The organism is Natrialba taiwanensis DSM 12281, from assembly GCF_000337595.1.
Lineage (GTDB): Archaea > Halobacteriota > Halobacteria > Halobacteriales > Natrialbaceae > Natrialba > Natrialba taiwanensis.
The window spans coordinates 1-115,343 of record NZ_AOIL01000070.1 but is presented as its reverse complement, the minus strand read 5'-3'; the positions used below and the strand labels follow the sequence as shown (position 1 = coordinate 115,343).

The window sequence follows — 115,343 nt, the reverse complement described above, 5'->3', positions numbered from 1 at the left end:
CAGGCGCAGACCAGCCTTCTGGACAGACTGTCAAGGACGAAGTCGAGAAGTACTATAGTTCGGAGATCAATCACGGACGGTTGTATCCGAACCTGGATACGCTCGTCAACAAAGAACTGGTCGAGAAAGGGCAGCTCGACAGGCGAACGAACTACTACGCGATTACCGATGATGGGCGCCAACAGATCGATGACCGGCGGGAGTGGGAGGAACAATACGTCGACTTCTGACCGCGGTAGCCGTCTTTTTCTGCAGTTCCGTATGCGTGCGGTGACGAGTGCAGAGCGACTGCTCGGTCTGTGTCCCTGAGGTCGGGATAGAACGTCCGAGACAGGCCAGGACATCGGGAACTGCGCTGTGGGTCGTACACCGATGGCTGATAGTGGGATCAAAAAATGATAGCAGATTGTAATATACCGCACATAACAAAGCGGACATTCGTGGAGGCGAGAGACGAGATGGTTGTTACAGCGCGTTCGAGTTCCGTGACGAGTTCAATCACTGTGAGTATCGATGGCCCCGTCGGGCGTGCGGTGGTGTTGCACAGATGAGTTTACGAACGAGCACGCAGACCCGGCTCGGGTCTGTACGACGGTATCCTGGCGATCTGGCGATCGTCTCGCTCGTTGCGATCGGCGCGTACGTCGCCGTCACGAGTGTGGCTGACGAGACGGCGCTGCGGCTGCTTGCGGCATTGCCGCTCGTGCTGTTCGTCCCGGGATACGCACTCGTCTCGGTACTGTTTCCAGCGGGCGAGCGCGACGCCCGGGAGACGACCGCGACGGCCGTCGATGCCGAAACCTATCCGCGAGGCATCGACGTGGTCGAGCGACTCGGGTTGGCGCTTGCGGTTTCGGTCGCCGTCGTGCCCCTGCTCGCACTCGGGTTGGCGGTTACCGAGTGGGGACTTGGAACTGTGTCGACCGCGGCAGCACTCTGTGTGTTTACCGTCGTGGTGGCACAGATCGGCGTGATTCGCCGGCTTCGCGTCCCCGAGGCGAAACGGTTCCGGGTCGCACCGATTGCCGCTCTGGCCGGCTTTCGCCAGGGTGAGAGCGGAGCTGTAACCGTCACGTCGCTGCTTCTCGGGGTTGCAATCGTCGTCGCGGCCGGGGCCCTCCTCGTTGGCCTGATCGCACCGGTCTCCTCCGGTGGGTTTAGCCAACTCGCTCTGTACACGGAAAACGAGAGCGGTGACCTCGTCACCGGCGGCATCCAGGACGAAGTCGCACCCGGCGAGTCGGTTCCCGTTACGGTCGAAATGGAGAACCAGGCGGGTGAAGAGATGACATACACGGCCGTCGTCCAACAACAAACGCTCGAAGACGACGCGGTCGTCGACCGAACTGAACTCGACACGATCAGTGCGACCGTTACAGACGGTTCGAGTGTACAGGAAGAACTCGAGGTGACGCCGACAGCGGAGTCAGGTGAAACCGTTCGTATTAGCGTGCTCCTCTACGAGGACGAACCGCCGAGCGAGCCGACGGCCGAGGACGCCCTCGCCGAGACGACCTTCTGGGTGACGGTGACCGAAGACGCCGGCGCGTAGCGGATTCGCTGTACCGCCTTTCGTCGCTTCCTGGTGGAGAGTACCACACTTTTTAGTCAGTAATTCAGCTGTGGCTTCGCAAACGAGTGACCGACGAGCATTCTGCCGTCGCGACCGCCATCGCCACCGTCCGGTGCGGCGATTGCGACGAACTGGAATCCCCTGAGACGATGACCGCGCATGCGTTCTCAACATCTCAGAAACGGTGTTTATGGCGCTTGAAGTGGCTGTTTTGGCACCCGTGAGGAAAACGGAGGCACCTGACGATATCGTGCCGGTCACTGCGGTCAATGCCGGGGATGGGGAGACAATCGCACCGGTCGAAGCGCTTGGTCGCGAGGGCTCGTTCGCTGAGCTAGTTGGTAGCGTTTCGAGTCCGACCGATCCGGACGGATCGTTGCCGAGCAGATCGACGCTGCCCCTGCGGACGAGCACGGCCCGATCACCCGATAGTATCGCGCTCGCTTCCGAACACGCCTCGTCGCCGATCCTGACCGAATGTATTCCGAACGGCTCGGCGTTGTCGATCTCGTCTTCCACCCGCGCTCGTTTTGGCGATGGTTGTGCGACTGGGCGTGATGACGTGTGCGGCGTAACCGGCTCTGTTACCCGTCCGTCAGTCAGCCCGTGTCGCGGCGCTCACACTCATCGTGGGTGACGGCGCGCTGACGAGCGGCCACAAACGGCTGTGTGAAGGGTGGGCGTTCGAACAGGGTCGAGGGCGCTCCTGTCCGAGAACACTATCGACTCGCGGAACCGAACGGCAGCTCGAGGTCGGGCCGCCGCGAGACGTGCTGTGCGATCGAGACCGCGAAGACGCCGACACAGACCGCGAGTGCGACAAACGGTGCGACAGCGGTCGTCAGCGGGCCAACGGCGAGCCACGCAACTGCGAACACACCGACTCCGAGCGCCGAGACGACCGCGTAGAACCGGTGCCAGGGTCGCTGTGCACCGAGTCGTCGGTCGAGGTACGGCTCGAAGAGTTCGTCGCTCGGCAAGAGCGTGATGCTGTGGCTGTCGGGGTCCCAGTCGACGATGCCGTGGTCTTCGAGCATCGGCAGGTGAGTCTGGTACAGCGAAATGTAGACCCGTCGGCGCTGGGTCCGCGTGACATCGTCGGGATCGGTATCGTTCTCCCAGGCGGCGACCTGTTCGACGAGCGGTGCGAGATCGCAGGTGCTGCCCTGGCGTTTCAGGTACTGTACCGCGCGACGCCGGCGGGCATTGCTGAACACGTCGAAGAGTTCAGCCTGTGTGAACTCCTGATCAGACATGGGTGCCCTCACGGTCCCGAATCGGCTGTCGATCGGGGGTGTTCGAATACCTCACGTCACCGAGTGAGAGACACTCGACCTTTACTATCGCGCGGCTACCTGCTCGAAACCCGATTGTACCGGTTAGCGTTCGTGAAAGACGCCAGATCCAACGATTCACGGCATCTGTGGGGTGATACGATCGATGAGGGTGTCGGGTGTGGCCCGTTCTGTAGGGAGGGCGTAGCTCGGTCTCGTCGCTGTAGTTCGTGGCTACGAACTCGTCAAGACGGGGATAACAAAACCTCGTTACCGGCTGTATCAGGACGATTCCCTCGCGGGTATCGAGTAACCAATGACACAGCATAACCGACGACGATCCGCTGCGGTGGCGTGTACGACGGGGCTTCTCAGTCTCGAGCGGGCGATCGTCGACCGACCGCGGCAGCGACGGACCGAGCGACAGTCACGCGGTGGAGGGCCGAACAGATGACGGCGTTCGAGTCAGGCGAGGACTGTACGATCGATCCCGAGGCGACGGTTGGCTACGGCGAGTTCGACGAACCGACGCTGCTCGGCGACGGCGCGACGATCAGGGCCGGCTCGATCGTCTACGGGGACGTGACGATCGGTGACGAGTTCACGACGGGCCACGACGTGCTCGTTCGTGAGGCGACCGCGATCGGCGACGACGTGCTCGTCGGGACCAAGACGGTCATCGATGGGCAGACGACGATCGGCTCGCACGTGAGCCTGCAGACGAACGTTTACGTGCCGACGGAGACGCGGATCGGCTCGAACGTCTTCATCGGTCCTAGTGCGGTGCTGACCAACGACGAGTATCCGGTTCGTACCGACAACGGTCTCGAGGGACCGACGATCGAGGACGGCGCATCGATCGGCGCGAACGCGACGCTGTTGCCGGGCGTGACGATCGGTGAGGGCGCGTTTGTCGCGGCTGGTGCGGTCGTTACGGACGACGTTCCGCCCGGTCGGCTCGCCGTCGGTGCGCCGGCGACGATCGAATCGCTTCCTGGGCCACTTGACGGACCGAATCAGCTCGCATGACTGAAAAATCGCCAGACGATTCGACGGAGAGTGAGGCGAAGCGCGACACGGACCGACCGATTCGGCGGGATCGGACCGCACCCGACGGCGGAACCGAGGCCAGAACCGACACGAGTGCCGTCGAACCCGTCGACGACGTTCCGATCGCGGATCCGGATCTCAGTTCGACGGAGATAGAGCGCGTCAGAGCGGTGTTGGAGGATGGAATGCTCGCCGACGGACCCGAAGTCAGGGCCTTCGAGGGCGAGTTCGCCGGGTTCTGTCGGACCCAGGCCGCGGTTGCGACCTCGAACGGGACGACTGCCCTTCACGCCGCGCTCGAGGCGTTCGGCGTCGGCGAGAGCGACGCGGTCGTCACCTCTCCGTTCTCGTTCGTCGCGAGTGCGAACGCGATCCGGCTTACGGGGGCGACGCCTGTCTTCGCGGATATCGACCCCGACACGTACACGCTCGATCCGACTGCTGTCGAGCGCGTGCTGGCGGAACGCGACGACATCGTCGGCCTCCTGCCGGTCCACCTCTACGGCCTGCCGGCGCGGATGCCGGAGCTGTGCGATCTCGCCGAGGAGCACGACCTCTTCGTCCTCGAAGACGCCTGTCAGGCCCACGGCGCGACGGTCGACGGCAAGCGCGTCGGCGGGCTCGGCGACGCTGCCTGTTTCTCGTTCTATCCGACGAAGAACATGACGACCGGCGAAGGCGGCATCGTCACGACCGACCGCGAAGACGTTGCCGAAAGCGTCAGACAGTACGTCAACCACGGCCGGGCCCCCGGCGAAACCGGCGGCTACGACCACGTCACCCTCGGTCACAACTACCGGATGACAAGCCTGGCCGCCGCCATCGGCCGCGTCCAACTCCAGCGCTTGCTCGAGTTCAACGAGGCGCGTCGGGACCACGCCGCCTCCTACGACGATCAGTTTGCGGAGTTGCCGCTCGAGACGCCGACGGTGCCGGAGGGATACGGTCACGTCTACCACCAGTACACGGTGCGGACAGAGGAGCCGGCCGAGCGGGACGCGCTCGCGGACGCGCTCGCGGAGCGCAACGTCGACTCGGCGATCTACTACGATCCGCCGATCCACCGCCAGTCGGCCTACGAGACGGTGAGTACGGCTGCTGCGTCGCTGCCCGAGGCGGAGCGAGCGGCCGAGACCGTTCTCTCACTGCCGGTCCACCCGAGTCTCTCCGAGCGCGAGCGCCGAACCGTCGTCGAAGCCGTCCACGATCACTTCAATCTATGAGTACGGAAGGAACGCGATCTCCATCGACACAACCGATCCGGGTCGGCGTCATCGGCGTCGGCTCCATGGGGAAGAATCACGCGCGCGTCTACAACGAATTGCCCGGCGTCGAACTCGTCGGCGTCGCCGATCACGACGCGAGCGTCGCAAAACAGGTCGCCGCGGAGTACGGCACGGCGGCGCTCGACAGCGAGACGCTGTGCCGCCGGTGTGATGCCGTCACGGTCGCCGTGCCGACGCCCGTCCATTACGAGACGGTGTCGACCTGTCTCGACGCCGGCGTGCATGTTCTGGTCGAGAAACCGATCGCCAGAACCGTCGAGGAGGGCCGCGCGCTGGCCGAACAGGCGCGGGACGCGGGACTCGTCCTGCAAGTCGGCCACATCGAGCGGTTCAACCCGGCCGTCCAGACGGTGATGGAACTCATCGAGGACCTGGACGTGATCAGTCTCGAAGCCGAGCGCCTCGGCCCGCCGGTCGACCGGACAACCCGGGCAAACGTCGTTTTCGACCTGATGGTCCACGACGTCGACATCGTCGGCTCGATCCTCGACGACCGGCCCACCTCGGTCAACGCCATCGGCACCGACGACGGCCAGTACGCGACCGCAACGATGGCCTACGACGACGTGGTCGCCTCGCTGACCGCGAGCCGCGTCACCCAGAAGAAAGTACGCAAACTCACCGTCACGGCCCGCGAGTGTCTCGTCGAAGTCGACTACCTGGAGCAGTCCGTCCTGATTCACCGCGACTCCTACCCCGAATACCTCACCGACGACGGACCGAACCGCTACCGCCACGAGAGCGTCGTCGAAAACGCCCGCGTCGACAACGGCGAACCGCTGCGCCACGAACTCGAGTCCTTCGTCAACGCGGTTCGAACCGGCGTCGAACCGGCAGTTACGGCCGAAGACGGCGTCAGAGCGCTTCGGACCGTCCAGACGATCGAGTCGCTCGTCTCGGGGGAGACCCCGCGCCGAGAACAGGAGGTGGAAGCCTGATGCAGACGGGTGACGCGCCTGAACAACCGGAATCGGCCCGGGAGACGGCACTCTACGGCACGACTGTCCCAGCCGACCGTCAACGAGAGCGCCTTACCGACGGAGACGTTCCGGTCGCCGTCTACGGGCTCGGGAAGATGGGCCTCCCGCTCGCAGCCGTCTACGCCGAAACAGCCGGTAACGTGACCGGCGTCGACATCGACCCCACCGTCGTCGAGGCCGTGACCACCGGCGAGAGCCACGTCGTCGGCGAACCCGACCTCGCCGAACTCGTCGCCGAACAGGTCCGACAGGGACGGCTCGACGCCACGACTGACGGCCCCGCTGCCGCCACCGAGGCCCGAGTTCACGTCATCATCGTCCCGACGCTGCTAGACGAGGAGAACGAGCCGAATCTGACGACGGTCGAATCCGTCGCCGCGGACATCGCGGCCGGCCTCTCGCCCGGCGACCTGGTCATCGCCGAGTCGACCCTGCCGCCGGGAACGTGCCGGGACGTACTACAGCCGTTCCTAGCAGCCGAAAGCGGACTCGATACGGATGAGTTCGGCCTCGCGTTCTGTCCCGAACGGACCTCCTCCGGAACCGCGCTGCGGGACATCCGCGGCCAGTACCCGAAGGTCGTCGGCGGTATCGACGACGAGAGCACCCGCGCCGCGGCGCTCGTCTACGACGAACTCTCGGCCAACGACGTGCACCCGGTCGCCGACGCGACGACCGCGGAGGCCGTCAAGGTGTTCGAGGGGATCTACCGCGACGTGAACATCGCGCTGGCGAACGAACTCGGTCGGCTTGCAGACGACCTCGACATCTCGGTTCGCGAGGCCATCGAGACGGCCAACGACCTGCCGATGTGCCAGCTCCACGACCCCGGTCCCGGCGTCGGCGGCCACTGCATCCCCTACTACCCGCACTTCCTGCTCTCGCGGATGGACGAGCCGATGGCCCTCACCCGAACGGCGCGAGCGGTCAACGAGACCATGCCCTCGGTCGTCGTCGACCGACTCGACCGCGAACTCGCGGCCGTCGGCACCGACCTGGACGGTGCGTCGATCGCCGTTCTCGGAATCACCTACCGCCCCGGCGTCGAGGAAACGCGGGCCTCGCCCGCGCTGGGGGTTATCGACGAGCTTCAGGAACGCGGTGCCGACGTTGCGGGCGTCGATCCCCTGGTCGACCCCGCCGACTACGGCGCGCGACCCCTTTCGATCGACGAGTTCGGATCGTCGGCAGTCGACGGCGCGGTCGTCGTCACCCCCCACGACGAGTTCAGTCGTATCGACTGGGACGCCGCGGAGCCGATGGTGGTCGTCGACGGTCGGGACGCAACTGAACTCGAGGGGACGACACACCGCGTGTACACGCTTGCGGGGTCGCGACGCGGCCGACCGCCGCGGCCCGGCACTGGTAGTACCAGCAGTGAGGGTGACGCCAGCCCGACGGACGCCGTCGGCGGGGAGAGTGACGGCCGGCGGCCGAGCGAGGACGCCGGCGACGACTCGCCGAACGAATCAGCGGCGAACCGAACGGGTGGTGGAACCGATGTACAGGGGTAAATCGATCGGCGTCGTCGTCACGTCCTACAAGGAGTCGGCGTTCGTCGATCGGGTGATCGAGACGGTGCCGTCGTACGTCGATCGGATCTACGCCGTCGACGACGCCTCGCCGGACGATAGCTGGGCGGTGATTCAGCGGGTTGCAGCCCGCGTCAACGCCGAAAGCGAGCCGGAGCGAGCCGTCGCCGACGGTGGCGACGGTCGCCGCGTCGTCCCGGTCCGCCACGACGAGAATCGGGGCTACGGCGCAGCGGTCAAGACAGGATACGAGCGCGCCGCACGCGACGGGATTGACGTCGTCGCCGTCATGAACGGGGACGGCCAGATGGACCCGACGATCCTCGAGCGGATCATCGATCCCGTCGTTGACGGCGAGGCCGACTACGCGAAGGGGAATCGGCTGCTGTACGCCGAAGACCGCGAGGGCATGTCGACGTTCCGGTTCGTCGGCAACGCGCTCCTCTCCGGGCTCTCGAAGTTCGCCTCGGGCTACTGGACGATCAGCGACCCGCAGAACGGCTACACCGCCATCTCGCGCGAAGCTATCGACGAACTCGACCTGGACGCGATTACGGACCAGTACGGGTTTCTCAACCACATCCTCACGCACCTCAGCGTCAACGACTGCCGCGTCGCCGACGTGTCGATGTCGGCGCTCTACGGCGACGAGGAAAGCAGCATCAGGTACGCCCCGTTCGTTCGGTTCGTCTCGCTGCTCCTCCTACGGAGCTTCTACTGGCGGCTCAAACGCCAGTACGTGATCGAGCGCTTTCATCCCGCTGTCCTGTTCTACGGGGCTGGAACGGCCGGACTCGCCGTCGGGAGCGGCGGCCTCGCCGGTTCGATCGTTCAGGCTGCACGCGGCAGGGACGGGTTCACGGGCGCGCTCGCATCCGTTCTCGCAGTACTGGTCGGCGTCGTCTCCCTCGGCGTCGCGATCTCGATGGACGCAGCGGAGAACGAATCGCTCCAACGAACCCGGTACGAGGACAGTACCGACCGCGAACGAGCCGCCCTCGAGCAGCCGGCCGAGCCGAACCGGACCGACTCGCCCGAGTAGCCTGTTTTTCCGTCTCCCGCTCACCGTACCGCCGATCGCGGGCGCAACACCGCGCGCACCGGTGAGTCGAGTGCAGCGAGATCCCCGCGGACCTCGGCGACGGCGACGAGCAGATCGGTCAGGTTCACGAGATCGCCGACGTACGCCTGCCGGCGGCGCTGCCAGCGGTCGGTGGCGTCCGTCCGAACGAGTTCGACCGCCCGGTCGCAGAGTGCGGCGTAGTCGTCGAACTGCTCGGCCAGACCCGCGCGTTCGAGTTCGCTGAACTCGCCGTACTCGTGGTCGTCGGTCCCCTGGTAGCGAAGCGCCGGCGTCCCGAGCAAGCCGGCCTCGTTGACCATCGTGCCCGTATCGGCGACGAGCAGGTCGGCTCCCGCCATCGCGTCGTGGATCAGCGCCGGATGGAGGTCGTAGGGTCTGGCTGGCAGGTCGCCGAAGTCCATCGTCCCGCTCTCGTCCGAGACGAAGACGGTCGCGTGCTCGCTCAGCCGTTCGAGGAGATCGCGCCGCTGGTCCCGCGAGAAGCCCTCAATATTGGCATCGTGGAGCGCGTCCATCGCGTTGAAGCGAACGAGCGCGTACGACTCGTCCGGATCGAGCGCGAGGAACTCGTGAATTGCTCGATCCGCCTCGAAGACGTCGGGGTGGAGATACGCACACTCCTTGAACCCGTCGAAGGTGTAGTGGTCGTCACCGAGGTCGCGACGCGTGACGTCCGGCGACAGGATGCAGTCGGCGAACGGTCGGGAAACGGTGTGGTTGAAGTCGCCCGGCTCGTCGTCCAGCACGAGGACGACGGGCGTTCGGGTGACGGTCCCCGCCAGCGCGGCGTACGGGCCGCGACCGAAGACGACATCGGGATCGAACCGTCTCGCCTCCCAGACGATCCGGCCGAACTGCTCGCCCAGCTCGCGAGCGAGTTGCGGTTTCGATGGCACGCGCGTCTCGTGGGTCCCGTACCGCCGGTAGGGCAGCCCGAAGAACTCGAGTAGGTCGGTCGTACAGGCGTACTCCCGGGTCAGAACGAGCACCTCGTGACCCGCCTCCGCGAGGTGATCGACCGCGTGCCGATACAGATGCACGTGCGCGGGAGTGTTGGCAAAGACGAGAACTCGCATCGCCCACAGCTAGACGCTTCGGCTGCTTTGTAATCGTACACGTACAGTAGAACGTGTAAAACACCCATAATCGGTATATTCACCCCCGTATGACCGTTCAGAAAAGGTTCTGGATAACAAAACGCCGCCGGTGAGAGAGACCGATACCGAGATGCACGTGCTCACGCTGACGACGAACGCCGATGCGCCGTTTTTAACCGAGCAGATGCGTGCACTCGAACGGCGCGGCGTCACCTTCTCGACGCTATCGGTGTCGGGAACGGTCGACGGCGAAACGTCACGAAGCCCGCTCGAGTACCTCAAGTTCTTCCCCTCGGTACTCCGCGAGGCCGGCAACGGCTACGACCTGATCCATGCCCACTACGGCCTGACGGCTCCGATGGCGCTCGCACAGGTCCGCAAACCCGTCATCCTCTCGCTGTGGGGCTCCGATATTTACGGCCCCGTCGAACCGGTGAGCCGAGCCTGCGCGCCGCTGTGCGATGAACTCGTGGTCATGTCCGAAGAGATGCGGACGTACCTGGGTAGAGACTGCACCGTGATCCCCGACGGCGTCGATCTCGAGAAGTTCCGGCCGAGCCCGCAACGTCGCGCCCGCGAGGCGGTCGACTGGGACGACGACGCTCACCACGTTCTCTTTCCCTACACGCCCGAGCGCGAGGTGAAGAACTACCCGCGAGCACGGCGGATCGTCAACGCGGTCAACGGTCTGGTCGACCGCCCGGTGCGGCTGCACACGGTCTACGACGCCGACCACGACGAGATCCCCGACTACATGAACGCCGCCGACGCCCTGCTTTTGACCTCGCACAGCGAGGGCTCGCCGAACTCGGTGAAGGAAGCGATGGCTTGCAACCTGCCCGTCGTCGCGGTTGCTGTCGGCGACGTTCGAGAGCGACTCGAGGACGTCTCACCGTCCTGTGTCGCAACGAGCGACGAAGCGTTGATCGATGGCCTCCGAGACACCCTCGAACGCGGCGATCGATCGAACGGCAGGGAGGCCGCACAGGAGATTAGCGTCGATCGGACGGCGGAGCGCTGGCTCGACGTGTACGAACAGGTCGCGTACGGGAACTACTGAAAGTCAGTTTCCATCCGGTCGGACAGCCCTCGCGCGATCGATGTGTACGCGGTTCCATGTATTCCTCTAGCGAGGCGATTTACCGACTCTCGCCGGCACGTATCGATCACGTTGTTTAAATATCATGTCTTCTATTCCAACACTCGTCCAATGATTCTGACCGTCCTCGCAGGCTTCGCCCTCCTGTACCTCGGATTCGGTGCCGTCATCTCGGTACTCATCTACCGGGACGCGAAACAAGCTGAACTCGACGGACCGCGAAAGTGGGCCGCGTTCGTCCTGCTCACTGGCGGTATCGGCTTCCTGTTGTATCTCTCGGAGAAGGATACTGCAGTCCACGATCCCGCCGATGCAGACCCGTTTTCGCTACCCGGATCGTCGACCGACACTACCAGTACTGATACTGAGACGGGAACCGGTACTGGCACCGACGCAGACAGCACCACCAATACCGACACTGATACCACCACCGACCAGCAACACGACACCGCCGAGTAACGGAACTGTCCACTTTTCGCTATCCCGTGCCGTGGTGCGTTCGAGTCGAACCACGAGTCGGACCGCGGGCACTCATGCAGCCACACACGGATACCGATCTACTCGCCGCCGGCGTCACCGATCCGCTGCTCGATACCACTCGATCGCCGCCGGCAAGTGCGCCTCGAGCGGCCGAGACTCGTATCCGAGTTCATCCTGGGCCTTGCGCGAACTGTAGAACAGCCGTTCGGTCGCGAGCCGCGCCATCTTTCGGTCGAACGGAAACACGTGCTGTTCCGTGACCGTTCCGACGACTTCCGCGACCGGCCCGGCCGCGTGGATCGCCGCCGCCGGCACCTGCACACGCGCCGGTGTGCCGTCCGCGCAGTCCGCGATCCGCTCGATCGCCTGCTCGTAGGTGAGGTTCTCGCCACCGAGGATGTAGTGCTCGCCCGACTCGCCGCGTTCGTACGCCGCCAGCAGGCCGTCGATCACGTCGTCGCGGCCGACGATGCTCAGTCCGCCCGGCAGGTAGGCCGGCATCGTCGGCTCGAGGCCCATCGAAAGCAACTGCGCGGTGAACTCGTCGTCGCCCGGTCCGAAGACCGATGTCGGATGGACGGTCACGGCGTCGCCGCCCTCGGCAGCGTATCTGTCGACGAACTGCTCTGCTGTCGCCTTCGAGCGCTGGTAGGCACCGATCGGTTCGACGAGGTCCGTCTCGGTCGCGAGTCCACCGGGCTGGTCCGGGCGGCGGGTGCCGGCGGTGCTGGTGAAGATCAGCCGGCCGGTGTCGGCGTCGCGGCAGGCGTCGAGGACGCTGCCGGTTCCCTCGCGATTGACGCGTTCGACCGTTTCGGGGGATGCGCTCCAGAGGCCGATGCCCGCGAGGTGGAAGACAGCGTCAGCACCGTCGACGAGTTCGCGGAGCGTGGGTCGATCGAAGAGGTCGCCGACGTACCAGTCGACGCCGTCGCGGATGGTCCGTTTGCGATCGGAGGTGGGGCGACAGAGGCCGCGGACGGTCCAGCCGTCGGCGAGGAGCCGGGTGCAGAGTGCGGTGCCGAGAAAGCCGGTCGCGCCGGTGACGGCGGCGGTGGGGGTATCGGTGTCGGTGTCGGTTTTGGATGTCGTGTCGGTTGTGGCGGTGCCAGTACTGGTGTCGGTGCTGGTGCCTGATTTGATTCCGGCCACAGACCCGTCAGCATCCGACTCTGCATTCGATTCCGCCATCAGTGCCCACCTCGCGCGTCGAGCTGTGGCGGAACGGCGTCCCCGCCGACCGCAGCGTAGAGGCGGTAGGCGGCCGAGACGGCGGGGTGCGTTGCGTCAGATGGCGGCAGCGACGCGCCGTCGAGTCGCTCCCGGAGCGTCGCGAGGTGCTGTTCGAAGTCGACGTCGCTGGCGTCCGCTGCGGTTCCGATCGGTGTGACGCGAACCGTCGATAGCTCGCTGTCGCTGTCCGCTGCACCCATCGCCTCGAGTTCAGCTGCGCTCGTCCGATCGGCGGTGCTCGATCGGCCGAGCAGCGATGCGCCGAGGGTGTCGACGGCGGGCGTCGGACCGGCAAACAGGGTGTTCGCCGCGTAGGGAGACTCGCCGTAGGCCGTCGTCGCGTCGAGCAGGGAGCCGCGGGGATCGATCGCGCGGGTTGCTGCAACGGCGGTTGCCGCGGCGTCGGCGACGGCGTCGACAAGCCGCGCGAGCGTTCGCCGTCCGCCCGCGAACGCCCCGGCGTCGGTCGGTCGAAGCGTCGGAACGGTGATCACGGCGCTTTCTCGGAGGCGCACGGGAACCGATACCGCGACGGCGTGGTCGTCGTTCGTGAGGACGTATCGCTCCCGTTCGAGGTCGTCGTCGCTACAATCGACGAGTTCAGCGCCGGTGCGTGCCACCAGGGACGGATAGCCGAGGTAGTCGGTCGTGCGCTCGAACGTGATGGTCGCTGAACTCGTGCCGGCGACGGCGAGCTCGGCGTCCGTCCGGTCGTCGAGGAGGGAGAGGGTTGCGCCGACGAGGGCGGGATCGGTCACCATGCCGGTGGAGGGGTGGAACGGGTAGTGCATGTCGGGAACGAGGGTGATTCGTCCCGGGTTGGTGGTCGAAAGTGCGTCGAGGGTCGGCGAGAGAACGTCCTCGACGGACGGCTCGTAGGCGGCCATCCGCGCGTCGATATCGGGATTCCAGTGTCGAGTGGGCGTGTCGTCACCGTTTCCGCTGTGACCGTCGCGCGGGTCGCGGGGTTCGGTGCCGTCGGTGGTGACAGTATCGGGGGTCTTGGTGTCGATGTCGTCGGTACTTTCGCCGGCCTCGACGACCGTTCCGCGGACGACCGACTCGCCCGTCATCGCGTCACCTCCATCGTCTCGAGTTCATCGGTCTCTCCGTCGGCGGCCAGTTCGTAGGCGGTTTCGGCCAGTTCGAGGCTCCGCTTGCCGTCTTGGCCGTCGATCGGCGGCCGGTCGCCGTTGCGAATTGCGTCACAGAACGCCGAGAGCGCCTTGTAGTGGGCCTGCAGGTAGAACGTGGGGCCGAAGACGTCGGACTCGGAGCCGGTGACTCTGCTTGCGACGTTCGAGAGTGCGGATTTGGCTGCGCTCGCGTAGAAGTTTCCGGGGAGGTGGTCCTGGTTGCTGATCGTCCCGGTGATGCCCTCGAGTCGGAGGCGCGTGTTCACTTCGGGGAGCTGTTCCCACTGGTAGGAGCCGCAGTGGAGCGTGATCGTCGTCTCCGTCTCGGGTGCGTGCAGCAGGACCGTCGCCGCGTCCTCGACGGGGATGTCGAGTGTCGCGCCGGTCGTGGCGTCGTGGACGTCGAGATCGCCGAAGAGCCACTCGAGCACGTCGAAGCAGTGGATGCCGAGTTCGAGCAGCGAGCCGCCGCCGGCCGCGTCGGCGTCGAGCGGCCACGAGGGTGGCGCGTGTTCGACGGGCGGACGGCCGAGCGGGCCGTCGTTGAGCCGCGTAATCGAGGCGTACGGAACGTGCCCGACGGTCCCGTCCTCGTATTCGGATTTGACGCCGATCATGTCCGGCTGGTAGCGAAGCGTGTGGTCGACGCCGACAGCGATGCCGGCCTCGCGGGCCGTTTCGAGCAAGCGGTCGGCTTCCTCAGTCGAGCGTGCGAGCGGTTTTTCGACGAACACATCGATGTCGTTCTCGGCGGCTCGTTCGACCGCGTCGGCGTGGAGAAACGGCGGTAGCGCGACCACGGCCGCGTCGAGTTCTTCCGCGTCGAGCAGGGTCGTATAGTCGTCGTACGTGCTCGGGACGCCGGCGCGTTCGGCCCGGTTGCGGTTCTCGGGCATCGCGTCGGCGGCGGCACGAACGTCGACCGCGGCCATCGAAAGCGCGGATTTCAGGTGAACCATGCCGATATTGCCGACGCCGAGCACGCCGAGCGCGAGTCCACTCGAGCCAGAGAAGGGTAATCGACTGCGGATTGCAGAGCACATCTACGCAAGAACGGGCCGTGGGTGGGCTTTGTTATCGCCGTCGTACAACACGCTTCTCAGTCATCACTCGTGTGCCCGCCATCAACGGCGACGACTCCGCCGTCGACGCCGCGGGCGACGGCCACTCGTCGCGCAACGTCGCCCATCGTTTCGACCGTCAGATCGGTCTCCGCCCGCCGTCGATCGAGGTACTCGAGAATCGCCCGCATGCGCCGGTCGTCGCGGCGGTGCGTGAGGTTGTTCGGGTGCAGCCACATGTGGAAGATGCCGTCGCTACCGACGGCCTCCTCGATCCCCCGCCTGGCCTGGACGACCATCGGGTCCTGCCAGATCGACTCCGCAACCGTCCGCGCCGGCCCCTCGAAACCGAAGAGAAACAGCGAGGCCGGCACGTTCACCAACCCGAACTCGTCTCTGTACGGCTCGACCAGCATCGTCTGATCTCGAACCGTCGAATCGAAGAGCCCGCGCACACCGTCGTGCGTCGGCGACCGTCCTCTGTACGCGCTGATTCCGAATTCGGCGAGCACGTCCCGATGGCCGATATCGTTGCGCGGATAGATGAACGAGTCGACGGGCTGACCCCACGCATCCGCGATCTCGAGACTCCGTTCGAGTTCAGCCACGGCGAGGTCGCGGTCGGTCTCCGGGCGGCCGAAGAGGACGTGCGAAAACGAGTGGCTGGCGAACTCGTGATCGACGTCGGCGGTCAGTAGGGCATCGACGAGATCAGGGCCGAATCGGAGGTCGGGACGGTCGTTCCAGTCGGTTTGCTCGTATTCGAACCAGTCCTCGGGGGCGGGGTGGTCCGCGTGGACGCGGTCGCAGTCTTCGAGCATGAGATGGCCGACGACGGCCCAGGTGGCCGGAATCTTGTACTCGTCGAAGAGGTCGAGCATGGTCGACCAGCCGCGGCGGCCGGCTTCGACCCGGTCGGCGGGCGGCGTTTCGAGATCGTGAAAGCCCCAGCCGAGTTCGGCATCGAGCGAACAAACGACGCTACCCATCGTTCCCACCACGCGGTCGTAGCATACTCGTGGCGGATTTGATCTGCCGGTTTTGTTATTGGTCCCTTTGGGTATGCAGGCGCGCGACCGCAAACGGTATGGTGAGCAAACAATCACGCCGTTGCTGGGAGGACGCGGTAACGTGACCGAACAACGGTCGTTTCGGCTGATCAGTCCGTGAACGTTGTCTATAACAAAGCGATCATCCCGACACCTCCCCGACAGCAGGTTTCTCGACAATCATGAGCGGATCTACTCACCGGACCGGACGAGCGTTCGTCCTCGGCTTAGACGGCGTGCCGTGGCGATTGATCGAACAGTGGAGCGACGAGGGGGCGCTTCCCAACTTCGCCCGACTCCGAGACGAGGGCGCGTCCGGAACCCTCGAGAGCACGCGCCCGCCGACGACGCCACTCGCGTGGCCATCGATCGCGACCGGCGTCTGGCCGGACAAACACGGGATCTACGGCTTCCAGAACCTCTCTAGAACCTACTCCCACGAGATGTACACCAGCCACGACGTTACCCAACCCACCCTCTGGGATCTCCTCTCTCCCGCCCACGTCGGTAACGTCCCGATGACCTACCCCGCGCGTGAACTCGACGAGGACGGCACGATGGTCACCGGAATGATGACGCCCTCGACCGACCAGGACTTCACCCACCCGCCCGACCTCCAGGCCGAGATCGAGTCCCAGGTGCCCGACTACGAGATCAGTCTCGACTACCCCGAGTACGCCGACCGACTCGACGACTTCGAGGTCGCCGTCGACGAGATGCTGGCCAACCGCCGCGAGGTCATGGATCTCCAGTTCGATCGCGCGGGGGCGGAGTGGCGGCTGTTCTTCTTCGTCTACACCGCCCCCGACCGGTTCCAGCACCTCATCTGGGACATGGACCGGCTTCTCGATCATTACCGCAAACTCGACGCCATCCTCGGCGACGTGATCGAGTTCACCGATCGCCACGATGCCGATCTCTACGTCGTCTCCGATCACGGGTTCGGCTCAATCGACCAACTGGTCTACATCAACCACGTGCTGGAACGAGAGGGCTACCTCGCCAGACGCGAGGACGAAGGCACGCGGGGCGCGCTCGCGAGTCTCGGCATCTCCCGCGACCGGATCACCGACGTGCTGGCGCGGGTCGGCATCTCCGAGGAACTGCTCGTCTCGACGCTCCCCCGGACGCTCGTCGACTCGGTCGCCGAACAGATCCCCGGTGATCACGCCCTCTACGACGTCAACTACGAGGAGACGACCGCGTTCGTTCACGGTGCCGGCAACTGCTACGTCAACGACACCGACCGCTTCGAACACGGCATCGTCCCGCCGTCGGAGATCGACCGCGTCAAAACGGAACTCGTCGAACTCTTCGAGTCGGTCACGGACGAACGGGGGGATCGCGTGCTCACCATCGCCGACGGCGACGAACTCTTCCCGACCGACGACGGCTCGCCGGATCTCGTCGTCAACGGCGTCGACGGCTACGACTGCCGGAACGCGATCACCGACCAGCTGTTCGGCGACACCGGGACGTACGCGGCCAGCCACCGGAGCGAGGGAATTATTCTCTGTCGGGGACCGTCGATCGAACCGGGAGCAACCCTTCGCGGTGCCCGCGTCGTCGACGTTGCGCCGACGCTGCTCCACGGCATCGGCGAACCGGTCCCGAAGAACGTCGACGGGCGCGTCCTCTTCGACGCCTTCGATTCGGCGGCGACGCCCTCGCAGACGAAAGTCGAGCGCACCGCCGTCTCACAGCCCGAAAACGGCGAGGCAGTCGACGATGACTTTACGGATGTCGAAGACCGACTGAAGGGGCTCGGGTACATGGAGTGATCGCGCACCGCGAGGTCGTCGCTTCGGTTGCACCCCTCATCCCGTCATCCGATAGCGACTACTCCAACGCTTGCAAGCACAGCGGCTACCGTCCTCGCGACCAACCCATCACTATGGTCGACGACGACCTCGAACTCGAACGCGACCTCGGTGAGGCAACGATCGTCTACGACGAACCCGACGAGGGAACGGTCCGAAAGACCGTCCCGAACGAACACGTCGCCTACTTCCAGGACCACTGGATCATCAAGACCGACGAGGACGACGAGGGCAACGATATCGTCCGGCGAATCCCGGCCCGACGAGTTCACTACGTCGAACGCTCCGTCGAGGAGTTCCAGTCGGAGGTCAAGACGCTGGCCGATCAGGTGCAGTCGGTCGCCTCGTCGCTCCGGACGAAGATTCCGGTCGGCGGGGAGTCGGGGGGACGAGGTGGGAAAGCGGCGGACCGAAGCGAAACTGACGAGGAGGTCCACCCGATCGAAATCACGCCCGGACGGGCGGACGAGTCCGATGCGGACGCGGATACGGATACGGATGCGGATCGAGACGCGGACGCCGATTCCGACACCGACAGCTAAGCAGATCGACGGCTGAACTCGCGAAAAGTCGCCGTTCACGGCCCCGCTGGTCTTCCCTTCTTATCGCCCTAGCCGCACCCGGTGAAGACCGGTCTTCATCGTCTTCCAGACCGGATACGCCGTGTTGTAGACGCTCCCCGGTGCGTTCCTCGCGCCCGCTCGAAGCACCCTATGCGATAGTGGCGGCCCCGACTCGGAGACGAGTTCGTCCAGATCCGCCGTCTCGAGCCACGTGAAGAACTCGCGTTCGGCGGCCGATTCGGGCTCGCGGTCCGTCTCGCGCACGCGCTCGCGGATGTCTTCCCACATGTAGCGTTCGTCTTGCCCGAGCACCCACGTCCCTTGCTCGAGATCGCGCCGGAGGTCGCGGTACTCCGCGTCGGTGAACGGGTAGCCGTGTGCCTGCGGGTCGAGTCCCGAGAGGCGGAGGCCGACGGCGGTTCGATAGCACTTTTCGCACCGGCCGCAGTTACCGTCCAGCCGCGTGTTGCAGGTCTGGAGTTCGAGATCCGGGGCCTCGCGCTCGACGTGGTCGGCGATCAGATCGAGGCGCTCCTGGCGGGGGAGGTCGTACGCGTCGTGGTGGCACTGCGTGCCGGTCCAGCGGACGTGATTGTCGATGTCGGGTCGCGAGCCCCATTCGAGATCGATGCCGTCCCAGTGGGTCGCGGCGACGTACAGGTCATCGATGCCGCGGGTGTACGCCATCGGCGCACAGAGGCCAAGCAGGCCGAGGCCGTGGCCGACCGAGCTGTACCAGCCGCCGTCGACGTAGCGTTTGTAGTGAGCGAGAAGCATTGCGTGATCGAGCGCCGACAGGGCGTTCGTCTCGATGAATGCCGTGTCGAGGTCGCGGTCGTCGGCGAACGCCGAGACGCGTTCTCGCAGCGTCGCCCAGTCCTCGTCGTCGGCCGGGTCCGGCGTGATCGTCCAGCCGCGGAGACTGACGAGCGTGGGCGCTTCCTCGCGGTGGCGGACGTACGAACAGGTCGAGTCGACGCCACCGGTGAAGAGGAGCGCGCTGTCGCTGTCGTCGTCGCTGTTGCGAGCGCTATCGCCGTCGGTACCGCTACCACCGGTGCCAGTGCCGGTTCCAGGGGCGTCGTCGGAGCCGCCGTTCCGCTCGCCATCGCCAGTGTCATCGCCATCGTGAACTCGGCGAGCGTACAGCTCGCCACCCTCGAGAAAGTCGTGCATTCGACACAGCGACTCCTGAACCGCCGCAAGCGCGTGCGCGAACGATCCGTCGACCGTCTCGACGTACACGTCCGCACCGTTCGCCCAGGCGACGGGACACACCTGTGCGAGGATCGGAATTACGAGAATACCGTCCGGAACGGATTCGATCGAACGGTCGTAGTTGACGGTGATCGGCTCACCGGTGAAAAAGCGCTGCAGATCGGACGACGGGTGCACCTCGCACGCGAGTGTCGACCCGGAGACAGTCGGCCGGTCGAGAGTGATCGATGACATAGCTGAACTCGTTGTCCCGAGGACTACGGAGGGCTACAAAAACCATCAGAACCGTTGATCGGTCGGGGACGATGAAATCGATCCATAGCCGACCCTCCGCTGTTCGACAACGACGCCGTACACGATACAACGTCGCCCTTCAACGGCCGTGGCTGTCGAACGGGTTCCAGCGCAGTCCCCCGAGTTCAGCGTGTACGACGACCGTACCGGTTACGCGATGACTCCGGGTGGTGGCTGGAGAGTCGCCAGGAAACGCCGTGTCGACGACTGTCAAACCCGTTCGTTTTTCCTGCATTCACACCCTGTCTGATAGGTTCCCTATAACAAACGCCCCATTCGACGAGGCTTCGAGCAAGCAATGTGTCCAACCAGTTGGCTGCATCGTGGAGGTCTGAGACGATGAACCGATCAGTGCTCAACGTGACGTACGCGGTCGGCTTTTTCGCCCTCGCTGCGGGACTCCTCGTCGCGAGGGCGAATCCGGCAACGGCGTACGAACCGTCGCTGTTTACCGCGACGCCGACGGCCGTCTGGGTCGGATTCGGAATCGCACTCGCGATCGCGCTCGTCACGGCGCTTGCCTGCCGCGGCCGCCAGCAAGCGATCGGGATCGCACTCGGTGCGACGACGGTAACGGCGATCGTGAGCCTGCCGCTGATTCGGAACTACCGCTTTGCCGGGATGGGTGACGCGCTGACTCACCTCGGGTGGACGCGGGACATCGTCAGCGGCAACTTACAGCCCCACGAGCTGTTCTATCCGGGATTGCACTCGCTCGCATCCGTCTTGCACTTCGTCGCCGGCGTCCCCATCGAGCGGGCCCTGTTGCTCACTGTCGTCGTCCTGTTCGTTCCGTTCCTGGTGTTCGTGCCGCTCGTCGTCCGCGACATCTCCGGCAACGGGCTCGCAGTCGGCGTCGCCGCGATCGTCTCGTGGATGGTCCTACCGATCAACAACATCGCGACGCACATGGGCGTGCACACGAACTCGAACGCGCTGTTTCTCGTTCCGGTCGTGTTGTTCGCCTTCGTCGCGTACCTTCACCGCCGGTCGACGGTCGAGCGGCTGCCGCTCGGACTCTCGCCGTTCAGTGCCTTGCTGTATCTCACCGGGATCGCACTCTTGCTCGTGCACCCGCAGCAGATGATCAACGTCGTCGTCCTCGTTGGGACCGTCGCGGGCGTGCAGTACCTCGCGCGCTGGCGGTACAGCGATCATCCGATGCTCGACCACCCGACGGCCTACACGCACGCGATCGTCCTCGGCGTCATCTTTGCGGCCTGGGCGTTGGCGAACGAGCGATTCCAGAGTGCGCTGTCCGGGCTGGTCACCGGGATGCTGTCGGCGGATATCAGCGGCGGACAGACGGTCGACCAACGCGGGGCGTCGCTTACCGAGATCGGCGGCAGCCTCGGCGAGTTGTTCGTTCGGATGTTCCTCAATGCGGCTGTGATCGGACTGCTCGTCGCGCTCTTCGTGCTGGTCATGTGGCTCGGCTGGACGAAAGTCGACCGCGAGACCTCGGCGTTCGTCACCTACTTCGCGATCGCGCTCTTCCCGCTCGGCGGCATCTTCCTGCTTTACTTCGTCGGGACGCCGACGATGGCCTTCCGACAGGTCGGATTTATCTACGTCGTCCTGACGATCCTCGCGGGTGTCGCGATCGCTCAGGGTATCGGCGGGCTCTCACGGTACTTCACGAGGCCCGGAGCGAACACGGTCGCCGCCGTCGCCCTCGGCGCGTGTCTCGTCCTCGGGCTGGGGACCATCTACGCATCACCGTTGATCTTCAGTCCGAATCAGCACGTGACCGACCAGCAGTACAGCGGCTACGAGACGAGTTTCGACCACGGCGTCGATGACCAGCCGTACGCCGGGCTCGGATACGATCCCTACCGGTACGATCACGGTATCTACGGCCTCGAACGAGAGGCTCCACTGACGAGCGCCGGCACCGCGAGCGGCGAAGTCGATCCCGACGAGTTCGAGGCGGGCAACTACACGGGCGCGTATCGTGGATCCGACTACTACTTCGCCGTCACGGAATACGACGTGACGAGGGAAATCGAGGTCTACCAGGAGCTACACCACAGCGAGGACGCATTGAGTGACGTCTCGCAGCAACCGGGCGTGAACAAGGTGGTCTCCAACGAGGAGTTCGAGCTGTACGCGGTCGAGTCGACGAACGCGACTGACGGTACCACCGTATAGCGTACCGATCTCCGAACCGATTTCTCCGACCGATTTCGGCTCACGACTGACACGGACTGCTGTCAGTCAGTGCCGGCGCACCCCGATCCGTCCTCGGTTACGCCGGGAAATCGGTACGACAGCCTGTCTGAACTCTCGCCGACGACAGCGCGGGTAATTACGGACTATTCACTGTTTCAGTGCGGATCAGCCGATCAGCTGTGACGAGTTAGCACACCGGTCAGAAGACGGAAAACGGGTGGTATAGCTTCTTAAAATGCGAGTAAGAACGTATTGACTCGGAAAGCCCCTGTTGTGAGAACCGTTTTCACCGTTCATCGTTCGTATCTTCGTGAACGAGACGGGCTACATTGTGAGCGAAACCGTAGTGTTACAAAGAATCTCTATAAATTTAATCTTCAGATCCAAAGAAAGGTTTATGGGCATAAGGTGTTGTTACGGAATTGTATGGCGCAGCATTCCCGTACGTCCGAAACGGAGACGACTCCGAACAACGGCTGTAATTCCGGCTTAACACGCCGAAACTACGTCCAATCGATCGCGGCGGTCGCGGCCGCAGCGACGACGCTCGGTGCAGCCGGGACGGCAGCGGGCCAATCGGACTACGAACGTATCGACGCCGAAGGGCAGACGATCACGATCGAGTCCGGTGACACGTGGGAGAACAAACTCATCGACATGACCACCGGCCAGGATATCGTCATTACCGCGCAGGGTAGTGACTGGACGATCCGAAACATCGGATTTACCGGTAAAAACACCTCCGGAACCGGTTCTGCTACCTTCGGTATCTCCGACTCCGGCGGCGAGAGTTCGATCGAGAACGTCTACCTCGGGGACGGGACCGACGAGCGAAACGGCAGCTCGAGCGGCCACGGCCAGACCGCCTTCTGGGTCAATCCGGATCACGCCGGCCACATCGACTTCCAGAACGTCAACATCCAGAACTTCGCGGACAACGCCATCTACGGCTCCGCGCCCGGGACCGGCGGCGGCGGTACCCTCCACATCGACAGCTGTTTCGCCGCAAACTGTTACGTCTCTCACTTCCGCGTCGCGACGGAAGGCAGCAAGATCACGAACTCGAGCGTCCTCGTCGACGACGAGGGCTACCAGGGCCGCGGCATTTGGGCCTGGGCACCCGGGACGATCGAGGTCGACAACTGCCAGATCGAGATGAACGGACAGAACACTGCTATCGACGCCGGTGCAAACGGCTCCGCCACCGAGGTCGTCGTCAGCGATAGCGACTACGACGAGGAAGCCGGTATCGCCGAAAACGCCGGCTCGACGGTCGAACTCGGTGACAGCGTCGGCACCGACCCCGAGGCAGTCATCCCCGACGGCGTCCCGACCGACGCCGAGGCTGCGGCCTCCGGCAGTTCCGACTGATCGCTCGCCGTCCTCGTCCTCCTGACGGCGGCCCTCCACCACAGCCCCGCTGACGGGTCTGCTCTCCTTTTGCTGTGTCGTCTTCCGTTCCGATCTAGCCGTCGCCATCGTTTCTCTGTAGCTCCCACCGATTTGCCACTCCCGTCGAAACGAGTTCAGAACGCGTCATGTTCTCGATTCGGACGCGACCGGTTGTATAACCTATATGGTATTGATTCGCCGTGTCGAGCGGTAATACGGTATTACTCGCCGGACTGAGTCGACGTGGCGAAACGCGTTTCGGCTGTGAAGATAGATAGTTTTGTGATCGAACACTCAGACCATATCTACCGTCTGTAAATTTTAGAGATTAGATAAGAGAAAGTTTCTTGTAGTAGTCCCAAATTACTCGTAGTACATGGCACGCGAACGTTCGGTACCGGGTGACGGTTCATCCGGGGATAAGGCAGTGACAGGCGGTAATACTGGATTACTCGGCCGTCGATCGTATATGAAACTGGCCGGCGCAACGACTGCAGCGACGGCGTTTGCCGGCACCGTCGGCGCGGCCGACGAGGCCGACTACGAAACGATCGCCGCACAGGGTCAGGTCATTCGGATCGGGCAGGGCGAGACCTTCGAGAACAAACTGATCGACCTGACGACCGGCGACAGCGTCGTCTTGCTCGTCGAGGGCGGCAATTCGACGATCCGCAACGTCGGCTTCGAGGGGCTCCACCGCGGAGACGGCTTCATGATCTCGATCACGGCTCCAAGCGGAGACGTGCTGATCGAAAACGTCTACCTCGGCGACGGCTCGACCAAGGAAGGCGAGAGCTTCGTCCACGGTCCCGGCGCAGTGTTCTACCACAAGGACGCGTCCTGTAACATGACGTTTCGCCACTGTAACGTCCAGGGATGGCCGAACAACGGCTTTTACTGCTCCAACACTGCCTCCGGCGGCTCGGCCCACTTCGACCGCTGCTACGGCAAGAACAACGGCGTCAGCACGTACCGTGTCGGCGGCGGCGACGACACCATTGTCGACTCCGTCGCGTACAACGACGACACCGACTACGGTCCCGGCTGGGGTGGCTACACCGAGGCCCATGGTCGCTCGGTCTGGGTCTGGCCCGGCGACACCGTCTCGATCGAGAACTCGCACTTCGCCGACGGGCCGTACCCGCACGCGATGGTCCTCCGCGGAAGCGGGACCGCCCAGATGTCCGGCGGTGCCATCGACGGCAACGTCCAGGGCAGCGGTCTCGAACGGACCAACGTCTCGAGTTCACCCGAACTCTCGGTTCCCGACGGAACCCCGACCTCGGCGGTCGAGGCTGCCTCGGGGGGCGCAAGCGATTCGACGACCAGCGGTGAGACGGACGCTGCCACGGACGAAGACGACACCGAGGACGGGCAGTTGTTGCTCGTCGAGGGCGACAGCGCGGACGTGACCCGCTACGAGTTCGCGGTCGAGGGCTCGGTCGAGCAGGCGACTACCGAGGGCGCGACGATCGATAGCGAAGACGAACTCGGGGACGGCCGCGTTCACGGCGTTGTCGCCGACTGGAAGGACGCGTTCCGGTTCGAGGGCGAACTCTCGTCGCTGACCGTCGATGGCCCGGGACGAGTGCTCGTCGAGGGCGAGGAAGTCGACCCCACAGACTACGGCGAGGCGCTCCCACACGAACTCGAAATCGACAGCCGCGGCACGCCGACGAGTTACGAGATCACGGTCGACGGCACGATCGAACTCGACGCCGACGAGGATCCGGACGACGAGGCGACGACGATCTCCGGCTCGACGGTCCAGAGTTCGGTGACGGACTCGACGCAGGTGTTCCGGTTCTCGGGGGCGCTGACGGACGTGACGTTTACCGACGGCGAGGCGGCCGTCTTTCTCGACGGAGAACGGATCGATCCTGCAGCGTACGGCGACACTGAACTGCTGCCACACGCGCTGGTTATCGACGGCTCCGGCACCGACGAGCCCACGTCGTACGCCGTGACGGTCACTGGGGAGATTGTCAAAGCCGATCCCGGCGAAGCGACTGTCGACGCCGACGACACAATCGCGGACGGTACCGTTCGCGGCGTCGTCGATACCGAACTCGACGCCTACTGGTTCGCGGGTGAACTCGGAGACTTCTCGCTGTGTGGGAACGCAGCGGTAGACGTGCAGTACAACGCGCGGGATCAGTAGTTGCGTCGGGAGTTGAGAAGGAGAGATTGCGGGCCCGAGGCTGAGACGGTCCGCTGTACCGATTTCCCGGTGTAACCCGAGACGGATTGCGGGTTCGCCGGCACTGACTGATGGCAGTCCAGATGAGAAATCAGCTTCCGAACCAAAACCGGTCGTCGAGACTGTCGGTTGTGAACGGATCGTGGTGTCGTCTCGGCGCTGTGTGACAGTACACGCGGTGTTCGGTAGTCCCACTCACTGACTGTCCGGAAGCCAGAGGCTGATAATCGGTACTCGATAATCAGATGGCTCCCGCGCGTGGAACAGCAAGCTGGCACGCGAACTGCTCCGGTACTGGATGACGGTCGCCGGGAGCCATCTGATGGTACGAACGGCCCGGGTAAAAGTCCTTCTCGATTCTGTTCGTCGTCGAGAACGCCAGCGGGAACGACTGGTCAGATTCTGTGAGTCGTGGACGAGCGGGTGGATACGAACGAAACGGATTTACTCGATTCGGGAGAGTTTGCCGTCGACATCGCGTTCGTGCTGGCGGTTCGTCGCGACGTGGGCGAGCGAGAGGACGAAAAACGCGGCGACGACACCGCCAGCGATCGCAACCGTTGGGAGGGCCGTGAGCCCAGGAAGACCAATCAGTGCCGCACTAACGAGGAGGCCACCGGCCACACTCAGGCCGGCGTACCACCGATCCCATCGGTCCTGTCGGTGGGTATCTGTATCCAGATACATCATCAGCAGGTCGGCGTTGTCCGCCAGCGAGATCAGTCCGCGATCCTGATCGTATTCGACGATACCGGCATCGTCCATTTTTGGGAGATGGGTCTGATAGAGCGCGACGTAGACCCGCTTTCGCTGGTCCGAACTGAGGGCATTAACGCTCGTATCGTTCTCCCAGGCGGCGATCTGTTCGGCGAGTTCACCGAGCGTGACGGTTTCGTCGGCCTCGAGCAGGTAGGTGAGGACTTCGCGTCGGCGGCGGTTCTTCAGGAGTTCGAAAATGACGTCTTTGGAGAGTTGGTCGTCAGTTTCGGCGTCGCCGACGGAGGAGGAGAGTTCGTCCGGAAGAGAGGTATCGACGGAGGACATTATCGCGTGCCTCCGCCGGTTGGGAGCCGTCCGGTGGACCGGTTGCAGTGGTTGTGGACGAACTGTTTCCGGGTTGATCGGGGTTGGGGTTGGATTTGGGGTTGGGTTTGGTCCCGTGTGGAGTGTTGATTGTAGAGTCGATTCTGGGAACGGTTTTGGTATCGGTTCTGAGTTCGGGTTCGAACCTGTTCCCGGTGAACACGTCGTCGCTCAGAGTTCGATTCCAGTGGTTCCGCTGGGACGGTTTGAGCCGAGGACTGCCGTCGCCAGGCCGTGTCCGAACCACTGGACTGTCGGACCGGCAGCGGCCCCTGTACGCTCGAACGGCAATTCGCAGTCACGATTGACACACCAAGTTGTACACCAACAGAGACACTCTTAAGCACAGCCACGTTTCGCACCGGCTGCAAAGGGGGTACGGACCGGCTTCTCGACGCGACGCTGTCGAGGCGATGAATGCGTGATTGCTGTGGACGATTCGAGATCGAGTGCAGCGCCAGTATCGATGGATTGGGCGTCTGTATCGACGCCGTACGACTGTGGCTCGAAACGCGGTATCGATGCGGAGAGTGGCGTCGGTGTGCGGGTCGGCAACACAGCACTGTTAGGAAACGTTTGACTCGAACGACATAAATTCTCCTGACGGTTTGCACTCGAAAGCCATCTTTACGTGGGGAACTACAGTGTTACTCGTCGTCCAGTTACTATCTCGACCCAGTCATCGGCGGTGGACGCCACTTTCACTCTCCAGTGTGACTCCCATCAGGAGACGAAATCGCCGGACTTCCGGTCTGGGACGGGTCCGATTCGAACTCTCTCGCGAGACAAGTGACCGCTCTCGGGCACTGCTTCGGGACGCGAAACACGCCGTCGTCATGCCCTCTTCGGGTGCAGTAAGTCGGCGTTTCTCGCGAAACCATGTGAACCCCTTACAGTGATAGCACGGTTTCCGTCCACTACTGATGACGCAGTCCATCATCGACAAGACCAGAACCGAGGTCCAGGAGGCTGACCAAGGGTTATGTCCAGACTGCGAAACTGAGACGATCATTCACGATCCGGATCGCGGTGAACGCGTCTGCGGGGAATGTGGACTCGTCCTCACCGAAGATCCGATCGACTACGGTCCGGAGTGGCGCGCGTTCAACGCCCAGGAACACGACGAACTCTCCCGCGTCGGCGCACCCCTTACGCAGTCGATGCACGACCGCGGGCTGACGACGACGATCGACTGGCGCAACAAGGACGCAAACGGCCACTCGATGTCAGCCGACAAGCACGGCCAACTCCACCGGCTGCGCGTCTGGCAGGAACGCATCCGCACGAAAAACGCCGGCGAACGCAATCTCAAGTACGCTCTCTCGGAAATCGACCGCATGGTCAGCGCTCTCGGCGTCCCCAAACCCGTCAAAGAGACGGCAAGCGTCATCTACCGGCAGGCCCTCGAGCAGGATCTCATCCGCGGCCGCTCTATCGAAGGCGTCGCCACCAGCGCACTCTACACTGCCTGTCGAAAGGAAGGCATTCCGCGCAGTCTCGAGGAAGTAACGTCCGTCTCGCGAGTCGACCAGCGCGAAATCGGGCGCACCTACCGCTACATCGCCGACGAACTCGATATCAACCTCGAGCCGACGAACCCGCGCCAGTTCGTCCCCCGGTTCTGCTCCGAACTCGACGTGAGCAAAGCAGTCGAAACCAAAGCCGTCGACATCATCGAACAGACGACCGAACAGGGACTCCACTCCGGCAAATCACCGACCGGCTTCGCCGCCGCTGCTATCTACGCCGCCGGCCTGCTCTGTGACGAAACGATCCCACAACGAGCCGTGGCCGACACCGCCCAGACCACCGTCGTCACCGTCAGAAACCGCTACCGGGAGCAACTCGACGCGATCGATCAAGCGCCGGTTACATGATCGACCGCTCGTTCTCGTTGTAGACGTCCTCGTTGAGCAATGCGTGTAAATTCGCGTACGGGACGAACGCGATGAACTCGCCGTTCTCGTCGTAGAGCCTGAGTCCGTCGTCCGTTCGGTCGTAGTCCTCACACATGATCTGTCCCTCCGGGAGGATCGCGCGGAACATACGAGTTCATACGGCCTCGGTCGACATATAGTGTTGCGCTTTCACAGGCCACACCACACCACGGAAACGACCGACACGACTACTGCGCCCGTGTCGACTAAGCGAAATCTGTTTACTCCCGCCACCGCTAGGGCCTGCAGTGACAGACGAACGTTCGTCAGCGACGCGCAGCGACGAGCACCTTCCTGCCGCCGACGCCGTCGAGACCGACAGCGTGGACGCCGCCGACGGGAACGAACACGAGAATCCGAATGTGGACGCGGACGCAGACGCGGATGCGGATACGGACGCGGACGCAGACGCGGATGCGGATACGGACGCGGACGCACCCGCCAGCACGGGTGCGGACGGCGAGTCGCACTCGCCGCTCCCACTCGAGACGTTCCACGACGCCTGCCAGCAGGCCGGCCGTCCCGTCCTCACCGCCGGCGAAGTCGCGCGCACGCTCGATCACCAGCCATCTCACGACGCCGTCAGCGACCGCCTCGACGCCCTCGCCGAGCGGGGCGATCTCGAACGCCTTGCCGTCTCGGCCGATCCCGTCGTCTGGTATCCGAACGAACTCGAGGACCTCACCGACCGCGAGCGCGTCGTCGTCTTCCCCAAACGCCGGGAAATCGTCGTCGACCGCCCCGACCAGTTCACCCGCGCCCAGCTCGCCCAGTTCGCCCACCTCGCGGACGGCAACGGCGAGGAGGGCTACCGCTACGTCGTCAGACCCGAGGACGTCTGGCAGGCCCCTCACGACTCTTTCGACGAACTCGCGCGAACCATGCGCCAGGCGCTCGGCCAGCGCTCGGCCGAACTCGAAGACTGGGTCCAGAGCCAGTGGGACCGCGCCCACCAGTTCCGGCTGGCGACACACGAGGAGGGCTACACCGTTCTCGAAGCCAAAAGCCCCGAAGTGATGGGCAACGTCGCCCGCCAGAAACTCGACGAGGAACACGTCCACGCCCCCATCTCCGACACCGAAGACTGGGTCCGCGAGGGCTCGGAAGCCGCGATCAAGCGCGTCCTCTACGAAGCCGGCTACCCCGTCCAGGACCACCGTGAACTCGACTCGGGCGAGCATCTCTCCGTCGAACTCGAAGTCTCCCTGCGCGACTACCAGCAAACCTGGATCGACCGCTTCGCCGAGGCCGGCGAGGGCGTCTTCGTCGGCCCGCCGGGCAGCGGCAAAACAGTGGCTGCGATGGGTGCCATGGCCCACGTCGAGGGTGAAACACTCGTCCTCGTTCCGAGTCGCGACCTCGCCCGCCAGTGGGCCGAGACGATTGAGGAGTTCACCTCGCTCGGTCCCCACCAGATCGGGCAGTACCACGGCGGCCAGAAGAACGTCCGCCCCGTTACCATCGCGACCTACCAGATCGCCGGGATGGACCGCCACCGCTCGCTGTTCGACGACCGCGAGTGGGGACTCGTGATCTTCGACGAGTGCCAGCACGTCCCCTCAGACGTGTACCGGCGAAGTACGCACCTGCAGTCGCGCCACCGCCTCGGACTCTCGGCCAGCCCCATCCGGGAAGACGACCGCCAGACCGAGATCTTCACCCTCGTCGGCCCCCCGATCGGCACCGACTGGCAGGCGCTCTTCGACGACGGCTTCGTCGCCGAACCCGAACTCGAGATCCGGTACGTCCCGTGGGGCGACGACGAACAGCAAAACGCCTACGCCTCCGCCGACGGACGCGAGCGGTACCGAATCGCCGCCCAGAACCGCGGCAAGATCGACGAGATCCGCTACCTCCTCGCCGCGGAGCCGAACTCGAAGGCCCTCATCTTTGTGGACTACCTGGACCAGGGCGGTGAACTCGCAACCGCGCTCGACGTCCCGTTCCTCAGCGGCGAGACGCCCCATCACGAGCGCCGGCGGCTACTCGAGGAGTTCAGGCGCGACGAGCGCGACCTGTTGATCGTCTCGCGGGTGGGTGACGAAGGGATCGACCTCCCGACGGCGGATCTGGCGATCGTCGCGTCCGGGTTGGGCGGTTCTCGACGGCAGGGAACGCAGCGAGCGGGGCGGACGATGCGGCCGGCAGGCGGCGCATTGGTCTACGTGCTCGCGACGCGCGGCACGCGCGAGGAGGATTTCGCGCGGCGACAGCTCCAGCACCTGGGCCGCAAGGGAATGACGGTCCGCGAGGAGACGATCGATCGAGATGACGCCGAGAGCGATCAGGAGTGAGATTTCCTGGTGAAGCCGCACGATTTCTTGTCGTGTGCGACGTGTCCCGCTAGAACAACGGATCTCCGTGTTCGACGGGTCTGTGCGGGACGGGCTGTATCGGTGAGACCGCGGCAGTAAGCAGTCCGCAACGACCGTCTACGGTTCGAACTGCTCCCGGTGGACGACGGTTTCCTTGTCGCCGTCGATCGCGGTGACGACGATTTGGTCGCCCGCAGGATCGACTTCCAGGTACAACGTGATTCCCGTCCAGGTTGCGCCGAACTCTTCGTTATTGTAGGCACCCGTCTGTCCGCCAGCAATCGTCGACTCGATACGAACTCGCTCCGCGTCGATCTCGGTCGAATCGGTGAGGACGACCGCCGCCTGGTTCACGTCGCTCGTAGGGCTGTCGTACTCCCAGTTGATTTCCTCGACGACGTCATTTGCCTCGTCCTCGATCGGTTCCTCGAACGCCTCCGACGGATCGTCCGGCGCGTCGTCCGCCGGACCCGAGAACAGATACTTCCATTCGCCGTTTTCGGTGGCGAGTACCCAGACGGTTGGGTCCCCACCGGACGGATCGTCGGCACTGACCTCGAGAAGCGCGAGCCGTTCGTCGGCAAGGTCGTCGTCGAGTTCGTCCCGGTCGAACCAGAACTCGCTTCCCTCGAGTTCGAAGACGGCGTCGGTAGCGGCGTCTCTCGATCGCACGGTGGTCTCGTACTCGCCGGGATCGTCGTCGCCGTTTCCGCCGCTGAACTCCCACCCCTCTTCTTCCAACGCGGCGGGATCGAGAGGGTTCAGTCGATGAGACACTTCGCTCATCGTCTCCGTGTCCTCTTCGACGGCCGCGTTGAGGTACGTCTCGACCACTGCGGATAGCGCAGTATCGACGCTGTCGTCGCGCTCTTTGGCCGCGTTCTCCTCGGCCGATTGATTGCCATCGTCGGTACCGTCAGTGTCTGCTTCATCTCTGTTTCCGTTTCCGTCTCCGTCTTCTGGAGCCGACTCGTCGGATAAGTCGCTTACACAGCCAGCCAGCGGCAGGGCCAGCGTTGCGATCCCGGCTTGCAGCGCGCGGCGTCGCGAGAACGGGGCCGCGGAACTCGTCTGCTCGTCGGTCGCGTTCGAGAGGACTGCATCTCGTCTGGGGGACATACGCTCCGTTTCTGTAATGTAGTATTGAGAGTTTGGATATCTGATTGCTTCGGGCCTGATACGGACTGTTGGTACTCAGTTCCGGCGTAACTGCGACCTTCCTGCGGTTGCGCCGGGAAATCGGTACAGCAGATCGTCTGAAGCGACGCTCGTAGCGGCGGTGTCGAACGCCGCTCGAGACGGACAGCGGCGACAACCGACCCGTCTCGACCGACGGTAACGACGGATCCGCTCTCTTCTGGGAGCACTGCAGTCAACCGACCGAAACGAGAACTCGATTCGGAACGTTCATCAGCCGATCATGACAGTGTCGAGTTAGGTATGTCCGCCACTGCCGGCGTCGAGGTCCCGGATCAGATCCGCACACTAACCGAACGGTATACACGTACTGAACGGCTTCTGACGCTTCTCGTCGCGGCGGTTGCTGTGATCGCTGTGTTTGGCGCGTTCGTCGTTCTGCCGTATTTCGCGGCCCTCGGGCTTTCGATCGCAGCTATCGCCCTCGTTCGAGTTCCGCTGCTCGAAACCGAGGGTGAGTTGCACTTGCGAACGGATGCCGATCCCGATGCCGTACGGAACGAGTTCGCGAGCGCGCTGCCGCCGGCGCTTCCGTTCCAATGGGGCAGGGCCGAAACGGTTCGCTCGACGGCGGACGGCGGAGTGTACGAGTACTCGTATCTGTTCGGCCAGCGGTCGATTACGATGGCGGTAACCGTTCGCTCCGGTTCCGAGACGAGTTCCGCTGGTGCCGACTGCGAACTCGATATCATGGCGGGCGAGAAACCGTGGGGACGATACCGCGTCTCCGTCGAAGAAGACGGGGAGAGCACAGCGGTCGTCGTCGCGTTCGAATCGACGCGCCGGTACGCGCTGAACCGGTTGACGCAGTTGGTGGCTGCGAATCGCTATCAGGAAGAAGCGTACGCGGCGCAGGGTTATACGGTGGTGGACAGGGACCGGTCGCTCACGCTCGGGAGGGCCTGAGACTGGAAGTGCTGTCCCGATCGAGTGGCGGCGATCGGAACGGTGAACTAGTCGACGGCCGAGAGCGTCGTCGGCGATCGCTCCGGCTCTGCTGTCTCTGCGGGCTCTGGTTCCACGTTTTCGACGGCTTTGATGCCGACGCCGGCCGCGAGTTTAGTTTTGGCCTCGGTCTCGTCGCGGCGGGCGGGGTCGCTGAACACGACTCGAACGCGGAGATCGACCGTCGTGTCGTTCAGTGCGGGATCGATGCCGCGAACGGTGGCGTCTTCGAGTCGGTCGACGGCGTCGATTCGTTCGACGACGCGCGTTGCGCCGTCGGCGAGGCTGCCGGTCGCGTTGATCGGCACGCGAACGGTGAGCGTCGCCGCGATTGTGGGTTGGGTGCGATCCATAAGCCCCCGCCGAGAGTCGAACTCGGCGGTCGGACGGCCCGTGTTGTCGGGCGTCCGCCGGTGGCCAATCCACTGCGGGGGGCGTCGCCCCGCGCAGCACTCGCTGGCCGGTGTCGCGTGAACCGAAAGGCGGAATCCCCGATTGCGTAATGGAGAAATCCGGAAAGGAACAGTCGTAGCGACCCCGACCGGCGAAGACGTGCGCGGCGCGGACGGGGTCAGAGACGACGTGGAGCCGTCAGCGATCCCGTCCACGGCCACCGATGAGCCCATTGCCAGCGAGATACCCGCCGGCGACGGACTCGAGAACTCGCCCGGCAGCGACGATGGCTGCCGCGTGACGAGCGGATGGTGGCGTGGTCGAGATCATCGGAACGATCGATACGTTGAGCGGGAGTGACATAATCTTTTCTCAGGTGTGTTAGTAACAACCATTCTCACTATGGGGTATTATACTGACATCAGAATGTTGAAAACACTTAATATTTTGAAGTTAATATGGTACATTGCAATGGTAGAAGATAGCAACCATCACAATGATAGATCGAGAAAATTGAACACATCTCGACGAGGCGCTATAGGATTGCTCGCGAGTGCTGTCTGTTTTTCTGGTGTAACGACTGCATCCCGAGATCACCAGGTTGATATGACAATTGTCAATCGACCATATTCAGATGAAATATCGCAACAAGAGATAGAAGAGTTCCAAAAACAGAGTGTGATAAATTACCGACAAGAAGTTGATGATGAAGAATCACAATATTTTGTACAACTAGAATCAAATACAGGGAGATTAGTTTCTTATGTTTCTGTAGTTGATGAGCGTGGAACTGTACGAGAACATTTTACTTTCGCAGACGATCCCTCTCAAGTTCCTAAAGCGCATGCTGAAGCGCATAAACAGGCAGAAATAATTGAGTCAGAACTAACTACAAATGAAACAGGTGATAGTTCAATATCTGACAGTGAATGGAATATATTACATGAAGGTACCAGAACAAACTATAATTCATTTGGTGACCTCTGGTCCAGTTATGAACTTGTCCAGAGTACAGAAAACAGAGATATATTCGCGTATAAGGAAAACTTCGACCAGACAGGTAAGAATGGGTATGAAAATGACGATGCAGGAGTAGAAATGAATTGGTCAAATAGTAATCCAGATATGGAAATTCATGACTGGGAACCGTACAATGGCACTGATAGCGGTGGTGAGAGATACTTTGAGGTGTCTGTCCCAGGTGGGATTTCGTATGGTTATCAGTCATCATGGAGCGAAATAGAAATTGATCGAACTACGAATTATTCAGATCAAACAGTCGTGTTTGATTGTTATTATCATGGTGATGGAAGAGATGGTAGTTCAGGCTTCCAACCAAGTTCAATCGCCAAACGAACTGGTGGATTAAGTAATAATCTATTTAGTGTTGAATCAGATGCGAGCTTCCACTACGATTGTGCCAGTTGCAAACCGGATTTTGAGCGTATAAAAACAAGCAAATCATTTTTACCCTACTAAGTTAATAATCTGTTTCAGGATGTCAATCGCTCACCAAAACATTTATCATAACTAATATTCATTAAATGATATGAACGGTGCAGCATTACAGCGTTTTTCGATGATATTATTATTGTTTGTTGGTGCGGTTGAAATTAGTGGGGCACCTGGTAGGACATATTCACATTTTATTCTTCTTACTGGATTAATAATTGGTATAGTTGGACTATCTAATGAGCTGGGGTAAATATTCAAACATAGCATAGTGGCGATTTTATTACTTTCTTTATTTTCAATCACAATTGGAACTGATCACGGCGACAGTCGATTTGTTCGATCAGTTATAGGGATCTGCTCCGTGATTTTTAACGGATTTTGGCGACATGTCGAGGCCAATATTCAAGGTCGCGTGTTCGGACTGTATTGATAATGAGCGAGTCGCGCGCGGACGAGGTGGGGCGGCGGTGAGCGAGCAACGCGAAGTGCTCGTGGGCGAAACGGCCGACGGCACGGATCTACACCTGCCGGTCGTCGAACTGCTGACGGGCCGCGGATTCGTCACCGGCAAGTCCGGGTCGGGCAAGTCGAACACCGCCTCCGTCATCGCCGAGGAACTGCTCGAGGCCGGCTTCCCGCTGCTCATCGTCGACACCGACGGGGAGTACTACGGCCTCAAGGAGGAGTACGAGATGCTCCACGCCGGGGCCGACGAGGAGTGTGACATCCAGATCGGTCCCGAACACGCCGAACAGATGGCGACGCTCGCCTTAGAGGAGAACGTCCCCGTCATCCTCGACGTCTCGGGCTACCTGGACGAGGACGAGTCGGACAAGTTGTTACGAAAGATCGCCCGCCAACTGTTCGTCAAGGAAAAGAAGCTCAAGAAGCCGTTCCTGCTCGTCGTCGAGGAGGTCCACGAGTACATCCCCGAGGGGGGCGGCGTCGGCGAAACCGGGAACCTCCTGATCAAGATCAGCAAGCGCGGGCGCAAGCACGGCCTCGGCATCCTCGGCATCAGCCAGCGCCCGGCCGACGTCAAGAAGGACTTCATCACGCAGGCGAACTGGCTCGTCTGGCACCGCCTCACCTGGGACAACGACACCAAGGTCGTCGGCCGGATCATCGACACCGAGTACTCCGAGATGGTCTCCGATCTGGACGATGGCCAGGCGTTCGTCCAGACCGACTGGACCGACATCGATGTCCGCAAGGTCCAGTTCCGGCGCAAGCGAACGTTCGACGCCGGCGCGACGCCCGGCCTCGACGACTTCGAACGCCCCGAACTCAAGTCCGTCTCCGACGCCCTCGTCGGGGATTTGCAGGACATCTCCGAGCGCAAGGACCGCGAACAGGACCGCATCCACGAACTCGAGGCCGAACTCGAGAAGAAAGAGAAACGCATCGAGACCCTGGAGGACGAACTCGAGTCCGCCCGAGACGTCTCGAGCGCGGCCAAACAGATGGCCGACGCGTTGAGCAATCCCGGCACGGTCCAGACGCAACTCGGCGGCGGCAACGACGAGGAACTGCGCCGTCTCCACGAGGAGGTCGTCGACCTGGAAGACGAGCGCGACGACCTCCAGGCTGAACTCGAAGCGCGCAAGGAACGCATCGAAGAACTCGAACGGACGCTCGAATCCCGGACGAAGACCATCGAGCGACTGCGGGAAGAAGCCGAACGACTGCGGTCGCGAGTTCAGGAACTCGAAGCCGAAACCTCGACGGACGCTGAGGAGGTCGGTGACGGTGACGGCGACGCTGACGCCGACGCAGCGTCGGAGACGATCGTGCAAGCCGGCGGCACCCCTGTCGAACTGGGATACGTCGGTACCGGCGGTGACGAGGGGCAGTCGGCGCTCGTCGTCGCGAACGACGAGACGGAGTACGACATGGGCGATGTCGTCGCGTTGCTCGAGCCGACCTGGATCGGCGGTCGTCTCGAGCGGGCGAGCGAGGGATCTCGATGTACGGTCGAGACGGCCGCACACGTACTCGTGGTGCTGGCTGGCGAGGGACCACTCGAGACGGAGCGGATCGCGACGGCGGTCGACCGCTCGACGGTCGCGGTTCAGAGTCTCCTTTCCGAACTGCGCACGGAAGCCGTCCTCGACCGGACCGGCGTGCGGTCGTACGATCTTGCGGATGCGGTTCGGTCGAAACTGCAGGCGTTGGCTACGGCTGAGGAAGCGGAGACTGCGAGCGACGACGGGGACGACAAGCGCGAACAGCAGCAGAAGACCGAAAGGACCGAGCAGGAAGCCGGAATCCGCCCGGAACGGCGCACGCAGTGATCGCTGTTGATACGACTCGCTGCGGACACGGCCGCTCCGCTGCTGACACGATCGACTTTGCCGCTGATACAACCGACTACGCTACTGACACGACCGGAGAGCGAGTCAGCCACCCGCAACTACGGCCGGCGAAGCGACTCACCGACCGCCTCGATCGCCGTCGTGTCGATGTGCTGGTGAACCGGGAGCGTGACGAGTTCGTGTGAGAGTCGCGTCGCCGTCGCGTACTCGGGCTCGCCCCGTACCGCCGTCGAGAGTCGCGGCCAGGTGTGAACTCCCTCGACGCCGCAGCGTTCGAGTTCGGTGATGAACGCGTGGGGGCTGTCCGTGCGGACCGGAACGGCCTGGGGACAGATTCCCTCGGGAAGCGTGGTGAACACCGGGTCGACGCCCTCGCGACCGTCGAGGAGTTGCACCCAGGCCCGAAAGTTCGCCCGCCGCGTGCGACGGATCGCGACCGGATCGATGTCGCCGGCGACGAACGCGGAGAGTTTCGACATCGGCGTTTTCCAGGCTTCGTATCGCTGGCGCGGCGTCGGGACGATCGGCGACCGCCGCCGGCCGGCGAGAAGGCGTTCGAACGAGTGTCTCACTCTCGGCACAGTATCGAGCGTCTCTCGAGCGACCGATTTGAGGACGTACTGATAGTCCCGACCGTCGAACGCATCGTGAACACCGGCGAGCGGCGAGGGTTCGTACCGGTCGATCACGCCATCATCGGTACGGTAGAGAATCGCCCCGTTCGGAACCGGCAGGAGCTTCCAGAGGCTCGTGATCCCGAGATCGCCGTGCGTTCCGAGCAACGTGTCACGGTCGACGCTAAGCGGTGCGTGGGCGTTATCGTCGATATGATAACAGCCGTAGTCGTCGACGATCGCCATCAGTTCGTCGAGTCCGGGCTGGGGGAACCCGAAGTAGTCGACCGACATGACCGCGAGCGTGTCGCCGTCCAGTCGCCGTTCCAAGTCGACGAAATCGGGCGCAAGCGTCGGCTCGACGGCGTAGTATCGCGGCTCGAGTTCGAGTTCACGAAGTGGCTCGACGACGGCGTCCGGGAGGTACGCCGGGACGACGACGTTCTGCTCGCAGTCCGGATCGGCGTCGACGAGTCCGGCGAGCCCGTCGCGAAGGGCGAGTTTTCCCGAGCCGTAGAAGCTGAACTCGCGGGCGTAGCGGTCGACAAACGGCTCGATACCGGTCGACTGCCTGGAGGGGAGCGAAGAGACGAGCAGCGATGGCGTTTCGCTGATCATCGGTCCACAGCACGGGTCGCTATCCTTGTCACCACGAGGCGCATCACAGCCGAATGTAGCCGAAGACGCCCTTAGTGATGGAGACAGTACACTGGTCGTGCCAGTGACAGGATGGGCTTACAGTCCGGAGTCGTCGTCGGCCGACTGGCGAGTGAGTATACAGACCCGGCTTACACGGACAAAATACTCGCATAACAAAGCAGGGACGGACGCAATCGCTCCGCCATGGATGATTCGACCGACGAAACCGGGCTCTCCTTACTGGTAGTCGGACTCGATGCTGCCTGTCGCCCGATCCTTCACCCGCTGTTCGAGTCGGGTGCGGTTCCGACGCTACAACGCGTGTTTGAAACCGGGACCAGCGGGCCGCTCGAGTCACAGATCCCGCCCTGGACGGCGAGCGCGTGGCCGTCGATGTACACCGGGAAGAACCCCGGCAAGCACGGCGTCTTCGATTTCCTCTCGTTCGACGGCTACGACTGGGACGTGGTGAACTCGACGCACGTTCGAGAACGGCCGGTGTGGGAGCTCCTGAGCGAGCACGGCATCTCGAGCGTCGTCGTCAACGTGCCCGTCACGCACCCGTCCCGCGAGTTCGACGGCGCGCTGATCCCCGGCATGACCGCACCCGAGGACCCGGACTGCCACCCAGAGGGGATTCTCGAGGACGTGAAACTCGCCTGCGGGGACTACCGGATCTACCCCCAGAGCGGCCCCGAGCCGGACCGCTCGATCGAGGGCTACGAGCGGACGATCGAACTCCGGGGGAAGGCGTTTCGATATCTCTGTCGCCGGATCGACCCCGACTTCGGCTTCGTCCAGTTCCAACAGACGGACTCGGTATTCCACGAACGGCCCGGCGACAAGAAGGCCATCGAGGCTGTCTACCGTGAAGTCGATAGCCAGCTCGCCGAAACGATCGAAGAGACCGACCCCGACAACGTGCTGGTAGTCAGCGACCACGGCATGGGACCAGTTTCGGGCCCCGAGTTCAGGATCAACGAGTTTCTCAGGGACGAGGGCTACCTCGGCGCGCTGAAGGGTGGCGAGGGGATGCCCGACTGGTCGAAAGCCTGGGAAAACGACCTGCTCGAGGGCGACGACGCCGGGTCTAACGAAACCAGCGCGATCGAGACGGCCATGAACGCGGCCGCGAAAGTCGGGGTCACCACACAGCGCGTCGCGACCGCGCTCGATTACGTCAGACTCAAGGAGCCGATCGGCCGTCGCGTCCCGAACGACATGATCCGGGCGGCGAGCGAGCAAGTCGACTTCCCGAACTCGCAGGTCTACATGCGCTCGAAAAGTGAACTCGGGCTCCGGATCAATCTCGAGGGTCGCGAGCCGAACGGGCAGGTGGCCGCCTCCGAATACGAGCAGGTGCGCGACGAGGTTATCGACAACCTCGCCGACGTTCGAACGCCCGACGGGGAGCCGGTGTTCGACGCCGTCGCCCCGCGGGAGGTGTACTTCGACGGCCCGCACGTCGAGCACGCCCCCGACATCGTGACGGTCCCCGCCGCCTTCGATACGGCCGTCGTCGCCGACCTCGGTCAGGCGCAGTTCGGCGAGCCGATGGAATCCTGGAACCACAAACAGACCGGCGTCGTCGCCGCGGCCGGGGAGGCGTTCGACGAACAAGCGGGTCTCGAGGGGGCGACGATTTTCGACATTGCACCGACGATCTGCTCGCTGTTCGACGTGCCGATCGACGCCGCGATGGACGGCACCACGCTCCCGATCGTCGAGGAGAGTACGACGACCGAGTATCCGGCCTACGAGCCAGCACCGATCACGGCGACCGACGACAGCGCCGTTGAGGATCGGCTCTCCGACCTGGGGTATCTATGACGATCGAAGTCACCGAACTCGATCCGTGGCAGGACGCCGCCGAGTGGGACCGGTACGTCGAGCGCTCGGACGGAACGAACCCGTTTTTTCGGGCGGACGCGATCCGGATCCAGGCCCAGGATACGGGCACGACGCCACACTTGCTCGTCGGCTACAAGGGCCAGGAAGCGGTCGGTCTCTTTCCGCTCTTCGAGTTCACCAGAGGGCCGATTACGGGGGTGTTCTCGCCGGCACCGCAGTCGTGGTCGTGCTATCTCGGGCCGGCGCTGTTGAACGTCGACAAGCTCAAACAGCGCAAGGCGGACCGGCGGATCAAGCGATTTCTCGAGGGCTGTTTCGCGTGGCTCGATGCGGAGATCTCGCCGCTGTACACGCGGATCGTCGCCGCCGAGTTCGACGACGTGCGCCCGTTCGTCTGGAACGAGTTCGACGTCGAGCCGTCGTACACCTACGTCGTCGACCTCACGGGTGGAGGGCGGTCCGAAGACGACCTGCTCGATCGGTTCAGCAGCGACGCTCGGAGCAATATCCGGAACGCCGATGAGGGCGAGGACGACTACGTGATCGAGGAGGGCGACACCGACGACGTCGAGCGGATCGTCGAGCAGGTCGCCGCCCGCTACGAGAACCAGGGGCGGGCGTTTCACCTGAGTCCGGCGTTCGCCCGGTCGTTGCACCGGGTGCTTCCGGACGGCTCGATCCGGCCGTACGTCTGTCGCGTCGACGGCGAGTTCGTCGGCGGCATTCTGGTCGTCGAGTCGGAGACGACCCGATACCGGTGGCAAGGCGGCGTCAAGCCCGATGCGGACGTGGACATCGCCATCAACGACCTGCTCGACTGGCACGTCATGCGCGACGGACTGCGCGCTGAACTCGAGCGCTACGACCTGGTCGGGGCGGGGGTGCCGAGCATCAACCGGTACAAGGCGAAGTTCAATCCGCGCCTGGTAACGAACTACGTCATCACGTCGGGCGCGTTCGGCTTCGATCTGGCGGTCGATCGGTACCGGAAGTATCGGTAGGCATCGCGGCCGCGTTCAGGCCGTTACGGAGATGCGAGGAGCAGGCCTCGCTCTGCAGGGCGGGCAACAAGAGTCAAGAGTCAAGAGTCGATAATCCGATACGTCGACTGGCGAGCGTCCTGCAGACAGACGCGGCTCTCGACGTGGTTTCCGTCCTCGAGTTTGCCGAGCGCGTAGCGGACGGTTCGGGCGCAGAGTCGCGACTCGGTGGCGAGTTCGTTCTGGGTCATCGTCCCCTCGTATTCGAGGACTTTGTAGACGAGTTTCGCGCTCGGGGGGAGGTCGGTCAGCGCGGTGTCGGCTTGGTCGGCTTTGTCGACATCCGAGTTCTGATCCGAGTCGGAATCGCCGTCGGCGTCGAACTCGTGTTCGGGAGTAGTATCGGTTGCGCGCATACGTTCGATCGGTATCTCGCGGTATTCCCGTAACGACCTATACGGTTTCGACAGTTTAGAAGACTAAGACCCTCCTAATGAGAGGACCGTTGTATCCCGGCGCGTCGTGATAGGGAGGTTCCCGGCTATTCGGGCGGATCAACGGCGTTAATCACAACATAGTAAGGCGCGTGACCGCATCACGACAGGTATGTTCGGAACAAGCGGTATTCGCGGGACGGTCGGCGACGAGGTGACCGCGGACCTCGCACTCGCTGTCGGTCGAGCGGTCGCCTCGGAGGGATACGACAGCGTCGTTCTCGGCCGAGACGTTCGCGAGAGTGGGACGATGCTGGTCGATGCTGTCGCCGCCGGACTCCGCGAGTGCGGCACGGACGTGATCGAGGTCGGCGTCGAGGCGACCCCGACCGTCGCCCGCTCGATCGCCCACCTCGATGCGGACGCGGGCATCGTTGTGACGGCCTCGCACAATCCCGAAACCGATAACGGACTCAAACTCTGGACACCTTCAGGGAAAGCCTTCGGTCCCGAGCAGCGAAACGCAATCGAGCGGCGCATCCGCGAGGACGACTACGAACTCGGCGCATGGGACGAACTCGGTACCCGACGCCGGTACGAGGATGCGACCGAGTTCCACGCGGACGCAATCGCAGACGCGGTCGACATCGAGGGGTCGCCGGCCGTCATCGTCGACGTGGGCAACGGCACCGGCGACATTACGGCGGCCGTCCTCGACGATCTGGGCTGTACCGTCGAAACCCTGAACGGACAGCCGGACGGCTCGTTCCCGGCCCGTCCGAGCGAACCAAACGCGGACACCCTCGAGACGCTCGCGACCGTCGTCGAGCACACCGACGCCGACCTCGGCATCGGCCATGACGGGGACGCGGACCGCATGATGGCCGTCGACGAAACCGGAACGTTCGTCCCGAAAGACGCCCTCCTCGCGGTCTTCGCTCGCGAGGCCGCCGGTGAGGGCGACCGGGTCGCCGCCCCCGTCGACACCAGTCTCGCCGTCGACGACGCGCTGACGGCCGTCGGCGCATCGCTCACCCGCACGCAGGTCGGCGATGTCTACGTCGCCGAACGCGCCACTGAAGCCGACGTTTCCTTCGGCGGCGAACCGAGCGGTGCCTGGATCTGGCCCGCCGAAACGCTGTGTCCCGACGGTCCGCTCGCCGCCTGCAAACTCGTCGCGTTCGTCGCCTCGCAGGGACCGCTCTCCGAACTCGCAGGCGAAATCGAACAGTATCCGATCCGTCGCACGTCGATCGAGGTGACGGACAAGACAGCGGTCATGAACGCCGTTCGAGAGCGCGTCACCGCGTCGTACGACGAAGTCGACACGCTGGACGGCGTCCGAGTCGAAACCGACGACGGCTGGTTCCTGATCCGCGCCAGCGGAACGGAGCCGCTCGTTCGGATTACGGCCGAGGCGCGAGCTGCCGCCGCTGCAGAGCGCGTCTTCGACGAGGCGAGTTCACTCGTCGAGGACGAGAGCTGAACTCGGCGGCGCACGTAGCGATGCGGTTGTGCGGGGGCGCAAGTAGTGACTACTGACTATTGAGAGGGGCTGAAGATTTGGGCGCTGAAGCGTGGAATCTGGGTTCTCCGGAGGCGACTGCTACGAGTTCTGTATTGCAGTGGTCGCTGGTGTCCGAACCGGGCTGTGAGAGCCGATTGTTACCGAACGAGCGATCGGCGACGCGCCATAAGCGGCGAGTTCAGTCTGTGGAAGGCGGAGAGGGGTTGTTCTTGTGTTCTTGTGCTGGTCGTGTCCGTATTCGTCTAAAAACAGGGACGGAAGGGAGGAACCGGATGAGACGGAGTGAGGCGGGATGTGGTGGGGTGGGAGAGGGTACGGGGTGGTGATCGGTGGGATCGAGGGGCGTCGCGTGGAGTTTGTGGGTTGAAGCCGGGAGTGGGTGGTGTTGGNGGGGTGGGAGAGGGTACGGGGTGGTGATCGGTGGGATCGAGGGGCGTCGCGTGGAGTTTGTGGGTTGAAGCCGGGAGTGGGTGGTGTTGGTGTTAGGGGGAGTAAGTGAAGGGTGGGAGGGTAGTGGGAGTGCGGTGAGAGCGGTAGTGTCTGGGCCGAGAGCGAGCTGTGGCAACCGAGTGTTAGCGGTCTTCTTCGGGGATGAAGTCGGACGTCTTCATCTCCCGGTAGGTTGCACAGTCGGGACAGGCGTGGACGACGTCGCGATTGTCACCGAAGACGCGAGCGAACTGACGGGTAACCTGATTGCCGCAGTTGACGCACCGGGGGGCACTCGTTTGCTGGCGAGACGTCATCGGCGTCCACTTCGCATCAGTTGGTTCCGTCGACATCAACAGGCCGTAACCACAGAACGGTATTTAATATAGACTGCATAACTCGATTTTTGAAAGGTAGTCTCGGATTTCACGTCCGATTCCCGGGGTAATTCGGAACGGCGGAGAATCGGTTGTATAACCGGTTTTCAACCGCGAAATTCAATATTTCTTGAGCGTAATGAATCGTTTCACCGGGTGTTTTTGCCCCGATTGATCGTCAGAGTGTAGTGCACCCGCTCGTCACTCTCAGATCGATCTTCCACGGGCCGATATAATAATCCGGTGAAACTGATCTGAACAGATGTGCGCGGGACAACGATGTCGGTTCCGGCAGGTACGTGTGCATTCCCCGTACATTCAGTGACACCCCTGGCGAGATTAGATGCTGTATATTTATCCCACCGATTCCCGTAGGTCGCGGTCATGAAAGCAGTCGTTCTCGCAGCGGGGGAGGGGACGCGAATTCGACCCCTCTCCGGCTCCGTTCCGAAGCCGATGTTGCCCGTCGCTGATCGTCCGCTCGTCGCCCACACCGTCGATGCCGCTATCGACGCCGGTGCCGACGAAATCGTCCTCGTCGTGGGCTACGAGTCCGAGACCGTCAGAGAGTTCTTCGGTGCTACCTATCGCGGTGTCTCCGTTTCGTATGCTGTCCAGACCGACCAGAACGGCACTGCCGATGCTGTCAACGCGGCTAGTGAGCATCTGGACGGTCCCTTTGCCGTCCTGAACGGTGACAATCTATACGACCCGGCCGCGATTGCGGCTCTGTTCGACAGCTGTCCGGCCGTCTGCGCGATCGAGGTCGAGAACCCTCGCAACTACGGCGTGTTGAGCACCGACGACGGCACCGTCGTCGACATCGTCGAAAAGCCCGCCGACCCGCCGACGAATCTCGCCAACGCCGGCGCATACGCCTTCCCCGAACGCGCCCGCGACTGGCTCGACGTTCCCGCAAGCGAACGCGGAGAACACGAGATCACCGACGTTCTCGCACGCGTCATCGACGAGTTCGCCGTCACGCCGGTCACGACCGACCGCTGGATGGACGTCGGCCGCCCCTGGGAACTGCTCGAAGCCAACGAATGGAAACTCGGTGAACTCGACCGCCGCATCGAGGGTGAGGTCAGCGATGCCGCCCAGCTCGAAGGTGCTGTGGTCGTCGAGGAGGGGGCAACCGTAAAGCCGGGCGTCGTGGTCGAGGGGCCGGCACTGATTCGATCGGGAGCGACGGTCGGCCCGAACGCGTACGTTCGCGGGGCGACGCTCCTCGGTGAAGACGTGTCAGTGGGCAACGCCGTCGAGATCAAAAACAGCGTTCTCTCCAGGGGCACGTCGGTCAGTCACCTGTCCTATGTCGGTGACAGCGTCCTCGGTCGCGACATCAACTTCGGAGCCGGGACGACGGTCGCCAACCTCCGACACGACGACGAGGCGGTCAAATTCACCGTCAAGGGCGAACGCATCTCGACGGATCGGCGAAAGTTCGGCGTCGTTGCCGGCGACGGCGTCAAGACGGGAATCAATACGAGTCTCACGCCCGGGTTAAAACTCGATACGGCGGCAACGACGCGGCCCGGTGAGGTCGTCGAACGCGATCGATAACGAACGCAACCGACGCTCTCAGGCGGCGATTTTATGTAGCGGTATCTGGCTAGTCCGATCGGAGACTGTCGATCGGTCACAGGGTACACGATCGTCGTCTCCAACAGCCCGTCTCGGCGTCGACATCGATCGCAGATCCGTTCGAGTTCGGGCCATCGATTCGCGTTGCCGTACGGATTCGAGGCGACGGGGGTGGCCTCGAATCCCGCGGTTTCGAGCAGTTATAGCGGTCTATTCGACGGTGACGCTCTTTGCCAGATTGCGAGGCTTGTCGATCGGCCGGTCGAGCTGGTTTGCCGCGTGATAGGAGACGAGTTGCAGTTGTACGTTCGCGAACAGACCTGCCAGTTCGGAATCGGTCGCCGGTATCGTGATGTGCTGGTCCGCCACCTCGACCGCCCGGTGGTCGTCCGGACAGATCGCGATTACGGGCGCGCCGCGGGTCTGGGCCTCCTCGGCGTTCTTGAGCGTTTTCTCGTCCTCGACCCCGGTAAAGACTGCAAATACCGGCGTGTTCGGCGTGACGAGTGCGAGCGGCCCGTGTTTGAGTTCACCCGAAGCGAAGCCCTCCGCGTGCTCGTAAGTAATCTCTTTGAACTTTAACGCCCCCTCGAGTGCGACCGGATAGCCGAGTCCGCGTCCGATGAAGAAGTACGACTGACTGTCCCGATAGCGGTCCGCAATCCGCGCTGCGTCGTCGGTCGCAAGCATCGACTCAAGCTGCGCGGGCATTCGAGACAGGTCGGGCAGAAGTGATGTGAGGTCTGCGGGCGGCTCGCCGCAGGTATCGGCGGCGATACGCTGCGCCAACAGCGTGAGCATGACTGCCTGCGAAGAGAACGTCTTCGTCGCGGCGACGCCGATCTCCGGGCCGGCACGGATAAACAGCGTGTCGTCCGCCTCGCGGGCGGCGGTCGAGCCGACCACGTTCGTCACGGTAAGCGTGTCCGCACCCGCCGCGGTCGCCTGGCGCAACGCGTTCAGCGTGTCCGCCGTCTCGCCGCTCTGTGTCACTGCAATGACGAGCGTCTCGTCGTCGACCGGCGGTGCCGTTACGCTGTACTCGTTCGCGAGCAGCGCTGTCGCCCGAATCCCTGCCTGGTTCAGCGCGAGCGAGCCGTACAGCGCCGCGTGATAGGACGTTCCACAGGCGATAAGCTGGACGTTCCCGACTCCCTCGAAGGTTCCTGGCGGAAAGTCCTCGAGCGCAATCTGCCCGTTCTCGGGATCGATCCGGCCCTCGATCGCCTGTGCGAGCGAGGTCGGCTGTTCGTAAATCTCTTTTAGCATAAAGTGGTCGTACTCGCCCTTGCCAGCCTGCTCGGGGTCCCACTCGACCGTCTCCGATTCGCGTGTGATCGACTCCCCCGCGAGATCCGTAAACTCGACGCCGTCTTCGTCGACGATCGCAACGTCGCCGTCCTCCAGATAGACCACGGTATCGGTGTACTCGAGGAACGCCGGCACGTCGCTCGCCAGGAAGAACTCGTCGTCCTCGACGCCGACGACGAGCGGCGATCCCTGTCGCGCCGCGTAGAGGACGTGCTCGCCGTCGAGCATCGCCGTCACCGCGTAACTCCCCTCGAGTTCATCGATCGCTCGCCGGAAGGCCGCCTCGTTCGCCATCCCGGCGTCGAGATAGTACTGAATGAGGTGGGGGATGACCTCCGTGTCGGTGTCGCTCGTGAACTCGTGGCCGCGCTCGCGAAGCCACGATTTGAGGTCGGCGTAGTTCTCGATGATTCCGTTGTGGACGACGGCGACGTCCGCGGTGTCGTCCGTGTGCGGGTGGGCGTTCTCGTCGGTCGGGGGGCCGTGAGTCGACCAGCGGGTGTGGCCGATACCGACGTTCCCCTCGATGCGCCTGTCACCGATCGAGTTCTTGAGTTCGTCGACCTTGCCGGAGCGTTTCTGGACGGCGATTCCGGAGCCGTTCTGGACGGCGATTCCGGCGGAGTCGTAGCCGCGATATTCGAGGTTTTCGAGCCCTGTAAGGAGCGTTTCAAGCGCGTTTCCGGTCCCGATGTGTCCGATAATTCCACACATCGATAGGTCACCCTCGAAGTGGCTGCCGGAGCTGGCAGCCGGTGGTGGCGACTGGCGAGTCGCGTGTGGGATGCGGTGCTGTTCCTGGGTGTGATAGCGGTGTCGACGATCGAGTTCGCCGAATGGATCGATCGCCCGTCACGGTCCGGCACGGGCGGAAACGAGGCACGGACATGGTACGACCACAGGCAAGCCGAACCCATTACTATAGGTAGACTACCGGAATCAACGGCGTTGCAGGATGCGTACAGTGACTCACTACACGCCACTCAGTCACCGTTTCGTGACTGTTCTACATTTTCGACCGTGGAATGCTGTATTGTACACCATCACTACGGATTGCTGTCAAATGCCCACTTAGAAGCGAATAATCGTGAGTATGTAAACCAAACAGCGATCCGACGAACGCGTATGCTGTTCCGAACGATCGCGCCGAACGGTCGAATCAGTGGTATGGACAGCCCACACTCGGCCAACGAACGGACGGCCGCCCGTCTCTCATCGCCGTCTCGTCTCGCCCCGTTCCCCGGTCGCTCGATCGAAAAAAGATCCGCCTAGAGACACGTCTCGTGTGCGTCAACACGCCGCAGAACGGCGTCGAACCGCCACACCTATGGTCCCGCTCGGTCCAGTACACCTATGGGTTTTGGTAGCTACGACGAATCCGAGCAACAGCAACAAACAACCGACGAAGACGATGTCGAGGCCGTCAACGTCCACCAGAACGACCACGACGGACAGCTCTCGTTCAAATCCAACGCCTCCACGGATGAACTCGTCTCCCAGTTGGGTGCGATGCGAGACGAGTCCGACGACGCCGACGAGTAACGACCGGCGCTTTCTCTCCGCTCTCGCTCCGCCCTCAAGCTAGCGCTGTACGCGACTCAGGTTCAGTTTCGTCTCGACGCCCTTCCACGCTCTATTCTTCAAACACAACAACTGTGAATGCCCTCCTCGTAGTTCCACCTGTGCCCGCTGAAGAACTCGACGAGGAACGCGTCCGTGAGATCGCCCGAGCTGTTTTCAAAGAATGGATCAAAACAGGCCTCAAAACGATTGGACTGCTCTTCCTTGCGATCCTCGGCGTTCAGATTCTCGCTTCATCGTTCAACAACTCTCTACTCTTGCTTCCGATCGGACTCATCGCCGGTAGCGCGCTTGTACTCTGGAGTCTGCGATCGATGTTCCGACTTCACGTCGTTCGTTAACCGGACGAAATGGGAACCGCTCGATCACCGAGTCAGGCGATCGTCGCCCCGCAGAGTTCACCGATCGCTCGGCGAAGCCGCTGTGAGACCGCCGACTTCGAGACGTCCAGTCGATCCGCGAGTTCATCCTGCGAAATCCCTCGTGGCACGTCGAAGTACCCTTCCTGGTAGGCAACGAGGAGCAATTCCTGTTGTTTCTCGGTCAGTGCGACCACACCGTCGTCCTCGTCGTCCGAGACCCGCAGGTGCTCGACGGCGACGGAGACGCCGCGTGCACGGCAGGTGTCGTTGAACTCGACCAGCGCGTCACGGTCCGGGAAGCGAAGCTGGACGAGCCAGCCGTCGCGCGAACTCGTGATATCGAGAATGTGGCCGTCGACGGGGGTCGTCATCGGAGCGAGCGGCAGTGCGCGGTCGGTGAGTGTCACACGGTAGACCCGTCTGTCGGAGTAGCGGTCGACGAGGACGGGATCCGTGACGGTCGGGTCGACTGCCAGCGCACGGTCGAACGGCTCGAACTCGGACCCGTAGACGGTGAGGAAGACGATGGTCCGGTCTTGCGGCGTCTGCGTGCGGTACTCGAGTTCGACGGTGGTATCGAGTGCGCGCCGCAGGGTTGGACGCAGGAGGAGGGCCTCGTGTTCGAGGCGGAGTTGCGCGATGACGCCGCCATCCGCCTGTGTACGCAGGGGCGTCTGTGCGGGGGTTGTTCCGGAGTGGTCGGCTGAACCGGTGTCGACCGTGGCTGTCGCCGACTCGGTCTGGCTCGCAGTCACGGACGCGGGTGGTGACTCCGCTTCGGCGTCCGTTCTCGCTCGCTCTCGTTTCTCCGTCGTCTCGGTAAGATCGAGACTCATGGAATCATCCCCCGCTCGCGTAGAAAGCTACTGTAAGAAGTTGTTACCGAACACACGCTCATCGATTCCGTGATTCGACTGTGACTACATGGGCGTGGAGGCTATACACGGAAATATATAAACAAATCGAGTCAATACTGATTCAACCGTCGAAATCCGTGACTGTTTCCGGGCGGAAGAAATAACCGGTTATCCGATTTCGCCGGCTCCGCCGCGGCGGTACAACCGAATTACGGTCGTCCAACAGCATATTACCGGCAGCCGTGGCCGAACTGGACAGCGTCGCTAACCGGCCGCGTGACGATTCTGAACTCGTTTCACTCGCCGGGAGTGCAAGAGCAGTGTTCACGTCAGTATTCGTCGAAGAGGAGTTCGAAGAGCTTCCGCTGGGCCGTTCGAAGGTGGCGGCTAAACGTCGGCTGCGAGACGGCCAGCGAGTCGGCGATTTCCTCACCCGTGCTCTTGCGGGGCCACGCGAAGAAGCCGCCGTAGTACGCCGCCTCGAGCGTCTGGAACTGGCGCTCCGATAACCGCTCCTGAACGGCTGCGTCGAACGCCCGCGGGGATCGCGTCTCCCGCTCTCGCTCGTGCCGAGACACGAGTTCAGCGCTCGGAAATGCACGCTGGAGTCCCTCGACGAACGATCGAACGTCGACGGGATCGGGCAGATCGAGTTCCAATCGCGTTCGGTCGTCGACCGGTGCGAGTGTTCGCACGAGACCGTTGTGGGCTGCGAGCGTGTCCGCGATGGTTTCGGTTTCGATGGTGAACTCGAGGACCGAGCCGGTCTCGCCCTCCCCGACTGACCGAACCCGAGCGACGCCGTCGAGTTCGGTGAGCGAGTCGAGACGCGACGCCGACGGGGACTCGAACTCGCCGGACGGCAACGTACAGTAGACCGTCGAGCCGCCCGCCGAGCGCGGAACGACCGCCTGCACGTCGAGCGGCTGGTCGAGTTCGTGGGCGAGCGCGACGAGGACGTCGTCGGACTCGCGCAGGACGAGTTCGAGTTCGGTGACGCGGTCCGAAAGCAGCGCCCGTTTGCGTTCGAGCGCGCCGATGGCGTGGCCGGCGACGGCCGCGAGGTGGGTGTACACCCGCCGACTCTGGTCGTCGAAGGCCGCCGGCTGGTCGGCGTACACCGTGAGCGTTCCGTAGCTGAACTCGTCGTGTTCGATCGGGACGCTCAGCGCCGAGCGAAGGCCCCGTTCGGTTGCGGCGCGGATGAACGCGGTCGTGTCCGGTTTCTCGCCGCCGGCGCGCGTCTCCGCGTCAGCAGCGGTCTCCGCGAGATCGTCGACGACGATCGAGTCCCGTCTCGCCGCTACTCGGCCGGCGGGCGCAGCCGCGTCAGGATCGATCGGAACCGTTTGAGAGTCGAGCCACTCGCCGTCTCGACCGGCCGCGGACCCCGACCAGGTCCGGGGGCTGACGGTCTCGTTGCCAGCGGTGGCGCGGCCGACCCAGGCGAGTTCGTCCGCGTCGGTCGGAGCTAGCGCGGCGGCGATTTCACAGAGGCGCTGTTCGACCGCCGTCCGGCTGTCGGCGTCGAGGAGGTGGCGTTCGCCCGCTCGGAGCTGTGCGGCCGTATCCAGTTCCGATTCGAGGCGCGTGCGCTCGTAGCGGGACGTTCGAACGCGTTCCCGAGCGGCGATTCGATCGAGAGCGGCGGCTCCGGCGGCGGACACCGTCTCGACCGGCGCAGTCTCGAGCGCGTCGAACGCCATCGGATCGCTGCTCGTCGCAACGATGACACCGCGCTCCGCGAGAGGAACGACGAGCACGCGCTCCGCGCGCAGGCCCGAGCGGGCGAGGAACGGATCGGCCGCGGCTCGATCGACGAGCGTGGCGTGAACGGTGTCGCGGTACCTATCGCCGTCGGTGTCGTCGCGACGGCCGTCACCGTCACGACCGACTTGCAGCGGCACGTCCTCGCGTTCGACTGCCGGCGGCTCGATTCGGGGAACCGACTCGGCCGTTGTGACCGCCGCGGGGCTGAGCAGGTCGCCATCGTCGGCGGGTCGGTACCAGCCGGTGAACTCGGCTCCGGTATACTCTCGAATCCCGGAAACGACGGCGTGACGCACGGCAGATCGGGACGCTGCCGTCGAGAGCGAATCGATCGTCCGACGGACCGTCGAGAGCGTCCCCGCCGCCGAGCGTCGTCTGTCGCGAACCACACAGAGCGTTCGATTCGCGACCGACAGCGGCGCGACGACCACGTCGACGGGGACCGACTGTGCCGATCCGCCGCCGTCGAGTTCACCCTGGATGGGGTCCGTCCACCTGCTGACCGGAGAATCGGCGCGCTCGCGGACCATCGCCGCGAGTTCATCGTCGAACAGCGCGCCGACGGCCGTGCCGACGAGCGTCCCGGTACCGGCGAGATCACACAGCGTCGTATTCGCGATTCGGATCGTCCCGTCCTCGAGAACGGCGATGCCGTCTTCGAGCGCGTCGACCGTCTCCTCGAGCAACGCGAGCCGGTCGCGCTCCACACCGTCGTCGGATTCCGGGTCACTCCTGAACTCGCGAGCGAGTACTGTGAGGCTGTTCTCGTCGGGAGCGGCGGTCACCACGAGGCGGCGCTCTGCCGTGGACGGGCTGTCAGATGGGGGAGCGAGAGTGGGGAGTCGCTCGGGCAGTGGGGTCTCGAATTGGACGACGGAGCCGGTCGCCCGCGCCTCGGCACAGCGGTCGACGACGGTCTCCCGAATCTCTGCGGGGAACAGTTCCCAGACGACGGTCCCCTCGAGCGGCGTCTCCTCCCGGTTTCGAACGGTCGCGTCCGATGCACCGTGAAAGAACTCGTGGGCGGCCGCGTTCGCGTACTTGAGCTCACCGGCGGGTCCGAGCGTGAATACCGCAGTGGGGAGGAGATCCAGTGCAGCATCCAGTTGCGCGCCACTGAACGTCGGGGAACCGGCTGTCCCCGAATCCGGCGCACTGTCTCGGTGGTGGCGCAGTTCTGCGACGTTTCGAACCCGGGCCGCGATCGTCGCCCGCGAGTCCGCCGGCGAAATCACGTCGGTAGCCCCGTGATCGAGCGCGTCGTCCACCCGCTCGTCGTCGGTGATGGCGACGATCGGCGGCAGCGAGCCGATATCCCCGTCCGCCGCCAGTGACACGAGTTCGGCGAGCGGTGTCGGTTGCACAGTGTCGGTCTCCGACTCGGGACTGAACTCGCAGACGAGGCAGTGGATCCCACGGTGTTGTGACGAAGACGCGGCTTGTGACGCGGACGCGAGGTGCTCGCGCGCGGCCGAGACGGTCCGCGCGCGGAGGAGCGCAGTCGAGTCAAGGGTTGCCGAAAGCGTGGCCGCCGTGCGCTCGACTGGCGGCGACGAGCCAACGACGAGGACGGAACGCGGTTCGCCGGCACTCATCGCGGGCTGGTCGCTCATCGGCCGATCACCGCCGGGAACCGTCCGGTCGAGAACCAGTCGACCCGTCCCTGTCCGTCCACTATGCGTGGGTGACGGTGGCCGGTTCGTCGGGGCTGATCGGCGAATACACGGCGCCGACGGTTGGCACACGCGGTCACGGATGTCCGTTCGGGGCTGAAGAGGTAAGTATCGATGCCGTACCGATGGGTAACGATGACTTTCGTCGCTGCCGTGACTGTCACTCGGTCTCGTGTTCTCTGACTGTAACGACCGGCACGGGTGCGTTTTGGACGACTTCTTCGGCGACGCTGCCGACGATCAGTTTGTCGAGCCCGGAGCGACCCGCCGTCCCGACGACGATCATATCCATGTCGTTCATCGTTGCAAACTCGACGATTTCGTCCTGCGGGACGCCCTCTCGGACGGTTGTTGTCACCTCGAGCCCGGTGTCTGTGGCAGCCTGCTCGGCTTCGGTGACGGCCTCGGTGATGGCCTCGTCGGCCTCGTTTTCCGGCTCGGTCCGTAACCGATCGCGCTTTTCGCTGCCGTGTGGCCCCTTTTCGGCGACCGAGAGGATGTGTAGCGTCGCATCGAGGCGGTAGGCGAGTTCGATCGCATGATCGGTCGCCAGTTGTGCGCCCTCGCTGCCGTCGGTCGCCAGTAGCAGGTCTTGGTACATTACATCAAGCGATTCAAGAGAGAGCGGGATACGTGTCTGACTTGCTGTTGCCGGGCCTCTGTTAGAAGATGACCGTCCACTCGTACTCGCAGTTTCGACACACGAACGTTCGCTCGAGTCCGTCGGCCGTGACCTCCCGGCACCGTTCGACGCCGGCTTCCTCGAGGCAGTTGGGACACTGGTACTGGCACACGACGAGCGGTACTGAACGGAACGGCCGATATGTATGCGCCGGTAGCGGCGGTCTTGATCAGTCCCCGTTCGGTATCGAAGGAGTTGCCGCATCAGATCACGTTGAAGACGAAAATCGAGAGGTAGAGCTGCCCGAGTCCGGCAACGATCATGACTGCGCCGGCGATCCGTTCGAGTAACTTTGTGTGTGCGGTGAGCCGGCCACCGCTGGCAATGAGGCCGACCCCCGTCGCGACGGTCAACGAGACCATGAGGAGCGTGACGGTACCGACGTACGTGCCGACGAGGAGCGCCGCTTCGCCGACCGGCAGCGTCAGCGAATAGGAGGTCACCGAAATGAAAATCGGGGCGACACAGCCTGCAGCGGCGAGCGCATAGCCGACGCCGAAAATCCCGAAGCCGAGGATGCTCGATCGTCGTTTGGGCAGCGGAATCGATATCGAGGGTGCCCGATCGAAGACGATGAGCAGGCCGAAGCCGATGAGTAACACACCGGCGATCGGCTCGAAAATCGTCACGCGCGACAGCGTCGAGTGACCGATCCAGTAGGTCGCGCCGATAATGAGCGCGAGCGTCACCAAGACGCCGAGACCGGCGACGAGACCCCTGATGAGCGACCCCGACAACGAGGCCTCGTCACCGTCGGTCTGGCTGGCGTAGAAGCCGACGTACCCCGGCAACAGCGGATACGCGCAGGCCGAGAAAAACGTCGAGACGCCGGCGAGCAGCGAGAACGTGATCGTCGAGAGCAGCGTCGCATCGCCCGCGATCCCCGTCATTGGTCCGCATCACCGTCGAGTACCAGTTCGATCTTCGAGACGAGTTCGTCCGCGCTCTTGACGCCGCTGTCCGACCACTGCAGGCGACCCGAGGCGTCGACGACGGCCGCGGACGGGTAGCCGTTCCCACCGTAGCGCACGGTGAGTTCGGCGTTGCGGTCGAGTCCGAGCGTCCAGTTGCCGTCGTGTTCGTCCCACCACGAGACGAGTTCGTCCTCGGTGATCGATCGGCCCTCGCCGACCGCCTCGCTGGTCGCCGAGACGAACTGCACCCGGTCGCCGACCTGCGCGTGCGCCTCGGCCAGGGCCGGCATCTGCTCGATGCAGGGTCCACACCAGGTGCCGAAGAGGTCGATGAACGTCGGCTCGGACGGCGACGGCACCAGAGCGGTTCCCGCCTCGCTGCCCGGGGCGTCGACCGTTTCGATCTCTATCGGCTCGGGCGGGTCGGACGCGTCGGCCTCGTCAGTCTCTCCGCCGCCACCGCCGGAACTGAACTCGTCGGGAGAGGGGACACCGTAGACGGCGACCGCTCCCGCGCCGGCGAGCACGCCCGCGCTTCCGAGCCCGGCGAGAACGTCTCGTCGGCGCATGGTTACTGTTGGGCGACGGTGCTCGTGTCTTCGACGATCTGTTCGACGCTACCGCCGAGTTCGGGATTGAGCGCCTGCGGATAGGATCGTTCGACGATGCCGTCCTGGTTAACCAACAGGATCAGGTTCAGGTGGGTAAACGAGTAGCCGTCGTGGTTCTCGTGTTCGGTCTCCTCCTCGGGAACCTTTTCGATTCGCATCCCGATCTGATCGTGGAGAAGTTCCTTGCCGCTCTCGTAGCTCTCCGGGCGAAGGAAGTGCCAGTTGCCGGCCTCGAGGTCGACGCCCTGTTCGTGCGCGTAGCTCTCGAGCGTGTCCGCGGTGTCGCGTTCGGGATCGAACGTCATCGCGAGCAAGTTGAGATCGTCCGTGTAGCCGTTTTCCTTGGCGTCCGCCTGGGCGCGCCGGAGACGCAAGAGCAGGGCGGGACATTTCCCGTCGGGACACGACGTAAAGAAGAACGTCAGCAGGAACGACTTCTCGCCGGCGAAATCGGCGGTATCGATCGTCTCGCCGTTCAACGGATCCGGGAGCGAGAAGTCGGGGAACTCTTGGCCGTGGGTGGGATGTGAAATCGCCTCGGGATCGCCGGGGCGGTCCGGCGAACCGAGGATCGTTCCATCGTCGTTGTCAGCATTGTCGCCATTGTCGTTGTCAGCGTTGTCGCCGATGCCGACCTCACCGAGACAGCCGGCAAGCCCGGTCAGTCCGGCAGCCCCCACCGCGCCAAACGAGCCGAGATACGTGCGTCGCTCCATATGGGGTACGTCGAACGGAGCGAGCAAAGGTTCGTTGGTTCACCTGCCGAAGCAACATGTACTATCACGCAGTATTCTCCGTCGCTATCGTTTTCGACCGCCACCGACACTATCGAAGTCAGTACCTACTTCGGTCTCGCCACCGTCACTCACCGTATCGTCCATGCGCTCGTGGCTGTCATCGACACCCCCGTCCCGTCTCCGACGGCAGTGGCGTTCAATACGTACGCTCGTTGCCATCGCCACGGTCCTCACAATCGTCTGTCTCGGCATCGGTGCGGCCGCCGATACCGCCAGCGCGTCGAACGCCGCCGCCGGACTCGGTGACGACCGCGAACTCACCGTTCCAGCCTGGCTGACAGTGTTCACCGGCGGCGTCGCCATCGGTGCCTCGGCACTGCTCGCCGCCCTAGTCACCGACCGGCAACTCGTCGACGCCCTCCACACCTGGTCGCTGCCGCTCTCACCCACCGGTCCCGACACGTCGAACCGCTCCAGAACGAGTTCAGTACCGTCCGCTCGCCGCAGTGAACTCGCGAGTGGGTTGTGGTGGCTCACCGGACTGGTCGGCGTCGCCGCGCTCGTCGGGACCGTCGTCGTCGGCCTGACCGGGCCCGGCCGCGTCGCGCCGACCGCGAACCTCGCGATCATCCTCTCGTTCGTTGGTCTCCGGTCGCTGCTTCCGATGGTCGCGTTCCTGGTTGGGAACCCCTGGCCCGCGCTCGATCCGTTTCGCCGACTCACTCGCGCGGTTTCCGCGCTTCTGACGCTGCTCGTGACGAGCGTCAAGCACCTGCGATCACCGACTTCGGCCGCCAGTGGCGAAACACCTCGCGCCGGACCGGTGCTATTCACATATCCCTCTGCCCTCGCCTCGTGGCCCGCCGTCGTCGGCCTCGGCGCGCTCGTCTGGCTCGAACTCGTCCTTCCCGTTACGTCCGATCCCGCCCTCCTCGCCCGACTCGCCGTCGGCTATACGGTCTATACGGTGGCCGGCGGAACGCTCTTCGGGCTTCAGTCGTGGCTCCGCCATGCCGATCCGCTGGCGACAGTCTTTCGGTTCTACGGCGCTGTGGCCCCGATTCAGCGCCGGCGCGACGGGCACGGCCTCACCCTCGTCCTCCCCGGCTCCCGGCTTCGCGACCCCGATCTCGTCACCGACGCCAGCGAGGTCGCGTTCGTTCTCCTCCTGGTCTGGGAACTCACGTTCAACGGCTTCGTCGTCACCCCGCCCGGCAGCCAACTGCTTGCTGAACTCGTCGGCGCTGGGGTACCAGTCGCCGTTGCAACGCTCGTGGTCTTCGTCGGCGGGTACGCTGTCGCCCTGGGGCTGTACTGGCTCGCTGCGTCTACGGCCCGTCGAACCGCGCCGACGTATCTCTCGACGGCGACCCTGGCTCGGCGGTTCGCCCCGCCGTTACTCGCGATCGCGGCGGGCTATCACGTCGCCCACTACGTCGGGGTCGTCCTCTCGCTGTCGCCTGCAGCGGTCGCGGTCGTGACGAGTCCGCTCTCACCGCCGCTCAATCCGACGACACTGGCGCTACCGGGGTGGGTTGGAACGCTCGAGATCGGTGCGTTGCTCGCGGGCCACCTGCTCGCAGTCTGGGTCGCCCACGCGACCGCGTTCGATTGCTTCCCGGGCCGACTACAGGCGATCCGGAGTCAATACCCACTTATCGCGGTGATGGTCTGTTATACGGCGGTTAGTCTCTGGTTGCTGACGTTACCGACGGTCCAGCCCCCGACGCTTGCGGGATAACTGCCCGTCAAAACCAAACCCACCCTCCGGACCCAATCGAACCGCAATCGAACCGCGATCGATTGCGATAGTTGTTTTGTTTCCGGGAGTGCACACGCAGACAATGCATCGCCGGAGTCTCCTCCGTCGGACAGCCCTCGCCGGGAGCGGAATCGGCACGCTCTCCCTCGCCGGCTGCCTCGAGCGACTCGGGTTCGAGGAAGAATCCGCCTGGTCGAACCCGCCGCTCGTCCAGGACCGTCCCGACGCAGTCTACCTCCCCGCATCGACCGAGAAAATGGCCCGACTCGGCACCGCGACCGGCGACGAGTTCGGGATCGCTCTCGGGTACACGATCCCGCATCGATTCTGGCTGCTCGCCGGCGAGTCGAATCAGGTCGACGTGCAGCCGTCGGACAGTCTGCATCTCATGGTGACGGTCTGGGATCGGGAGACTGAACTCGTGGTTCCGGCGACGGTCCGTCTCGAACTGGTACAGGAGGGAGAACGGGCGACGCCCGTCGGTTCGTTGTGGCCGATGATCTCCCAGCAGATGGGCTTTCACTACGGCGATAACGTCGAGTTATCCGGTGACGGGACGTACACGGCGCGCGTGCAGGTCGGTCCCCTCGACACCGATCGAACCGGGGCGTTCGGGGATCGTCTCGACGGCACCGAGACGCTCACGGTCGAGTTCACCCACGCCCGGGAGGACGTTCATGACCTCGGCGTCGAGTATATCGGCACCCAGCGGCGGGGCACCCAGGAAGCCCTTGACTTGCGGACGAACGATTCGATGCCGTCCTCGCGCGGCCAACCGCTCGCTGAGTTGCCCGGCGATCACCTCGGAACGGCCGAGAGGGATGAGAGTGGTGATGCGCGCGTGGGGGCGCTCGTGCTCGACGCGGAGCGGGTCGGTGGCTCATCGGAGCGTGCGTATCTTGCGGTGACGCTCCGAACGCCGTACAACGACGTGATGTTGCCGTTTGCTGGGCTCTCCGCGACCGTCGATAGCGGCGGTGATGGCGGTGGTAGTGAACGCACCGGCGGCGACGGAGACGGCGGCGGGACCGAACCCCGAGAATCGCTGACGCTCACCGAAGCCGTCGATCCGACGCTCGGCCATCATTACGGAGCCGAGAGCGACGTGCTTAGTACAGGCCAGTCCACCGCGGACGAGCGAGAGACGATGATCACGATCAGCGTCGAGACGCCGCCACAGGTCGCCCGCCACGATGGCTACGAGACGGCGTTTCGCACGTTCGACGACGTTCGCTTCCGAGCCCAGCGTTGAGCCAGCCGAACCGTCCCCGAGGTACGACGAACTGGCGGAACGGCCCAACTACCGCGACGAACGGTTCGTAAACGAATCCGTATCGATCGGAACGGTCACGAACGGTCGGAAACAAACCCATTATGCCGATGATAACTAACCCCCGATCCGGGCTACTCCATGCGCATGTCTCGCTCGGAAAACGCAACCATGCAGATCGGCTGCCCGGAGTGTGATACAACCGTCATCACCGCCGTCCCTGCTGGTCCCGGACTCGTTGACGACCGCACGGCCGACCGATTACGCGGCACCGAAACTGCCTGTCGCAACTGCGGTCACGAACTCGAACTGTACTTCTACTGATGGGCCGGGGAAACGAGTTCACCTCGAACTGCCGTCGCCTTCGATATCGCCGGGTGCAGTTGCTCGCTGCCGCTCGTGGACAGAGCCATCGAGAAACCGGACTGTCCGGACGGTGGAAACGCTACCAGCGGACTGTTAACCCCCCTGCGGCTGCAGGCCGCGAAGCAACCAGTGGCGGCCCTGTTCTGTTTCAGCGAATGCGAGTTCCCGACTCTCTCACTGTCGTTTCGAATCGGCAACCGTATCGCCACGAGTACGACACGGAGGCGGAGACGAACGGAAACGCGGAAACGGAGGCCGACACGGAGACAGGATCGGACACGGCAGCGATTTCGGTCGACGAACCCACCGGCGGCCTCACCGCCGGTCTCGATCCCGTTCTGCAGGAAACGAGCGGCACCTGGATCGCCTGGGGCGACGGCGACGCCGACTTCGATGTCACCGACGCGCGCGACTGCGTCGGCGTCCCGCCCGAGGAGGAGTGCTACACGCTTCGGCGGATCGACCTCTCCGACGACGCCGTCGACGCCTACTACCGCGGCTTCAGCAACCGCGTCCTCTGGCCGCTCTGTCACGGCTTCGCTGAACTCGTCGAGGAGCGAGCCGATGACTTCGAGTGGTATCGGACGGTCAACGCGACGTTCGCAGACGCGGTCGCCGAGCATGCGAGTTCGGATTCGGTCGTCTGGCTGCAGGACTATCACTTCGCGCTCGCGCCGCGGATGATCCGCGAGTCGATTCCGTCGTCGGCGACGGTCGCGCAGTTCTGGCACATCCCGTGGCCCTCGCCGGCGACGTTCGAGTACTGCCCCGAAGGCGAGCAGGTACTCGAAGGACTGCTCGGCAACGATTTGCTCGGCTTCCACGTCGGGCGATACGCCGACGCCTTCCTCGATTGTGTCCGCCGGTACCTGCCGGACGCGGTGGTCGACCGCGAGCGGCGAACGATCCGCTATGCGGGCCACACGACCCGCGCCGTTGCGACGCCGATGGGGGTCGATGCCGACTCCTACGATCAGCACGCACGCACCGCGGATGCGGACCAGCTCCACGCGCTCTTCGAGCGCTACGATATTCCACAGAACGTGACGCTCGGACTCGGCGTCGACCGCCTCGACTACACGAAGGGCATTCCGGAACGACTGACCGCACTCGAGCGATTCTTCGAGGCGAATCCGAGCTGGCGCGGCGAGTTCACCTTCGTCCAGAAGGCCACCCCGTCGCGCACGGAGATTCCGGCCTACGCTCGTCACGGCGACCTCGTCCGGAGCGAGGTCGACCGGATCAACCGCCGCTTCGGGACCGACGACTGGCAGCCGATCGTCTACACGGAAGATATTCTGCCGGCGGCCGACCTCTGTGCGCTGTACCGGCACGCCGATCTGCTGATCGTCAGTTCGCTGTGTGACGGGATGAACCTGGTCGCTCAGGAGTACGTGGCCGCGAGCGTCGACGGCGACGGCACCCTGCTGTTGAGCGACCGCACGGGCGCACACGAACGATTGGGCGAGAACGCGATTTCGATCAACCCGACAGCCGTCGACGAGTTCGCCGATCGGATCGAAGACGCACTTACACTGTCGCCACAGGACCGTACCCGCCGAATGAATGCCCTTCGAACGACGATCTTCGAGAACGATATCGACGCCTGGATGGAAACGCAGTTCGAGTGGCTGTCCCGGGTCCATGACGGCCAGTGGACCGCGCCGAATTCACAGTCCGGAGCGGACAACGTCGATTCGGGTGCCGACTCCGAATCGGATTCCGACTCCGGCTCGCACGAACGAACCTCGCTCGTCTGAACTCGTGTGCGTTCGAACGTCTCTGCACTCGCTTCCCGTGACGGAACGAGTCTCGATCCACTATCCGAACCTCACCCACACCCGATTTGCGAACTATGTCCGACCAGTCAGCGGCCAGCGACGACGGTTCCGACACCAGTATCGAAAGCGCCGACGCCGACACCGACACCGATACCGACGAGACCACTACAGACGACTCCCCACACGAGACACCACTGCAACCGCCTCCACTCCTGACGGGCGAGCACTTGCCACAGTTCCGGGCTACCCTCGCCAACGCAACGCATCTGCTGGTCTGTCTCGACTTCGATGGGACGCTCGCCCCCATCGTCGACGAGCCCGATGCAGCCGCGCCGACGACGGCAAACGAAACCGCCGTCGCGGGGCTCGTCGATGCCGCTCCCGTCACGACGGCTATCGTCAGCGGACGGAGTCTCGCCGACGTGCGGGCCCGCATCGACGGGCCGCGTATCTACGCCGGCAACCACGGCCTCGAACTCGCCTGGAACGAGACCGTCGCCGTTCACCCAGTTGCACACGAACGCGCCGCCCGGCTCGAAACCGTCTGCGAACTGCTCGAAACTGTCCTCGACCCGATCCCAAACGTTCGAATCGAAAACAAGCGCCTGACCGGCACCGTCCACGTGCGCACCGTCCCACCCGCTGCTCGCCCCACCGTTCGCCGACTCACACGGACCGTCGTCGACCGATTCGGCGGCGACGAACTCGAGGTCTCTCCCGGCAAACGCATCCTCGAAATCGGACCGACGATCGACTGGGGAAAAGGCGACGCCGTCGACCTCATCACGTCGACGCTCCCGGAGGGAACCGTTCCACTCTACATCGGCGACGACGTGACCGACGAGTCCGCGTTCCGCGCCATCGACGCCGACGGCATCAGTATTCGCGTTGGCGATGACGATCCCTCCACGGCATCCTACCGCGTCCAGTCGCCCGCCGCGGTCGCCCGCGTTCTCGACTGGCTCGGGACCGCCGGCGTCGAACTCGTCGGGCAGCGAACGCAGTTGCTGTCTGGAACTGAGCTATGGAGCGACGACCCGCGTGTCGGGCCGATCCCGGAACGCTGGCCGACGCCCGTGGCGAATGAATAAATACCGATGGCTGCTGGCGCTGACAATCGCCGACTCCGATGGCTTACGGTCGGCGTTCAGCGGGGGTTTGCTGGCCCCACGCCATCGTTACGCGTGACCACATATATTGTTGCCGATAGTGATTTCCAAAACAAACTCTCCGGGACAAGCCGAAAGTATTAGTTACCAGTGGAAATAAAGGTTCGGTACGAGAGTGACAGAGAGTGAAGCTACGCCAGCCAACTGATTTCCTGATCCTCGAAGCGCTCGAGGATAAGGGGCGAAACGTCGCGACGAATCTCGCCGCCCACACGGGAAAGAGTCGAAAGAACATCAACACCCGTCTCCCCGTCCTCGAAGACTACGGCCTAGTCGAGAAGATCGGCCCAGCAGAACGATCCGGCCTCTACGAGATTTCCTCGACAGGCAAAGCAGCACTCGTCTATCAGGATCAGTACGGCGAGGCCGACGACTTCGAAGACCTCATCGAGGGCCCCAGCGCGGGCGATCTCGATCAGGACGGTGACAGCCAGGCAGCCTTCGTCCGCGGGGAAAACGGTGACGTAGACGACGAAAACGCCAACACAGACGCCGACGAGTAATCCCTTTTCCACCGCTCAGCCGCGATCGATCGGATCATCCGCGGCGTTAAACCGCATTTTATTTGCGCCCTCCCATCAGCGGTCATCGTAGCGAGTCGTCCTGCCTTCCCGGTGGACGACCCTTCGAGTCTTCGAGACCGCGGTGAACTCGGTCGGGTACAGGGTATTACAGCGGCGAGTTCACCGGAAAGACAGCTATTCGCGGCTCCGATTCGGAGCCGGTCACTCTATCGGACTACTTCCCTCTTCGAAGAATTCGGAAAGGACCGTCTTGAGCCCCTTTCGGAGGTGTTGGTGCATCGTCGGTGGGGTCACACCCATGGTCTCGGAGATCTCCTCGCCGGTGCTCGAGCGCGGCCACTCGAAGAAGCCGCTGAAGTAGGCGAGCCGCAGCGTCGTCAACTGCCGGTCTGTAAGCTCCTCGTGGATTCGATTGCGGCGTTCGACTGCCGTGTGAACCGGCCGGTCAACTTCGCGACGCGCCATGAGTTCCGTACTTTCGTAGATCGCGGACAGCGCCTCAGCGACCTCCCGGACGTCGCCGTGCTGGGGCACCTCGACGATGCAGGTTCCGACCCCGTCTGTGACCGTCACGTCCCGGATCGTTCCCCCGTGATTCGCAATCGTCCGAACGCCGGACTTGACCAGTCGCATCTCGATCGTACAGTGATCCCGCCCGTCGTGGATGAGCCGACACGACTCGATCGACTCGTGTTCCGATGCCGCCTCGATCACCGTCTCCCCGTCGAGTCCGTCGACGGTCACGTACTGGATCGGCCGGCCGTCCGAGGTCGTCCCCGACCATTCGAGAGAACACGTACAGTCGTACTCCGCCGTCAGATCGAACGAAAACGACTCTCCGCCGTCGATCCTGAACTCGAGTTCAGTGACGGTATCGGCGAACAGCAACTGGCGGCTTTTGACTGCCATGATCGAAAAGCCCATGGTTTCCCCGAGGAGTTTGAACGCTTCCTGTTCGGTGTCCGAGAACGCATCGGCGCGACTCGCGAGGACGGTCAACACGCCGTAGATGGTTTGCTCGTGGACGATCGGAACGGTGATCGCCGCCCGAACGGTGTCTTCGCTGGCGGCGGCCTGTATCGGCTCGGGTAAGGGCTCTCGTTCGAGGATGTGGTTTGCCGTCAGTATTTCCCCCGTGGTTCCGGTTCGTTCGACCGGTCTCTGGCTGTCCGTTTGAGACCCGCTGTTATCCTCATCAGCAGTCCCGCCGGGAACGTCCTCACCTCCCACTTCCGTCTCCGACGCCGTTGCCGTGTCGGCCTCGGACTCGCCAGTTGCTTCCGCCTGTATCTGCGCCTGTGAGTGCTCATACTGCGCATCGTCGATGTTCCGAACGGCGTCGAGGTACGTCGTCGCCTCGCCCGCGCCCGTTCGGTAGCTGAACTCGCCGTTCGTGGTACGTTCGGCGATCCAGCACGCACAGTAGAGATCCGAATCGACGAGTTCAGCGCAGACCTCTCGTTCGATCGCATCCCGGGTAGGGGCGTCGACGAGTGTCTCGATTACTTGCCGAATAACGGCGTTGATACGGTTGAGCGTCTCCAGGTTGGCCTGCCTGGCCCGCAGTCTGCGTTCGCGCTGTGCGCGCTCGGTGATGTCGCGGGCGAGCCAGATGACGGCGCGCTGGCCGTCGATGCGTTCGTCGACTGGGACGACACGCGCTTCGTAGCGACGGCGGCCTTCGGTGGTCTCGACGCTGTACTCGACGGATTGGACCTCGCCGGTTCGGAGTGTGCGGTCGAGACAGTCCTGCAGTTGTGTCGCGGTCTCTTCCGGGAACGCATCGGTGAGGTGCTTGCCGACGAGTTCGGCCGCGGAGATGGTGTAGAGTTCAGCTGAACTCGGTCGGATTTTGGACTCCAGATACGTTCCGTCTGCACTGATGACGAACGCCTCGTCTGGCAGTTCGTTGGCGATGATTCGGTGATAGGTATCGTCGTGGGTCGGTGCGGGCGTCGATTCGGCGTCACGTTCCACGTGCTGTTCGGAGTCGGGGTTGGGGCCGAAGTCGGGGTCGGTGCTGGTACCGTCGGTTGGGTCGGTGTTTGCGCTCGCCTGCTTCTGTCGCTGTTCCTGTTCTTGTTCCTGTTTTTCTTCCGTTTCCTCTTCGTCTCCGTCTCTCTCCTCGCCTTCCTCCCCCTCGGAGTCGGTCCCGTGGCTACCAGTCGCCGCCGTCTCTTCTCGAATCACGTCGAGCACGCGGGTGACAGCGTTATCGGTCGCCGGAACGTACTCGCTCACATCGGCCCGGAGTGCCGCTGCAGCGAGCGTTTCGCTGCCGTTCTGTGGTGTGACGACGATCGGCTGTTCGCCGGCGTCGTCTTGCGTCGTGTCCCGGTTGGACTCTTGTGTCCGTGTCTGCGTCTGCGCTTCCGTTCTCACGTCCTCAACCTGACCAATAGCCGTTTGCAACGACGCGGGCCGATCCACATCGATGACGATCCCGTCCGGTTTGAACGCGAACGAGGCCCCAGATCGATCCGTTGATCGGAGTTCGGCCAGCGACCGAACGGTAGTCTCCACCGGCGGATCACGATCCGTCGCCTCGAGTTCCGTGCAGAGTCGGTGTTCGCTCGCCGGTGCGGTCGTTACACAGACGAGTGAGACGGTTTCCTGTGAGTGCTCCATGTGTCCGGGGTATCGGCTATTCGTTACCACGCCAGTGCTCCGAGCCGGTATACTTTCTACCCAACACCGCGACCTGCAATAAAACATAGGGGTCGGTAATGATTCGACGGTCGGCCAACAGGTGGCCGTGCGAGTGAACGACGGCTGTGCTGCTGTCGCACCTGCCCGTCTCCGAACCGGTTAGAGCTCGTCTGCTGCTTTCAGTTCGCCGATGACGTCGTCGACGAACGATTCCGGATCGTCGTACGGGAAGTCGCCGCCGGATATTTTCGTGTTTAGTTCCATCGCGGTCATCGAAAAATCCCCGGACTCGAACTTCGTCCCCGGACCGTTCGGCAGCGCCGGGACGAGGTCCATCGGACTCGAGATTGGGTAGTCAGCGGCTTCGAACGCGTCGATCATCTGCTCACGGATTTCGTCTTCGTCTGCCATTGCGTGACTCCGTTACGTCCGATAAATAATAAATTTGTAGGTAGTTGCGCGTTCAGCGTGAGAGCGTAATTCTTCCCTTCGCTGGGGTTTCTTCCGCTCTCATAGCACTGATAGTGTCTGTCTAGCGTATTCGCTGGCCGGAAGATAATCACCAATGCCGACAGCTCCGAAACAGTAATTATGCCCCGGACTGCATATCGACCCATGGCGAAAGATACCGTCAGGTACCCCGACGAGGTCGTCGAAGAGATCGACACCCTCGTCGACGACGGTATGTTCGAGAGCAAATCCGAGTTCTATCGCTTCTCTGCGGAGTACGTACTCACGCTCATCGACCCCGATCACGACGTCGAGACGTTCAACTTCGACGAGATCAAATCCGAACTCGATATCACTGAGGAAGATCACGCGAAGGCGCTGGGCACGGACGGTGGAACGTTCTTCCTCGATGCTGTGATTACAGTCCGCAAACAGGGGTTGCGGGGCAACTACGAGGCTGCAGAGCGGTTTATCGACACCCACTACGAAGCGACCGATCAGGAGTGTATCATCTTGGAGGAGTTGCTCGGAACGTACCGAGAGGGGACGCCAAATCAACCGTAATCAGGGTCGAATCGACTCGAGAAACGCCGCGTCAACATGCTGTCGAAGCAATGTTGCAGCCCGATCTGCGGGTGCCGTCGCTGTCTCTCCGGACAAGTTCGCGTCGTGGGCTGGCAACTCGACACCTGCAGACCGCGCCACGGCGTCAAGAAACGCCGTGCGGACGCCCGTATTGTCGAAAACGCCGTGGAGGTAGGTTCCGAGTACTTGCCCGCGTGCTGCACTTGCGTCACCGAGCGGTCGCTGGACCGGTTCGAGCGCCCGCGTTCGGCCGGCGTGAATTTCGTACCCTGAAGCAGTCCCATCTACGCCGGCGAGCAGCGGCGTCGCCGATCCGTCGACGGGGACCGTCGTCTGCTCGAGTCGCTTGTTCTCGTCGAACCGCGTTTCAACGGGGAGCAATCCGAGCCCGTCGAGTGTATCGTCGGTGCCGGTCCCTTCGAGCGAGGCGTTGGTGAGTCGCTCGCCGAGGAGTTGGTAGCCGCCACAGATGCCGACGATGGGGCCGTCGAAGGCGTGCAGTGCGTCGCCGAACTCGGCGGCGTGGAGAGCGCGGAGGTCGTCGACCGTGTTTTTGGTCCCCGGGAGAACGACGGCGTCGGCCGCAACTGCGTCCAGAGGGGTATCGCTCGCTCCATCGTCGATCGGCACGTAGACGACCGACACGCCAGGTTCCGCGGCGAGCGCCTCGAGATCGGTCGCGTTGGAGATGCGGGGGAGACGTGGGACGGCAATTCGAAGCCGCTGCTCTCCCGGAACGCCGTCGTCGTCGCCGCGAACTCCTCGTTCTTCGATGCCGGGGAGGCCGACGCTGTCCTCTTCGGGTAGGCCGGGGTCGTCGTAGGGCAATACACCCAGGATCGGGACGCCGGTCCGCGATTCGATCTCCTCGATTCCGGGATCGAGCAGCGACGGGTCGCCTCTGAACTTGGTGATGAGCGCGCCGACGACGCGCTCGCGGATGTCGTCGGGCAGGAGTTCGATCGTTCCGTAGAGACTGGCGAACGCGCCGCCGCGCTCGATGTCGACGAGCAGGAGGATATCGGCGTCGGCAAACCGGGCGGTTTCGACGTTCGCGAGGTCGCGGTCGTGAAGGTTGATCTCGGCGATGCTGCCCGCGCCCTCGGCGACGATCACGTCGTGGTCGGCCGCCAGCCGCCGGTAGGATTTCTCTGCGGCGACACGGGCATCCTCCCAGTGGTTCTCGTAGTAGCTGCCGGCGGGAACGTGCTCGCGGGCTCGACCCTGCACGACCAGTTGACTCTCACCGTCGCCGCGCGGTTTCAGGAGGACGGGATTGCAATCCGTCGTCGGCGTGAGCCGCGCCGCGCGGGCCTGCGTGAACTGCGAGACGCCGATTTCGCCCCACCGGTTGTCGGCCTCGTTCGAGTTCGCTTCGGCGGTCACAGCCGACGGGTTGCCGCTGTCTTCCCCCGCCTCGCGGACGACGACGCGGGCGTTGTTGCTCATGTTCTGCGCTTTGAACGGTGCGACCGAGACGCCCCGATCCGCGAGCAGGCGACAGAGTCCCGCGACGACGGTCGATTTGCCGACGTGGCTCGCAGTCCCGGCGACCAGAAGCGTCCGCGTCATTCACACGTCCCTGCTGCGCCCCAGCGTATCGTCCTGTCGATTCCATCTCCGGCTCCCCACCGCCGTTCTTGAACCGCCACAACCGGACCGAGTTCACCGACGCCACGGACCGTTCCGTCGCAGGCCCGACAACTACGTACATTGCCGGTGGAGCGTCCCCCGATCCGATGCCACCGACACTCGACAACGAGTACGTGAGCGACTGGCGCGTCCTCGCCGGAGACTCGGCCGTCGACGCCGACGATAGCGATACAGATAGCGACGGCGACGCGGACGAACTCACCGTCGCCCACGTCAGCGACCTCCACGGCCAACTCACGCCGCGCCACCACGTCTATTACGACACCCTCCGCTCCAACTCGCGAGCGGCCTTCGAGTTCGGCGACGCGGACGAACTCGTGAAACGAGCCGGCGGTATCCCGATCCTCTCGGCGAAGCTCGGTGAAATTCGATCGGCGGCCGATGCGACGCTGACCCTGATGAGCGGCGATACCTTCCACGGGTCCGCCGTCGCGACCTACGGGGACGGCCGGGACCTCTGTGATCTCGTCGCCGACCACCTCGGCCCGGACGTCTACGTCCCGGGAAACTGGGATGTCGCCGACGAGAGCAGCGACGATGGCGCGCTCCGGGAGTACCTGGATCGGCTCGAAACGCGGGGAACGACGGTCCTCGCGAACAACCTCTACGACGCCGGGACGACCGACTCGCTGTACGACCCGTACACGATCATCGAGCGAAACGGTATCAGCGTCGGCGTCGTCGGCATGACGAACGTCTACATGGACCGGATGGCACCCGCCCTCCACGAGGACAAGTACGAGTTCGGCAAGCACCCCGCGCTGCTCGAGGCGGCCGCTCGGGAGGCGAAAGCCGACGGCGCTGAACTCGTGATCGCGGTCACTGAAATCGGCCTCCAGTGGATGGTCCAGGCGGCGAAAGACTGCCCCTCGATCGACGTGGCACTAAGTTCGCACACGCACGAGTACACCCACGAGCCGATCGTGGTCGACGGAACGGTGGTCGTCGAATCGGGAATGGGCGATGCCCTCGGACGGCTCGATATTCGTCGGATCGGCGGGAACGCGGACGCGGATGCGGATGCGGACGCCGACGGCGGCGATAAGGACGGCGCTGATACCAAGGGCGACCACGACGCCCACGAGTTCGCCGTCCGCCACGTCCTCTACTGTCTCGCCCCCGACCACGAGTACACGCCCGACCCGGACGCCGCCGCTCACAACGCCATCGAGCGCGTTCGCGAGCCGTTCCTCGCCGACGATCCCGAGTTCGAGCAGGGCCACGGCACGCTCGAGCAGCCGCTCGATACCGTCGTCGGCGAGACGGCCACCCGGCTCGCCCGGCGATCGTTCCTGGTGAACTCGTGGAACGCGGCCCTGACCGACGCCCTCGTCGAGTTCACCGGCGCGGATCTGGCTGTCGTGAACGGCTACCGGTTTGGCTTCGCGGTACCGCCGGGAGAGATCACACTCGACGACTGCTATGGTGCGTTTCCGATGATCTCGCCGGTCGCGACGGGCGACGCCTACGGTAAACAGCTCGCGAACCACGTGGAAGCGTCCCTGAACGACAACTTCTCGCCGCACGTCTACGAGCAGGAAAACGGCCGCGTCCGGTCGTTCTCCCCGAACGTCTCGCTGACGATCGATCCGACGGCAAAGCGCGAGCGCCGCCTCGTCGCGTTCACGATCGACGGCGAGCCGATCGATCCGGACGACTCCTACACCGTTGCGGCCCTCGACAAGCCGGGCTCGGCCGCGCGCGAACTCGGCGGCTGTAACTTCCCGTCCCGGAACGTCGAGATCGAGGAGGGAACGACGGCGGTCGACGTGCTCGTCGAGTATCTCGCAGACGAATCCCCGCTCGACATCGATACCGACGGTCTGGTCACGACGCCGGACGACGGCGGCACCGTCCAGAACACGCCCGCAGACGGCCCGTATCCGTTCGTGCAGCCGGGGGTCGACTACGCGGGCGGCGAGAAGTACTGTGAGACGCGGCTGATTCCGGATCGGTACGCGATGCCCGACGAGGCGGTGAATCGCCGGCGGTGACGGCGACGCGAGCGCGAGTTCAGCGGGGCGTTACTCGTTCCGGTACCGCTCGGCCCACTTCGGCCCCGCCCGGCCCGAAAGCACGATGCCGAGCGCGCCGAAGCCGATTCCGGCGACGGCCAGGGCCGCCGCGAGCGTCGGTGTCGGCGGGACCACGACGAACCCCGCGACCAGCGTCGGGACGATCGCGACCGCGACGCCGACAGTGAAGGTTCCGAAGCGGACCGAATCGAAGAGGAACTCGTTCGGATCGAAGCCGGCGATGGAGACCGTCAGGCCGTAGTAGTACAGGCCGTAGCCGGCGAGCAGTATCGCGCCGACGGCGGCGTCGACGAGCGTCGCCTCGAACCGGATGACGGCGGCGAGGTACGGCACGGCGACTGCCGGCGTTCCCACGAGGACGAACGCCGCCCGCTTGGCGCGGAAGACGTCGTCGATGGCGACCGGATAGGTGAGGTAGAACTCGAGCGAGTCGAACTGCGTGAGCCAGTTGTAGGTCGTAAACGCGGCGAGACCCAGCACGCCACCGAAGAAGATGCCGGGCGCGGGTTCGATGCCCGTGATTTCGCGGACGACGCCGACGAGTGCGGCGACCAGCGCCAGTAGGATGCCCGCGGAGACGAACGGCTTCCAGACGCCGCCGGCAGAGCGCGAGAGGTCGAGCAGCGTTTTGACAACGAGGGGATCGTCCGCGAACGGCAGCCGGTCGCCGGCAGCCCGTAGCTGGGAAAACCGATCGCTCGCCGTTCGCGTCGGCCGGCCGTAGGTCGGGTCGTACAGCGCGAGCGACGCGGCGGCGACGAGAGCCGTTCCGCCCGCCAGTCCGACCGCCGCGGGAAGGGAACCCGACAGCGGGACGATCAGCGTGCGGACGGATTCGATCGCGGCAGATCCGTCCAGCGCCCAGGTGCCGGCGGCAGCGCTGACGAGAGCCAACGCAATTGCCCAGGTCGGCACGCCGCGAGTTCGGACGGCGATCAGGGCGACGGTCGCCGTCATGCCGGCGGCGAAGACGAGCGAGAGCGAGAACCAGAGCGCGAGGAGGTCGGTCGGTGTCGTCGCCGAGCGGCCGCCGATCGGGACTGCGGCGGTGGCCATCGGGAGGACGAAGACGACGGCGTAGAATAGCGCGTCTTTCACCAGAAAAATCCCGAGGAGCCGCCGTCGGGAGAGGGGAAGCGTGGATGCCGACGAGAGGACAAGCGAGAGCCGGCCGAAGACGTTTTCGAGCATGTTCGAGCCGGCGAAGCCGGCGGTGCCGCTGTAGAGGCCGAACCCGAGCGCGAGAACGTGGAGGCCGAGGACGATGGTTGAGGGGGCTGTGCCGGTCTCGAGGAGCGCGACGGTCGCGCCGGCGGCGAGGAGGACGATCAGGAGGGGAAAGGAGGCAAAGCGCCAGCCGCCGAACAGTCGCGTGTGGAGCCGCCACTCCTCGCGCAGGAGGGTGGTAAACAGGAGGCGGTTCGTGCCGTTCCCGATGCCACCAACGCGGCCGCTGTCGACGCCACCGCTGCCGATGCCGCCGCCGATATCGCTAACACGCTCCAGTTGGCCGGTTTGTGGCTCGTCTTGCCCGGTCTGTTCCCCGCTCATGCTTCGATTTCGGTCCGTTCGAGCGCCGGCATGTCGCGAGCGTCCGCGTCGTCGACGTGCTCGAGGAAGGTCTCGAGCAGCGAGTCGCCGGTTTCGTCGACGAGCGACCGCTCGGTAACGATCCGGCCGTCCGCAACGATGCCGACTCGCGTGCAGATGTCGGCCGCAACGTCGATGTTGTGCGTCGAAACGAAGACGGCGTTATCGTCGGCCGCGTACGCGGTCAGGAACTGCTTGACCTGCTCCTGAACGAGCGGGTCCAGGTTCGCAAGCGGCTCGTCGATCAACACCACAGCGGGTTCGTGGATGAACGCCTGCGCGATCATCACCTTCTGTTGCTGGCCCCGAGAGAGGTCCGTATGCAGCGTCTCGAGTTTGCTCGCGAAGCCGAGTCGCTCCGCCCAGTGCTCGATACCCGCCGCGACAGTCGCCTCGTCTAACTCGCGCACGTCGCCGACGAACTCGAGGTACTCCCGCGGCGTGAGAAAACTCGGTGGCGAGGCCTGTTCCGGAAGGATACCGACCCGCCGTCTCGTCTCGAGCGGGGCTGTCGTCGGGTCCGTTCCCAGCACGCTGATCGTGCCTGCATCGGGGACGATCTGGCCGGTCAGCGACCGAATCGTCGTCGTCTTGCCGGCACCGTTCGGCCCGAGAAAGCCGAACAGTTCCCCGCGTTCGACGTCGAAAGACATTCCGTCGACCGCCCGGACGGCTCCGTACGACTTGCGCAACTCATCGACTCGGAGGATACCCATCAGTTGAACGGGCATTCACAGTGGCTGGTAATAACTGTGCTGGCGCCCACCTGCCACCGCGGGCGGTGAAAGCGGCGGAGAGCAGAATCAGAATTCAGTTCCGCGACGCGCTCGCTGGCCGTCTTCGATCGGGTGTTTCTCCTTTCGGACGTTCGTGATCAGATCCGCACGCTCCTCGAGATACGTCGGCTCGTCGTGCCCGCCGGAGAGTACGAGTTCGAGATCGGCCGGCTTCGCATCGAGCAGGTCGTGCACGTCGTCCGCGGAGAACAGGTCGCGTTCGACGGCGTAGAGTACCTCGTCGAGGACGAGCATGTGGACGCCGTCCACGGGATCGCCGTCGAGGTCGAGCGGTGCGCCGAGGTCGGCTTCGCTCGCTGCGGTGAGGACCTCGCGGGCGCGTTCGAGGCCCGCCTGCGCTTCGGCCTCGTGCTGTGCTTCGTCGCTGCCGTCTGCCATGCCGTGCCAGCCGTAGTGGCCGAGGTTCTCGTAACTCATTCCCGGCAGCGCGTCGATCGCGTTGTACTCGCCGCGAACGGCCTCGACGCTCGATGCCCCGCCTTTCATGAACTGCAGGACGTGCACGCGATAGCCGTGGCCCGCGGCGCGCATCCCCATCCCGAGCGTCGCCGTCGTCTTTCCCTTGCCGTCACCCCACCAGACCTGCACGAGGCCGAACTCCTCGGGCGCTGCCGGCTCGATCCGCTCCGCCTCCGGTGTTCGGCCCTGTCCTGGCGTGTTTTCGATGACGGTCTCAGACGATGCAACCGATTCCGGCGTATCTGTCGTCTCCGGCGTCCGATCCTCGCTCATATCCCAGCCGTCGACCCGACCGTACATGTAGCTATTCCTGCCGCCCCGCCAGAATCCGACACAACCGTCTTGAGTCCTCGATCCCTACCCAGTTGCGATGTCTCTCGACTGCTCGACCGGTGAGACGCCACCGCTCGCGGCGATCATCGATGCCCTCGACGATCCCGACTGTCGAGCGATCATTGCCCTCCTGGAAACCCCACAGACCGCCCGCGAAATCGCAGAAGAAACCGATCTTCCGCTGTCGACCGCCTACCGCAAACTCGACCGTCTCCGCGACGCGGCACTCATCGCCGAGACGACCGAACACCACCGCGGTCGCCACGACAGCACCCACTACGTCGCTACCTTCGACCGGATCGATATCGAACTCGACGACGACCACGAGTTCAGCGTCGATCTCGGTCAGGAAGCGACGCAGTCGCTCGAGCTACGGGAACGGTTGCGACAGCAGTGAGGATCGAGAACGAACGACTCGCAGCGAGAAACGTAGCGACGAAACGGTGCGGCCGGCTTATTGTGCGAGGTAGCCGCCTTCGACGGGGAGCGTGACCCCGGTCACGCGCGAGGAGAGGTCGGAGCCGAGGAAGAGCACGGCGTTTGCGATCTCCTCCGGGTCCGCGAGGCCGGGCATCGGCTCGGTTTCCTGGAACTGCGCTTCCATTTCCGGGTGCTCGTCGATCGTCCGTTCGATCATCTCCGTGCGGACGATACCGGGAGCGATCGCGTTCGCGCGGATGTCCTCTTCGGCGTACTCGATCGCCGCGTACTTCGTGAGTTGGCCGACGGCCGCCTTGGCCGCGCCGTAGCCGCTGTATTGGGGCACGGCGACCTCGCCGCCGATCGAGGAGGCGCTGATGATCGAGCCGCCGTCGTCGGCCAGCATCGCCTCGATGCCGTACTTCATTCCGTACCAGACGCCTTTCAGGTTCACGTCGATGACCTGCTCGAAGGCGTCGTTGTCGTACTCGTCGAGTCGCGACACGGGCCCCTCGATCGCCGCGTTGTTAAAGAGCACGTCGATCCCGCCGAACTCGCTGACGGCGGTTTCGATCATCCCCTCGGCGTCCTCGGGATCGGAAACGTCCGCGTGAACGAATGTCGCCTCCCCGCCGTCGTCGGTGATCGCGTCGACAGTCGCCTCCCCGCCGTCCGTATCCACGTCCGCGACGACGACGGCTGCTCCCTGGTCGGCGAACGTCTTTGCAGTCGTGCGCCCGATTCCGGAACCCGCGCCGGTGATAACTGCCACCTGATCTTCGACTAGTCGCATCAGTCATTCTATCGGTCCGCCGAGAGATATCTATTTTGGGCACCTGTCATTCCGTCATATCTCGGCATATAATACCTCACAGGGATATATGAACGATCGATTATTCTGTTTTCTATTGGAGAGGTGGCGAAAATACTTATAAATCATATATGTCTCCACTACTGTGATGGCACACTACGAATCGGATTCGCTGACCGTCGAATGGAATCGAACGCTCGATGCGGTCGTCATGAACTGGCAGGACTTCGCGAAGGGCGATACCTACCGCGAGGGCCTCGACGAAGGGCTCGACCTCGTAATCCAGAAGAACGCCCGGAACTGGCTCGCCGACCTGCGAGAAATGGGAACGGTCACCCCGGAGGATCGCGAGTGGACCCAGGACGAGTGGCATCCACGCGCGTTCGATTCGTCTTTGCGGAACATGGCGATTGTCCAACCCGAGAGCGTCGTCGCCAACATGTCCGTCGAAGACATGGTTTCGGAAGTCGGCGAGAACACGACTTCGCGGATCTTCGACAACCGAGACGACGCCGAGGCATGGCTTCGAGACCAGTAGCTGCCTCCTGTAGACGGTACAGTAACCTATCGCCCAACGAGATCCGTATCCGTTGGCCCCTGTCCGTCGAACTCCCGAACGAACGCGTCGAGTTCAGCCGGCTCCGACGCGCCGGGTAACTCGCGTTCTGCAGTCGAACTCGACTCGTCGACGCCGAGTCGCTCACAGACCAGATCAGCGACGGATTCGGCCATCCGCCGGTACGTCGTCAACTTACCGCCGACGATACTGACGAAATTCTCGACGCCATCGTCCGCGTGAGCGTGGTCGAGTTCGAAGAAGCCGCGCGAAATTCCGCGGCCCCCGCGGGCCGCCTCGTCCGGCTCGTACAACGGGCGAACACCCCACCAGGTCCGGAGCTGTGGTTCGTCGGCCACCGACGGCAGCATCGCCGCACACTCCTGGATCGTCTGCTCGACCTCCCACTCCTCGCGGCTGAACTCGTCGGGATCGGACACCGGGACGCTCGTCGTCCCGAGAACGACCTCGTCCTCGTGGGGAACGACGATATCCCCGTCCGCGGGTTCTCGACAGCGGTTGAGCACCGGGCCGAGCCCGCCGTGTTCGATCGCGACCATCACGCCCCGTGTCGGCCGCATTTCGACCGAGACATCCGCCAGTTCGGCGACCCCACCCGCATGAGCGCCGGCCGCGTTCACCACGACCGTCGGCTCGATCGTCTCGCTGAACTCGCCGCCGAGGGAGACGCTTGTGATCCGACCGTCCTCGACGGTCATCGAGTTCACCGGGGCGTGGGTCAGGATGTCGCCGCCATGGTCGCGCGCATCGGCGGCGTTGGCCGCGACGAGTCGGGAGGGGAGGACGACGGCGTCGGGGACCCACATCGCCCGTTCGATGTCGGCTGAGAGTTCTGGAACGGCGTCCCGTGCGAGATCGCCGTCGATGACGTCGACCGGGATACCGAGTTCCTCGCAGGCGTCGCGTTTCGCGTCGAAGTAGGCCGGGTCGTCGTCGGTCAGTTGGACGAAGAGGCCGCGCGTCTCCCGAATACACTCGCCGGCGATATCTCGCAGAATGCGGTTTTCCTCGATACATTCGCGCGCGCCTGCCGCGTCGGACTCGGCGTAGCGAGCGCCGCTGTGGAGCAGGCCGTGTGAACGCCCGGATGCGCCCGCCGAGAGGCCGCCGCCTTCGGCGAGCGTTACGTCGACGCCGCGGAGTGCGAGGTCGCGGGCGATTCCGGTGCCGGTTGCACCGCCGCCGATGACGAGAACCGAAGTCGAGGTGGAGATGGCCATACTCGAGCCAGGTGCTCCAGCGGGACGTATGTTTCACTGCCGGGGAATCCCGCTTGGAAACGACGGTTGTGGACCAAGCGGCGTTACGGACTGTACTCCGGCGACTGCTGTTCGATCGTATTGGCGACGTTGTCGAGCTGTTCGCCGATCGTCGCGACGAGATCGTCGAGCGTGACGATTCCGGTCAGTTCGCCGGTGTCGTCGACGACCGGGAACCGACGAGCCCCGTGTTCGTCGATCGCCCTCGAGATTTCGATCGACTCCGCGTCCTCGCGGATCGTCGCCGGATCGGCCGTCATCGCCTCGTCGACCGTCACGGACGCGACATCCTCGCCGTCGTGGTCGTATATCGCAAGTGCCGCGTCGCGATCGGTGACGATCCCCACGGGTTCGGTGCCGCCGTCGTCGGTAACGACGATCGCGCCGACGTTTTCCTCCGCGAGCAGCCGCGCTATTTCGCCGAGTTCAGCGTCTCGATTCGCCGTGATAACGTCGTCCGGACCGAGGCTTCCAACGGGCATTGTTCGGTGAATGCCACCACGGATCCGGTATTCAAACCGAAGCTTTCGAATGAGCGCACCGCAGTAGGCAGTAGGCTCCGAGACTGCCGGTTCGGCTCCGTCGGAAAATCAGTGCTCCGCGGTTGCGTCGGGGCCGAACTTCTCGCGGACCTTCTCGACTTTCGGTGCCGCGTGCATCGAGCAGTAGGCGTCGTTGGGGTTCTTCTCGAAGTAGTTTTGGTGGTACTCTTCGGCCTCGTAGAAGGTCTCGAGCGGCTCGATTTCGGTGACGATCCCCTCGTAGAGTCCTTCGTTCTCGAGTTCAGCCGCGAAGGCCTCGGCCGTCTCGAGTTGCTCGTCGTCGTGGGCGTAGATCGCCGAGCGGTACTGCGAGCCCACGTCGGGCCCCTCGCGGTCTTTCGTCGTCGGGTCGTGGATCGTAAAGAAGACCTCGAGCAGGTCCTCGTAGGCGATGTCGGCCGGATCGTATTCGACCTGGACGACCTCCGCGTGGCCGGTGCGTCCGGAACAGACCTCCTCGTAGGTCGGGTTCTCGGTGTGGCCGCCCGCGTAGCCGGAGGTGACCGATTCGACGCCGTCGAGCGCTTCGAGTGCCGCTTCGACGCACCAGAAACAGCCGCCGCCGAACGTAGCTCGTTCCATACCCGCTCGTAGGTGCTGTGGGTGGATAGATGTGACGGGTGTGGACGCGGACGATGATGACCGGACGACGACGGCCGGACGAATGCGATCGGGCGACGATCGACCGACAACCGGACGAACGCAGGGAGCACCAGATTCAAGCGGCGGTCCGACGAACCGTTTCCCTTCGTCTATGTCGAACCTGGAAACCTCGCTCACCGAAATGCTCGACCTCGACGTGCCGCTCGTGCAAGCGCCCATCGGCAGTGCAACCTGTCCCGAACTCGCTGCTGCCGTCGCCGATGCCGGCGCCCTCGGTATGCTAGCCGTCACCTGGCGGGACGAAGCTCAGACCCGCGAGGTCGCCGCCGAAACCGCCCGCCGAACGGACGGCGTCTTCGGCGTGAATATCGTCGTCGATCCGGACGCGAAGACGGTTCCAACCGAGACGCACATCCAATGCTGTCTCGAGGAAGGAGTCGATGTCTTCTCCTTCTCGTTCGGCGACGCCGCACCCTACGTCGAGCGGATTCACGACCACGGCGGGACGGTACTGCAGTCCGTCGGAAGCGCCGACGAAGCGAGGGCCGCCGTCGACGCAGGGGTCGACAGTATCGTCGCACAGGGTTGGGAGGCCGGCGGTCACGTCCAGAGCAACGTTGCGACGCTCCCGCTGGTTCCCCGCGTGGTCGACGCCGTGCCGGACACGCCGGTTATCGCCGCCGGCGGCATCGCGGACGGGCGCGGAATCGGTGCCGTGCTCACGCTCGGCGCGGCCGGTGCGTGGCTCGGTACGCGGTTCCTGGCGACCCCCGAAGCCCGCGTTCACCGGCTCTATCGGCAGCGAGTGCTCGACGCGAGCGAAACCGAGACCGTCTACGCCACCCTCTACGACGAGGGATGGCCGAACGCCCCACACCGAGTGCTCGAAAACGAAACCGTCGCAGACTGGCGGGCCGCAGGGGAACCCGAAACCGACCGTCCGGGCTCGAACGAAACCGTCGCGGAAACCGGAGACGGAACGCCAGTCCGCCGATACGAAGATTCGCTTGCCACTCCAGAGCTACGCGGCGAGGTTGAGCAACTGCCGCTGTATGCGGGCCAGAGTGCAGGCATCACGCGCGATGTTCTTCCCGCAACTGAACTCGTGCGTGAACTCGCCGACGAAACGCTCGCGGCGCTCGACCGAACTCGGTGAGCAGCACGACGACTGTATCGCCGATTTCGATCTGCGGGTGCTGAACGGCCTTACGTTTCGGCTTCGTCCGCGACGTGCCATCGTAACAGCACGCCGTTGTCAAGCCGTTCGATGTCCGCGAGTTCAAGTTCGGGAAAGTCCGCGACGAAGCCGTCGCCGTCGGCCAGCGTCGGTGCGTCCCGACCGCCGATGATCGTCGGGCCGACGAAGACGGAGAGTTCGTCGACGAGGCCGGCGTCGAACAGCGAGAAGATGAGTTCGCCGCCGCCTTCGACCATGAGCTGCTCGAGGCCCTGGTTCTGGAGCGCGGCGAAGGCGCGCAGGAGGTCGACTCGTTCGTCGCCCGCGGTCACGAGTTCGGCGCGGTCGGCGAGATCCAGTCGCTGTTCGACGGGTGCGGATTCGGTCAGGCAGACGTACGTTGTCGCGGCATCGTCGAGGACGGCGGCGTCGAGCGGCGTTCGACCGGTGGAGTCGACGACGACGCGGGCGGGGTTCGCCGGTTCGCCTGCGTCGCGGCGCTGCTCGCGCAGGGCGTCGTCCTTGACGGTAAGATGGGGGTCGTCTGCGAGCACGGTGCCGACGCCGACGACGACGGCGTCGCTGTCGGCCCGGAGTCGGTCGACGCGGTCGAAATCCGCCTCGCCGCTGATGGCGACCTGTTCGCGCCGGCGCGAGGAGAGTTTGCCGTCCGCACTCGTGGCGGCGTTGACGACGACGTGCATACGCCCTCCTCTGGCGGGAGTCCCCAAGAAGCTACGGTGTCCGTCGCCGTTGGCGGCAGCCACGGCGGGCGATCCGTCCGCCACGAGTGGCGAGCCGATGGTGGCACAGTGAACTCGTGATTTGTGATCCGTAATCCGTGACAATAGTCGGCAATATGGTTTTTATCCAGCGTATCCACTGAAACGTTCAGCCGTGGTCTGGTGGCTGGTTGAGCGACTACTCACCCTGCTGGCCGTCGATGCCGAAGGATTTCCTCACAGACTTATTGCACTATATTGCGTTCTATTTCACATGCCAATCAGCATCGACCGGTTCGACGAAGAACCTGTGGACGCGCTCGGTCTCCAGGAAGGGACGCACCCGTATCGGCTGCTGCAATTCCTCACGGACCACAGCGATCAGGCCTTCACGCAGACGGAACTCCACGAAGCGACCGGCATCAAGCGCGGGAGCGTCGGCGCTGCACTTTCCCGCCTTGAAGATCGCGGCCTCGTTCGCCACCGGGGCCGATACTGGGCCATCGCCGAGGACGACCGTCTCGCCTCCTACGCTGCACAGATGAACGCCAGTTCCGCTTCGACGACGGACGATTACTACAACGACGAGGAATGACAGACGTCTACGAGCGCGGCGCGGTCGTAAAAGACCCCGACCTTCTCGCGGACCACGATTACCGGCCGTACATTTGCCTGAGTGATCGCACACACCCGTTCCACGACGAGGAAGCGCTCTACGCGGCGGCCACGACGACGTGACGAGCGGTTGCTATCCCGCTCACTGATGATGATTTTGTTTCAGGCGGTCTACCGAGGGAGAGCTACGTAAATCCGTGGACAGTCGTCACGATTCGGCATGCCGATATGGAGCGCAAAGAGGGGCATCTCGTCGAAGCGACGACAGAAAAAATTGCTACCGAAGTTGCTGGATATCTCAGCGTCTGTGAAGAGTCCTGTTTCCCATGGCTCAACGCCCTTACGAACCGCCGATCTCAATTTAGAGGGCAGACTGAATAAAGAAACCGCGCTACCAACTACTGATAATCACTGCGGATGAGTCGTCGTCCTGTTCCTGGTTTGATGTATACACCCCCAATTTTCACCCGATTTGTTGTTTTCGGAAATCGTATTCGGTGATTTTTTAACTGCTGTGAATGAACAGTCATTCATGGCCCTACAGGAAAAACTGACTATGGCAAAGGGAACACTGACGACTCCCTTTATGCGACGGCAACTTCTGCTGTCCTCCGTTCTCGGTCCGATCCAGAAGCGGATTCGGGGAAACGACGGCGAGTACGTCATGGATGCGGACTGGGACAACCTGATTATTCTCGACGGCTGTCGATACGATCTGTTCACGCAGATCTATACCAAGAACTCGTTAGACGGCGAACTCTCCCGGTTTCAGTCTCGCGGCAGTTCGTCGCCGGAGTTCCTCTCCGAGAACTTCGAGGGGCGAACCCACAACGACACCGTCTACGTCACCGCGAACCCCCACGAAAAACGAATCCTTGACGACACGTTCTACGACACGGATCGCGCCTGGATCGACGACTGGGACGACGAGGCAGGGACCGTTCTCCCGGCGGTTCTTTCCGAACGCGCTCGGTCCGCTCACGACACCTACCCGAACAAGCGGTTGATCGCTCACTTCATGCAGCCCCACGTCCCGTTCATCGGCGAAACGCAACTCGATGTCGACAGCGAAATCACGAGCGGACTTCGGGATATGATGCTCGAAGATTCGATGGACGATGCGCCCGGATTCGCCTGGGAGGAGTTGCAAAACGGCGAGATCGAGGAAGGCGTCTTCTGGGAAGCCTATCGCGACAACCTGATCCGGGTGCTCGAGGAAGCCGTTCCGCTCGCCGAGGATCTCCCGGGAAAGACGGTAATCACGGCCGATCACGGAAACGCGCTCGGTGAGTGGGCCACGCCGTTCCCGGTCCCGGTTTACTTCCACCCGACGAACATCCGGATGCCGGAACTGAACACCGTCCCGTGGTTCGTTCCGCCGTATACGGAGCGAAAACAGATTGTGCGATCGGGCGACGCCCCCGAGGAGACGATCGAGACGCCGACCGCAGCCGACGAATCGGCCGAATCAGACGAGAGCGACGTCGAGGAACGGCTCTCCGCGCTCGGCTACGCGGACTAACAACGGCTTCCTCATCCGGTCACGTTCGCGGTCCGCCGACGAACTCGGCCCGCCGAAATCCGCTCAAACACTTTACTTTCACCCCGTTGCGGGAACGCTTTTGAAGCCCCCACACGAAAGGCAAGTGATGGAACTCGACGATCATGCCGAGGATCTCGCCTCCGACCTCGGCGTTGACAAAGAGGAGGTCAAATCCGACCTGCAGAATCTCGTGGAGTACAGCGTTCCGGTCGACGAAGCCAAACAGAGCCTCCGCCGAAAGTACGGCGACGGCTCGAGCGGCGGCAGCGGTTCCCCCTCGAGCAAGCAAATCGGCGATATCACGCCCGACGACGGCAACGTCACCGTCACGGGTACCGTCCTGACCGCCGGCAAGCGATCGATCCGCTACCAGGGATCGGACCACGTCATCGTCGAAGGCGAACTCGCCGACGAGACCGGCACCATCGACTACACCGCCTGGGAGGACTTCGGGCTCTCACCGGGCGACACGATCACCGCCGGCAACGCTGGCGTCCGCGAGTGGGACGGCGAACCCGAACTCAACCTCGGGGAAAGCACCTCGCTTTCGTTCGTCGACGAGTCGCTGCAGCTCACGCAGGAAATCGGTGGCGACGCGACGCTCGCCGACCTCCAGACGGGAGACCGCGCGAGAGCCGTCGAGGTCGCCGTCCTCGAGTGCGAACGCCGGACGATCGACGGCCGGGACGGCGAGACGGAAATCCTGAGCGGCGTCGTCGGCGACGAGAGCGGCCGCCTCCCGTTCACGAACTGGGACCCCGCCCCCGAAATCGAGGACGGCGGCCCCGTTCGCATTGAGAACGCCTACGTCCAGGAGTTCCGCGGCGTCCCCGAGATCAACGTCTCCGAGTTCTCGACGGTCACCGAACTCGACCGTGAGATCGAGGTCGGCGCTGATACGACGACGATGGCGATCCGCGAGGCCGTCGAAACCGGTGGCATCTACGACGTTGAACTCGTCGGCAACGTGATCGCGGTGCGGGACGGCTCCGGAATTATCCAGCGCTGTCCGGAGTGCTACCGCGTCATTCAGAAAGGGCAGTGCCGGACCCACGGCGACGTCGACGGGATCGACGACCTTCGCGTGAAGGCGATCCTCGACGACGGCACCGGCACCGTCACGGTCGTACTGGACGACGAACTGACCGCAGATGTCTACGGCGGCACCCTCGATGACGCCCTCGAGCAAGCGCGCGAGGCGATGGACCAGTCGGTCGTCGCCGACACGATCCGCGAGCGCATCGTCGGCCGCGAGTTCAGCGTGCGCGGACACCTCTCGGTTGATGAGTACGGGGCGAATCTCGACGCGGAACGCTTCGGGGAGAGCGACGACGATCCGCAGGCGCGTGCACGCACCTTCCTCGAGGCGGTTGAGAAGGTAGCGGAGATCGATGATGGCGCGGACGCCGAGGAGGTGGACGCATGAGCGCAAACGGCTCCGACGACGAGGAGATTCCGGGCCGCGAGATCGCCTATCGGCTCTTCGCGGCGGAGTACGACGATGGCTCGCTGTCGTACGCGGAGAGCGACGAGGAGCGCGCGCCGAACTACGTCGTTTCACCGACCGGTGCCCGGGTCAACCGCGTCTTCGCCGTCGGGACGCTCACCGAGGTCACGGCGGTCAACGACGAGATGGTTCGCGCCCGCGTCGTCGATCCGTCGGGTGCGTTCGTCGTCTACGCCGGGCAGTACCAGCCCGATGCGCTGGCCTTCTTAGAGCAGGTCGAACCGCCGGCGTTCGTCGCGGTGACCGGCAAAGCTCGCACGTTCGAACCCGACGACGGCGACCGCGTCTACACGTCGATTCGGCCGGAGAGCATCGCCGCGGTCGACGCCGCAACGCGCGACCGGTGGGTCGTCACCACGGCCGAACAGACCATCGATCGCATCGGCACCTACGCCGAGGCCGCGACGCTCGACTCGCTGCCGGACGCGAGCGACGACGGAGTGACCGACGCCCTGCGCGAGGCCGGCGTCGAGTTCGGCCTCGCGGCGGGCATCCCGCTCGCACGGGACCACTACGGCACGACGCCGTCGTACCTCGCCGCGCTTTGCGACTGTGCGATAGAGGCGGTCGAAGTCGTCGCGAACGACCGCGACGAGGTCGGCGAGTTCACCGTTCGACCGAACGAGACGGGCGGGGACGCGACTTTCGACTCGCTCGCGTCGCTTACCGCCAGCGACGGCCTCGATATCGACGAGCATGAACTCGTTGGTGGCGCTGGTGGAGCGACGGACGCCGAGTCGGAGACAGCCGACACGGCCACCGCGGCAACGGCAACAGCGGGCGACGGACCGGCAAGCACCGACGAGACGGCGGCCGCCACCGGCACGGCGACCGAGACGGAAACGACAAGCGTCGATCTCGACGAGTCCGGTGACGAGGCCACTGCCGAGGCGACGACGGACGATGAACTCGAGTCGGACGAGAGTAAGACGGCTGCAGCGAGCGAAAAAACGGATGCCTCCGAGGGGGCGGCGACTGAAGCCGGTACGACGGATCCCGAGGAGACTACCGGTACCGAAGGGACTGTAGATTCCGAGGATACCGCGGATGACACGGCCGAATCGACCGAAGCCGATGATGTAGGGTCCGAATCGCTCGGCGACTTCGATGCCGATGCTGATGCTGATGTCGATACCGGTTCCAGTTCCGGTCCCGATCCCGATCCCGGTGACAGCGGCATGTACGAGATGGACGACGAAGAGCGCGAGCAGATCGAAGACGAGTTCGGGACCGAGTTCACGACGGGAACCGAAGTCGACGATCCGGGCGAAGCGGACATCGATGTGCCGGACGCTGCGGATGTCACCGACGCCGACGCCGATGCGACGGCTGGCGATGGTGAATCGAGCGAAGCGGCGACAGCGACGGAAGCGGAGACGGATACGGGGACGAGTTCGAGTTCGAGCGACGATCTCGGTGCACCGCCGGCGTCGAATCTCGAGACCGAATCCGAGGAAGACGACGAAGCGGAACCGGAGCCAGAGCCGGAACCGGACGATGGCACGAGTGACGCGGCCGCGGCCGATGCGGACGAGGCTGAGGCCGAAGAAACCGAGGAGGCAGAAACTGTCGACCTCCAGGCGCACGTCGTGGACACGATGGAAGACTTAGACGACGGCGACGGGGCGGACCGCACGGAACTGATCGAAACCGTCGCCGCCGACACCGGCACGTCCGAGGCAGACATCGAAGACGCGATTCAGGATGCATTGATGGGCGGGCAGTGCTACGAATCGGGTGACGAAACGCTCAAAGCGATCTGATCGAGTTCGGCATGCGAGACTCCCGCCCGCCCGATATCCACGAGAACGAGACTCCGGCCACCCACGTCGAACCCGTCCCCGGCCAGCCGGCCGCACTCGCCGATCTCGGGACCGAGCGGGCGCTTCTCGTTGCAGACTACCACGCCGGCTATGAAGCCGGCTTGCGGTACGAACGCGGCGTCGACGTCCCCAGTCACGCCCCCGAGCGCCGCGACCGCCTCTCTTCGCTCATCGAGCGCACCGATCCCGACCGCCTCGTCGTCCTCGGCGATCTCATGCATTCGATCGTCGATCCCGGCGGTGCCGAGCGCGGTGAACTCGAGGTGCTCTTCGAATCCGAACCGTTGCGATCGCTCGACGTGACGATCGTGAAAGGTAATCACGACGGTGTGATCGAGACGTGGCTAGAGCCAGCTGATGGGGCGGCTCCCTCGACGGACTCGCAGACAGGGTCGCTCACTATCGTTTCCGGCGACGGGATCGCGCTCGGCCCCGATGATTCTGAACGTTCCGTCGGCGTCTGTCACGGACACACCTGGCCCTCACGCGCCGTTCTCGACTCATCAGTCGTCTGTCTTGGTCACGAACACCCGTGCGTCCGCCTCGAAGACGAAGTCGGCGGGAGTCGCGTCGAACGCGTCTGGCTCCGCGGTCGGCTCGATCCGGACCCGTTTCGCGACCACTTTGGAACGACGCTGCCGTGGCTTGCGGACGATTCACGGGCTGAGCCGCCGCAGATTATCGTCCTCCCGGCGTTCAATGAACTCGTCGGCGGAACGTGGGTGAACCTGCCGGAGCAGTCGTTCCTCTCGCCGTTTCTTCCGGACGGACTCGCCGACGGTGAGGCGTATCTCCTCGATGGGACCCGGCTTGGCCCCTACGAGTCGGTGTGATCTGGCCGTCAGTTGTGCCTGTGCTGTCTGAGCTGTGACGCATGCGCATGTAAGCCGTATCGCCATCTGATGCCCGGGAGAACGGTCACTATGCCGATTCAGACGTACCGACTCGAGATTCGAGAGACGGATACAAGCGGGATCGATGCGGACGTATACGATGCGGAAGACATGATCGTCGCCTCGACACAGGTCGCATACGAGGACTACGGCCTCGAAGCGCCTGCATCGCGGGACGGATCACCATCTGAGGTAGCAGAGTTCAGTACGGATGTCACGACGATCGATCTGCAGTTCGAACGGGACGATGCGGGGTTCGTCTTTCGCGTGCTCGGCGATCGGGAGGAGGTAGCGACCGTCCGGGCGGATGATGCGGAGTGGGTGGTGGATTGAGCAGCGTCTGGAGGCATTTCTCGGTTTCTGTGAGTCGGACTGTACTATCTCTCGGACTGGTTGGGAACGGAGTTAACCGGCATGAGTAGTGCTTGGCAGAGCGACCCATTGCCTCCCAATTCTCGCCCTGTTCGCACTGGCAGGGCGATTGCGATCGAGTGAACGCGCGTTCGGTCCTGTTCTCAACAGTCCAACTGCGGTTTTCGGCGAGTTCAGCGGATGAAGTGGGACGGAGAAGCCTCGTCTCGCTCGCTCGGATCTTCTGGATGTGGCACCATAACATATATCATGGTAACATGGGTAACAGTGGCATTACGGAGGGGAATGAATGTCGACTGTAGATGACGCCGTTACACGGGGGAGAAATCTCACAGTCGAGCAACTCCTGTTGCTCGCTGTTGGGACTGGTGCTTTACTCCTGGTGGGAGATCTCATCCTCGGCGTCTTTGACGGGACGTATAACATCTCACGTATCGGGCGATACGTGATGCAAGGGGTTCTGTACGGACTGATTATCGGTCTCGCGGGAATCGGTCTCTCGATGACCTATAGTATCCTCAATTTCGCAAACTTCGCACACGGTGATACGATTACTGTCGGCGCGTTCATCGGCTGGGGCGGCACGTATCTCATCGGCGGCTGGGGTGCGGCGAGTATCGGTCATCTGGCCCTCGTCGGTCCACAGCGGGGCATTGGGGGGCCACAGTTCGGCATTTCGGTTATGTCGACGCCGATCGCGATTTTCGGCGGCCTCCTGCTCGCTGGCGTCGGGACCGCACTACTCGCAGTGCTGATCGACCGCCTCGCCTACAAGCCGATGCGCGGTTCCGACGGCATCCCGCTGTTGATCACCAGTATCGGCGTCGCCTTCGCGCTGCGCTACCTCATCGTGTTCGTGTATTCGAGCCAGTCTCGGGGGACTACCGCGAGCGTCCCGTCGGCCGATCTGTTGCTCGTCGACGGCTACGTGTCGATCGACGCCCACGACGGGACGTTGATCGCGGCGGCAGCGGCGCTGATGATCGGTGTCCACCTGCTGCTCCAGCGAACGAAACTCGGGAAGGCCATGCGGGCGATGTCGGATAACAAGGACCTGGCCCTTGTAACCGGGATTCCGACCGAGCGCGTGATCCGCTGGACCTGGATGATCGGCGGGGGACTCGCCGGCAGCGCGGGATACCTCATGGTGCTGTGGACGGGGACGATCGACTGGCAGTTCGGCTGGCTGCTCTTGCTGTTGATCTTCGCCGCCGTGATCCTCGGCGGGATCGGCTCGATCTACGGTGCGATCTTCGGCGGTCTCGTCATCGGCGTCACCATGCACATGTCAATGATCTGGCTTCCCGGCGGCGACTTTACGACCATCACGGCGTTCCTGATGATGATCCTGGTCTTGCTAATCAGGCCATCCGGGCTCTTCGGAGGGAAGACGACAGCATGAGCGCGACACCGCACTCCGATTACCGAGCACAACTGGAAACGCTGTGGGAACACGACGCCCTCAAGATCGTCGCGGTTATCGGGGCGATCTACCTCATATACGCCGCGATCGGCCTCGTCCTCGGCTACTCGCTGGACGGGATCATCAACACGCTCCGGCGGATGACCTACCTGATCGCGGTCTACGGGATGGTGACGCTGGCGTTGAACCTCCACTGGGGCTACACCGGACTGTTCAACATCGGCATCGCCGGCTTCATGGCGATCGGACTGTACGCCACCATGATGCTCGCGAAGCCGGCCGACCCGAGCGGGGCCGCACAATACTCCGGTCTCGGTCTTCCGGTTCCCATCGCCATCGTCGGTGGCGTCGTCATCGCTGGCCTCGCCGGCCTCGTCGTCGCCCTTCCCGCACTGCGGTTGCGGGCCGACTACTTCGCCATCACGACCATCGCGTTCGCAGAAATCGTCCGTCTCGGGGTCACCTCCGGTGCGCTCCAGGAGTTCACCGTTCTCGGTGCTGAACTCGGGACGGGCGGCGGCCGCGGACTCATCCGGAACTACGGCGACCCGATGAATGCCATCTTCGAACTCGGAGCGTTCAGTTCGTTCGTCGATCTGACGAACAGTCTGTTCGGGTTCGGGCCGACGCAGGCGCGGGCGCTCGCGTATTCGATCGTGCTCGTACTCGTTCTGGCGGGCTTTTACTGGCTCATCCAGCGGACGAGCCGGTCGCCGTTCGGGCGCGTGCTGAAGGCGATCCGCGAGGACGAGGAGGCGGCCCAGTCCCTCGGCAAGAACACGAACCGGTTCAAGATAAAGGTGTTCGTGCTCGGCTGTGCGCTGATGGGACTCGCCGGAATTTTGTGGCGATTCCGACGGACTGGCGTGACGCCCACGGCGTTCCGTCCGCACGTCACGTTCTACATCTGGATCGCGCTGATCATCGGTGGTGCAGGCTCGAACACGGGAAGCGTTCTCGGGTCCGGGCTCTTCGTCGCCATCCTGTTTGAGGGGCCGCAGTACCTCCGACGGGTGATCGATCAGGTCGTGGCAGTCGACGACGCCCCGAATACCTTCGCGGGCGCGGTCGGACCGCTGCTCTCTGCGGACCCCGCGCCGCTGGTTCGGTACACGTTTGACGAGTTCCTGACGCTCCAGTTCGTGATCATGGGTGTCGCATTAATCCTCCTCATGCAACGGCGGCCGGAGGGATTGCTCGGCCATCGCGAGGAAACGGCGGCTGCGATTCCACTGGGAAGTCGCCCGAGTGGTGCCGGAACCGGCGGTAGCGGTGGTGGTGGCAGTCGTGGCGGGGGCAATAGCAGTGGTGGCAACAGTAACGATACCGGTGACGATCCCGGGACAGGCGTCGATCACAACCGCACTCATGGCCACTCGAACAGTGCCAGTACTGACGCACCTGACCACGACCACGATATCGAACCGAGAACGACTACAGACGCGACGAGCGAGACAAGCGAAACGAGCGAAACGAACGAGACGACCCACACCGGCGGTGAGAAACCATGAGTGACAGCTCAGCAAACGTCCGGTCAGCCGAAACGGGAACGAACATCGACACTGGCACGGACACCGAATCCGTCTCGAGACCGGCGACCGAATACAGTGACGACGTTGAACTCGCGGTCAACAGGCTCGGCAAGCGCTTCGGTGGGATTACGGCTGTCGACGGTGCTTCGTTCACGGTCGAATCCGGCTCGATGACGGGGTTGATCGGGCCGAACGGGGCCGGCAAGTCGACCACGTTCAACTGCATCACCGGTATCCACCAACCCGATGCCGGTACCGTCACGTTTCAGGGCCGGGACATCACCGGCATCAATCCGTACGAGTGTGTCGACTACGGCCTCGTCAGGACGTTTCAGATCGCTCGCGAGATGGCGAACATGACCGTCCTCGAGAACCTGATGCTCCCGGCGAAACACCAGCAGGGCGAGGCCCTCTGGCGGTCGGTCATGCCGGTTGCCAGACGCGAGGTCGAACAACAGGAACGAGAACTCCTTGAACGCGTCTGGGACACACTCGAGTTCTTCGAGATAGAGCACATTGCCGAGGAGAAGGCAGGGACGCTCTCCGGCGGTCAGCGGAAGTTGCTCGAGATGGCGCGGGCGCTGATGACGGAGCCGGAGATGTTGCTGCTCGACGAGCCGTTCGCGGGCGTCAATCCGACGCTCGAGAAGAAGTTGCTCGAGCATATCCACGAACTGCGAGCGGACGGGTACACCTTCCTGATCGTCGAACACGATATGGATCTCATTATGGACAACTGCGAGCACGTGATCGTCATGCACCAGGGGTCGGTCCTGGCGGAGGGCGTTCCCGGGCAGATTACGTCTAACGAACGGGTCATCGAGGCCTATCTCGGAGGTGAGGTTTGATGGCGATGCTCGACGTGTCCGGGCTCGATGCCGGGTACGGCGACCTGCAGGTCCTGAGCGATGTGGATCTCGAGGTTGCCGAGGATGAGTATGTCGTCATCGTTGGGCCGAACGGGGCCGGCAAGTCGACCGCGATGAAGTCAGTATTTGGCCTGGCGACCTACATGGACGGCTCGATCGAGTTCAACGACGAGGACATCACGGGTCATTCGCCCGACGAGATCATTCACAAGGGCATCGGCTACGTTCCCCAGACGGAGAACGTCTTCCCGTCGCTGACGGTGCAGGAGAATCTCGAGATGGGAGCGTACATCCTCGATGAGGTCCCGGGGGATGCACTCGAGGCGGTGTTCGACCAGTTCCCGATTTTGCGGGAGCGACGGGACCAGAAGACGGGGTCGATGAGCGGGGGGCAACAGCAGATGGTCGCGATGGGGCGGGCGCTGATGCTCGATCCGGATCTGTTGTTGCTCGACGAACCGAGTGCCGGCCTCGCGCCGGATTTGGTCGACGAGATGTTCGACCACGTCGATATGATCAACGACAACGGGACGGCCGTGCTGGTGGTCGAGCAAAACGCCAAGGAGGCGTTGCGTCGCTGTGACCGGGGATACGTTCTCGTCCAGGGGCGAAACCGGTACGTCGATGACGGGGATGCGTTGCTCCACGACGAGGAGGTTCGCCAGCAGTTTCTCGGCGGGTAACTCATTTTTCAGCGCGTGGCGCGGTTTCGCCACTACAGCAGTCGAGGGTCGAGAGCATCGATCGGGTGGCAGCAAAAACAAGACGTGACGATCGCGAGGACGGTGAGGTGCCCTCGAACCGGCGCAGCCTTACTCGGCAAGTGCCGACTCGAGTTCACCGGTGTACGAGCCCTGCTCGGGTTCGAACGAGACTTCGTTGAGCGCGTCCCCGCCCTGTTCCTCGGTGAACGAGCTGACGTACTGCTCGGAGAGTTGCTGGCCGTAGTCGTTGTTGACGTACAGCGTGCCGACGGTGCCGGCCTCGAGGCGCTCGGCCGAGACCTGGGCCATAACCTGGCCCTGGAGCAAGTCACTCGGTGCCGTGCGGAAGAAGTAGTCGTCGTCGTCGACTTCTGACAGCGAAAGTGCCGTACTCGCCGGTGAGCACTGGACGACGTTCGCGCTGCTTGTCTCCCCGACGAGCGGCACCGAGTTCCCGGATGAGGCTGCGCCGACGATCGCCGGATAGCCGGCGTCGATAAGCGCGCCACCGTTGGAAATCGTCTGATCTTCGTCGGTTTCGGTGTCTTCGATCGCGAGATCGATTTCGAAACTGGTCCCCTCGAACTGGGCGGCAGCGAGTTCGCCGGCCTGGATCATCGGGCTGCCGAGTTCACCCAGGTCGCCGGTTTCGGGGAGCAACATCGCGACCATTACCTCGCGATCCGTTCCACCGGGAGAATCGTCTGCCATCTCGCCGCCGGGCCCCTCGCCCTCGAATGTGACCGTATCGATCGTCTCGGTCCCACCGTCCGCGAACTCCCAAACGTCGTAGCCGGCGTCCGCCGGATCGCCGATATCGTCGAAGGTGATGCTGCTCGAGGCCCCCTGATACGAGATTTCGTCGCCGTCGGCGACGGCTTCCGCGGCCTCCTGGAGGTCACCGGGGCCGTACTCGTCGCCACCGGGGTTTGCGACCCGGCGCATCTGGTCGCGGACCGCCTCGCCGTCGTTATCGCCGGCTGCGATGTTCGCGAGGATACAGACTGCGACCGCGTCGAACGTGTGCGAGTTGAAGACGCCCGGCGAGTCGCCGAACTCGTCCTCGTAGAGTTCGTTGAAGGCATCCTCGTTCGGTCCTTCCGAGGCTGGTGCTGTCCCGATGACGTTTTCCATGTCGTTGTCGACTTCGCCGGGAAGATCGCCGTCTTGAAGCCCGTCCGGGACGATAATGTCGGTTCCGTTGTCGTAGTTCGAGTAGTAGTCCCGAAAGATCTGGATGCCGCTTTCGGGATAGCCGATGATGTTCAGGACGTCCGGCCCGCCTTCTGTGACATCACCTTCGTCACCGATACAACCGGCTAGTCCGGCCACACCTGCTGCACCGATACCACTCAGTACCCGCCGTCGGTTGAGTTCCCCAACCATGGTACATGATCACACTGCACATATAAAAGAGTTTAGGTGAACTGACGGCTGGAGAGATCCCTCATGAGATATCGTAACGGGAGACGGTCAAAAAATTCGGAGTAAGCGTTAGTTATTGGTGGGACACAAGATCGATCCGTTGACTGACTTACAGCGTCTCGTTGAGCCAGTCAGCGAAGTCAGTCGTGAGGAAGTCATAGTACCCCATGGCCCCGAGTGCAATCGTCACAAGCAGCGTGATGATCACTGGAATACGGACGAGCCAAATCCAGCCCGTTCCCCAGATACCGAGATCACCGATCCCCTTGCGGAGTTCACTGCGTCCCAGTTCGGGGACGATCCACCCGACGAAGATCGAGACCAGCAGTGCACCCAGAACGAGTAACACGTTGTTCACGAATAAGTCGTAAACGTCCACGAAGATGATGTCGAGCGCAGCTGGCAGGCCGACGATAAAGAGCCCGACGCCCAGCACGACGGTCGCAGGAACGCGGCCGACATCCCACTCGTCGATCAGGTACGAGACGACCACTTCCATGATACTGATCGCACTCGAGAGCGCCGCAATCGCGACCGTCGCGAAGAAGACGGCCCCGATGATCCCTCCGAATGGCAGTTCAGCGAACGCAGCGGCCAGACTGACGAAAATCGCCCCTGCACCAGGATCGCCCGGATCGATACCGGCCGTAAAGAGAATGGGGAACACGATCAGTCCCACAGTGAATGCGATCAGCGTGTCGAGACCGACGATTGCGAGGCCGTCCTCGACCAGATTCCGATCCTCATCCAGATAGGACGCGTAGGTAATCATCACACCCATCCCGAGCGAGAGCGTGAAGAACGCCTGTCCCGCAGCACCCGGAAGTACGGATGTGAACTCGTTTACAATTACCGAGATGTCCGGCGACAGGTAGTACGCGTACGCTTCACCCGCGCCGTCGAGCGTGAACGCGTAGGCTGCAAGGCCGATCGTGATCGCGATAATTGCTGGGACCATGAGCTTCACCGAGAACTCGATCCCTTTCTGAATGCCAAGGGCAACGATACCGATCACTGCAGCCATGAAGATCGCGTGCAAAAGGACGGCATCAAGCCCGCTAGCGACGGATCCAAACTGTTCGTTAGCTCCGGCAACATTCCCCACATAACCGTCCTGCAGGCCGATTAGCACGTATCGAATCGTCCATCCAGCAACGACACTGTAGTAGGAAAGAATCAGGAAGCCGGTTGCGACGAACAACCAGCCCACTTTCTGCCAGAGACCTTGCCCGAGTTCACTGAGCGCACCGACCGGATTCCGATTGGTGCGGCGGCCGACGACGAACTCGACCAGCATCGCCGGGAATCCGACAAGTGCGATAAACAGCAGGTAGACGAATAGGAACGTCGACCCACCACCCTCCCCAACCTGGAATGGGAACCGCCAGATATTTCCAAGCCCAACAGCACTACCCACGGCAGCGAGAATAAACCCTGTCCTCGTTGCCCATGACTCACGTTGTTCCATGCCTACGCTGTTTAAATAGGACTTATATATAACTTTCCGTGAGACTCCTGAAATGTCACCTAGGTGTCTATTAATCGTGATGGAGTTACGGAATCCTTTTCCTATTGGTCCTCGCACAACGGCGTATGAATCCAAGCGGGGTGGTTCCTGCATGACGATGGACGACCGGATCGACGAACTCGAGGCGTTTCGCGAGGAGGCCCGCCTTGGCGGTGGTGAGGACCGAATCGCCAAACAACACGACAAGGGCAAGATGACCGCCCGCGAGCGGATCGATTACTTCCTCGATGAAGGTACGTTTACCGAGTTCGACCAGCTCCGAACCCACCAAACCCGGCAGTTCGGGATGGACGAGAAGAAGATCCGGGGCGACGGCGTCGTCACGGGTCACGGCGAGGTAAACGGCCGAACAGTTTTTGTATTTGCACACGACTTTACCGTCTTCGGCGGCTCGCTCGGCGAGGTCTTCGCCGAGAAGGTCTGTAAGGTCATGGACATGGCGATGGAGGTCGGCGCGCCCGTCATCGGGCTCAACGACTCCGCCGGTGCTCGCATTCAGGAAGGCGTCAAGAGCCTCGCCGGCTACACCGAAATCTTCCGCCGGAACCAGGAAGCGAGCGGCGTCATCCCACAGATTTCCGCGACCATGGGGCCGTGCGCCGGCGGTGCCGTCTACTCCCCGGCGATCACCGACTTCATCTTCATGGTCAAGGACACGAGCCACATGTACATCACCGGGCCCGGCGTCACCGAGACCGTCACCGGCGAGGACGTGACCCACGAAGAACTCGGCGGCGCGATGACCCATGCCGACAAGACCGGCGTCGCCCAGTTCGCCTGCGAGAGCGAGGAGCAGGCTCTAGACGACATCAAACGCCTCCTCTCCTACCTCCCGCAGAACAACGTCGAGGACCCGCCGCGGGTCGATCCGTGGGACGATCCGGACCGTCGCGACGACCGACTCACCTCGATCGTGCCGGACAGCCCGCAAAAGCCCTACGACATGACGGACGTGATCGATGCAACCGTCGACGAGGGTTCGTTCTTCGAGGTCGGCGAGAACTTCGCCAAGAACATCGTCGTCGGCTTCGGCCGCCTCGACGGCCGATCCGTCGGACTCGTCGCGAACCAGCCGCGAGTCAACGCCGGCACGCTCACCGTCGACGCCTCGATGAAGGGCTCGCGGTTCGTACGCTTCTGTGACTCCTTTAACATCCCGATCGTCACCTTCGTCGACGTGCCCGGCTACATGCCCGGAACCGACCAGGAACACCGTGGGATCATCCGCCACGGAGCGAAGCTTCTCTACGCGTACGCGGAAGCGACCGTGCCGCTACTCACCGTCATCACCCGCAAGGCCTACGGCGGTGCCTACTGCGTCATGGCCTCGAAGAACCTCGGTGCGGACGTCAACTACGCCTGGCCGACCGCCGAAATCGCCGTCATGGGGCCGAAAGGCGCGGTCAACATCCTCTACCGCGAGGAACTCGCCGAGGCCGAAAACCCCGACGAACTCCGCGAGGAACTCATCGACGAGTACCGCGAAGAGTTCGCGAATCCCTACACGGCGACGGACAAGGGCTTCCTCGACGACGTGATCGTCCCGACGGAGACGCGGCCGCGGCTGATCGCCGACCTCGAGATGTTAGAGACCAAGCGCGAACAGAACCCGGACAAGAAACACGGCAACATCCCGCTCTAGTATGACTGCACAGCACCCGGAAGCGAGCGACAAAACTCGCGCTGCTGACGGCGCAGAACTGCCGCAGTCCGAGGCGTCCGCAGCGCACACCGAACCCGACTCGGCCGAGATTAAGACGCGGCCGCTCGAGGTCGGCCTTCCCGCCGGTGTTGAACTCGAACTGCCGTCCGATGCCGACGATGAGGAGGCGGCGGCGATCGCGGCTGCGATCGGGGCACACCTGCACGATCAGGCGCGTGCGGCGGCCGCAGCGGCCCAGGAGGAAGAGACGTGGGACGGCAAGCGGTGGGCCTTCTCGGGTCGCGTTCGAGCCCAGCAGGGCGAGTTCAGCCGAGTGCCGCGGTCGGCGCCGACGGACGCGTGGGCCGCTGCCGGCAGGACGGATCGGTTCTGAGCGACGGGCAGGTGGTTCGACGGGACTGCGTTCCCGCGGTACTGTCTGTCTTTCCCGGTTATTCGTGAGGAGTACTCGCCTCGTTGCGAAAAAGTAAGGTAGTGGCCACGCAACCGTTCTCACAGGAATGTTCAGGAAGGTTCTCGTGGCGAACCGCGGCGAGATCGCCGTTCGAGTGATGCGGGCGTGCGAGGAGTTAAACGTCGGAACTGTCGCGATTTACTCCGAGGCCGACGCGGATAGCGGTCACGTCCGATACGCGGACGAAGCGTACAATGTCGGCCCCGCTCGCGCGGCGGACTCGTATCTCGATCACGAGGCTGTCATCGAGGCCGCACAGCAGGCCGACGCCGACGCGATCCACCCCGGCTACGGCTTCCTCGCGGAGAACGCCGAGTTCGCGGAGAAGGTCGAAGCCGCGGACGGGATCACCTGGATCGGCCCGTCGAGCGACGCGATGGAATCGCTCGGCGAGAAGACGAAGGCCCGCGAGATCATGTCCGAAGCCGACGTGCCGATCGTTCCCGGGACCACGGACCCCGTTACCGATCCCGAGGAGGTCGCGGCGTTCGGCGAGGAACACGGCTATCCGATCGCCATCAAGGCCGAGGGTGGCGGCGGCGGGCGCGGAATGAAGGTCGTCTGGGACGAAAGCGAGATCGAGGACCAGTTAGAGAGCGCACAGCGCGAGGGCGAGGCCTACTTCGACAACGACTCGGTCTATCTCGAGCGCTACCTCGAACAGCCCCGCCACATCGAGATCCAGATTCTCGCGGACGAGCACGGTAACGTCCGCCACCTCGGCGAACGGGACTGCTCGCTTCAGCGCCGACACCAGAAGGTCATCGAAGAAGGTCCATCCGCGGCCCTCTCCGACGAACTCCGCGAACAGATCGGCGAGGCCGCCCGCCGCGGGGTCGCTGCCGCCGACTACACCAACGCCGGCACCGTCGAGTTCCTCGTCGAGGAAGAGTCGGGCCGCGACGGGCCGCTCGGGCCGGACGCGAACTTCTACTTCCTCGAGGTTAACACGCGGATCCAGGTCGAACACACCGTCACGGAGGAGATCACCGGCTACGACATCGTCAAACGCCAGATTCAGATCGCCGCGGGCGAGGAAGTCGACTTCGACCAGGACGACGTCGAGGTCGACGGCCACGCAATGGAGTTCCGGATCAACGCCGAGAACGCGGCCGAGGACTTCGCACCCGCAACCGGCGGCCAGCTAGAGACCTACGATCCGCCGGGCGGCGTCGGCGTCCGCCTCGACGACGCGCTCCGACAGGGAGACGACCTCGTGACCGACTACGACTCGATGATCGCCAAACTGGTCGTCTGGGGCGAGGACCGCGAGGAGTGTATCGCCCGCTCGCTTCGCGCCCTGCGCGAGTACGACGTTGCGGGCATCCCGACGATCATCCCCTTCCACCGGCTCATGCTCACCGACGAACAGTTCGTCGCGAGCACGCACACGACGAAGTACCTCGACAACGAACTCGACGAGAGCCGGATCGAGGAGGCCCAGGCGCAGTGGGGCGGCGACACCGGCGACGGCGGGGCCAAGGGCGAAGACGAAGACGATGAAGAGACCGTCGAACGCGAGTTCACCGTCGAGGTCAACGGCAAGCGCTTCGAAGTTGAACTCGCAGAGCACGGCGCGCCGGCGATTCCGGTCGGTGACGGGGCGGCGGCCGGCACTGGAACTGGGGCGGCAAGTCCGCCACAGCCGGCCGGCGGCGACAGCGGTAGCAGCGACGAGTTCGCCGGCGACGGCGAGACCGTCGACGCCGAGATGCAGGGGACGATCCTCGACGTTGCAGTCGAGGAGGGCGACGAGGTCGCGGCGGGTGACGTGCTGGTCGTGCTCGAAGCGATGAAGATGGAAAACGACATCGTGGCTTCCCGCGGCGGGACGGTGACGGAGATCGCCGTCGAGGAGGAACAGAGCGTCGATATGGGTGACGTGCTGGTCGTGCTCGAATAAGGAAATTCGGGCGTATCGGGAGGCAGAAACCACGGGAAACAACGGGTCGGTACCGCGAGAACGCTATTCTGACGGTGAGACTTCGACATCCGGTGGGTGACGTTCGGAGGCGACCGTCGTGGCGACGAGTTCACCGTATTCCGCCGCGGACAGGTCGCCGTCGAGGTAGGCCTCGGCCCACGGGCGTTCGATCGAGGCTTCGCCGAACGAGTCGGGGGCAGGATCGAGGATGGTAACGGCGAGCGCGGTGGCGTCGTAGCCGGCGTCGACGAGGGCTGCGAACGCGCCTGCAATCGGGCCGAGGGTGTGGAGCGTACTCGTCTCGTAGCGCTCCGTCGCGGCGTACTCGATCGTCAGCACGTCCCGGTCTCGCTCGACCGTCTCGACGTCGATTCCGTACTCGTCGATCGCCGTCTCGAACTCGGCTTCGTCGGCGATCGATTCGGGAGCCATCGCTTCGATTCCGTTTTCCAGGACGGTGGATCGTTCGCTCACGGGGAGCGAGGGTGCGAGGTCGGCGGTCGGCCACTTTTCGTTCGGCGGGAACTCCTCGCCGATATCTGCGGTACAGCCGCTCAGGGAAGTGAGGCCGACGAGACTGCCCCATCGGAGGAGCCGCCGGCGGCACGTCTCGGTTCGGGGACGGTCGCGAGGCTGGGCCTGACGGTCCGAGGAATCGCCGCGTCGCATCATCGTCTCGGCCTGGGGTGGCGGCCGCCATAGGGATTCGTTCTGCATCTGCCTGCATCGGCTTCAAGACTTCCGTTGTCGGTAGTTACTGGTCCCTGATGGTACTCGAGTTGTACGACATCGGCCTCGTTTTCATCGGAATCGTACTCTTCGGGGTCGCGATCTTGCCCCGTCTCGTCGCGAACCGATCGATTTCGCTGCCGCTTTTCTTCGTCGCCTTCGGCTTGCTGGTGTTTGGCCTCCCGATCGATCTCCCACCACCGGACCCGCTCGAACAGAGCGAGACGACCGAACGCCTCGCCGAACTCGGCGTGATCCTCGCGCTCATGGGAGTCGGGCTGAAACTCGACCGCCCGCCCGGACTTCGCGCCTGGGCGTCGACGTGGCGACTCCTCGCGATCACGATGCCGCTGTCGATTATCGGCGCAGCGCTGCTCGGCTGGGGGCTCGCGGGTCTGGTTCTCCCCACGGCCGTCCTGCTCGGGGCGTGCATCGCGCCGACGGACCCGGTCCTCGCCGCGGAAGTCCAGGTCGACGAACCCGGCTCGGGAACCAACGAACAGATCGAGGCCCCGCCTGCCCGCGAAGACGAGGCGGAGGTCCGATTCGCACTCTCCTCCGAAGCCGGCCTGAACGACGGCCTCGCGTTCCCGTTTACGAATCTTGCCATCGCGATCGCCCTCGTCGGTATCGCTCCCGGCAACTGGCTCGGCGAGTGGCTCCTCGTCGCCGTCGCCTACAAAATCGCCGTCGGCGTCGCACTCGGTGCCGTTCTCGGGGCAGTGACGGCTCGCATCGTCTTCCTGACGAACCCGACCACCCAGATCGCCGAATCGGTACAGGGCCTCGAAGCCGTCGCCGGGACGCTGCTCGTCTACGGCCTCACTGAACTCGTCGGCGGCTACGGGTTCATCGCCGTCTTCATCGCGGCGCTACTGATTCGTGACTACGAGCGCTCGCACGAGTACAACGAGGCGTTACACGAGATCAGCGAGTTGGCAGAGCAGGCCGTGATGGCGATTATTATGGTCTTTTTCGGCGGTGCGATCGTCGGCGGCCTTCTCGCGCCGTTGACGATCGAGGCCGCAATCGCTGCTGTCGTGATCGTCTTCGTCGTTCGACCGGTCGCAGGGCTCATCGGTTTGCTCGGGTTCGATCGCGACTGGGCCGAACGTGGCACGATCGCCTTCTTCGGTATCCGTGGAATCGGCTCGTTTTACTACCTCTCACACGGCCTCAACGAGGCCGTCTTCGCCAACGCGGACCTGGTGTGGGCGCTGGTCGGTGCGGTCGTCCTGCTCTCGGTCGTCGTCCACGGGATCACTGCGACGCCGGTCGTCGATCGTCTCGGATCGGCTGAATAGCACTCGTTCGCACGGTGGCCAGCACGGAGACACCGCCGCATCGATTCTTATCGGTCCTCGTCGCGAGTTCGGTCTGCAATTCGACCCTCGCCGGATACCGCGTCGATGTGGACTTGCATCGAGTGGCCGTTCGCTTCGAGCGGAACGATCCAGGAGGCGCTGGTTCGATGTGGCTCGCTGACACTCGTTACGTCCTCGTACCCCTCCTGTTCGGCCTGTTCGTGCGCGAGTTCACGCGCCTCCTCGGCGTCGGTGATTCGGATGTCGTCCGTCAGTCGGACGGTGACGACCGGCACGTCGGCCATGCGGACGACGCGTTCGGTGACGCTCCCGACGAGGACGCGGTCGAGGCCGGTCCGCCCCTGGGTCCCCATGACGATGAGATCGATCTCGTTGTCGTCCGCGTAGGCGAGGATCTCCTCGTGAGGGACACCCTGTGCGACGGTGGTAACGGTTTCGAGATCGGCGGCCCTCGTTTCCATTGCGACCCGGTCGACGGCGCGCCGGGCGGCCTCGGTTGCGGCCTCGCTCTCGAACGTTCCAAACGGGCCTTCCGGGACGACCGAGAGTGCGTGAACCGTTGCGTCGAACTGGTCGGCGATGGCTAATCCGTGCGTGATCGACCGCCGAGTTCCATCGCTCCCGTCCGTCGGAATGAGGACGTGATCGTACATCGCTCGGACGTTTGGCGCACGAACGTAAATAGGCTCGACTCCCATCTGGGCCACCGAGACGGCCGCGTTCAGTGTCTGTCTCACCCGCTTGCTCTCGAGTTCAGCGCCGGCGCTGAACTCGTCGGTCTGGTAAGGATGACTCAATATAGTATAAACAATGTAAATGTTTTTCACACAGTGCGACAACAGTTTGCGTGAGCAATGGCAAACCTTGTCACGAATGTCGCGGCAGCCGTCGAGGAGCACGGGGACAACACCGCGATCGGATTCCGGGGGGAAGAAACCAGTTACGACGAGTTCTGGGCACAGACTGGTGCGTTCGCGACCGCGCTCAACGAGCGGGGGATCGGGGTGGACGACCGTATTGCGCTCTATCTGCCGAACGTCCCGCCGTTTCTGATCGCCTTCCACGGGACGCTCCGTGCCGGTGGTGTCGTCGTACCGATGAACCCGCAGTACAAGTCACGGGAGATCAGCCACTTACTCGGCGACAGCGAGGCCAGGGTGGTCGTCACGCTCTCCGATCTCGTCCCGTTCGTCACGGCGGTCCAGGACGAGACGAGCGTCGAACACGTCGTCAGTATTGACGGCGAAGCCGAGGGTGCGACGACGTTCGAGGCGTTCCTCGAGCGCGGTGAACCCGATATCGTCGACCGCGCCGACGACGACGTGGCGGTCCAGCCGTACACGTCGGGGACGACGGGTCAGCCGAAAGGCGTCCAGCTAACGCACGAAAATCTCGCCTCGAATGCGACGGCGGCGGCGAAACTCGTTCCGGACGGAATTCGGTCCGACGACAGGCAACTCGGCGTTCTACCGCTGTTTCACATCTACGGGATGACCGTCACGATGAACGCCGCGTTGTTCAACGGTGCGGCCTACTACCCGATGGCCGACTGGGACGCCCAGGACGCCGTCTCGCTCGTCGAGAGCGAGGAACTCACGGTCTTCCACGGCGTGCCGGCGATGTACAACGACGTGATCAACCAGCCCAACGCCGACGAGTTCGATTTCTCCTCGGTCCGGCTGTGCGGCGTCGGCGGGTCCGGCATTCCGACCGAAGTCCTCCGGCAGTTCGAAGACCGCTACGAACCGATGGTCTACGAGGGATACGGGCTCACCGAGACCAGCCCGATCACGCACTTCAACAGTCCGATCGACGGGCGGCGCGTCGGTAGCATCGGCAAGACCGTCCCCGGCGTCGACTCGAAGGTCGTCAATGACGAGTTCGAGGATGTCTCGCCCGTCGAGGAAGGGCCAGTCGACGAGGACGAAGCGGACTTAACCGAGATCATCGGCGAAATCGTCGTCTCCGGGCCGAACGTGATGAAAGGCTACTACGGCCTGCCCGAGGCGAACGAGAAGGCCTTCACCGAGGCAGCGGGCACGACGTGGTTCCACACCGGCGACGTGGGCTACCACGACGAAGACGGCTTCTTCTACGTCGTCGACCGCGAGAAGCACATGATCGTCACGGGCGGGTACAACGTCTATCCGCGCGAAGTCGAGGAATTGCTGTTCGAACACGAGGCCGTTGCTGACGCCGCGGTCGCCGGCATTCCGGACGATCGACGGGGGGAGACGGTCAAGGCATTCGTCGTGCCGACGCCCGACGCCGACGTGACGGACGATGAACTCCGAGAGTACTGCCTGACTAATCTGGCGGAGTACAAGCACCCGCGCGAAATCGAGTTCGTCGAGGAACTCCCGCGGACGACGACGGGGAAGGTCCAGAAGTTCAAGCTTCGTGAGCGCGAGGAGACGGCGGAAGCAGAGACGAACTGACGGCTCTACTGCGCTGCACTGAAAGCGAAATTCGTTGATCCTACACCCGCTGTGAGTGTGGGAGAGGCAATTCAGAGCGTCTAATCCGCAGTAGTGGCTATCATAATTGACGATACGGACATTCTCTCCATATCGATGAGACCTTACTCGTTGGGTAGTAATTTTTGAGTGGCACGGCCGGGCATCGCTCCGCGACGCTCGACCGGCCGGAACGAGAGAAGCGCCGCTTAGGAGGTGCTACTACCCATCAGACAGGTATTATCGCTGTATCGGCGGAACGTTCTCGGTATCGGTCGGACGAACGCGACGGCACTCGAGGGAGGTGAGCGGCCGTGTCCGTCGTGAGCGACGTGCTCGGTAACGGAATTTTCGTCGTCTTTCTGGCGCTCGTCGTCGGCATGGCGGTCGGGCGCGTCACCGTTCGAGGCGTCTCGTTCGGGGTCGCCGGCCCGCTCTTTGCGGGATTGGTGCTCGGTCACCTCGGACTGACGGTCCCGCCGTCGTACTCCGGCCTCGCACTCGCGCTGTTCGTCGCCTGCGTCGGGTTGATCGCCGCCGAGGATATTTCCGGCGTTATCCGGACCTACGGCCCGTACTTCGTCGTCCTCGCGGCCGTCATGACCGCATCGGGTTTCGCGGTTACCGCCATCTCGGCGACGGTCCTGTTCCCCGAGACGAATACGCCGTTGCTCATGGGTGCGTTCACCGGCGCGCTGACGAGCAGCCCCGGTCTCGCGTCCGCCCTTGACGGTCTGTCCGGTAGCGCACAGGCGTCATACCAGATCGGCCACTCGATCGGCTACGTTGTCGGTGCCGTCCTCATCGTCCTCTTTCAGCAACTCTATCCTCGATTCGCCGGCCTCGAGATGGATACGGAGCGTCGACAGTACGAAGCCGATGTCGGCGAAACGGAGTCGAATACCGACGGCTCGTCGATCGAGCGGGTACCGTTCAGCCTCGTCGGATTCGGACTCGTGCTCGCACTCGGCGTCGTGCTCGGGTCGATCCCGCTGCCGCTCGGTCCGCTCGGCGCGCCGACGCTCGGAACGACCGGCGGCGTCATCATCGCCGCGCTGGTGCTCGGCTACGTCGGCGAGCTCGGGCCGATCACGCTGCGGATGGACCGGACGATCCTCTCGGAACTCCGCTCGCTCACGCTCGGCCTGTTCCTCGCAACGGTCGGTATCGAGGCCGGCAGCGGGCTCGTTCAAACGGTCGCCGAGTACGGCGTTCAGATCGTCCTGGCATCGGCGCTGACGAGCCTCGCCGCGATTCTCGTCGGACTGGCCGTCACGCGACGGCTCTGGGGCCAGGACTGGATCACGGCCGCCGGCGGTATCTGCGGCGGCCACACCGACACGAAAGGCCTCGCCGCGGCGATCGACGCTACCGACGCCGACGAGGTCGGTGCCGCCTACGGCAACACCTACCCCTTCGCCCTCCTGTTCATGGTCCTGTACGCGAAGGTGCTGGTGTTGCTCGTCCCCGCCACGGTCGGCTGAGAGTCGCCCCCGAATCTCGGTTCCGGAACGGTTCACAGGGGTGACCGCACGGCGTGGCATCGTCCCCCGAACTTGATATTCTCGCTCCCGTACCACTAGCCATGGTTGACGTACTCACAACCGAGCTCAGTCGCTTCGTTCGTGCAGCCGGTCCCGACCCCGACGACACGCTCGCCGAGATGGACGAGTTCGCCCGCGAGGAGGGCTTTCCCCACGTTGGTCCCGAGGTCGGCGCGTTCCTCCGGTTCGTCGCCCGTCTCACCGACGCCGAGCGCATCTTCGAGTTCGGCTCGGGCTACGGCTACTCCGCGTACTGGTTCGCCGAGGCACTCTCTGCTGACGGCGAAATCGTCCTCACCGAAGTCGACGAGGCTGAACTCGAGCAGGCCCGCGAGTATATGACTGCTGGTAGATACGACGACGTTGCGCGATATGAACTCGGCGACGCACTGGAGACGGTCGAGCGATACGAGGGGCCGTTCGACGTGGTGTTGCTCGACCTCGAGAAGAATCGGTACGAAGCGGCGTTCGAGGCCGTCCGCTCGAAGGTTCCGGTCGGTGGCGTCGTCATTGCGGATAATGCAATTTCGGCCAGCAGTATCGAGTTCGAGGCGCTGCTGGAGATGGTTGAGGCGACGGCAGAGGGTGAGAAAGAGCATGCAAACACTGGGGATGAAAGCAACGAGCATACGCGCGGAATCGCGGCGTATCTAGAGCGCGTTCGAGAAGACCCGTCGTTCGAGACGGTCGTCGTGCCCCTCGGCGAGGGAATCGCGGTGAGCTATCGCGTCGAGTAGTCGGACGGCTCGCTCTCGATGCTTTGCTCGTCGAGGGTCTCGGTACTGACGGTTGTCCCGTACTCGCGGAACCCGAGGAACGCGGTCGTCGAGCAGGCAGTCAGGAGCAGTGCCCACGTCGCCGCGGTGACCGCGATGACGAGCACGGCGGTCGGACCGGGAACGGCGGCACCGATCGTCTGGAGCCCGATGACGTGCAGGGTAGCGACGGCGAGGAATCCGGTCCAGAGGACGAGTGCAAGGGAAGCAAGCGTGCGTCGAGAAACGCTGTTTGCGTACTTGGCGAGCGTGTAGACGCCCGCAATGGCGAGTGTCGTCGCGCCAAGCGTTGGGCCGAGTTCGTCGACGGAGGCGCTCAAAGCGCCCGCGACGCCGAACAGGGCGAGCGAGACGGCGACCAGGAGTCGATCCGAACGTGTTGGTGTCAGGATCACGTCGTGCACCGCTTTGCTGGCACCTATAGCTGGGTGGCTATATAGCTGTTGGCTCCGGTATACCAGTGTGATAGACGGGCGCACTGACGGGGATACGGCGGTGATGCGCGTCGAACCGGGACAATCAGGTGATCGGTCCCCCGGCGGGGGTGGACCCATGTTGTTCGGTCGAGTTGTGAATGGCGCGTGCACCTGCCGGTCGAGGGTGCGGTCGCGCCGGTCGACGGGTTCGACCTGATCGGTCAGGGTGGATGAACGCGTAACTTTACTGTCGTCCACACCAAGGCACAGCCATGTCCTATCGGAAAGTGAACTACGAGGAAGTCGAGCAGGTGTCGAGTGCGATGCACTTCCTGAGCGATCCGCTCGAAACGGAACAGGTCGGCGTAACGGTTGCCCGCTGTGATCCGGGCTGGAAAAGCAAGCCACACGACCACACTGACAACGACCACGAGGAAGTCTACGTCCTCATCGAAGGCGAAGCGACAGTCGTCGTCGACGACGAACCGGTCGCGATGGAAACCGGCGATGCACTCTGGATCCCGCCAACGTCGACGCGCCAGATCCAAAACGGTGACGACGAAAGCGCGTTTGTCCTCGTGAGCGCACCGAGTATCCAGGACGACGATGATGACAGCGAGTGGCCCCTCTCCGGTTTTGCCGGGTGAGTGTAGTCGGTAGCTCCGCTTCCCGCCTCCATCACTTCGGCACCCACTGCGTGCGGTTCTTACAACCGAGACGGCAGATATGTAGAAAGAACAATTAGTTCTCACACGAGTGCAGTCGTGTGATGGTTCCCGTTGGACACTTACTGGTGACGCTGCCGACGCCGGCGACGATCATAGTGCCGACAATAGAGATGACGACGATGACACCGAGACAGAACCGCGTCACACCCCCTCCGCTATGAGCCGTCGACAGATCCTCTGTATAAGTCGCGATCGGTCGACGCGAGCAACGCTGACGCTCGCACTGACGGATGCACCCGTTAGCGTCGCCGTTGCACGGGAGCCTGCTGTAGCTATCGACCGTCTCGAACGGGACCCGGTCGACGCCGTCGTCATCGATGCGGGAACGATTTCGGACGTTCCGGCCGTCCGCAGCACCCTCGAATCCGTCGCGCCGGATCTCTCGATATTCGGCTACTGGGATGCGGACGGCGGCGAGACGACGCCGGTTCTCACCGAACTTTCCGCATCCAACCCGGCGACGGCTCCCGCAACGGATCTCGCACAGCTGATTCTCGACAGTATCACCCCGAGTTCAACCGCAGATCGCCGTCCTGAACTCGTCGAGACGATCCGGTGTGAGTTGGCCGATGCGACGTCGCCGCGAACCGTCGAGCAGGTGCTTCGCACGACGTTTACGGCGAGCGATGCGTTCGTATTCGCCTGGGTTGGCGAGTACGACCGCGGTGAGCAGTCGGTCGTGCCCTGGATCACGGACCCCGATGCGACCAGTTGGCCGACACACCGGACGTTTCGAGTCGGCAACGGTGCGAATCCGTTGCTCGAACGCGCGCTGTACACGCAGACCTTACAGACCGCCAGTACCGACTCCACGCGGCCGATTCCGTTTGCCGATCGTGCCCGCGAACGCGACGTGCAGGCGGTGGCAGTTTCGCCCCTTGCAACGTCTGAGGAGCGCTACGGCGTGCTCGTGGTGTACGCGGACACGGCGCTGTCGGCGGCCGAACGCGGGACGATTCGGTCGGTCGCCGAGGTGGCCTCGCACGTCCTCGAAACGATCGCGATCCGCGGCCAGCTCGAACAGCAAGAGCAGACCCTGCACCGGTACGAACGCCTCGTCGAGACAGCAGGGGACGGCATTTACGTCCTCGATGCGGCCGGCCACATCATGACGATCAACGACGCGATCGTCGAGATGACCGGCTACACGCGCGAGGGACTGCTCGGCGAACACGCCGACTTGCTCTTCGACGAGTCGACCATCGACCGTGCCGAAACGGCGATCGGCTCGCTGCTTCGAAGCAACGACCGTTCGACAACGATCGAGGCCCCGCTCGAAACGAAGTCCGGGACCCGGATTCCCTGCGAAGTCCAACTCACCGTCCTCGTCCACGACGACGAGTTCAGCGGCTGCGTCGGCGTCGTCCGAGACGTTACCGAGCGAAAGCGAAACGAGCGCCGCCTTCGCGAGCAGAACGAGCGCCTCGACGCGTTCGCCCGCATCGTCAGCCACGACCTGCGCAACCCCCTCGGCATCGCCCAGGGCTATCTCGAACTCGTCGCAGAGACGGAGTCGCTCGAGCACCTTCCGACGGCTCGGCGCAGTCTCGATCGCATGGAGGCAATTATCGACGACGTGCTGGCGATCGCTCGCGACGGCGCGTGGGCGAGTGAAACAACGCGCGTCGATCTCGAATCGGCTGCGACGGAGGCCTGGAACCACGTCTCGACCGGCGGGGCGATGCTCTCGATCGTGGATACGATGACGCTCACAGCCGATCGCTCCCGACTGTTGCGCGTCTTCGAGAACCTGTTTCGGAACGCGATCGAACACGGCTGCGACGGCGACGAGTCCGAGCACGAACTGACCGTCCGGGTCGGCACACTCGAGTGCGGCGCGTGTTCGCTCGGAGCGGACGAGATCGAGAACGGCACCGGCGGGGAACTGGAAGCGGACGACCCGTGCGGCTTCTTCGTCGTGGACGACGGGGCTGGCCTTCCCGACGAGTTCGCCGCCGCCGCTGAACTCTTCGATCCCTCGGTGTCGACCGACGCGGACGGCCTCGGTATCGGACTCTGGGTCGTCCGCGAGGTCGCGGCGGGCCACGACTGGCGCGTTACCGCGACAGAGAGCGAGGCCGGCGGCGCACGGTTCGAGTTCGTGACGGTGGCCGGACGATCGAGTTCGTGATCGGAGTCGTCAACAACGCCAAACGAACGGTGGGACTGCGCGACTGCGCGACCATCCGTCTAGAACGGGTGTCCAACGTGTCGCGGGCGACGGGAGATGAATGCAAGCAGACAGCAGCGCTCGAACGACTGCACCGAACAGAAGCTCGCAGTTCGACTCGAGACGCCCGCCACACGCTGTGATCGGATCGAACGCGCCGAAATCGCAAGCGTTCAAGAACCGCAAGAGACACGCGAGAGCGTTTCTTGTCGCTCTCAGTCGGACACCGTCGTCTTCTACTGCCCTTCGAACGCCGGTTCGCTACCGAAAGACTCGCTGTGTTCGTCTTTCGACGGTCGGCCTCACTTCCCCTCGAACTCCGGCTCACCGTCGCCCATGAACGCCGTGATGCCCTCCATCAGGTCGTCCGTCGCCATCAGGTGGCCGAACGCGGAGGATTCGTACTCGAGACCCGCCTCGGTGTCGTCGCGACCCGCGAGCATCGCGCGCTTGGTGAACTTCTGTGCGATCGGCGGCCCGCCGGCGAGGTCGGTCGCCAGGTCGAGCGCCGCGTCCACGAGTTCGTCGTTGCCGACGAGTTCGTTGACGAAGCCGAACTCTTCCATCGTCGCGGCCTCGTAGCGCTCGGCGGTGAGGATGATCTCCTTTGCGCGGCCCTCGCCGACGATGTGTTTCAAGCGCTGGGTACCGCCCCAGCCGGGGAGCAGACCGAGATCGAGTTCGGGCTGGCCGAACTCGGAGCGGTCGCTTGCGACGCGTAGATCCGCGCAGGTGGCCAGTTCCATGCCGCCGCCGAGACAGTAGCCGTCGATAGCGGCCACGACCGGCATGTCGCAGGCTTCGAGCTTGCCGAACGTCGACTGGCCTTTCTTCGAGAGTTCGACCGCGCCGATGGGGTCGGCACCGCCGGCGGCCATGCTCTGCACGTCGGCACCGGCCGAGAAGGCCTTCTCGCCCGCGCCGGTGATGAGCAGCGCGCGGACCTCCTCGTCGTCCTCGAGCAGGTCGATGGCCTCGGAGAGTTCGGCCAGCAGGTCGTCGCTGATGGTGTTCATGCGGTGCGGGCGGTCGAGGACGATGTGTCCGACCATGTCGCCGGGGTACTCGACGTGGATGGCGTCGAAGTCGACGCCGGCCTCGTCGTCAGCGGACTCGTAGAAGCCACCGGCTTCCGCGCGCTCCGCGAGGTAGTCGGCCGGCGCGTAGCGCTCGTGACCGGTCTCGTCGTAGGCGTCCTCGAGCGTTTCGAGGAGCGGTTCGAGACCGAACTCGTCGACGAGTTTGACCGGGCCGTCGGGGAAGCCGGCACCGAGCTGGACGGCCTCGTCGATGGACTCCGGCGGGGCGACATCGTTACCGATCAGCTTCGCCGCCTCGTTGGCCATCGTCGCGAGCAGCCGTTCTTTGACGAACTCGGACTGTTCGTCGGTCGGGATATCGACGCCGTTGCCGTCCTCGTAGTCGTAGAAGCCCTTGCCGGTTTTCTTGCCGAGTTCTTCGTTTTCGACTTTCGTCTCGAGGAGCGGAGCCGGCTCGTAGGCGTCGCCGAGCACCTCGTGCATGTATTCGAGGACGTGGTAGCTCACGTCGTTGCCGACCTGGTCGCCGAGTTCGAAGCTCCCCATCGGCAGACCCATGTCGTACTTCGTGGTCGAGTCAACCTCGGCGATGGTCGTCTCGTCCTCGCTGACGAGCCAGCTGGCCTCGTTCATCAGGGGGACGAGGATGCGGTTGACGATGAAGCCGGGCGAGTCCTTGTGGACGCGGACCGGCGTCTTGCCGAAGTCTTCGGCGAGTTCCTCGATCACATCGAGAGTGTCTTCGGCACTTTCCGCGCCGGAGATGACCTCGACGAGTTGCATCCGGACCGGCGGGTTGAAAAAGTGCATCCCGCAGAACTGCTCGGGACGCTCCGTCACGTCCGCGAGTTCGGTAATGGAGAGACTCGAGGTGTTCGTCGCGAAGATGGCGCGGTCGGGTGCGTGTTCCTCGACCTCGCCGTAGACGTCCTTCTTGATCTCCATCTTCTCCGGGACGGCCTCGATGATAACATCCGCATTGCCGACGGCCTCCTCGACGTCGACCAGCGGCGTGACGCGTTCGAGGGCGGCATCGGCGTCGTCCTGGCTGAGCTGGTCTTTCTCCGCGAGCTTGTTCAGCGACCACTCGATCTGCTCGTAGCCGTTCTGGACGAACTCGTCTTTGATGTCGCGAAGTGCGACCTCGTAGCCCGCCATCGCGGCGACCTCCGCGATGCCGTGTCCCATGTTCCCCGCGCCGAGAACTGCGACGGTGTTGATGTCTTCCAGTTCCATGAATAATCATGCAATGGGCACCCGTTTGAACGTTTCCCTCTTCCGGGTTAGAAACTTTCTTTGCGTTTATAGCCGGTTACAAAGCTCTTTATCGCTCGGATAATAACGATTGACCATGGAATTCGGTCTCACCGAAGAACAGGAGCAGATCCGCGAAGAGGTACAGCGGTTCGCCGAAAACGAAATCGTCCCCATCGCCGAGGAGTACGACGAACAGGAGAAGTACCCCCACGACGTCATCGACGAGGCCGCCGAAATGGGCCTGACCGGCTCGTACATCCCGATCGACTACGGCGGTGCCGGCTACTCCATCCTCGACACCGCGATCATCACCGAGGAACTGTTCTCCTACGACCCTGGAATCGCGCTGTCGATCATCTCGACCTCCTTCGGTTGCGAGGCAATCATGAACTTCGGAACCGACGACCAGAAGGAGCGCTTCCTCGAACCCGTCGCGCTCGGCGAGAAAATCTCCGGCGCTGCGATCTCCGAGCCCGACACCGGCTCCGACGTGTCCTCCGTCTCGACCCGCGCCGAGAAGGACGGCGACGAGTGGGTGATCAACGGCAACAAGATGTGGATCACCAACGGGACCGTCGGCGACTTCTTCGTCGTCCTCTGTAAGACCAACCCCGACGCACAGGGCCGCTACAACGGCTTCAGCCAGATCGTCGTCGAATCCGACCGGGACGGCTTCTCCGCCGAGAAGATCACCGGCAAACTGGGCATCCGCGCCTCGGACACGGCTGAACTCGTCTTCGACGACGTGCGCGTCCCCGAGGAGAACCTCATCGGCACCAAAGACGCCGCGTTCATGCAGCAGATGCAGTTCTTCGACGAGACCCGCACCGCCGTCGCCGCACAGGGCGTCGGCATCGCCAAGGGTGCCACCCGCGCTGCACTCGAGTACGCCCAGGACCGCGAGCAGTTCGGCCAGTCGATCTCGGAGTTCCAGGCTATCCAGCACAAACTCGCCGAGATGGCGACGAACACCGAGGCGGCCCGCAACCTGACCTACAAGGCGGCCTGGAACGTCGACCAGGGCAACGACATCACCAAACTCGCCTCGATGGCCAAGGAGTACGCCTCCCGAATCGCCGTCGAGGCCGCTGACGAAGCCGTCCAGATCCACGGCGGTGCCGGCTACGTCAACGACTTCCCGGTCGAGCGGTTCTACCGCGACGCCAAGATCACCCAGATCTACGAGGGCACCTCCGAAATTCAGAAGAACGTCATCGCGCGCGAGATGCTCGGCAAGGGCTTCTAGAACCAAACATTTGCTCAGCGTGCGGTCGCTTCGCGGCCGCACTCGGCAAAATATCGAACGAGTGGAACGCTCTTTCGTACCTCGCGGGATCTTCGATCCCGCTTAGCTTTGATGAAAAGTACTCCTCCTCCCTCAGCCGCGTAAACGCGGCTTCCGGGCCAGTCGTCGGCCCGAGCGCTACGCGCAGCGCTTGGTGAACGGTATCGCTCAGGTTCTCCAAACCGCTCGCTCACCGACAGATGATCCCGCACAATATAGGGCCCCATCACCTCGCCCATAGTATAATATTCATGATATCTCTCGAATTACCGACCGCGCACGAAACTTCTTCTCGAGGCGATCCGGGGCGAGGATGTAGAAGGAGCCGTCTTCGTGAGAGACGCTAGTCGTCGCTGGAACTGGGAGCAGGGTTTGGGTTGTCGTCCACGGGAGTTGCACCCTCGGCATCGAACAGCGGACTCTGTTCCCCGGGAACGAACGTGTTGAGAACGAGCGCCGACAGCGCGGTCAGGATCACCGGCTCGCCGAAGAACGTCTGGGCCGCATTCGGGAGGCCGCTGATCGCTTCCGGGGTCGTCGCGATGCCGAGGCCCAGACCGAGCGAGACGGCCACGATGACCATGTTCCGCCGGTCGAGTTCAGTGTGCAGGACGATCAATCGGAAGCCGCTGGCGGCGACCATGCCGACCATCAGCAGGGTGGCACCGCCGAAGACGGCGCTCGGGATGGTCGTGACGACGGCACCGATTTTCGGACTGAGACCGAGCACCGCGAGGATGACGCCGCTGATGCCGACGACGTGGCGGCTCATCACGCCCGTAAAGGTGATAATGCCGACGTTCTGGGAGAACGAGGTGACGGGGAAGGTGGCGAAGACGGAGCCGAGCGAACTCAGCAGACCGTCGGTAAAGAGGGCCCCGCGGAACTCGCGGGTGTCGGGGTTTCGCCCTTCGGCAGCGGTCACGCCGGACATGTCGCCGACGGTCTCCATCGCGGAGACGAGAAAGAGAAAGGCGAAGACGAGGATCGCGATCGGTTCGAACTCGAATCCGAAGCGAGTGGGTGACGGAACGGCGATCCACGCGGCTGTCCCGATCGGCGAGAAGTCGACGAGGCCGACCGCGACCGCGGCGACGTAGCCGACCGTGATCGCGACGAGGATGCTCAGGAGCCGGGTGATTCCGCGCGTCAACATGTTGAGTCCGACGGCGATGGCCAGAACGAGCGCGGCCAGGCCGATGTGGTGAAGCGCGCCGAACTCGCCGGCTTCGTGGGCGGCGGTGCCGCCGGCGGCGTAGTCCATTCCCGTTGGGATCAGATACAGTCCGATGATGACGACGACGAGACCGGTGACGAGCGGCGGGAAGAAGGGTTTGATGCGGCTGAACTGCCAGCCGATGAGCCCTTCGACGGTGAAGCCGGTAACGAGGATCGCACCGAACACCGCGGCCATACCGAAGTCGGCACCGATCGTCGTCATCGCGCCGAGGAACGTAAAGCTCGTTCCCATAACGATCGGCAGTTTCGCGCCGACGGGGCCGACCGTGTAGGCTTGGACGATCGTCGCCAGGCCGGAAAACAACAGCACCATCTGGACGATGTAGGCCGTATCGGCACCGCTCAGTCCGACGCTGCCCGCGACGATGTACGCCACCGCCGTCGCCGGCACGATCATGACCGCGACGTGCTGGAGTCCCAGCAGGATCGACTTCGGCAACGGTGGTTTCTCGTCGAGTCCGTACTCGAGCTGAATGCCATCCCCGGGTTCGTTCGACATCTCTAGGAATCAGCTTGCAATCGAGAGGTAAAAAGTCTCGTATATACGCTCAGACCACGCCTCCTCAACAGTACTTTTACCCATAAACATGCGTATCTTGGCGCGACAAGGAGTAGGATAGCTACTCGACGGAACTGTCGGAAATCGAATGGTAAGGGAGCCGTTCGCTCTCGAAGCCGAGTTCAGCAGTGCGATGAGTGAACGGTAACCTCCCCGTCCTCGACCGTGATGTCGATGAGGCTCGTCGCCTCGAACGGCGTCTCGTCGAGGGCGGACGGGCCGACCTTTCGCATGACGACGACGATGTCGGCGATTTCGGCCCCGATATCGTCGAGCGCCGTACAGATGGCCGCCAGGGTGCCGCCGGTCGAGAGCATGTCGTCGATGATGACGACGCGGTCGCCGGGTTCGACGTCGTTGATGTACATCTCCGACTCCGAGTAGCCCGTCTCCTGGTGGAGCGATACCTCGCCCTCGAGGCCGTACTCTCGCTTGCGGATCACGACGAGCGGAATGTCGGTCTGTAGCGACACTGCGGTTGCGAGGTGGATTCCCATCGCTTCGGGGGCGACGATCTTGTCGACGTTCAGGTCGGCAGTTTGCATGACTTCGACGACGACCTCCCGCAACAGCGCGGGGTCAAGCACCGGAACGCCGTTGCTGATCGGGTGGACGAGGTACTCGTAGCCGTCTTTGTCGATGATCGGCGCGTCATCAAGCGATGCGAGGAGTCGGTCCATGGCGTGGATTGGGGCAATCGCGGCAAAAGCGGTTCGTTCTCGACTCCGGGCGGAGCAGACTATCGCGTTGAGTAATCGACAGTGGCGGTTCCACCGTCGTCCGGCTCGTGTTGAACGAATCGCGTTCTATCGCTGGTCGCTCCGGATGTTCGCCTCACGGGCGTGCGACGGCATTATCCGTCGCTGTCCGAATCCGAATCGGTATCCCCGTCGTCGGTATCCGTGTCCGAGTCGGTGTCGCCATCGTCAGTATTGCTGTCCGTGTCGCCATTGCCCCCGGAATCGGTGTCGGTGTCGGTGTCACCGTCGTCCGAATCCGAGTCCGAATCTGTATCTGTATCTGTATCTGTATCACCGTCCCCGGAAGCCGAACCAGCAGTCGCATCGCTTCCGGACGGCGGGTGTATCAGCGCCGTCTCCGGTTCGGCTGAACCGGCGTCGGTGTCGGTCTCGGGAACCCGATCCCGCCGTGATTCTTTCACACCGCGACGGTCGCGCTCGCTGTCACCCGCCTCCCAAATCGAGTTCACCTTCAGCAGGTACAACGTGACCGGCGGAACGACGTAACAGGCGATCGCGATCGCGGCAAACCAGGGGTCGATGAAGATGAGCAGTCCGAAGATCGTGAGTCCGGCCGCAGTGGCTGCGTGGATCGCCGTCTTCGTATAGCCGCGGTAGAACTCCCAGAACTCGCGGAGTTCCGTTCTGATCCGTGCTGCTGCCGGTTGTCCCATACCGCTCGGTACGCCATCGAGCGGGAAACCATTTGTCGCGTGAACCCCTAGTACCGACAATGAGAGAGTTCGTCTTCGCACTGGAGTACGAACCAGGAACGAACCCGGTCGCCGACGTGCTCGCGGACTACCCCGAGATGTCGGTCCGCTCGCTGTCGTGTCACGTCAGCGCCGATAGCCTCTGGCGAGTCGACCTCGCGAGCGGACCCGACGCGGCGCTCGCCGAACTCGAACGGGCCTACGAGACGGCCGACTACTTTGCGGACTGTCTCGTCAAGGACCACTGCGGGGCGGATTGTGAGGTGCAGGTCCTCGATCGATCGATCGATACGCTCGTCGTCTACACCTACTGGGAGCGAACCGAGGTCTGCACGTCGGTCCCCCACGTGGCCCTCGAGTACTTGGGCGAGGGACTGCTCTTCGAG

At 63.5% G+C, this 115,343-nt stretch carries 101 protein-coding genes and 2 pseudogenes (1 of these 103 running past the window's edge); 59 read left to right on the top strand and 44 right to left on the bottom strand.

What is annotated here, in order from left to right:
- Together C484_RS21350 and C484_RS21345 are read left to right on the top strand one after the other, a co-directional pair.
- A protein-coding gene (locus C484_RS21350) for a PadR family transcriptional regulator (protein WP_006109692.1) crosses the window boundary here: on the top strand, positions 1-230 show its 3' portion. The gene continues 46 nt to the left of window position 1, outside the view; the window shows 230 of its 276 coding nt (coding positions 47-276); the start codon falls outside the window, past its left edge; its stop codon occupies positions 228-230.
- A gap of 317 nt (positions 231-547) precedes the next feature.
- Positions 548-1,552: a DUF1616 domain-containing protein gene (locus tag C484_RS21345; RefSeq protein WP_006827942.1), complete on the top strand. Its 1,005-nt coding sequence runs from the start codon at positions 548-550 to the stop codon at positions 1,550-1,552.
- A gap of 740 nt (positions 1,553-2,292) precedes the next feature.
- Here C484_RS21345 and C484_RS21340 read toward each other — a convergent pair.
- On the bottom strand, positions 2,293-2,829 hold the full coding sequence (locus tag C484_RS21340) for a DUF7344 domain-containing protein (RefSeq protein WP_006827941.1): 537 nt from the start codon (positions 2,827-2,829) through the stop codon (positions 2,293-2,295).
- A gap of 468 nt (positions 2,830-3,297) precedes the next feature.
- Between C484_RS21340 and C484_RS21335 the strand changes: the two genes are divergently transcribed.
- The 5 genes from C484_RS21335 to C484_RS21315 are packed head-to-tail and all read left to right on the top strand — an operon-like array spanning position 3,298 to position 8,737.
- Positions 3,298-3,876, top strand: a complete 579-nt coding sequence (locus C484_RS21335; protein ID WP_049915889.1) for an acyltransferase — start codon at positions 3,298-3,300, stop codon at positions 3,874-3,876.
- Positions 3,873-5,120 carry a DegT/DnrJ/EryC1/StrS family aminotransferase gene (locus tag C484_RS21330; protein WP_006827939.1) on the top strand — a complete coding sequence of 416 codons (1,248 nt, stop codon included), beginning with the start codon at positions 3,873-3,875 and terminating at the stop codon, positions 5,118-5,120. The genes C484_RS21335 and C484_RS21330 overlap by 4 nt, the downstream gene beginning before the upstream one ends.
- Positions 5,117-6,121 (top strand): Gfo/Idh/MocA family protein, encoded by a 1,005-nt coding sequence (locus tag C484_RS21325; RefSeq protein WP_006827938.1) that lies wholly within the window; start codon positions 5,117-5,119, stop codon positions 6,119-6,121. The genes C484_RS21330 and C484_RS21325 overlap by 4 nt, the downstream gene beginning before the upstream one ends.
- A complete protein-coding gene (locus tag C484_RS21320) occupies positions 6,121-7,677 on the top strand; it encodes a nucleotide sugar dehydrogenase (protein WP_006827937.1) in 1,557 nt (518 codons plus the stop codon). The genes C484_RS21325 and C484_RS21320 overlap by 1 nt, the downstream gene beginning before the upstream one ends.
- Positions 7,664-8,737: a glycosyltransferase family 2 protein gene (locus tag C484_RS21315; RefSeq protein ID WP_006827936.1), complete on the top strand. Its 1,074-nt coding sequence runs from the start codon at positions 7,664-7,666 to the stop codon at positions 8,735-8,737. The genes C484_RS21320 and C484_RS21315 overlap by 14 nt, the downstream gene beginning before the upstream one ends.
- Before the next feature lie 20 nt (positions 8,738-8,757).
- Here the strand turns inward: C484_RS21315 and C484_RS21310 are convergent, their stop codons facing one another.
- Entirely contained in the window at positions 8,758-9,855 is a 1,098-nt protein-coding gene (locus tag C484_RS21310) for a DUF354 domain-containing protein (RefSeq protein ID WP_006827935.1), read from the bottom strand.
- A gap of 151 nt (positions 9,856-10,006) precedes the next feature.
- Between C484_RS21310 and C484_RS21305 the strand changes: the two genes are divergently transcribed.
- Together C484_RS21305 and C484_RS21300 are read left to right on the top strand one after the other, a co-directional pair.
- Positions 10,007-10,936, top strand: coding sequence for a glycosyltransferase (locus C484_RS21305; protein ID WP_006827934.1), 930 nt, complete (start codon positions 10,007-10,009; stop codon positions 10,934-10,936).
- A 150-nt stretch (positions 10,937-11,086) separates the two neighbouring features.
- A complete protein-coding gene (locus C484_RS21300) occupies positions 11,087-11,434 on the top strand; it encodes a hypothetical protein (protein ID WP_006827933.1) in 348 nt (115 codons plus the stop codon).
- Positions 11,435-11,548: 114 nt separating this feature from the next.
- Here C484_RS21300 and C484_RS21295 read toward each other — a convergent pair whose 3' ends face one another.
- The 4 genes from C484_RS21295 to C484_RS21280 are packed head-to-tail and all read right to left on the bottom strand — an operon-like array spanning position 11,549 to position 15,874.
- Positions 11,549-12,646 carry an NAD-dependent epimerase/dehydratase family protein gene (locus C484_RS21295; protein ID WP_006827932.1) on the bottom strand — a complete coding sequence of 366 codons (1,098 nt, stop codon included), beginning with the start codon at positions 12,644-12,646 and terminating at the stop codon, positions 11,549-11,551.
- Entirely contained in the window at positions 12,646-13,761 is a 1,116-nt protein-coding gene (locus C484_RS21290; RefSeq protein ID WP_006827931.1) for a hypothetical protein, read from the bottom strand. The genes C484_RS21295 and C484_RS21290 overlap by 1 nt, the downstream gene beginning before the upstream one ends.
- Positions 13,758-14,867, bottom strand: coding sequence for a Gfo/Idh/MocA family protein (locus C484_RS21285; RefSeq protein WP_049915864.1), 1,110 nt, complete (start codon positions 14,865-14,867; stop codon positions 13,758-13,760). Before C484_RS21285 ends, C484_RS21290 begins: the two co-directional genes overlap by 4 nt.
- A 56-nt stretch (positions 14,868-14,923) precedes the next feature.
- Entirely contained in the window at positions 14,924-15,874 is a 951-nt protein-coding gene (locus C484_RS21280) for a polysaccharide deacetylase family protein (protein ID WP_006827929.1), read from the bottom strand.
- Between the two features lie 242 nt (positions 15,875-16,116).
- Between C484_RS21280 and C484_RS21275 the strand changes: the two genes are divergently transcribed.
- Complete coding sequence (locus C484_RS21275) at positions 16,117-17,715, top strand: alkaline phosphatase family protein (RefSeq protein WP_006827928.1); 1,599 nt, start codon at positions 16,117-16,119, stop codon at positions 17,713-17,715.
- Between the two features lie 113 nt (positions 17,716-17,828).
- Positions 17,829-18,296 (top strand): hypothetical protein, encoded by a 468-nt coding sequence (locus C484_RS21270; RefSeq protein ID WP_006827927.1) that lies wholly within the window; start codon positions 17,829-17,831, stop codon positions 18,294-18,296.
- Between the two features lie 60 nt (positions 18,297-18,356).
- On the opposite strand, the gene C484_RS21265 is transcribed toward C484_RS21270, so the two are convergent.
- Positions 18,357-19,769, bottom strand: a complete 1,413-nt coding sequence (locus C484_RS21265) for a hypothetical protein (protein ID WP_006827926.1) — start codon at positions 19,767-19,769, stop codon at positions 18,357-18,359.
- A gap of 399 nt (positions 19,770-20,168) precedes the next feature.
- Here C484_RS21265 and C484_RS21260 point away from each other — a divergent pair, with 399 nt between their 5' ends.
- The 3 genes from C484_RS21260 (at position 20,169) to C484_RS21250 (ending at position 25,554) form a co-directional block, all read left to right on the top strand.
- Entirely contained in the window at positions 20,169-21,980 is a 1,812-nt protein-coding gene (locus C484_RS21260) for a hypothetical protein (protein WP_006827925.1), read from the top strand.
- Between the two features lie 447 nt (positions 21,981-22,427).
- Positions 22,428-23,372 (top strand): hypothetical protein, encoded by a 945-nt coding sequence (locus C484_RS21255; RefSeq protein WP_006827924.1) that lies wholly within the window; start codon positions 22,428-22,430, stop codon positions 23,370-23,372.
- A 490-nt stretch (positions 23,373-23,862) separates the two neighbouring features.
- The gene (locus C484_RS21250; protein WP_006827923.1) at positions 23,863-25,554 is read left to right on the top strand and encodes a hypothetical protein; all 1,692 of its coding nucleotides are present in this window, start codon (positions 23,863-23,865) and stop codon (positions 25,552-25,554) included.
- A gap of 483 nt (positions 25,555-26,037) precedes the next feature.
- On the opposite strand, the gene C484_RS21245 is transcribed toward C484_RS21250, so the two are convergent.
- Positions 26,038-26,637 carry a DUF7344 domain-containing protein gene (locus C484_RS21245; protein WP_006827922.1) on the bottom strand — a complete coding sequence of 200 codons (600 nt, stop codon included), beginning with the start codon at positions 26,635-26,637 and terminating at the stop codon, positions 26,038-26,040.
- 962 nt (positions 26,638-27,599) lie between these two features.
- On the opposite strand from C484_RS21245, the gene C484_RS21240 reads away from it, so the two are divergent.
- On the top strand, positions 27,600-28,553 hold the full coding sequence (locus C484_RS21240) for a transcription initiation factor IIB (RefSeq protein WP_006664199.1): 954 nt from the start codon (positions 27,600-27,602) through the stop codon (positions 28,551-28,553).
- On the opposite strand, the gene C484_RS23820 is transcribed toward C484_RS21240, so the two are convergent.
- Positions 28,546-28,722, bottom strand: coding sequence for a hypothetical protein (locus C484_RS23820; RefSeq protein WP_006827921.1), 177 nt, complete (start codon positions 28,720-28,722; stop codon positions 28,546-28,548). The two genes, C484_RS21240 and C484_RS23820, sit on opposite strands and share 8 nt — an antisense overlap.
- A 139-nt stretch (positions 28,723-28,861) precedes the next feature.
- Here C484_RS23820 and C484_RS21235 point away from each other — a divergent pair, with 139 nt between their 5' ends.
- The gene (locus C484_RS21235; protein ID WP_006827920.1) at positions 28,862-30,907 is read left to right on the top strand and encodes a DEAD/DEAH box helicase; all 2,046 of its coding nucleotides are present in this window, start codon (positions 28,862-28,864) and stop codon (positions 30,905-30,907) included.
- Between the two features lie 138 nt (positions 30,908-31,045).
- Here C484_RS21235 and C484_RS21230 read toward each other — a convergent pair whose 3' ends face one another.
- The gene (locus C484_RS21230) at positions 31,046-32,047 is read right to left on the bottom strand and encodes a hypothetical protein (RefSeq protein ID WP_006827919.1); all 1,002 of its coding nucleotides are present in this window, start codon (positions 32,045-32,047) and stop codon (positions 31,046-31,048) included.
- Between the two features lie 321 nt (positions 32,048-32,368).
- Between C484_RS21230 and C484_RS21225 the strand changes: the two genes are divergently transcribed.
- Positions 32,369-33,031, top strand: coding sequence for a hypothetical protein (locus C484_RS21225; protein WP_006827918.1), 663 nt, complete (start codon positions 32,369-32,371; stop codon positions 33,029-33,031).
- A gap of 47 nt (positions 33,032-33,078) precedes the next feature.
- Here C484_RS21225 and C484_RS21220 read toward each other — a convergent pair whose 3' ends face one another.
- Positions 33,079-33,423 (bottom strand): hypothetical protein, encoded by a 345-nt coding sequence (locus C484_RS21220; protein ID WP_006827917.1) that lies wholly within the window; start codon positions 33,421-33,423, stop codon positions 33,079-33,081.
- 238 nt (positions 33,424-33,661) lie between these two features.
- Positions 33,662-33,826, bottom strand: coding sequence for a hypothetical protein (locus C484_RS23515; protein ID WP_160164261.1), 165 nt, complete (start codon positions 33,824-33,826; stop codon positions 33,662-33,664).
- Positions 33,827-33,934: 108 nt separating this feature from the next.
- Between C484_RS23515 and C484_RS23300 the strand changes: the two genes are divergently transcribed.
- The 3 genes from C484_RS23300 (at position 33,935) to C484_RS21215 (ending at position 37,212) form a co-directional block, all read left to right on the top strand.
- Complete coding sequence (locus C484_RS23300) at positions 33,935-34,942, top strand: hypothetical protein (protein WP_152422769.1); 1,008 nt, start codon at positions 33,935-33,937, stop codon at positions 34,940-34,942.
- A gap of 70 nt (positions 34,943-35,012) precedes the next feature.
- Entirely contained in the window at positions 35,013-35,168 is a 156-nt protein-coding gene (locus C484_RS23510) for a hypothetical protein (RefSeq protein WP_160164260.1), read from the top strand.
- 217 nt (positions 35,169-35,385) lie between these two features.
- Positions 35,386-37,212, top strand: coding sequence for a helicase HerA domain-containing protein (locus C484_RS21215; RefSeq protein ID WP_006827915.1), 1,827 nt, complete (start codon positions 35,386-35,388; stop codon positions 37,210-37,212).
- Between the two features lie 119 nt (positions 37,213-37,331).
- Here the strand turns inward: C484_RS21215 and C484_RS21210 are convergent, their stop codons facing one another.
- A complete protein-coding gene (locus C484_RS21210) occupies positions 37,332-38,465 on the bottom strand; it encodes a DegT/DnrJ/EryC1/StrS family aminotransferase (RefSeq protein WP_006827914.1) in 1,134 nt (377 codons plus the stop codon).
- Positions 38,466-38,690: 225 nt separating this feature from the next.
- On the opposite strand from C484_RS21210, the gene C484_RS21205 reads away from it, so the two are divergent.
- The gene (locus C484_RS21205; RefSeq protein WP_006827913.1) at positions 38,691-40,316 is read left to right on the top strand and encodes an alkaline phosphatase family protein; all 1,626 of its coding nucleotides are present in this window, start codon (positions 38,691-38,693) and stop codon (positions 40,314-40,316) included.
- Positions 40,313-41,338 carry a lipid II:glycine glycyltransferase FemX gene (locus C484_RS21200; protein ID WP_006827912.1) on the top strand — a complete coding sequence of 342 codons (1,026 nt, stop codon included), beginning with the start codon at positions 40,313-40,315 and terminating at the stop codon, positions 41,336-41,338. Before C484_RS21205 ends, C484_RS21200 begins: the two co-directional genes overlap by 4 nt.
- Positions 41,339-41,418: 80 nt before the next feature.
- On the opposite strand, the gene C484_RS21195 is transcribed toward C484_RS21200, so the two are convergent.
- The gene (locus C484_RS21195) at positions 41,419-41,733 is read right to left on the bottom strand and encodes a MarR family transcriptional regulator (protein WP_006827911.1); all 315 of its coding nucleotides are present in this window, start codon (positions 41,731-41,733) and stop codon (positions 41,419-41,421) included.
- 190 nt (positions 41,734-41,923) lie between these two features.
- Between C484_RS21195 and glmM the strand changes: the two genes are divergently transcribed.
- A complete protein-coding gene (gene glmM, locus C484_RS21190) occupies positions 41,924-43,237 on the top strand; it encodes a phosphoglucosamine mutase (RefSeq protein WP_006827910.1) in 1,314 nt (437 codons plus the stop codon).
- Positions 43,238-43,851: 614 nt separating this feature from the next.
- Here glmM and C484_RS21185 read toward each other — a convergent pair.
- On the bottom strand, positions 43,852-44,061 hold the full coding sequence (locus C484_RS21185; protein ID WP_006664187.1) for a DUF7563 family protein: 210 nt from the start codon (positions 44,059-44,061) through the stop codon (positions 43,852-43,854).
- Between the two features lie 408 nt (positions 44,062-44,469).
- Between C484_RS21185 and glmU the strand changes: the two genes are divergently transcribed.
- A complete protein-coding gene (gene glmU / locus C484_RS21180; protein ID WP_006827908.1) occupies positions 44,470-45,651 on the top strand; it encodes a bifunctional sugar-1-phosphate nucleotidylyltransferase/acetyltransferase in 1,182 nt (393 codons plus the stop codon).
- Between the two features lie 231 nt (positions 45,652-45,882).
- Here the strand turns inward: glmU and glmS are convergent, their stop codons facing one another.
- The gene (glmS, locus tag C484_RS21175; protein ID WP_006827907.1) at positions 45,883-47,697 is read right to left on the bottom strand and encodes a glutamine--fructose-6-phosphate transaminase (isomerizing); all 1,815 of its coding nucleotides are present in this window, start codon (positions 47,695-47,697) and stop codon (positions 45,883-45,885) included.
- A gap of 639 nt (positions 47,698-48,336) precedes the next feature.
- Between glmS and C484_RS21170 the strand changes: the two genes are divergently transcribed.
- Together C484_RS21170 and C484_RS21165 are read left to right on the top strand one after the other, a co-directional pair.
- Positions 48,337-48,525, top strand: coding sequence for a DUF5786 family protein (locus tag C484_RS21170; RefSeq protein WP_006827906.1), 189 nt, complete (start codon positions 48,337-48,339; stop codon positions 48,523-48,525).
- Between the two features lie 140 nt (positions 48,526-48,665).
- The gene (locus C484_RS21165; protein ID WP_006827905.1) at positions 48,666-48,905 is read left to right on the top strand and encodes a hypothetical protein; all 240 of its coding nucleotides are present in this window, start codon (positions 48,666-48,668) and stop codon (positions 48,903-48,905) included.
- 32 nt (positions 48,906-48,937) lie between these two features.
- Here the strand turns inward: C484_RS21165 and C484_RS21160 are convergent, their stop codons facing one another.
- The 7 genes from C484_RS21160 to C484_RS21130 form a co-directional block, all read right to left on the bottom strand.
- On the bottom strand, positions 48,938-49,762 hold the full coding sequence (locus tag C484_RS21160; protein ID WP_006827904.1) for a helix-turn-helix domain-containing protein: 825 nt from the start codon (positions 49,760-49,762) through the stop codon (positions 48,938-48,940).
- Between the two features lie 350 nt (positions 49,763-50,112).
- Positions 50,113-53,166 carry a bacterio-opsin activator domain-containing protein gene (locus C484_RS21155; RefSeq protein WP_006827903.1) on the bottom strand — a complete coding sequence of 1,018 codons (3,054 nt, stop codon included), beginning with the start codon at positions 53,164-53,166 and terminating at the stop codon, positions 50,113-50,115.
- 220 nt (positions 53,167-53,386) lie between these two features.
- On the bottom strand, positions 53,387-53,827 hold the full coding sequence (locus C484_RS21145; RefSeq protein WP_006827902.1) for a universal stress protein: 441 nt from the start codon (positions 53,825-53,827) through the stop codon (positions 53,387-53,389).
- Positions 53,828-53,888: 61 nt separating this feature from the next.
- Positions 53,889-54,020, bottom strand: coding sequence for a hypothetical protein (locus C484_RS24715; protein WP_275040065.1), 132 nt, complete (start codon positions 54,018-54,020; stop codon positions 53,889-53,891).
- A gap of 91 nt (positions 54,021-54,111) precedes the next feature.
- Positions 54,112-54,798 (bottom strand): cytochrome c biogenesis CcdA family protein, encoded by a 687-nt coding sequence (locus tag C484_RS21140; protein WP_006827900.1) that lies wholly within the window; start codon positions 54,796-54,798, stop codon positions 54,112-54,114.
- Positions 54,795-55,391 carry a TlpA family protein disulfide reductase gene (locus C484_RS21135; protein ID WP_006827899.1) on the bottom strand — a complete coding sequence of 199 codons (597 nt, stop codon included), beginning with the start codon at positions 55,389-55,391 and terminating at the stop codon, positions 54,795-54,797. The genes C484_RS21140 and C484_RS21135 overlap by 4 nt, the downstream gene beginning before the upstream one ends.
- A gap of 2 nt (positions 55,392-55,393) precedes the next feature.
- Positions 55,394-56,149 carry an SCO family protein gene (locus C484_RS21130; RefSeq protein WP_006827898.1) on the bottom strand — a complete coding sequence of 252 codons (756 nt, stop codon included), beginning with the start codon at positions 56,147-56,149 and terminating at the stop codon, positions 55,394-55,396.
- Between the two features lie 163 nt (positions 56,150-56,312).
- On the opposite strand from C484_RS21130, the gene C484_RS21125 reads away from it, so the two are divergent.
- The 6 genes from C484_RS21125 (at position 56,313) to C484_RS21100 (ending at position 63,021) form a co-directional block, all read left to right on the top strand.
- Complete coding sequence (locus C484_RS21125; protein WP_006827897.1) at positions 56,313-57,911, top strand: hypothetical protein; 1,599 nt, start codon at positions 56,313-56,315, stop codon at positions 57,909-57,911.
- A 103-nt stretch (positions 57,912-58,014) separates the two neighbouring features.
- Entirely contained in the window at positions 58,015-59,184 is a 1,170-nt protein-coding gene (locus C484_RS21120; protein ID WP_006827896.1) for an iron transporter, read from the top strand.
- Positions 59,185-59,349: 165 nt separating this feature from the next.
- Entirely contained in the window at positions 59,350-59,526 is a 177-nt protein-coding gene (locus tag C484_RS23815; RefSeq protein ID WP_006827895.1) for a hypothetical protein, read from the top strand.
- 197 nt (positions 59,527-59,723) lie between these two features.
- Entirely contained in the window at positions 59,724-61,328 is a 1,605-nt protein-coding gene (locus tag C484_RS21110; RefSeq protein WP_006827894.1) for an alpha,alpha-trehalose-phosphate synthase (UDP-forming), read from the top strand.
- 95 nt (positions 61,329-61,423) lie between these two features.
- Positions 61,424-62,440 carry a trehalose-phosphatase gene (otsB, locus tag C484_RS21105; RefSeq protein ID WP_006827893.1) on the top strand — a complete coding sequence of 339 codons (1,017 nt, stop codon included), beginning with the start codon at positions 61,424-61,426 and terminating at the stop codon, positions 62,438-62,440.
- Positions 62,441-62,643: 203 nt separating this feature from the next.
- Positions 62,644-63,021 (top strand): winged helix-turn-helix domain-containing protein, encoded by a 378-nt coding sequence (locus C484_RS21100; protein WP_006827892.1) that lies wholly within the window; start codon positions 62,644-62,646, stop codon positions 63,019-63,021.
- A gap of 222 nt (positions 63,022-63,243) precedes the next feature.
- Here the strand turns inward: C484_RS21100 and C484_RS21095 are convergent, their stop codons facing one another.
- Together C484_RS21095 and C484_RS21090 are read right to left on the bottom strand one after the other, a co-directional pair.
- Positions 63,244-65,670, bottom strand: a complete 2,427-nt coding sequence (locus C484_RS21095; protein ID WP_006827891.1) for a bacterio-opsin activator domain-containing protein — start codon at positions 65,668-65,670, stop codon at positions 63,244-63,246.
- A gap of 180 nt (positions 65,671-65,850) precedes the next feature.
- Positions 65,851-66,102, bottom strand: a complete 252-nt coding sequence (locus C484_RS21090; RefSeq protein WP_006827890.1) for an MTH865 family protein — start codon at positions 66,100-66,102, stop codon at positions 65,851-65,853.
- A 204-nt stretch (positions 66,103-66,306) separates the two neighbouring features.
- On the opposite strand from C484_RS21090, the gene C484_RS21085 reads away from it, so the two are divergent.
- On the top strand, positions 66,307-66,705 hold the full coding sequence (locus C484_RS21085) for a CopG family transcriptional regulator (RefSeq protein ID WP_006664168.1): 399 nt from the start codon (positions 66,307-66,309) through the stop codon (positions 66,703-66,705).
- Here the strand turns inward: C484_RS21085 and C484_RS21080 are convergent, their stop codons facing one another.
- Positions 66,706-68,298 carry a cobyric acid synthase gene (locus tag C484_RS21080; protein ID WP_006827889.1) on the bottom strand — a complete coding sequence of 531 codons (1,593 nt, stop codon included), beginning with the start codon at positions 68,296-68,298 and terminating at the stop codon, positions 66,706-66,708.
- A gap of 167 nt (positions 68,299-68,465) precedes the next feature.
- On the opposite strand from C484_RS21080, the gene C484_RS21075 reads away from it, so the two are divergent.
- A complete protein-coding gene (locus tag C484_RS21075; RefSeq protein WP_049915882.1) occupies positions 68,466-70,373 on the top strand; it encodes a bifunctional metallophosphatase/5'-nucleotidase in 1,908 nt (635 codons plus the stop codon).
- A 30-nt stretch (positions 70,374-70,403) separates the two neighbouring features.
- Here C484_RS21075 and C484_RS21070 read toward each other — a convergent pair whose 3' ends face one another.
- The 3 genes from C484_RS21070 to C484_RS21060 form a co-directional block, all read right to left on the bottom strand.
- The gene (locus tag C484_RS21070) at positions 70,404-71,966 is read right to left on the bottom strand and encodes a hypothetical protein (protein ID WP_006827887.1); all 1,563 of its coding nucleotides are present in this window, start codon (positions 71,964-71,966) and stop codon (positions 70,404-70,406) included.
- Entirely contained in the window at positions 71,963-72,721 is a 759-nt protein-coding gene (locus tag C484_RS21065; protein ID WP_006827886.1) for an ABC transporter ATP-binding protein, read from the bottom strand. Before C484_RS21065 ends, C484_RS21070 begins: the two co-directional genes overlap by 4 nt.
- A gap of 87 nt (positions 72,722-72,808) precedes the next feature.
- The gene (locus tag C484_RS21060; protein WP_006827885.1) at positions 72,809-73,561 is read right to left on the bottom strand and encodes a cob(I)yrinic acid a,c-diamide adenosyltransferase; all 753 of its coding nucleotides are present in this window, start codon (positions 73,559-73,561) and stop codon (positions 72,809-72,811) included.
- A 70-nt stretch (positions 73,562-73,631) separates the two neighbouring features.
- Here C484_RS21060 and C484_RS21055 point away from each other — a divergent pair, with 70 nt between their 5' ends.
- Positions 73,632-73,991: a winged helix-turn-helix domain-containing protein gene (locus C484_RS21055; RefSeq protein ID WP_006827884.1), complete on the top strand. Its 360-nt coding sequence runs from the start codon at positions 73,632-73,634 to the stop codon at positions 73,989-73,991.
- 57 nt (positions 73,992-74,048) lie between these two features.
- On the opposite strand, the gene C484_RS21050 is transcribed toward C484_RS21055, so the two are convergent.
- The gene (locus tag C484_RS21050; RefSeq protein WP_006827883.1) at positions 74,049-74,807 is read right to left on the bottom strand and encodes an SDR family NAD(P)-dependent oxidoreductase; all 759 of its coding nucleotides are present in this window, start codon (positions 74,805-74,807) and stop codon (positions 74,049-74,051) included.
- 166 nt (positions 74,808-74,973) lie between these two features.
- Here C484_RS21050 and C484_RS21045 point away from each other — a divergent pair, with 166 nt between their 5' ends.
- A complete protein-coding gene (locus C484_RS21045) occupies positions 74,974-75,363 on the top strand; it encodes an STAS/SEC14 domain-containing protein (RefSeq protein ID WP_006827882.1) in 390 nt (129 codons plus the stop codon).
- Positions 75,364-75,389: 26 nt separating this feature from the next.
- Here C484_RS21045 and C484_RS21040 read toward each other — a convergent pair whose 3' ends face one another.
- The 3 genes from C484_RS21040 to msrA all read right to left on the bottom strand — a co-directional run bounded on the left by C484_RS21040 (position 75,390) and on the right by msrA (position 77,785).
- Positions 75,390-76,622, bottom strand: coding sequence for an FAD-dependent oxidoreductase (locus tag C484_RS21040; RefSeq protein ID WP_006827881.1), 1,233 nt, complete (start codon positions 76,620-76,622; stop codon positions 75,390-75,392).
- Between the two features lie 83 nt (positions 76,623-76,705).
- A complete protein-coding gene (locus tag C484_RS21035) occupies positions 76,706-77,143 on the bottom strand; it encodes a CBS domain-containing protein (RefSeq protein WP_006827880.1) in 438 nt (145 codons plus the stop codon).
- A 108-nt stretch (positions 77,144-77,251) separates the two neighbouring features.
- A complete protein-coding gene (msrA, locus tag C484_RS21030) occupies positions 77,252-77,785 on the bottom strand; it encodes a peptide-methionine (S)-S-oxide reductase MsrA (protein WP_006827879.1) in 534 nt (177 codons plus the stop codon).
- Between the two features lie 172 nt (positions 77,786-77,957).
- Between msrA and C484_RS21025 the strand changes: the two genes are divergently transcribed.
- Complete coding sequence (locus C484_RS21025; RefSeq protein ID WP_049915879.1) at positions 77,958-78,962, top strand: NAD(P)H-dependent flavin oxidoreductase; 1,005 nt, start codon at positions 77,958-77,960, stop codon at positions 78,960-78,962.
- A gap of 50 nt (positions 78,963-79,012) precedes the next feature.
- Here the strand turns inward: C484_RS21025 and C484_RS21020 are convergent, their stop codons facing one another.
- Entirely contained in the window at positions 79,013-79,687 is a 675-nt protein-coding gene (locus C484_RS21020; protein WP_006827877.1) for a 2,5-diamino-6-(ribosylamino)-4(3H)-pyrimidinone 5'-phosphate reductase, read from the bottom strand.
- A gap of 292 nt (positions 79,688-79,979) precedes the next feature.
- Between C484_RS21020 and C484_RS21015 the strand changes: the two genes are divergently transcribed.
- From C484_RS21015 to C484_RS20965, 11 genes and pseudogenes are all read left to right on the top strand, one after another.
- Entirely contained in the window at positions 79,980-80,300 is a 321-nt protein-coding gene (locus C484_RS21015; RefSeq protein WP_006827876.1) for a MarR family transcriptional regulator, read from the top strand.
- Positions 80,297-80,626 (top strand): annotated as a pseudogene (locus C484_RS25070) (hypothetical protein); the annotation flags it as partial. The gene C484_RS21015 and the pseudogene C484_RS25070, both read left to right, overlap by 4 nt.
- A gap of 280 nt (positions 80,627-80,906) precedes the next feature.
- On the top strand, positions 80,907-81,842 hold the full coding sequence (locus C484_RS21005) for a hypothetical protein (RefSeq protein WP_006827874.1): 936 nt from the start codon (positions 80,907-80,909) through the stop codon (positions 81,840-81,842).
- Between the two features lie 127 nt (positions 81,843-81,969).
- Positions 81,970-83,289 carry a Single-stranded DNA binding protein gene (locus C484_RS21000; protein ID WP_006827873.1) on the top strand — a complete coding sequence of 440 codons (1,320 nt, stop codon included), beginning with the start codon at positions 81,970-81,972 and terminating at the stop codon, positions 83,287-83,289.
- Positions 83,286-85,133 carry an RPA family protein gene (locus C484_RS20995; protein WP_006827872.1) on the top strand — a complete coding sequence of 616 codons (1,848 nt, stop codon included), beginning with the start codon at positions 83,286-83,288 and terminating at the stop codon, positions 85,131-85,133. Before C484_RS21000 ends, C484_RS20995 begins: the two co-directional genes overlap by 4 nt.
- A gap of 11 nt (positions 85,134-85,144) precedes the next feature.
- Entirely contained in the window at positions 85,145-86,026 is an 882-nt protein-coding gene (locus tag C484_RS20990; RefSeq protein WP_006827871.1) for a metallophosphoesterase, read from the top strand.
- 90 nt (positions 86,027-86,116) lie between these two features.
- Positions 86,117-86,419, top strand: coding sequence for a hypothetical protein (locus C484_RS20985; RefSeq protein ID WP_006827870.1), 303 nt, complete (start codon positions 86,117-86,119; stop codon positions 86,417-86,419).
- A gap of 328 nt (positions 86,420-86,747) precedes the next feature.
- Positions 86,748-87,860, top strand: a complete 1,113-nt coding sequence (locus C484_RS20980) for a branched-chain amino acid ABC transporter permease (RefSeq protein ID WP_049915853.1) — start codon at positions 86,748-86,750, stop codon at positions 87,858-87,860.
- Positions 87,857-89,392: a branched-chain amino acid ABC transporter permease gene (locus C484_RS20975; protein ID WP_006827868.1), complete on the top strand. Its 1,536-nt coding sequence runs from the start codon at positions 87,857-87,859 to the stop codon at positions 89,390-89,392. The genes C484_RS20980 and C484_RS20975 overlap by 4 nt, the downstream gene beginning before the upstream one ends.
- Positions 89,389-90,261 carry an ABC transporter ATP-binding protein gene (locus C484_RS20970; protein ID WP_006827867.1) on the top strand — a complete coding sequence of 291 codons (873 nt, stop codon included), beginning with the start codon at positions 89,389-89,391 and terminating at the stop codon, positions 90,259-90,261. Before C484_RS20975 ends, C484_RS20970 begins: the two co-directional genes overlap by 4 nt.
- Entirely contained in the window at positions 90,261-90,965 is a 705-nt protein-coding gene (locus C484_RS20965; protein ID WP_006827866.1) for an ABC transporter ATP-binding protein, read from the top strand. Before C484_RS20970 ends, C484_RS20965 begins: the two co-directional genes overlap by 1 nt.
- 129 nt (positions 90,966-91,094) lie before the next feature.
- Here C484_RS20965 and C484_RS20960 read toward each other — a convergent pair whose 3' ends face one another.
- Positions 91,095-92,372, bottom strand: coding sequence for an ABC transporter substrate-binding protein (locus C484_RS20960; protein WP_049915851.1), 1,278 nt, complete (start codon positions 92,370-92,372; stop codon positions 91,095-91,097).
- Between the two features lie 148 nt (positions 92,373-92,520).
- Entirely contained in the window at positions 92,521-93,879 is a 1,359-nt protein-coding gene (locus C484_RS20955; RefSeq protein WP_049915847.1) for a sodium-dependent transporter, read from the bottom strand.
- Positions 93,880-94,036: 157 nt separating this feature from the next.
- Between C484_RS20955 and C484_RS20950 the strand changes: the two genes are divergently transcribed.
- From C484_RS20950 to C484_RS20940, 3 genes are all read left to right on the top strand, one after another.
- Entirely contained in the window at positions 94,037-95,581 is a 1,545-nt protein-coding gene (locus C484_RS20950; RefSeq protein ID WP_006827863.1) for an acyl-CoA carboxylase subunit beta, read from the top strand.
- 1 nt (position 95,582) lies between these two features.
- Entirely contained in the window at positions 95,583-95,975 is a 393-nt protein-coding gene (locus C484_RS20945) for a hypothetical protein (RefSeq protein ID WP_006827862.1), read from the top strand.
- 127 nt (positions 95,976-96,102) lie between these two features.
- A complete protein-coding gene (locus tag C484_RS20940; protein ID WP_006827861.1) occupies positions 96,103-97,959 on the top strand; it encodes an acetyl-CoA carboxylase biotin carboxylase subunit in 1,857 nt (618 codons plus the stop codon).
- Positions 97,960-98,022: 63 nt separating this feature from the next.
- On the opposite strand, the gene C484_RS20935 is transcribed toward C484_RS20940, so the two are convergent.
- Entirely contained in the window at positions 98,023-98,652 is a 630-nt protein-coding gene (locus tag C484_RS20935; RefSeq protein WP_049915878.1) for a hypothetical protein, read from the bottom strand.
- Between the two features lie 95 nt (positions 98,653-98,747).
- On the opposite strand from C484_RS20935, the gene C484_RS20930 reads away from it, so the two are divergent.
- Complete coding sequence (locus tag C484_RS20930; RefSeq protein ID WP_006827859.1) at positions 98,748-100,013, top strand: cation:proton antiporter; 1,266 nt, start codon at positions 98,748-98,750, stop codon at positions 100,011-100,013.
- Between the two features lie 47 nt (positions 100,014-100,060).
- Here the strand turns inward: C484_RS20930 and C484_RS20925 are convergent, their stop codons facing one another.
- Positions 100,061-100,687: a universal stress protein gene (locus C484_RS20925; protein WP_049915844.1), complete on the bottom strand. Its 627-nt coding sequence runs from the start codon at positions 100,685-100,687 to the stop codon at positions 100,061-100,063.
- A 201-nt stretch (positions 100,688-100,888) separates the two neighbouring features.
- Between C484_RS20925 and C484_RS20920 the strand changes: the two genes are divergently transcribed.
- The 3 genes from C484_RS20920 (at position 100,889) to C484_RS20910 (ending at position 104,771) form a co-directional block, all read left to right on the top strand.
- Entirely contained in the window at positions 100,889-102,472 is a 1,584-nt protein-coding gene (locus C484_RS20920; RefSeq protein ID WP_006827857.1) for a long-chain-fatty-acid--CoA ligase, read from the top strand.
- Positions 102,473-102,804: 332 nt separating this feature from the next.
- Positions 102,805-103,974, top strand: a complete 1,170-nt coding sequence (locus C484_RS20915) for an aspartate-alanine antiporter-like transporter (protein ID WP_006827856.1) — start codon at positions 102,805-102,807, stop codon at positions 103,972-103,974.
- Positions 103,975-104,075: 101 nt separating this feature from the next.
- Positions 104,076-104,771 (top strand): O-methyltransferase, encoded by a 696-nt coding sequence (locus tag C484_RS20910; protein ID WP_006827855.1) that lies wholly within the window; start codon positions 104,076-104,078, stop codon positions 104,769-104,771.
- On the opposite strand, the gene C484_RS20905 is transcribed toward C484_RS20910, so the two are convergent.
- Positions 104,756-105,214 (bottom strand): hypothetical protein, encoded by a 459-nt coding sequence (locus C484_RS20905; RefSeq protein ID WP_006827854.1) that lies wholly within the window; start codon positions 105,212-105,214, stop codon positions 104,756-104,758. The genes C484_RS20910 and C484_RS20905 overlap by 16 nt on opposite strands.
- 284 nt (positions 105,215-105,498) lie before the next feature.
- Here C484_RS20905 and C484_RS20900 point away from each other — a divergent pair, with 284 nt between their 5' ends.
- Positions 105,499-105,873 (top strand): cupin domain-containing protein, encoded by a 375-nt coding sequence (locus C484_RS20900; RefSeq protein WP_006664138.1) that lies wholly within the window; start codon positions 105,499-105,501, stop codon positions 105,871-105,873.
- Between the two features lie 94 nt (positions 105,874-105,967).
- Here the strand turns inward: C484_RS20900 and C484_RS24710 are convergent, their stop codons facing one another.
- Positions 105,968-106,099 carry a hypothetical protein gene (locus C484_RS24710; protein WP_006827853.1) on the bottom strand — a complete coding sequence of 44 codons (132 nt, stop codon included), beginning with the start codon at positions 106,097-106,099 and terminating at the stop codon, positions 105,968-105,970.
- A 12-nt stretch (positions 106,100-106,111) separates the two neighbouring features.
- Between C484_RS24710 and C484_RS20895 the strand changes: the two genes are divergently transcribed.
- Positions 106,112-108,085 (top strand): PAS domain S-box protein, encoded by a 1,974-nt coding sequence (locus C484_RS20895; RefSeq protein WP_006827852.1) that lies wholly within the window; start codon positions 106,112-106,114, stop codon positions 108,083-108,085.
- A gap of 341 nt (positions 108,086-108,426) precedes the next feature.
- On the opposite strand, the gene C484_RS20890 is transcribed toward C484_RS20895, so the two are convergent.
- A complete protein-coding gene (locus C484_RS20890; RefSeq protein ID WP_006827851.1) occupies positions 108,427-110,400 on the bottom strand; it encodes a 3-hydroxyacyl-CoA dehydrogenase/enoyl-CoA hydratase family protein in 1,974 nt (657 codons plus the stop codon).
- Between the two features lie 115 nt (positions 110,401-110,515).
- Between C484_RS20890 and C484_RS20885 the strand changes: the two genes are divergently transcribed.
- Positions 110,516-111,667: an acyl-CoA dehydrogenase family protein gene (locus C484_RS20885; protein WP_006827850.1), complete on the top strand. Its 1,152-nt coding sequence runs from the start codon at positions 110,516-110,518 to the stop codon at positions 111,665-111,667.
- Positions 111,668-112,049: 382 nt separating this feature from the next.
- Here the strand turns inward: C484_RS20885 and C484_RS20880 are convergent, their stop codons facing one another.
- From C484_RS20880 to C484_RS20870, 3 genes are all read right to left on the bottom strand, one after another.
- Entirely contained in the window at positions 112,050-113,444 is a 1,395-nt protein-coding gene (locus C484_RS20880; RefSeq protein ID WP_006827849.1) for a uracil-xanthine permease family protein, read from the bottom strand.
- Positions 113,445-113,626: 182 nt separating this feature from the next.
- On the bottom strand, positions 113,627-114,184 hold the full coding sequence (gene hpt, locus C484_RS20875) for a hypoxanthine/guanine phosphoribosyltransferase (protein ID WP_006827848.1): 558 nt from the start codon (positions 114,182-114,184) through the stop codon (positions 113,627-113,629).
- A gap of 173 nt (positions 114,185-114,357) precedes the next feature.
- Positions 114,358-114,918, bottom strand: coding sequence for a hypothetical protein (locus C484_RS20870; RefSeq protein ID WP_006827847.1), 561 nt, complete (start codon positions 114,916-114,918; stop codon positions 114,358-114,360).
- 59 nt (positions 114,919-114,977) lie between these two features.
- On the opposite strand from C484_RS20870, the pseudogene C484_RS20865 reads away from it, so the two are divergent.
- Positions 114,978-115,343: pseudogene (locus tag C484_RS20865) on the top strand (helix-turn-helix domain-containing protein); the annotation flags it as partial.

Coding starts and splice junctions, on each gene's coding strand:
- C484_RS20935 (WP_049915878.1), bottom strand. CDS start 98,652: ATGATGCGACGCGGCGATTCCTCGGACCGTCAGGCCCAGCCTCGCGAC.
- C484_RS21120 (WP_006827896.1), top strand. CDS start 58,015: ATGCATCGCCGGAGTCTCCTCCGTCGGACAGCCCTCGCCGGGAGCGGA.
- C484_RS21040 (WP_006827881.1), bottom strand. CDS start 76,622: ATGGCCATCTCCACCTCGACTTCGGTTCTCGTCATCGGCGGCGGTGCA.
- C484_RS21155 (WP_006827903.1), bottom strand. CDS start 53,166: ATGAGCGACCAGCCCGCGATGAGTGCCGGCGAACCGCGTTCCGTCCTC.
- C484_RS20955 (WP_049915847.1), bottom strand. CDS start 93,879: ATGGAACAACGTGAGTCATGGGCAACGAGGACAGGGTTTATTCTCGCT.
- C484_RS23820 (WP_006827921.1), bottom strand. CDS start 28,722: ATGTTCCGCGCGATCCTCCCGGAGGGACAGATCATGTGTGAGGACTAC.
- C484_RS20980 (WP_049915853.1), top strand. CDS start 86,748: ATGTCGACTGTAGATGACGCCGTTACACGGGGGAGAAATCTCACAGTC.
- otsB (WP_006827893.1), top strand. CDS start 61,424: ATGTCCGACCAGTCAGCGGCCAGCGACGACGGTTCCGACACCAGTATC.
- C484_RS21265 (WP_006827926.1), bottom strand. CDS start 19,769: ATGTCATCGATCACTCTCGACCGGCCGACTGTCTCCGGGTCGACACTC.
- C484_RS21225 (WP_006827918.1), top strand. CDS start 32,369: ATGTCCGCCACTGCCGGCGTCGAGGTCCCGGATCAGATCCGCACACTA.
- C484_RS21260 (WP_006827925.1), top strand. CDS start 20,169: ATGAACCGATCAGTGCTCAACGTGACGTACGCGGTCGGCTTTTTCGCC.
- C484_RS21290 (WP_006827931.1), bottom strand. CDS start 13,761: ATGACGGGCGAGTCGGTCGTCCGCGGAACGGTCGTCGAGGCCGGCGAA.
- C484_RS21200 (WP_006827912.1), top strand. CDS start 40,313: ATGACGATCGAAGTCACCGAACTCGATCCGTGGCAGGACGCCGCCGAG.
- C484_RS21295 (WP_006827932.1), bottom strand. CDS start 12,646: ATGGCGGAATCGAATGCAGAGTCGGATGCTGACGGGTCTGTGGCCGGA.
- C484_RS21275 (WP_006827928.1), top strand. CDS start 16,117: ATGAGCGGATCTACTCACCGGACCGGACGAGCGTTCGTCCTCGGCTTA.
- C484_RS21145 (WP_006827902.1), bottom strand. CDS start 53,827: ATGTACCAAGACCTGCTACTGGCGACCGACGGCAGCGAGGGCGCACAA.
- C484_RS21195 (WP_006827911.1), bottom strand. CDS start 41,733: ATGCGCGCAACCGATACTACTCCCGAACACGAGTTCGACGCCGACGGC.
- C484_RS23510 (WP_160164260.1), top strand. CDS start 35,013: ATGAACGGTGCAGCATTACAGCGTTTTTCGATGATATTATTATTGTTT.
- C484_RS20990 (WP_006827871.1), top strand. CDS start 85,145: ATGCGAGACTCCCGCCCGCCCGATATCCACGAGAACGAGACTCCGGCC.
- C484_RS21240 (WP_006664199.1), top strand. CDS start 27,600: ATGACGCAGTCCATCATCGACAAGACCAGAACCGAGGTCCAGGAGGCT.
- C484_RS21185 (WP_006664187.1), bottom strand. CDS start 44,061: ATGTCGACGGAACCAACTGATGCGAAGTGGACGCCGATGACGTCTCGC.
- C484_RS20950 (WP_006827863.1), top strand. CDS start 94,037: ATGGACGACCGGATCGACGAACTCGAGGCGTTTCGCGAGGAGGCCCGC.
- C484_RS21020 (WP_006827877.1), bottom strand. CDS start 79,687: ATGCACGTCGTCGTCAACGCCGCCACGAGTGCGGACGGCAAACTCTCC.
- glmU (WP_006827908.1), top strand. CDS start 44,470: ATGAAAGCAGTCGTTCTCGCAGCGGGGGAGGGGACGCGAATTCGACCC.
- C484_RS21280 (WP_006827929.1), bottom strand. CDS start 15,874: ATGGGTAGCGTCGTTTGTTCGCTCGATGCCGAACTCGGCTGGGGCTTT.
- C484_RS20885 (WP_006827850.1), top strand. CDS start 110,516: ATGGAATTCGGTCTCACCGAAGAACAGGAGCAGATCCGCGAAGAGGTA.
- C484_RS21000 (WP_006827873.1), top strand. CDS start 81,970: ATGGAACTCGACGATCATGCCGAGGATCTCGCCTCCGACCTCGGCGTT.
- C484_RS21340 (WP_006827941.1), bottom strand. CDS start 2,829: ATGTCTGATCAGGAGTTCACACAGGCTGAACTCTTCGACGTGTTCAGC.
- C484_RS21315 (WP_006827936.1), top strand. CDS start 7,664: ATGTACAGGGGTAAATCGATCGGCGTCGTCGTCACGTCCTACAAGGAG.
- C484_RS20890 (WP_006827851.1), bottom strand. CDS start 110,400: ATGGAACTGGAAGACATCAACACCGTCGCAGTTCTCGGCGCGGGGAAC.
- C484_RS21080 (WP_006827889.1), bottom strand. CDS start 68,298: ATGACGCGGACGCTTCTGGTCGCCGGGACTGCGAGCCACGTCGGCAAA.
- C484_RS21305 (WP_006827934.1), top strand. CDS start 10,007: ATGCACGTGCTCACGCTGACGACGAACGCCGATGCGCCGTTTTTAACC.
- C484_RS21335 (WP_049915889.1), top strand. CDS start 3,298: ATGACGGCGTTCGAGTCAGGCGAGGACTGTACGATCGATCCCGAGGCG.
- C484_RS21070 (WP_006827887.1), bottom strand. CDS start 71,966: ATGAGCGGGGAACAGACCGGGCAAGACGAGCCACAAACCGGCCAACTG.
- C484_RS21055 (WP_006827884.1), top strand. CDS start 73,632: ATGTCTCTCGACTGCTCGACCGGTGAGACGCCACCGCTCGCGGCGATC.
- C484_RS21060 (WP_006827885.1), bottom strand. CDS start 73,561: ATGTACGGTCGGGTCGACGGCTGGGATATGAGCGAGGATCGGACGCCG.
- C484_RS20995 (WP_006827872.1), top strand. CDS start 83,286: ATGAGCGCAAACGGCTCCGACGACGAGGAGATTCCGGGCCGCGAGATC.
- C484_RS20965 (WP_006827866.1), top strand. CDS start 90,261: ATGGCGATGCTCGACGTGTCCGGGCTCGATGCCGGGTACGGCGACCTG.
- glmS (WP_006827907.1), bottom strand. CDS start 47,697: ATGTGTGGAATTATCGGACACATCGGGACCGGAAACGCGCTTGAAACG.
- C484_RS20930 (WP_006827859.1), top strand. CDS start 98,748: ATGGTACTCGAGTTGTACGACATCGGCCTCGTTTTCATCGGAATCGTA.
- C484_RS21075 (WP_049915882.1), top strand. CDS start 68,466: ATGCCACCGACACTCGACAACGAGTACGTGAGCGACTGGCGCGTCCTC.
- C484_RS21170 (WP_006827906.1), top strand. CDS start 48,337: ATGGGTTTTGGTAGCTACGACGAATCCGAGCAACAGCAACAAACAACC.
- C484_RS21250 (WP_006827923.1), top strand. CDS start 23,863: ATGAAACTGGCCGGCGCAACGACTGCAGCGACGGCGTTTGCCGGCACC.
- C484_RS20920 (WP_006827857.1), top strand. CDS start 100,889: ATGGCAAACCTTGTCACGAATGTCGCGGCAGCCGTCGAGGAGCACGGG.
- C484_RS21160 (WP_006827904.1), bottom strand. CDS start 49,762: ATGAGTCTCGATCTTACCGAGACGACGGAGAAACGAGAGCGAGCGAGA.
- C484_RS20895 (WP_006827852.1), top strand. CDS start 106,112: ATGAGCCGTCGACAGATCCTCTGTATAAGTCGCGATCGGTCGACGCGA.
- C484_RS21300 (WP_006827933.1), top strand. CDS start 11,087: ATGATTCTGACCGTCCTCGCAGGCTTCGCCCTCCTGTACCTCGGATTC.
- C484_RS21245 (WP_006827922.1), bottom strand. CDS start 26,637: ATGTCCTCCGTCGATACCTCTCTTCCGGACGAACTCTCCTCCTCCGTC.
- C484_RS21255 (WP_006827924.1), top strand. CDS start 22,428: ATGGCGCAGCATTCCCGTACGTCCGAAACGGAGACGACTCCGAACAAC.
- C484_RS21205 (WP_006827913.1), top strand. CDS start 38,691: ATGGATGATTCGACCGACGAAACCGGGCTCTCCTTACTGGTAGTCGGA.
- C484_RS21135 (WP_006827899.1), bottom strand. CDS start 55,391: ATGCGCCGACGAGACGTTCTCGCCGGGCTCGGAAGCGCGGGCGTGCTC.
- C484_RS21220 (WP_006827917.1), bottom strand. CDS start 33,423: ATGGATCGCACCCAACCCACAATCGCGGCGACGCTCACCGTTCGCGTG.
- C484_RS21090 (WP_006827890.1), bottom strand. CDS start 66,102: ATGGCAGACGAAGACGAAATCCGTGAGCAGATGATCGACGCGTTCGAA.
- C484_RS23515 (WP_160164261.1), bottom strand. CDS start 33,826: ATGTCACTCCCGCTCAACGTATCGATCGTTCCGATGATCTCGACCACG.
- C484_RS20910 (WP_006827855.1), top strand. CDS start 104,076: ATGGTTGACGTACTCACAACCGAGCTCAGTCGCTTCGTTCGTGCAGCC.
- C484_RS20985 (WP_006827870.1), top strand. CDS start 86,117: ATGCCGATTCAGACGTACCGACTCGAGATTCGAGAGACGGATACAAGC.
- C484_RS21125 (WP_006827897.1), top strand. CDS start 56,313: ATGCGCTCGTGGCTGTCATCGACACCCCCGTCCCGTCTCCGACGGCAG.
- C484_RS21085 (WP_006664168.1), top strand. CDS start 66,307: ATGGCGAAAGATACCGTCAGGTACCCCGACGAGGTCGTCGAAGAGATC.
- C484_RS21210 (WP_006827914.1), bottom strand. CDS start 38,465: ATGATCAGCGAAACGCCATCGCTGCTCGTCTCTTCGCTCCCCTCCAGG.
- C484_RS21270 (WP_006827927.1), top strand. CDS start 17,829: ATGGTCGACGACGACCTCGAACTCGAACGCGACCTCGGTGAGGCAACG.
- msrA (WP_006827879.1), bottom strand. CDS start 77,785: ATGGAACGAGCTACGTTCGGCGGCGGCTGTTTCTGGTGCGTCGAAGCG.
- C484_RS20870 (WP_006827847.1), bottom strand. CDS start 114,918: ATGGGACAACCGGCAGCAGCACGGATCAGAACGGAACTCCGCGAGTTC.
- C484_RS21285 (WP_049915864.1), bottom strand. CDS start 14,867: ATGTGCTCTGCAATCCGCAGTCGATTACCCTTCTCTGGCTCGAGTGGA.
- C484_RS21065 (WP_006827886.1), bottom strand. CDS start 72,721: ATGGGTATCCTCCGAGTCGATGAGTTGCGCAAGTCGTACGGAGCCGTC.
- C484_RS21050 (WP_006827883.1), bottom strand. CDS start 74,807: ATGCGACTAGTCGAAGATCAGGTGGCAGTTATCACCGGCGCGGGTTCC.
- C484_RS21325 (WP_006827938.1), top strand. CDS start 5,117: ATGAGTACGGAAGGAACGCGATCTCCATCGACACAACCGATCCGGGTC.
- C484_RS21025 (WP_049915879.1), top strand. CDS start 77,958: ATGTCGAACCTGGAAACCTCGCTCACCGAAATGCTCGACCTCGACGTG.
- C484_RS21230 (WP_006827919.1), bottom strand. CDS start 32,047: ATGTCCCCCAGACGAGATGCAGTCCTCTCGAACGCGACCGACGAGCAG.
- C484_RS23300 (WP_152422769.1), top strand. CDS start 33,935: ATGGTAGAAGATAGCAACCATCACAATGATAGATCGAGAAAATTGAAC.
- C484_RS20940 (WP_006827861.1), top strand. CDS start 96,103: ATGTTCAGGAAGGTTCTCGTGGCGAACCGCGGCGAGATCGCCGTTCGA.
- glmM (WP_006827910.1), top strand. CDS start 41,924: ATGTTCGGAACAAGCGGTATTCGCGGGACGGTCGGCGACGAGGTGACC.
- C484_RS21095 (WP_006827891.1), bottom strand. CDS start 65,670: ATGGAGCACTCACAGGAAACCGTCTCACTCGTCTGTGTAACGACCGCA.
- C484_RS21330 (WP_006827939.1), top strand. CDS start 3,873: ATGACTGAAAAATCGCCAGACGATTCGACGGAGAGTGAGGCGAAGCGC.
- C484_RS21110 (WP_006827894.1), top strand. CDS start 59,724: ATGCGAGTTCCCGACTCTCTCACTGTCGTTTCGAATCGGCAACCGTAT.
- C484_RS21140 (WP_006827900.1), bottom strand. CDS start 54,798: ATGACGGGGATCGCGGGCGATGCGACGCTGCTCTCGACGATCACGTTC.
- C484_RS21005 (WP_006827874.1), top strand. CDS start 80,907: ATGCGACGGCAACTTCTGCTGTCCTCCGTTCTCGGTCCGATCCAGAAG.
- C484_RS21310 (WP_006827935.1), bottom strand. CDS start 9,855: ATGCGAGTTCTCGTCTTTGCCAACACTCCCGCGCACGTGCATCTGTAT.
- C484_RS21045 (WP_006827882.1), top strand. CDS start 74,974: ATGGCACACTACGAATCGGATTCGCTGACCGTCGAATGGAATCGAACG.
- C484_RS21320 (WP_006827937.1), top strand. CDS start 6,121: ATGCAGACGGGTGACGCGCCTGAACAACCGGAATCGGCCCGGGAGACG.
- C484_RS20970 (WP_006827867.1), top strand. CDS start 89,389: ATGAGTGACAGCTCAGCAAACGTCCGGTCAGCCGAAACGGGAACGAAC.
- C484_RS21035 (WP_006827880.1), bottom strand. CDS start 77,143: ATGCCCGTTGGAAGCCTCGGTCCGGACGACGTTATCACGGCGAATCGA.
- hpt (WP_006827848.1), bottom strand. CDS start 114,184: ATGGACCGACTCCTCGCATCGCTTGATGACGCGCCGATCATCGACAAA.
- C484_RS20945 (WP_006827862.1), top strand. CDS start 95,583: ATGACTGCACAGCACCCGGAAGCGAGCGACAAAACTCGCGCTGCTGAC.
- C484_RS21345 (WP_006827942.1), top strand. CDS start 548: ATGAGTTTACGAACGAGCACGCAGACCCGGCTCGGGTCTGTACGACGG.
- C484_RS20925 (WP_049915844.1), bottom strand. CDS start 100,687: ATGTACGATCACGTCCTCATTCCGACGGACGGGAGCGATGGAACTCGG.
- C484_RS20975 (WP_006827868.1), top strand. CDS start 87,857: ATGAGCGCGACACCGCACTCCGATTACCGAGCACAACTGGAAACGCTG.
- C484_RS21015 (WP_006827876.1), top strand. CDS start 79,980: ATGCCAATCAGCATCGACCGGTTCGACGAAGAACCTGTGGACGCGCTC.
- C484_RS20880 (WP_006827849.1), bottom strand. CDS start 113,444: ATGTCGAACGAACCCGGGGATGGCATTCAGCTCGAGTACGGACTCGAC.
- C484_RS23815 (WP_006827895.1), top strand. CDS start 59,350: ATGTCTCGCTCGGAAAACGCAACCATGCAGATCGGCTGCCCGGAGTGT.
- C484_RS21130 (WP_006827898.1), bottom strand. CDS start 56,149: ATGGAGCGACGCACGTATCTCGGCTCGTTTGGCGCGGTGGGGGCTGCC.
- C484_RS20900 (WP_006664138.1), top strand. CDS start 105,499: ATGTCCTATCGGAAAGTGAACTACGAGGAAGTCGAGCAGGTGTCGAGT.
- C484_RS20960 (WP_049915851.1), bottom strand. CDS start 92,372: ATGGTTGGGGAACTCAACCGACGGCGGGTACTGAGTGGTATCGGTGCA.